Annotated in this window: 103 protein-coding genes, 1 pseudogene and 1 riboswitch (1 of these 105 cut by a window edge); of the genes and pseudogenes, 30 read left to right on the top strand and 74 right to left on the bottom strand. The window is 36.0% G+C overall.

Annotation, left to right across the window (positions count from 1 at the left end; translation table 11 throughout):
- Positions 1 to 344: 344 nt before the first annotated feature.
- From AABL52_RS22335 to AABL52_RS22365, 7 genes are all read right to left on the bottom strand, one after another.
- Positions 345 to 1,295, bottom strand: a complete 951-nt coding sequence (locus tag AABL52_RS22335) for a helix-turn-helix transcriptional regulator (protein WP_341518447.1) — start codon at positions 1,293 to 1,295, stop codon at positions 345 to 347.
- Between the two features lie 99 nt (positions 1,296 to 1,394).
- A complete protein-coding gene (locus tag AABL52_RS22340) occupies positions 1,395 to 3,782 on the bottom strand; it encodes a pPIWI_RE module domain-containing protein (protein WP_341518448.1) in 2,388 nt (795 codons plus the stop codon).
- A 6-nt stretch (positions 3,783 to 3,788) separates the two neighbouring features.
- Positions 3,789 to 6,812 (bottom strand): hypothetical protein, encoded by a 3,024-nt coding sequence (locus AABL52_RS22345; RefSeq protein WP_341518449.1) that lies wholly within the window; start codon positions 6,810 to 6,812, stop codon positions 3,789 to 3,791.
- The gene (locus AABL52_RS22350; protein ID WP_341518450.1) at positions 6,797 to 7,867 is read right to left on the bottom strand and encodes a hypothetical protein; all 1,071 of its coding nucleotides are present in this window, start codon (positions 7,865 to 7,867) and stop codon (positions 6,797 to 6,799) included. The genes AABL52_RS22345 and AABL52_RS22350 overlap by 16 nt, the downstream gene beginning before the upstream one ends.
- A gap of 279 nt (positions 7,868 to 8,146) precedes the next feature.
- Positions 8,147 to 9,121, bottom strand: coding sequence for a tripartite tricarboxylate transporter substrate binding protein (locus AABL52_RS22355; protein ID WP_341518451.1), 975 nt, complete (start codon positions 9,119 to 9,121; stop codon positions 8,147 to 8,149).
- On the bottom strand, positions 9,118 to 9,795 hold the full coding sequence (locus AABL52_RS22360) for a response regulator (RefSeq protein ID WP_341518452.1): 678 nt from the start codon (positions 9,793 to 9,795) through the stop codon (positions 9,118 to 9,120). Before AABL52_RS22360 ends, AABL52_RS22355 begins: the two co-directional genes overlap by 4 nt.
- Positions 9,796 to 9,814: 19 nt before the next feature.
- The gene (locus AABL52_RS22365; protein ID WP_341518453.1) at positions 9,815 to 11,404 is read right to left on the bottom strand and encodes a sensor histidine kinase; all 1,590 of its coding nucleotides are present in this window, start codon (positions 11,402 to 11,404) and stop codon (positions 9,815 to 9,817) included.
- A gap of 224 nt (positions 11,405 to 11,628) precedes the next feature.
- Here AABL52_RS22365 and AABL52_RS22370 point away from each other — a divergent pair, with 224 nt between their 5' ends.
- On the top strand, positions 11,629 to 12,951 hold the full coding sequence (locus AABL52_RS22370) for an MFS transporter (RefSeq protein WP_341518454.1): 1,323 nt from the start codon (positions 11,629 to 11,631) through the stop codon (positions 12,949 to 12,951).
- A 564-nt stretch (positions 12,952 to 13,515) separates the two neighbouring features.
- Positions 13,516 to 14,463 (top strand): class A beta-lactamase BlaIII, encoded by a 948-nt coding sequence (gene blaIII, locus AABL52_RS22375; protein WP_341518455.1) that lies wholly within the window; start codon positions 13,516 to 13,518, stop codon positions 14,461 to 14,463.
- Between the two features lie 170 nt (positions 14,464 to 14,633).
- Here blaIII and AABL52_RS22380 read toward each other — a convergent pair whose 3' ends face one another.
- The 4 genes from AABL52_RS22380 to AABL52_RS22395 all read right to left on the bottom strand — a co-directional run bounded on the left by AABL52_RS22380 (position 14,634) and on the right by AABL52_RS22395 (position 16,514).
- Complete coding sequence (locus AABL52_RS22380) at positions 14,634 to 14,792, bottom strand: hypothetical protein (RefSeq protein WP_000548946.1); 159 nt, start codon at positions 14,790 to 14,792, stop codon at positions 14,634 to 14,636.
- Positions 14,793 to 14,896: 104 nt separating this feature from the next.
- A complete protein-coding gene (locus tag AABL52_RS22385; RefSeq protein WP_016513667.1) occupies positions 14,897 to 15,058 on the bottom strand; it encodes a hypothetical protein in 162 nt (53 codons plus the stop codon).
- 288 nt (positions 15,059 to 15,346) lie between these two features.
- Positions 15,347 to 15,751, bottom strand: a complete 405-nt coding sequence (locus AABL52_RS22390; protein WP_074651618.1) for an alpha-ketoglutarate permease — start codon at positions 15,749 to 15,751, stop codon at positions 15,347 to 15,349.
- 379 nt (positions 15,752 to 16,130) lie between these two features.
- Positions 16,131 to 16,514, bottom strand: a complete 384-nt coding sequence (locus AABL52_RS22395) for a DUF1433 domain-containing protein (RefSeq protein WP_048566949.1) — start codon at positions 16,512 to 16,514, stop codon at positions 16,131 to 16,133.
- A 150-nt stretch (positions 16,515 to 16,664) separates the two neighbouring features.
- Between AABL52_RS22395 and AABL52_RS22400 the strand changes: the two genes are divergently transcribed.
- Both AABL52_RS22400 and AABL52_RS22405 read left to right on the top strand, forming a co-directional pair.
- Complete coding sequence (locus tag AABL52_RS22400; protein ID WP_048566948.1) at positions 16,665 to 17,780, top strand: tetratricopeptide repeat protein; 1,116 nt, start codon at positions 16,665 to 16,667, stop codon at positions 17,778 to 17,780.
- Positions 17,780 to 18,013 (top strand): Phr family secreted Rap phosphatase inhibitor, encoded by a 234-nt coding sequence (locus AABL52_RS22405; RefSeq protein WP_000733022.1) that lies wholly within the window; start codon positions 17,780 to 17,782, stop codon positions 18,011 to 18,013. Before AABL52_RS22400 ends, AABL52_RS22405 begins: the two co-directional genes overlap by 1 nt.
- A gap of 466 nt (positions 18,014 to 18,479) precedes the next feature.
- Here the strand turns inward: AABL52_RS22405 and AABL52_RS22410 are convergent, their stop codons facing one another.
- The 5 genes from AABL52_RS22410 to AABL52_RS22430 form a co-directional block, all read right to left on the bottom strand.
- Positions 18,480 to 19,004: a nuclear transport factor 2 family protein gene (locus AABL52_RS22410; RefSeq protein WP_048566947.1), complete on the bottom strand. Its 525-nt coding sequence runs from the start codon at positions 19,002 to 19,004 to the stop codon at positions 18,480 to 18,482.
- A gap of 153 nt (positions 19,005 to 19,157) precedes the next feature.
- Complete coding sequence (locus tag AABL52_RS22415; RefSeq protein WP_048566946.1) at positions 19,158 to 19,550, bottom strand: nuclear transport factor 2 family protein; 393 nt, start codon at positions 19,548 to 19,550, stop codon at positions 19,158 to 19,160.
- 4 nt (positions 19,551 to 19,554) lie between these two features.
- Entirely contained in the window at positions 19,555 to 20,376 is an 822-nt protein-coding gene (locus AABL52_RS22420) for an MBL fold metallo-hydrolase (RefSeq protein ID WP_088035324.1), read from the bottom strand.
- 277 nt (positions 20,377 to 20,653) lie between these two features.
- Positions 20,654 to 21,271, bottom strand: a complete 618-nt coding sequence (locus tag AABL52_RS22425; protein WP_240588701.1) for a DsbA family protein — start codon at positions 21,269 to 21,271, stop codon at positions 20,654 to 20,656.
- A 470-nt stretch (positions 21,272 to 21,741) separates the two neighbouring features.
- Positions 21,742 to 22,371 (bottom strand): DUF4352 domain-containing protein, encoded by a 630-nt coding sequence (locus AABL52_RS22430; protein WP_341518456.1) that lies wholly within the window; start codon positions 22,369 to 22,371, stop codon positions 21,742 to 21,744.
- A gap of 260 nt (positions 22,372 to 22,631) precedes the next feature.
- On the opposite strand from AABL52_RS22430, the gene AABL52_RS22435 reads away from it, so the two are divergent.
- Positions 22,632 to 22,970, top strand: coding sequence for a hypothetical protein (locus AABL52_RS22435; protein WP_341518457.1), 339 nt, complete (start codon positions 22,632 to 22,634; stop codon positions 22,968 to 22,970).
- A gap of 465 nt (positions 22,971 to 23,435) precedes the next feature.
- Here AABL52_RS22435 and AABL52_RS22440 read toward each other — a convergent pair whose 3' ends face one another.
- The 10 genes from AABL52_RS22440 to AABL52_RS22485 all read right to left on the bottom strand — a co-directional run bounded on the left by AABL52_RS22440 (position 23,436) and on the right by AABL52_RS22485 (position 33,769).
- On the bottom strand, positions 23,436 to 24,413 hold the full coding sequence (locus tag AABL52_RS22440) for an ornithine cyclodeaminase family protein (RefSeq protein ID WP_341518458.1): 978 nt from the start codon (positions 24,411 to 24,413) through the stop codon (positions 23,436 to 23,438).
- A gap of 19 nt (positions 24,414 to 24,432) precedes the next feature.
- Entirely contained in the window at positions 24,433 to 25,437 is a 1,005-nt protein-coding gene (locus tag AABL52_RS22445) for a proline racemase family protein (protein ID WP_341518459.1), read from the bottom strand.
- 234 nt (positions 25,438 to 25,671) lie between these two features.
- Positions 25,672 to 26,133: a VOC family protein gene (locus AABL52_RS22450; RefSeq protein ID WP_341518460.1), complete on the bottom strand. Its 462-nt coding sequence runs from the start codon at positions 26,131 to 26,133 to the stop codon at positions 25,672 to 25,674.
- Positions 26,134 to 26,288: 155 nt separating this feature from the next.
- A complete protein-coding gene (lhgO, locus tag AABL52_RS22455) occupies positions 26,289 to 27,491 on the bottom strand; it encodes an L-2-hydroxyglutarate oxidase (protein ID WP_341518461.1) in 1,203 nt (400 codons plus the stop codon).
- 58 nt (positions 27,492 to 27,549) lie between these two features.
- A complete protein-coding gene (glaH, locus tag AABL52_RS22460; protein ID WP_341518462.1) occupies positions 27,550 to 28,488 on the bottom strand; it encodes a glutarate dioxygenase GlaH in 939 nt (312 codons plus the stop codon).
- Positions 28,489 to 28,798: 310 nt separating this feature from the next.
- Positions 28,799 to 28,927, bottom strand: a complete 129-nt coding sequence (locus AABL52_RS22465) for a hypothetical protein (RefSeq protein ID WP_341518463.1) — start codon at positions 28,925 to 28,927, stop codon at positions 28,799 to 28,801.
- A gap of 223 nt (positions 28,928 to 29,150) precedes the next feature.
- A complete protein-coding gene (locus AABL52_RS22470; protein ID WP_002170612.1) occupies positions 29,151 to 29,504 on the bottom strand; it encodes a DUF3870 domain-containing protein in 354 nt (117 codons plus the stop codon).
- A gap of 32 nt (positions 29,505 to 29,536) precedes the next feature.
- On the bottom strand, positions 29,537 to 30,979 hold the full coding sequence (locus AABL52_RS22475) for an aldehyde dehydrogenase family protein (protein WP_341518464.1): 1,443 nt from the start codon (positions 30,977 to 30,979) through the stop codon (positions 29,537 to 29,539).
- Positions 30,980 to 30,998: 19 nt separating this feature from the next.
- Positions 30,999 to 32,327: a 4-aminobutyrate--2-oxoglutarate transaminase gene (gabT, locus tag AABL52_RS22480; RefSeq protein WP_341518465.1), complete on the bottom strand. Its 1,329-nt coding sequence runs from the start codon at positions 32,325 to 32,327 to the stop codon at positions 30,999 to 31,001.
- Between the two features lie 17 nt (positions 32,328 to 32,344).
- Positions 32,345 to 33,769 carry an amino acid permease gene (locus tag AABL52_RS22485; RefSeq protein WP_341518466.1) on the bottom strand — a complete coding sequence of 475 codons (1,425 nt, stop codon included), beginning with the start codon at positions 33,767 to 33,769 and terminating at the stop codon, positions 32,345 to 32,347.
- A 336-nt stretch (positions 33,770 to 34,105) separates the two neighbouring features.
- Between AABL52_RS22485 and AABL52_RS22490 the strand changes: the two are divergent.
- A pseudogene (locus AABL52_RS22490) lies at positions 34,106 to 34,288 on the top strand (YflJ family protein); the annotation flags it as partial.
- A gap of 119 nt (positions 34,289 to 34,407) precedes the next feature.
- Here AABL52_RS22490 and AABL52_RS22495 read toward each other — a convergent pair.
- The 3 genes from AABL52_RS22495 to AABL52_RS22505 all read right to left on the bottom strand — a co-directional run bounded on the left by AABL52_RS22495 (position 34,408) and on the right by AABL52_RS22505 (position 38,387).
- Positions 34,408 to 35,361: a methyltransferase domain-containing protein gene (locus tag AABL52_RS22495; protein ID WP_144565426.1), complete on the bottom strand. Its 954-nt coding sequence runs from the start codon at positions 35,359 to 35,361 to the stop codon at positions 34,408 to 34,410.
- A 131-nt stretch (positions 35,362 to 35,492) separates the two neighbouring features.
- Positions 35,493 to 37,082: an N-acetylmuramoyl-L-alanine amidase gene (locus tag AABL52_RS22500; RefSeq protein ID WP_341518467.1), complete on the bottom strand. Its 1,590-nt coding sequence runs from the start codon at positions 37,080 to 37,082 to the stop codon at positions 35,493 to 35,495.
- A gap of 255 nt (positions 37,083 to 37,337) precedes the next feature.
- A complete protein-coding gene (locus AABL52_RS22505; protein WP_341518468.1) occupies positions 37,338 to 38,387 on the bottom strand; it encodes a M42 family metallopeptidase in 1,050 nt (349 codons plus the stop codon).
- A gap of 126 nt (positions 38,388 to 38,513) precedes the next feature.
- On the opposite strand from AABL52_RS22505, the gene AABL52_RS22510 reads away from it, so the two are divergent.
- The gene (locus tag AABL52_RS22510) at positions 38,514 to 38,693 is read left to right on the top strand and encodes a hypothetical protein (RefSeq protein WP_341518469.1); all 180 of its coding nucleotides are present in this window, start codon (positions 38,514 to 38,516) and stop codon (positions 38,691 to 38,693) included.
- A 21-nt stretch (positions 38,694 to 38,714) separates the two neighbouring features.
- On the opposite strand, the gene AABL52_RS22515 is transcribed toward AABL52_RS22510, so the two are convergent.
- From AABL52_RS22515 to AABL52_RS22525, 3 genes are all read right to left on the bottom strand, one after another.
- Positions 38,715 to 39,041 carry a nucleoside triphosphate pyrophosphohydrolase gene (locus AABL52_RS22515; protein WP_001277346.1) on the bottom strand — a complete coding sequence of 109 codons (327 nt, stop codon included), beginning with the start codon at positions 39,039 to 39,041 and terminating at the stop codon, positions 38,715 to 38,717.
- Between the two features lie 17 nt (positions 39,042 to 39,058).
- Positions 39,059 to 39,376: a hypothetical protein gene (locus AABL52_RS22520; protein ID WP_341518470.1), complete on the bottom strand. Its 318-nt coding sequence runs from the start codon at positions 39,374 to 39,376 to the stop codon at positions 39,059 to 39,061.
- Positions 39,377 to 39,488: 112 nt separating this feature from the next.
- Entirely contained in the window at positions 39,489 to 40,277 is a 789-nt protein-coding gene (locus AABL52_RS22525; RefSeq protein ID WP_000454182.1) for an enoyl-CoA hydratase, read from the bottom strand.
- A 459-nt stretch (positions 40,278 to 40,736) separates the two neighbouring features.
- Between AABL52_RS22525 and AABL52_RS22530 the strand changes: the two genes are divergently transcribed.
- Entirely contained in the window at positions 40,737 to 42,116 is a 1,380-nt protein-coding gene (locus AABL52_RS22530; RefSeq protein ID WP_336180889.1) for an O-antigen ligase family protein, read from the top strand.
- 38 nt (positions 42,117 to 42,154) lie between these two features.
- Here AABL52_RS22530 and AABL52_RS22535 read toward each other — a convergent pair whose 3' ends face one another.
- Both AABL52_RS22535 and AABL52_RS22540 read right to left on the bottom strand, forming a co-directional pair.
- The gene (locus AABL52_RS22535) at positions 42,155 to 43,186 is read right to left on the bottom strand and encodes a hypothetical protein (RefSeq protein WP_341518471.1); all 1,032 of its coding nucleotides are present in this window, start codon (positions 43,184 to 43,186) and stop codon (positions 42,155 to 42,157) included.
- 9 nt (positions 43,187 to 43,195) lie between these two features.
- Entirely contained in the window at positions 43,196 to 44,653 is a 1,458-nt protein-coding gene (locus AABL52_RS22540) for an MBOAT family O-acyltransferase (RefSeq protein WP_097843754.1), read from the bottom strand.
- Between the two features lie 226 nt (positions 44,654 to 44,879).
- Here AABL52_RS22540 and AABL52_RS22545 point away from each other — a divergent pair, with 226 nt between their 5' ends.
- Together AABL52_RS22545 and patB1 are read left to right on the top strand one after the other, a co-directional pair.
- Positions 44,880 to 46,295 (top strand): MBOAT family O-acyltransferase, encoded by a 1,416-nt coding sequence (locus tag AABL52_RS22545; RefSeq protein ID WP_000232136.1) that lies wholly within the window; start codon positions 44,880 to 44,882, stop codon positions 46,293 to 46,295.
- A gap of 24 nt (positions 46,296 to 46,319) precedes the next feature.
- Positions 46,320 to 47,510: a secondary cell wall polysaccharide O-acetyltransferase PatB1 gene (gene patB1, locus AABL52_RS22550; RefSeq protein WP_341518472.1), complete on the top strand. Its 1,191-nt coding sequence runs from the start codon at positions 46,320 to 46,322 to the stop codon at positions 47,508 to 47,510.
- A gap of 103 nt (positions 47,511 to 47,613) precedes the next feature.
- On the opposite strand, the gene AABL52_RS22555 is transcribed toward patB1, so the two are convergent.
- The 4 genes from AABL52_RS22555 to AABL52_RS22570 form a co-directional block, all read right to left on the bottom strand.
- Positions 47,614 to 50,235 carry an S-layer homology domain-containing protein gene (locus AABL52_RS22555; RefSeq protein WP_341518473.1) on the bottom strand — a complete coding sequence of 874 codons (2,622 nt, stop codon included), beginning with the start codon at positions 50,233 to 50,235 and terminating at the stop codon, positions 47,614 to 47,616.
- Between the two features lie 714 nt (positions 50,236 to 50,949).
- On the bottom strand, positions 50,950 to 53,442 hold the full coding sequence (locus AABL52_RS22560; RefSeq protein WP_341518474.1) for an S-layer homology domain-containing protein: 2,493 nt from the start codon (positions 53,440 to 53,442) through the stop codon (positions 50,950 to 50,952).
- A gap of 652 nt (positions 53,443 to 54,094) precedes the next feature.
- Positions 54,095 to 55,198, bottom strand: a complete 1,104-nt coding sequence (gene csaB / locus AABL52_RS22565) for a polysaccharide pyruvyl transferase CsaB (RefSeq protein WP_001241604.1) — start codon at positions 55,196 to 55,198, stop codon at positions 54,095 to 54,097.
- A gap of 141 nt (positions 55,199 to 55,339) precedes the next feature.
- The gene (locus tag AABL52_RS22570; RefSeq protein ID WP_001060201.1) at positions 55,340 to 56,860 is read right to left on the bottom strand and encodes a putative polysaccharide biosynthesis protein; all 1,521 of its coding nucleotides are present in this window, start codon (positions 56,858 to 56,860) and stop codon (positions 55,340 to 55,342) included.
- Positions 56,861 to 57,142: 282 nt separating this feature from the next.
- On the opposite strand from AABL52_RS22570, the gene secA2 reads away from it, so the two are divergent.
- On the top strand, positions 57,143 to 59,509 hold the full coding sequence (gene secA2 / locus AABL52_RS22575; RefSeq protein ID WP_000935170.1) for an accessory Sec system translocase SecA2: 2,367 nt from the start codon (positions 57,143 to 57,145) through the stop codon (positions 59,507 to 59,509).
- A 14-nt stretch (positions 59,510 to 59,523) separates the two neighbouring features.
- Entirely contained in the window at positions 59,524 to 60,405 is an 882-nt protein-coding gene (locus AABL52_RS22580) for an accessory Sec system S-layer assembly protein (RefSeq protein ID WP_341518475.1), read from the top strand.
- 110 nt (positions 60,406 to 60,515) lie between these two features.
- Here AABL52_RS22580 and AABL52_RS22585 read toward each other — a convergent pair whose 3' ends face one another.
- Positions 60,516 to 60,887, bottom strand: coding sequence for a hypothetical protein (locus AABL52_RS22585; RefSeq protein WP_000278022.1), 372 nt, complete (start codon positions 60,885 to 60,887; stop codon positions 60,516 to 60,518).
- Between the two features lie 233 nt (positions 60,888 to 61,120).
- Complete coding sequence (locus AABL52_RS22590; RefSeq protein ID WP_341518476.1) at positions 61,121 to 62,635, bottom strand: SulP family inorganic anion transporter; 1,515 nt, start codon at positions 62,633 to 62,635, stop codon at positions 61,121 to 61,123.
- A 151-nt stretch (positions 62,636 to 62,786) separates the two neighbouring features.
- Here AABL52_RS22590 and AABL52_RS22595 point away from each other — a divergent pair, with 151 nt between their 5' ends.
- On the top strand, positions 62,787 to 63,251 hold the full coding sequence (locus tag AABL52_RS22595) for a hypothetical protein (protein WP_000955004.1): 465 nt from the start codon (positions 62,787 to 62,789) through the stop codon (positions 63,249 to 63,251).
- 78 nt (positions 63,252 to 63,329) lie between these two features.
- Here AABL52_RS22595 and AABL52_RS22600 read toward each other — a convergent pair whose 3' ends face one another.
- Positions 63,330 to 64,178: a MerR family transcriptional regulator gene (locus tag AABL52_RS22600; RefSeq protein ID WP_341518477.1), complete on the bottom strand. Its 849-nt coding sequence runs from the start codon at positions 64,176 to 64,178 to the stop codon at positions 63,330 to 63,332.
- Between the two features lie 79 nt (positions 64,179 to 64,257).
- On the opposite strand from AABL52_RS22600, the gene AABL52_RS22605 reads away from it, so the two are divergent.
- Together AABL52_RS22605 and AABL52_RS22610 are read left to right on the top strand one after the other, a co-directional pair.
- The gene (locus tag AABL52_RS22605) at positions 64,258 to 64,893 is read left to right on the top strand and encodes a GNAT family N-acetyltransferase (protein WP_071720897.1); all 636 of its coding nucleotides are present in this window, start codon (positions 64,258 to 64,260) and stop codon (positions 64,891 to 64,893) included.
- 134 nt (positions 64,894 to 65,027) lie between these two features.
- Positions 65,028 to 65,645 (top strand): DedA family protein, encoded by a 618-nt coding sequence (locus tag AABL52_RS22610; RefSeq protein WP_341518478.1) that lies wholly within the window; start codon positions 65,028 to 65,030, stop codon positions 65,643 to 65,645.
- Between the two features lie 91 nt (positions 65,646 to 65,736).
- Here the strand turns inward: AABL52_RS22610 and AABL52_RS22615 are convergent, their stop codons facing one another.
- The 3 genes from AABL52_RS22615 to AABL52_RS22625 all read right to left on the bottom strand — a co-directional run bounded on the left by AABL52_RS22615 (position 65,737) and on the right by AABL52_RS22625 (position 72,803).
- Positions 65,737 to 68,919 carry a Cna B-type domain-containing protein gene (locus tag AABL52_RS22615; protein WP_341518479.1) on the bottom strand — a complete coding sequence of 1,061 codons (3,183 nt, stop codon included), beginning with the start codon at positions 68,917 to 68,919 and terminating at the stop codon, positions 65,737 to 65,739.
- Between the two features lie 615 nt (positions 68,920 to 69,534).
- Entirely contained in the window at positions 69,535 to 71,091 is a 1,557-nt protein-coding gene (locus AABL52_RS22620) for a fatty acid--CoA ligase (RefSeq protein WP_341518480.1), read from the bottom strand.
- A gap of 221 nt (positions 71,092 to 71,312) precedes the next feature.
- Complete coding sequence (locus AABL52_RS22625) at positions 71,313 to 72,803, bottom strand: coproporphyrinogen III oxidase (protein ID WP_341518481.1); 1,491 nt, start codon at positions 72,801 to 72,803, stop codon at positions 71,313 to 71,315.
- Positions 72,804 to 73,063: 260 nt separating this feature from the next.
- Between AABL52_RS22625 and AABL52_RS22630 the strand changes: the two genes are divergently transcribed.
- Entirely contained in the window at positions 73,064 to 74,803 is a 1,740-nt protein-coding gene (locus tag AABL52_RS22630) for an S-layer homology domain-containing protein (RefSeq protein ID WP_341518482.1), read from the top strand.
- A 40-nt stretch (positions 74,804 to 74,843) separates the two neighbouring features.
- On the opposite strand, the gene AABL52_RS22635 is transcribed toward AABL52_RS22630, so the two are convergent.
- Positions 74,844 to 75,713: a Cof-type HAD-IIB family hydrolase gene (locus AABL52_RS22635; protein ID WP_341518483.1), complete on the bottom strand. Its 870-nt coding sequence runs from the start codon at positions 75,711 to 75,713 to the stop codon at positions 74,844 to 74,846.
- A 134-nt stretch (positions 75,714 to 75,847) separates the two neighbouring features.
- Between AABL52_RS22635 and AABL52_RS22640 the strand changes: the two genes are divergently transcribed.
- The gene (locus tag AABL52_RS22640) at positions 75,848 to 76,465 is read left to right on the top strand and encodes a DNA-3-methyladenine glycosylase (RefSeq protein ID WP_341518484.1); all 618 of its coding nucleotides are present in this window, start codon (positions 75,848 to 75,850) and stop codon (positions 76,463 to 76,465) included.
- An 82-nt stretch (positions 76,466 to 76,547) separates the two neighbouring features.
- Here AABL52_RS22640 and alsD read toward each other — a convergent pair whose 3' ends face one another.
- Positions 76,548 to 77,306, bottom strand: coding sequence for an alpha-acetolactate decarboxylase (gene alsD / locus AABL52_RS22645; protein WP_341518485.1), 759 nt, complete (start codon positions 77,304 to 77,306; stop codon positions 76,548 to 76,550).
- A gap of 16 nt (positions 77,307 to 77,322) precedes the next feature.
- Positions 77,323 to 79,011: an acetolactate synthase AlsS gene (gene alsS / locus AABL52_RS22650; RefSeq protein ID WP_341518486.1), complete on the bottom strand. Its 1,689-nt coding sequence runs from the start codon at positions 79,009 to 79,011 to the stop codon at positions 77,323 to 77,325.
- A 399-nt stretch (positions 79,012 to 79,410) separates the two neighbouring features.
- Here alsS and AABL52_RS22655 point away from each other — a divergent pair, with 399 nt between their 5' ends.
- The gene (locus AABL52_RS22655; RefSeq protein ID WP_341518487.1) at positions 79,411 to 79,971 is read left to right on the top strand and encodes an HAAS signaling domain-containing protein; all 561 of its coding nucleotides are present in this window, start codon (positions 79,411 to 79,413) and stop codon (positions 79,969 to 79,971) included.
- 21 nt (positions 79,972 to 79,992) lie between these two features.
- Positions 79,993 to 80,589 carry an NDxxF motif lipoprotein gene (locus tag AABL52_RS22660; RefSeq protein WP_340422940.1) on the top strand — a complete coding sequence of 199 codons (597 nt, stop codon included), beginning with the start codon at positions 79,993 to 79,995 and terminating at the stop codon, positions 80,587 to 80,589.
- Between the two features lie 41 nt (positions 80,590 to 80,630).
- Here the strand turns inward: AABL52_RS22660 and AABL52_RS22665 are convergent, their stop codons facing one another.
- Together AABL52_RS22665 and AABL52_RS22670 are read right to left on the bottom strand one after the other, a co-directional pair.
- The gene (locus tag AABL52_RS22665) at positions 80,631 to 80,987 is read right to left on the bottom strand and encodes a YlbF/YmcA family competence regulator (protein ID WP_097844551.1); all 357 of its coding nucleotides are present in this window, start codon (positions 80,985 to 80,987) and stop codon (positions 80,631 to 80,633) included.
- Positions 80,988 to 81,129: 142 nt separating this feature from the next.
- Positions 81,130 to 82,266 (bottom strand): DUF445 domain-containing protein, encoded by a 1,137-nt coding sequence (locus AABL52_RS22670; RefSeq protein ID WP_341518488.1) that lies wholly within the window; start codon positions 82,264 to 82,266, stop codon positions 81,130 to 81,132.
- A gap of 134 nt (positions 82,267 to 82,400) precedes the next feature.
- Between AABL52_RS22670 and AABL52_RS22675 the strand changes: the two genes are divergently transcribed.
- Together AABL52_RS22675 and AABL52_RS22680 are read left to right on the top strand one after the other, a co-directional pair.
- Complete coding sequence (locus AABL52_RS22675) at positions 82,401 to 83,453, top strand: YheC/YheD family protein (protein ID WP_000242718.1); 1,053 nt, start codon at positions 82,401 to 82,403, stop codon at positions 83,451 to 83,453.
- Between the two features lie 20 nt (positions 83,454 to 83,473).
- The gene (locus tag AABL52_RS22680) at positions 83,474 to 84,934 is read left to right on the top strand and encodes a YheC/YheD family protein (RefSeq protein ID WP_341518489.1); all 1,461 of its coding nucleotides are present in this window, start codon (positions 83,474 to 83,476) and stop codon (positions 84,932 to 84,934) included.
- A gap of 16 nt (positions 84,935 to 84,950) precedes the next feature.
- Here the strand turns inward: AABL52_RS22680 and AABL52_RS22685 are convergent, their stop codons facing one another.
- A complete protein-coding gene (locus tag AABL52_RS22685) occupies positions 84,951 to 85,196 on the bottom strand; it encodes a hypothetical protein (protein WP_000510470.1) in 246 nt (81 codons plus the stop codon).
- Positions 85,197 to 85,592: 396 nt separating this feature from the next.
- Between AABL52_RS22685 and sasP the strand changes: the two genes are divergently transcribed.
- Positions 85,593 to 85,796 carry a small acid-soluble spore protein, SasP family gene (gene sasP / locus AABL52_RS22690; RefSeq protein WP_000013339.1) on the top strand — a complete coding sequence of 68 codons (204 nt, stop codon included), beginning with the start codon at positions 85,593 to 85,595 and terminating at the stop codon, positions 85,794 to 85,796.
- Between the two features lie 51 nt (positions 85,797 to 85,847).
- On the opposite strand, the gene AABL52_RS22695 is transcribed toward sasP, so the two are convergent.
- From AABL52_RS22695 to AABL52_RS22715, 5 genes are all read right to left on the bottom strand, one after another.
- Positions 85,848 to 86,582 (bottom strand): amino acid ABC transporter ATP-binding protein, encoded by a 735-nt coding sequence (locus tag AABL52_RS22695; RefSeq protein WP_000623592.1) that lies wholly within the window; start codon positions 86,580 to 86,582, stop codon positions 85,848 to 85,850.
- A gap of 28 nt (positions 86,583 to 86,610) precedes the next feature.
- A complete protein-coding gene (locus AABL52_RS22700) occupies positions 86,611 to 87,309 on the bottom strand; it encodes an amino acid ABC transporter permease (RefSeq protein WP_033655982.1) in 699 nt (232 codons plus the stop codon).
- Positions 87,296 to 88,093, bottom strand: coding sequence for an amino acid ABC transporter substrate-binding protein (locus tag AABL52_RS22705; protein WP_000732853.1), 798 nt, complete (start codon positions 88,091 to 88,093; stop codon positions 87,296 to 87,298). Before AABL52_RS22705 ends, AABL52_RS22700 begins: the two co-directional genes overlap by 14 nt.
- Positions 88,094 to 88,364: 271 nt before the next feature.
- Entirely contained in the window at positions 88,365 to 90,365 is a 2,001-nt protein-coding gene (locus AABL52_RS22710; protein ID WP_341518490.1) for an ABC transporter ATP-binding protein, read from the bottom strand.
- Positions 90,362 to 92,122: an ABC transporter ATP-binding protein gene (locus AABL52_RS22715; protein WP_341518491.1), complete on the bottom strand. Its 1,761-nt coding sequence runs from the start codon at positions 92,120 to 92,122 to the stop codon at positions 90,362 to 90,364. Before AABL52_RS22715 ends, AABL52_RS22710 begins: the two co-directional genes overlap by 4 nt.
- A 619-nt stretch (positions 92,123 to 92,741) precedes the next feature.
- Between AABL52_RS22715 and gapN the strand changes: the two genes are divergently transcribed.
- Entirely contained in the window at positions 92,742 to 94,181 is a 1,440-nt protein-coding gene (gene gapN / locus AABL52_RS22720) for an NADP-dependent glyceraldehyde-3-phosphate dehydrogenase (RefSeq protein WP_061677872.1), read from the top strand.
- A gap of 42 nt (positions 94,182 to 94,223) precedes the next feature.
- Here gapN and racE read toward each other — a convergent pair whose 3' ends face one another.
- A complete protein-coding gene (racE, locus tag AABL52_RS22725; protein WP_341518492.1) occupies positions 94,224 to 95,060 on the bottom strand; it encodes a glutamate racemase in 837 nt (278 codons plus the stop codon).
- Positions 95,061 to 95,260: 200 nt separating this feature from the next.
- Positions 95,261 to 95,448: riboswitch (Lysine riboswitch) on the top strand.
- A 146-nt stretch (positions 95,449 to 95,594) separates the two neighbouring features.
- Here racE and AABL52_RS22730 point away from each other — a divergent pair.
- The 4 genes from AABL52_RS22730 to AABL52_RS22745 all read left to right on the top strand — a co-directional run bounded on the left by AABL52_RS22730 (position 95,595) and on the right by AABL52_RS22745 (position 99,596).
- A complete protein-coding gene (locus AABL52_RS22730; RefSeq protein WP_001186290.1) occupies positions 95,595 to 97,019 on the top strand; it encodes an amino acid permease in 1,425 nt (474 codons plus the stop codon).
- Positions 97,020 to 97,079: 60 nt separating this feature from the next.
- Positions 97,080 to 98,279 (top strand): ABC transporter permease, encoded by a 1,200-nt coding sequence (locus AABL52_RS22735; protein ID WP_341518493.1) that lies wholly within the window; start codon positions 97,080 to 97,082, stop codon positions 98,277 to 98,279.
- A 276-nt stretch (positions 98,280 to 98,555) separates the two neighbouring features.
- Positions 98,556 to 99,071, top strand: coding sequence for a type 1 glutamine amidotransferase domain-containing protein (locus AABL52_RS22740; protein WP_341518494.1), 516 nt, complete (start codon positions 98,556 to 98,558; stop codon positions 99,069 to 99,071).
- A gap of 321 nt (positions 99,072 to 99,392) precedes the next feature.
- Positions 99,393 to 99,596: a hypothetical protein gene (locus tag AABL52_RS22745; RefSeq protein ID WP_097844541.1), complete on the top strand. Its 204-nt coding sequence runs from the start codon at positions 99,393 to 99,395 to the stop codon at positions 99,594 to 99,596.
- Positions 99,597 to 99,712: 116 nt separating this feature from the next.
- Here the strand turns inward: AABL52_RS22745 and AABL52_RS22750 are convergent, their stop codons facing one another.
- On the bottom strand, positions 99,713 to 100,261 hold the full coding sequence (locus tag AABL52_RS22750; RefSeq protein WP_341518495.1) for an NAD(P)H-dependent oxidoreductase: 549 nt from the start codon (positions 100,259 to 100,261) through the stop codon (positions 99,713 to 99,715).
- Between the two features lie 23 nt (positions 100,262 to 100,284).
- Entirely contained in the window at positions 100,285 to 100,824 is a 540-nt protein-coding gene (locus tag AABL52_RS22755) for an ester cyclase (RefSeq protein WP_341518496.1), read from the bottom strand.
- Between the two features lie 169 nt (positions 100,825 to 100,993).
- On the opposite strand from AABL52_RS22755, the gene AABL52_RS22760 reads away from it, so the two are divergent.
- Positions 100,994 to 101,332 carry a winged helix-turn-helix transcriptional regulator gene (locus AABL52_RS22760; RefSeq protein ID WP_098238477.1) on the top strand — a complete coding sequence of 113 codons (339 nt, stop codon included), beginning with the start codon at positions 100,994 to 100,996 and terminating at the stop codon, positions 101,330 to 101,332.
- Positions 101,333 to 101,518: 186 nt separating this feature from the next.
- On the opposite strand, the gene AABL52_RS22765 is transcribed toward AABL52_RS22760, so the two are convergent.
- From AABL52_RS22765 to AABL52_RS22785, 5 genes are all read right to left on the bottom strand, one after another.
- Positions 101,519 to 102,721 (bottom strand): MFS transporter, encoded by a 1,203-nt coding sequence (locus tag AABL52_RS22765; RefSeq protein WP_061677864.1) that lies wholly within the window; start codon positions 102,719 to 102,721, stop codon positions 101,519 to 101,521.
- Positions 102,722 to 102,934: 213 nt separating this feature from the next.
- Positions 102,935 to 103,513 (bottom strand): TetR family transcriptional regulator, encoded by a 579-nt coding sequence (locus tag AABL52_RS22770; RefSeq protein WP_144613088.1) that lies wholly within the window; start codon positions 103,511 to 103,513, stop codon positions 102,935 to 102,937.
- A 129-nt stretch (positions 103,514 to 103,642) separates the two neighbouring features.
- The gene (locus AABL52_RS22775) at positions 103,643 to 103,957 is read right to left on the bottom strand and encodes a DMT family transporter (protein WP_000539674.1); all 315 of its coding nucleotides are present in this window, start codon (positions 103,955 to 103,957) and stop codon (positions 103,643 to 103,645) included.
- A 2-nt stretch (positions 103,958 to 103,959) separates the two neighbouring features.
- Positions 103,960 to 104,304, bottom strand: a complete 345-nt coding sequence (locus AABL52_RS22780; RefSeq protein WP_341518497.1) for a DMT family transporter — start codon at positions 104,302 to 104,304, stop codon at positions 103,960 to 103,962.
- Positions 104,305 to 104,716: 412 nt separating this feature from the next.
- The gene (locus tag AABL52_RS22785; protein WP_341518498.1) at positions 104,717 to 105,076 is read right to left on the bottom strand and encodes a MerR family transcriptional regulator; all 360 of its coding nucleotides are present in this window, start codon (positions 105,074 to 105,076) and stop codon (positions 104,717 to 104,719) included.
- A 137-nt stretch (positions 105,077 to 105,213) separates the two neighbouring features.
- On the opposite strand from AABL52_RS22785, the gene AABL52_RS22790 reads away from it, so the two are divergent.
- On the top strand, positions 105,214 to 105,984 hold the full coding sequence (locus tag AABL52_RS22790) for an SDR family NAD(P)-dependent oxidoreductase (protein WP_341518499.1): 771 nt from the start codon (positions 105,214 to 105,216) through the stop codon (positions 105,982 to 105,984).
- A gap of 66 nt (positions 105,985 to 106,050) precedes the next feature.
- Here the strand turns inward: AABL52_RS22790 and AABL52_RS22795 are convergent, their stop codons facing one another.
- A complete protein-coding gene (locus tag AABL52_RS22795) occupies positions 106,051 to 106,506 on the bottom strand; it encodes an N-acetyltransferase (RefSeq protein WP_000402253.1) in 456 nt (151 codons plus the stop codon).
- Between the two features lie 128 nt (positions 106,507 to 106,634).
- Positions 106,635 to 107,129 (bottom strand): Lrp/AsnC family transcriptional regulator, encoded by a 495-nt coding sequence (locus tag AABL52_RS22800; RefSeq protein ID WP_000446100.1) that lies wholly within the window; start codon positions 107,127 to 107,129, stop codon positions 106,635 to 106,637.
- Between the two features lie 204 nt (positions 107,130 to 107,333).
- Between AABL52_RS22800 and AABL52_RS22805 the strand changes: the two genes are divergently transcribed.
- A complete protein-coding gene (locus AABL52_RS22805) occupies positions 107,334 to 108,245 on the top strand; it encodes a DMT family transporter (protein ID WP_001146282.1) in 912 nt (303 codons plus the stop codon).
- Between the two features lie 33 nt (positions 108,246 to 108,278).
- Here the strand turns inward: AABL52_RS22805 and AABL52_RS22810 are convergent, their stop codons facing one another.
- The 9 genes from AABL52_RS22810 to AABL52_RS22850 form a co-directional block, all read right to left on the bottom strand.
- On the bottom strand, positions 108,279 to 108,761 hold the full coding sequence (locus AABL52_RS22810) for a PRK06770 family protein (protein ID WP_063263502.1): 483 nt from the start codon (positions 108,759 to 108,761) through the stop codon (positions 108,279 to 108,281).
- Positions 108,762 to 108,848: 87 nt separating this feature from the next.
- Positions 108,849 to 109,250 (bottom strand): nuclear transport factor 2 family protein, encoded by a 402-nt coding sequence (locus tag AABL52_RS22815; protein ID WP_001126713.1) that lies wholly within the window; start codon positions 109,248 to 109,250, stop codon positions 108,849 to 108,851.
- A gap of 155 nt (positions 109,251 to 109,405) precedes the next feature.
- Positions 109,406 to 109,810 carry a DoxX family protein gene (locus AABL52_RS22820; protein ID WP_001077744.1) on the bottom strand — a complete coding sequence of 135 codons (405 nt, stop codon included), beginning with the start codon at positions 109,808 to 109,810 and terminating at the stop codon, positions 109,406 to 109,408.
- A 152-nt stretch (positions 109,811 to 109,962) separates the two neighbouring features.
- The gene (locus AABL52_RS22825; RefSeq protein WP_341518500.1) at positions 109,963 to 111,036 is read right to left on the bottom strand and encodes a DUF871 domain-containing protein; all 1,074 of its coding nucleotides are present in this window, start codon (positions 111,034 to 111,036) and stop codon (positions 109,963 to 109,965) included.
- Positions 111,037 to 111,084: 48 nt separating this feature from the next.
- Positions 111,085 to 112,449 (bottom strand): PTS transporter subunit EIIC, encoded by a 1,365-nt coding sequence (locus AABL52_RS22830; RefSeq protein ID WP_000711320.1) that lies wholly within the window; start codon positions 112,447 to 112,449, stop codon positions 111,085 to 111,087.
- Positions 112,450 to 112,473: 24 nt separating this feature from the next.
- Positions 112,474 to 113,358, bottom strand: coding sequence for an N-acetylmuramic acid 6-phosphate etherase (murQ, locus tag AABL52_RS22835; protein ID WP_341518501.1), 885 nt, complete (start codon positions 113,356 to 113,358; stop codon positions 112,474 to 112,476).
- Positions 113,359 to 113,652: 294 nt separating this feature from the next.
- The gene (locus AABL52_RS22840) at positions 113,653 to 114,516 is read right to left on the bottom strand and encodes a MurR/RpiR family transcriptional regulator (protein ID WP_000648163.1); all 864 of its coding nucleotides are present in this window, start codon (positions 114,514 to 114,516) and stop codon (positions 113,653 to 113,655) included.
- A 17-nt stretch (positions 114,517 to 114,533) separates the two neighbouring features.
- Positions 114,534 to 114,863, bottom strand: a complete 330-nt coding sequence (locus AABL52_RS22845; protein ID WP_001223247.1) for a hypothetical protein — start codon at positions 114,861 to 114,863, stop codon at positions 114,534 to 114,536.
- A 125-nt stretch (positions 114,864 to 114,988) separates the two neighbouring features.
- A protein-coding gene (locus AABL52_RS22850) for a cation:proton antiporter (protein ID WP_061687463.1) crosses the window boundary here: on the bottom strand, positions 114,989 to 115,343 show its 3' portion. 773 nt of this gene lie beyond the right edge of the window; only the last 355 of its 1,128 coding nucleotides appear in the window; the start codon falls outside the window, past its right edge; its stop codon occupies positions 114,989 to 114,991.

The raw sequence follows: 115,343 nt of genomic DNA on the forward strand, positions 1-115,343 counted from the left end.
GTTAGGACGTTTTATCAAGTTACGATGAAATAAATTTAAGTCTCTTTTAAACCTTCCAGGAAATATATTAATATGAAATAGCTGGGCATGTATTTATTCATCAAAAAATTTTAACTCTTTTCATTTACATAATATTCCATACACTCACTCTGAAATACTTCTTACCATGAATAAATAACATAAAACAACAATGGATCTATTCCTCTCGTTATTACCGACTGGATAGCCTATTTAACACCGGTGACTTTCAAGCAACAGAACTTATAATTTTTATCCATTTTAGTGTTGACATGCCAATATACCTTCCACTAACTTTATAGATATTTCAGCTTTAAAACCTATAATCACTTTATCAAATCATACAACCCCAACATCCTCCGCCCCTCCTCAACAATCTCATCCCTCATTCCTTCAGGCTTCATAACTTTCACAGAACTCCCCATACCAAGAATCCATTTCTTAACCGAACTTTTCCCACTCATTATTGCTTTGAAATTGATACTACCATCTGAATTTTGTTCTATTTTCTGCTCTTCTCCCCAAATCGATTCTGGTACAGATTTAGAAAATGGTGGATAAATAATTAACTCTACTTCTAACGTTTCATTTACTATACCTAACTTTGGACATTCCCCTTCCAGATCAAAATTTTCAGGGATGGTATATCTATCAAACAATACTTGAATATCTTTCATTCGCACTAACTTAAACTTAAGAATTTCCCGCCTATTATTACAGAAAGCTACACAATAAAAAAACTCGTTATAATGTACAATTCCATACGGCTCAATAGTACGTTCTGATTTTCTACCATTGTTATTTTCATATTTAATTCTCACTTTATTCCCTCTACTAAAGGCCTCTTGCAGTTTTAAATATTTCCTGCTTTCTTCTGAAGACTCATAATTCGGTCTAGATCGCTGAACAAAATAAATGTAACGTGCCTTATCTGCTTCAATTTTGCTAAGTGCTTTTAGTTTATCGAGAGCTACTTGCGCATCATCCGAATAAATGGGATTCCCCTTAGCAACCAATTGTTCAACAGAAAATATTAAAGCTTTTAATTCCTTGGAAGACAAGTTTTTAATCGGAAATAAGGATGTATTCGAAATATAGTACCCACCATATCTTCCCCTTTCACTTTTAATATTAATATCAGCATCTTCAATATCTTTTTTATAATCCCGAACCGTTCTTGCTTCTATTTTTAATTCTTCTGCTAGCTCACTGCTCTTCATTTTCCCTCTTGCATGGAGCAATTCAATCATACGGAGGGCCTTACTTAACTTACTCATCAATCTCTTCCTTCTCTATAAAAAAGTTGGCATAAAATTCATGCCAACTTTCTTTGAATTATTCATATTGATAAACACCCTCGCATTATGTATACAATATTAAAATACAACGGCAAGCTGTCCATCTTCTTCCAAAATTATATCATCTTCCCAATCATCTTGTTGTATATATACATCATCCTGCGCAATGTATTTTTTAATGGACCTTACCATATGCATAGGAAGCGGTAATTGAGTATGCTTTTCAAATGTAACTACCATACGTCGCAAATAATCTATCATGCATGCTAGTTCGTCTCTTTCACTCTCTTCCGCTCCTGAAACAATAATCTCAACAGCTCGTTGTTGGAATATCATTTTTGTAGGTGCATCAATTTTTTTAGTACCATTGGCAAGATTTTTCCCTGTTGAAGGGCGTAAGCCTACACTATAATATATACCTATTTCATCTCGATATAAGCCCGATTTTTTATTAATATAGCTGTCTTTTTCATGAATAAAGTACTGTGGTACATCACTTGTTTGATTGATTCGGATTACACGAAGGTTCGGGAATGTCGCAAGCATATCATCAAGTTGTGGTATTTCCTCCAGCTTCATTTTCGGATTTGCTAATTCTGAAATCCATCCAGATCGTAAATTAGCTTCAGCAATGAAACAAACCCTCTCATCTGTTCTATTTAAAATATGTAATAACTCATTTACAATGAATGGTTTTAATTTTTCGTTTTCTTGGTATTTCATGAATTTTTTATGATTATAAACATTTAAAATAGTACTGTCTAGTGATCTCCACTCATTATCACCATACAACTTATATTCAAGCTTTTCTTCCTGAATTTTTGTAAGAACAGGTAAAAAGTCTGTTCCTCTTCCTCTTTTTACCCTCATTAATGATAGACTTAAAATCACTCCATTATAATGAAATTTATTCCAATTACGTCTTCGAAACCCTTTATCAGCCAATAGATCTAATAGTGAATTAAATATTCTTTCATCCCCTGCATCATACTCTAGCGGATGAATAAACTGCGTAATTCTTCCTGTACGCGCTAAACCTTCACGTATTGCATGCTTCGGGTCAATTTTTTTATTTTCATATGCTTCTATTTCTATTAACGATAAAGTTTTCTGTTCACACCTCTCGATATTACGTACTAACGTTTGTATATGTCTAGCAGCTGCTTTTTCTTTATACTGATCATAGTCTAAATCCTGTACAATTCCTTCCGGAGATTTCTCTACTATTTTCAAGACCACTTCAGGCTCTGTCTTTAATACAAAGCAATTATCATCCTCTGTTTGTACTGCCAATCCTTTTTTCACCAAAACCTCTTTCACTTTATCTGCCATATGGTGAGAACATATCTCTAATTTTAGCTCTGATATCCCGCTAGGAGCATATAGCGGGAAAATGTGATCGTTAAATGAAGTTTTTACTTCTTTACCCGGATTTATAATTTCAAAATTCGGAAATCTATTCATAAATACATTTAATAATTCCTCTTTTTCAGGTAATCCGATTCCTCGTTGTACTTTTGTTCCCACAATTGAAAATGTACTTTCGTTGTACACACACAATATTTGCTTATCTACTCCCTCAATATATGACTTTGGATCCTTCATCACCTCGTTTAATTCTGGCAAATCTCCTAAGATTAAATCATCTAGTAATTTAAACGAATTCTTCTCCCATATTACTCCACATTTCCCTTGTTCTATTTTCAACTTTGCGAAGGTTCTTTTTTCCTCATTCATGAACGGATTTGGAATAGAGACATATACCGTGACATTTTGCCTATTACGAATTAAATTTACTAATTTCGTTCCTTTTTGATAGTAACGTCTAATTCCAAATGATACTTTTAATAAAGGCTTATTTTCCACTCCGCGTGTAATAGCCTCAAATCGATATACGTAAGAAAAATAATCTTGTTTATTATTTTTTCTAATAGGCTCTGATATCGCTTCAAAAACTCTTCCTGATTGAATTCTATAGAACGTAACATCACTTGCTATTTCTGGTGAAACAGATAAACGAAGTGGTTCCTCACATATTTTATCCGTAACTATAGCTGGAACCCATTTGAAATGTGCATTATTATCTCCTTCAAATACGTCCTTAACACTACCATTATGCCATTTCATTTCATTATCTACTAACATAGATATTTCATTATTCTCATCAAGAACCTTAAGCCACACCTTACATACGTATTCAAATTGCTCTTGATGTAAAGGACGTTTTGTTACAATCCAAGGTCTATTTCCCATTAATGCTTGAGCATCGTTCTGAATAAATAAAATGTCAGAAAAAATAACGAACAATCTCTCCGTCAATCCTTCTAATTTCTTTTTTAATTTCCATGGTTCAGCAGGCGTTCTGAGTAAGTTAATCCAATCCTCCGGCCAATATGTATAAAAGACATTTTCTTTTTCTAATACAGACACTACATCCTTAAACGCTAATAATTGAAGTTGCTTCATTATAAATCAATCCTCTACTTTCCACATATTCTCTATACTCGTAACAAAAGGCCCATATAAAGCCATAAAAGTCTCATCATCTTTATATTTTTGCATCTTCATCCTCCAAAATTCTAGTAACGATGGTACATTAGAATTTTTATTATGGAAGCTCCCATCACAGTAATATACACGTGCATTCCTTCCACCACGTAGTAACCTACCAATCATTTGCCAAACTGGGATAAAGATAAACCAAGATAAAACTTCTCTTTCTTTCGAAGTTAACACCGCCCAAAAATCTGCTCGTTTATACATTGACTCGAAACGCCCCATACTAAGTTTGCGTAACTGCTTTATAGCCTTACCGTAATGCAGACCTCTACTTTCAATTTGATTCATAAAGACTGGATATGCTGCATGTAAAACTTGAATCATATAATTAAAGTCATTTGGTACCGGATAAGGCCTTACAAGAAAGAATACCGAGCCAAATAAAGCATCTGTACCTCCATCTAAAATATTAAAACCACGTCCGACAGACATTAACGGCACAATTAGTATTTTCTGTTCTTCTTTCCTAAACATTTCAATTTGACTCCTAGGAAAGGCATTTTTTAATTTGTCATTTTCCCGTGTTAATACACGATATTGTTTTGATAATCTCGGAATCATTTCTAATGTATTCGCAACAGTTTTAGCATCCTCATATGAATTAACTACAAGTAAAATCCGCCTGTTTTCTACTTGTAATGTTTTCAACTCAACTAACAACCTATCTTCTAAAGATACTGTAAGTTTACTTAAATTTTCAGCCCTCTTCTGTTCACGTTTTCCTGAAATACATAGAAGTTCTCCATCTTTTTCATCAAAAGCTGGTACGTATGACTGTTTAATTTTAGAAGGAGGCAATTCCGATTGAATTAACCATTTAGGTTTCATTGCTATATCATAATGATCGGACCCTGGCGCTAAGCTTGTACCTGAAAGTAAAACAACCGCTGGACCTCTTTTCTTAAAGGCTATTTCATACATATTAGACCAGTCATATAAGAATTTTCTTCCAATCCCTGAATACTCAAGGATTTTAAAATTACCAAACTTATCATCTTCAGTTTGTTCATATCTATATCCAAACAACTTTCCAGTCATAGCATCAAGTAAAAAGGGCTTATACTGTTTTGCTTTTGTCAAAAGAGGTGATACATCATATCCAATTCCTAATCTACTTTGCACAGCAGGATAATATGAAAGTAGAAACTTAATATTGTAGTCTAAGTATGAAAAGTATAGATAAAATTCTAGCAAGTCTACCGCATCACGTGTAATTTGATTATCTATTTTTAAGAGCTTAGCTACTTCTTGTAAAATTTGATTTTTATTCGATTCCCTCGCAAGTAACTGATCCAACTTACGCTTTATTTGAACGGTTTTCCTTGGATCTACAGCAAATTTCCTTAACTGTTTTTCAATTTTTCTTTGTTCCTCTTCATCTTTTGTAACTTTTTTAGATAATTCATACGCTAGCTTATTAGGAAATAACAGTTTATTTTTCAAAGAATTCCGTATTTTCGGTGTGTGACTCAATTTTGCATATAATGACCAAACAGCTTTCTCTAACTCCCGAGAATTGATTTGCCAACGCTGAATAAGCTTATCATTAGCAAACTCAGTATATCTTCCTGTAATATTATTACTCATTGCATAAAGTGACTTTTCAAAAAAAGAATTGTTATTACCAAAAGCATCGATTTCAACCGTAAATTGCTCATCGAACTGCTTTTGAACTGCATCTGCTTCATCCACAAAAATAATATCTAATAAATCATACATTGCTTCATAAATTGTTCTTTCAAGAGGGTCTATAACCGCTGGAATACTAGAAGTTATTAAACTTGCAGTTGTTGCTACCCATACATCAGCATCAACTAGCTCCGTCCACTCCTTATATACACCACATGTATTAGCTAAAGGACATAAAACTGTTTTATCACCTTGATTTACAGACTTACACGGATAATAATTATTACGTTCAAAATCATTAGCTAATGCTTTTAATGTGCATGAATCCGATATAGAAACTAACGAATGAAACGTCTGTGTCAGGAACTGCGACACATCTTTAGAGGGATCTACATAACTTTCTAAAAAACGTTTTTCATGATTTGCCCGATTCCCTTTACCAATAATAGGAACCGCTTTAATACCAAGATCACGTAATTCCTGTACACGATCTAGGACTTGAAAAACGCTATTTTCAATAAAACCAACTTTAGCTCTCTTTTCTTTTACTTGACGGTAAGTTTCTAGCATCATCCAAGTTGATTTTCCAGCTGCTAACCCACCTGCAATATGCTGTGTTTCATGATAATCAAACGTATTTTGCTGATATACATGGAGACTTTGAAACTTAATCCTTTTAGCACGGTCTACATAGGATTTTTTTGATATCAGCTCCATCTCAGTAGCTATATTTACCCAATCAGTATTCAAATCTGAGGAGCACCTAATTTTCTCACGATACTTCGGCAACATCGGATACTTTATTTTAATTTCTGGAATCAAACCTGAGTATTTGTGTAACATGGTCTCCGCCGTCCGAGAATATGAAAATTCCCCCTCTTTAGCAAAATCATAATCCTTCGCTTCTAACTCTATTACATTGAACAGCAATTTAGCATATATCTTCGTTCTATACGTTAATAATTGAGGAGTAACTTGTATGACTGTTCCATCCACCTCATGAAATAGACGGTATTTCTTTTCTATTTGAAAATAAGATGCAAGATTGTCCCTCCATATTCTTTCATTAGAAAACTCAGCTAGTAACAACCTTAGATTCATAACAATAGACTTATCTGTATACTTTTCTAATACTGGTTCATTATAACCAACTAATAATGCCCATGCTTCCTCAATAGGCGCTTGATGATCTGCTGTTTTCCCACCGTATATAAGGAGTTCCGTTTTGATAATTTGAAGCGCTTCTTCTTTTTTTACATTGAATTCTTCAAACTGTTTTTGAAGATCATATATTAATTTGTGCTGCACAAGGTTTCCTCCTTTAAACACTTAAACAGTTCACGCTCCGTCATAATTTGTATATAAACACTGGATTCTTTGCTTAAAGAAGAACTTACTAATTCTTTATAGTTAGGATTCATTTTCAATCGATAATTTGGAATAATAACATAAGCATTTTTATGATACTTCTCCAAATAACCTGAATTCTTATTATTAAAAGCATTCGCAAGCATTCTTGGCGATCTGTAATCTTTTACATCTAAATCTATTAACGTATCATTTACATTAATCCTTATATCAAACTCGTCAATGTTCGGATATAATACTGCATCATACCCTTTTAGGCGTTTACATATTTTCTCTTCTATTATTCCAGTTAATAGTACATACCGTTGTATACCAGGCCGAATTCTATACACCAATTCATCCTCCGAAAATTTATACGATTCTAAACGCTCAAATGATTGAAAATGGCCACATATTTGTTCCTTATTACATCTCCAATTTCCTTTTATAAATGATACGGTCCATCCACAATGAGGGCATTTTTTATAATTATCTATGTTATGCGGAACCTGTTCATAACAACTTTCAAACAGTTGATGTAACACGTTATCTTTAATCGAAAATAATATTTTACGCAGTCGCACATATGTTAAAACTGCATTATCTGGACTCGCTATAATAGAACGAATTTTTCTATATTCCTCATCCAAACTATTGTCCCTACAATAATTTAATATCTCCTTCATTACAGATTGATCAAATTCTGCTGGAAATCTATATTCTTCAAGAAAATCCTCTATATCAATAGACAGACCAAACCCTTCAACTAAAAAAGTGGAATCACCCGGAAGTAACTTTTCTATTCCGTCCATTCCCCATTTTTCAACAGGTTCGTGAAGTAACTTGATTAAATCAAAAATATTATTCGGAGGCATATTAGACTGCAACGTATTTTTCATAAACAGTAAATGTCCTTTATGCAATGTATCAGGAATTTCCGTCCATCCATTCCCCTCCCATTGCTCCAGTCCCTTTGCAATAAAATAAATCATTTCTTTTATTTCTCTTATTTGCAATACTATCTCCCTTCCTTTCAATACATTTTCACAAAAAATTGAAATTGGATAAATTTACTATGTGACAAATAAATCGTAACATTAATTGTGGCGGTATTTGCGATAATTAAAATATTTTTCTATTTAATTTACAAAAAAAGAGAGTGACTAATTGTCACTCTCTTCCTAGCTTATTACTAAAGTCTATAATTTCTTCCAACCACCCACATAAAGAATTACTACGGTTTCATCAAACTATTTATATGTGTAAAAGAAAAACCATACGTCATACCGTATGATTTACTGATTCCTATTATTCCCTACTAACTCCCCATACTCCTGACTACTCTGCTCAAGGAATATCCGACTCTCCCCACTCCCCTTATAAAAACTCTCCCAACCCCGCTCCCTCAAAATCCCCTTCCAACTATCACTCTCAACCATCTTCTTAATCAAACCATCCCAATAAGCAACCTCTTCCTCCGTCATATCTTTCGGGCCCATAATTCCTTTCCAGTGCTGGAAGATGACGTTGATTCCTTGTTCTTTCCATGTTGGGATTTCTGGTAGTCGGTCTAGTCGTTTTGGTGCGGATACGGCTAGTATTTTTATTTTGCCGGCTTTGTATTGTTTTTCGGCTTCGGATAGGGTCATGGTTGCGGCGTCTATTTGTTTGTTCGTTAGGGCGTTTACGATTTTTTCTTTGTTTTCGTAGACGAAGAATTGTAGTTCGGCAGGGTTTATGCCGAAGGCTTTGCTTACTTGTACGAAGGATAGGTGATCGTCGTTTCCTAAGCCTGGGGCAACACCGATTTTAAAGTTTTTCTTGTTTTGTTTTAGTTGTTTCATTAGTTCGTTTGCGTTTTCTATGTTTGAGTCTTTTGATACGACAACGACTTCCCAGTCCGATGCGAGAGTTGCGAGCGGCGTGAAGTCTTTATATGTTAGTTTACTGTGGCCTAGTAGGTTGTTCGTTATGAGTAAGCTTGAGTTAATCGCCAGTACGTGACCGCCTTTTTGTTTCGTATATTTCCATCCGACGTCACCGCTGCCACCTACTTTGTTTGTGACAGTGATTGGTTTTGTGAAGATTTTTTCTTCTGTGAGCGTTTTTTGCATCGCCCGTGCTGTTAAGTCCCATCCGGCTCCTTGAACGTTCGGCGCAACGATTTCTACTTTGTCTATGTTTACTGTATTTGTTTGGGATTTTTCCGAGGAACAACCAACTATTACTCCTGTCATGATCCATATACATAGTAATAATCGCTTTTTCATAGTCCTCGTCCTATTCGGTACTTTCGTTCTGGTCGTCCGATAATGCCGTATGTGTATTCTACTGTGCATTCGTTTGTCGCTACTAAATATTCTAAATATCTTCTTGCGGTTGTTCTGGAGGCACCCATTTGCTCTCCCATTTCTTCTATTGTAATGCCCTCTTCAAATCCTTTTATAATGCCTTTCACTTTTTGCAGTGTTAACGGATCCACACCTGTCGGTAAGTTTTTTATGTCTTGTGTTTGCGAAATGCCGAAAAAATTATCGATTAGTGTTTGATTCACTTCATTGCTACTATGTAATAGTTGCTTCTTTCTTTTATAGTCTTCAATTGTGCGAACAAATTTTTCTAACGTGACCGGTTTTATAAGGTAGTTACTTACGCCGTTTCGAATCGCTTTTTCTAACATATGGTTTTCATTCGCTGCTGTTACCATAATGACGTCAACGTTTGGAAAGTTAGCATGAATTTGTGGCAATAAGTCGGTTCCGATTCCGTCTGGTAAATAGTTATCTAATAGAAGTAAATCGATTTCTTCCCTTTGTAGTAGTTCCATCGTTTCTTTCGCGTTCAATGCTTTTCCCATTACTTTTACGTCCTTTATTTTTGATAAAAACTCTTCTTGAATTTGTGCTACGCGGAAATCATCTTCTGCAATTGCAACCTTCAACATATGCCCATCCCCCTGTTTGTCATGTACTTTCTCTCAATGTTTTCGGAAGGTAAATTGTAAAAATAGCTCTCCCATTTTTCTCGTTTTGAATCTCAATTGTTCCCCCTAGTAGATCTACCATTTCTTTCACATTTGCTAGCCCGTAACCACGATCATTTCCTTTCGTTGAAAATCCTTTTTGAAAAATAGTTGCGATTTTTTCTGTCGGTACTCCCGCTCCATTATCTATCACTTCAAACACAATATCGTGTCCAATATCCGTAACAAAGAAGGAAACATTCTTCTCCTCTTGCCCACTCACCGCATCAAATGCATTGTCGATTATGTTTCCAAGTATCGTAATAAGGTGCGAAACTTTTATATGGTCTGGTAACGGTTGAAGCGCACTATCTCCTTCAATATGAAAATCGATTTTCTTTTCAGACGCTGTTCCGAGTTTTCCTAATAAAATAGCTTGTACTTTCGCATCGTGAATTTGATGGAATAAAATATGGTTTTGGCTTTGATGAATGTTAGATTCTTGCTGAATAAATTCAATTGCTTCTTTGTAATGTCCTAACTGGAGTAATCCTGATAAGACGAAAAGTTTATTTGTGAACTCATGTGTTTGAGCGCGTAAGTCCTCTGAATACTTTCTTACTTCAGATATTGTATTCACTAAATTTTGCAGTTCCGTTTTATCTCTAAAACTACATACAACGCCTACCATACTATTATTTTCGAGTATCGTTGTCATGTTTAAAATAAACACCTTGTCTTGAAAAGCGATTTCTTGATCGTTTTCTAGCACTCTTTCCATATTAAAATCAGGTAAAACTTTTGAAATGTGCTGCTGCATATACTCATCATTTACATGTAGCATCTCTTCTGCAGATATGTTCATCATCGTGATAAATCCATTTTGATCAATAGCGATAATTCCTTCTTTTATAGATAGTAGTATCGCGCTTCGTTCCCGGTATAGCGCTGCGATTTCATTCGGCTCTAAACCGAGTGTGTCTTTACGAATGCTACGCGCTAAAAGAATGCCACCAACAATTCCAGCTAGTAATACAGCTAAGGAAAAGAGTATAATTTCTTTCGTTCTACTCAATATGTTAGATTCAATGCCTTTTATTAGAAACTCCACTGTCACAACACCTACGACTTGATCGTAGTCTCCGTTATGAACAATAATGGGTGCCTTCGCCATTAAAGCAGGACCACTTTCCCCATTTCCTTCAAGCGTATAATAGCCACCAAAAGTGAGTGCTTCATAGTTATATGGATTGTTACTCTTTGTGCCAATTAACTCCGAATTAGAATGGGAATACATCACCCCAAAGCGATCTTCTATAATGACATAATCTGCACCAGCTTGCTCACGAACTTGTTCCGCAATGGATTGGATCGTACTTTTATGCTCGTTATTTTGAAAAGCTTCTTTTATAGCTGGCATAAAAGAAAGAGATTTAGCCGTTTGCAGTGCTAGCTGCTCCACTTGGCGCTTCGTATCAACGGACTGAATGTAAACAAATATTCCCGCTAACAGGAGAACGACAAATAAAATTAACGTAATAATTAAACTTACTATTTTCGTTTGTAATGACACTTTGCGTGATTTCTTCATGCTTCATATCCTTTGATAAAATATTCAAAACTATCAATCTCCTTTTTCTATTATTATGACAAAACTGAAAATGAAGCAACTATTAAAAATATCCATGTACATAAAGTACAAAAAGAATAAAATTGTCATAATATTGAGATTTTATCGCATAGACAGTACAATTCAACTACAATGAACACGCTTTCATATTTAACTTTTATTTCTAAGCAAGAGGAGGAATGATTATGGCTCAAGCAAACTCAAAACGAGTCGCGGGCAATATTTTCAAAGGTTCTGTCGGCAATTTAATTGAATGGTATGACTGGTACGTTTACTCTGCTTTCGCTGTTTACTTCTCAGCAGAGTTCTTTCCTAAAGGAGATCCAACGAGTCAGTTACTGAACACAGCAGCTATTTTCGCAGTTGGATTTTTAATGCGCCCTATCGGAAGTTTATTAATGGGACGCTATGCGGATCGGCACGGACGCCGGGCAGCATTAACGCTTTCGATTACAGTTATGGCCGGTGGTTCTTTCATTATCGCCTGTACACCTAGTTACGAAAGCATCGGTATTATGGCACCAATTATTTTAGTTCTTGCCCGTTTACTACAAGGGTTATCACTCGGCGGAGAGTATGGAACTTCCGCAACGTATTTATCTGAAATGGCTAGTAGTGGACGCCGTGGCTTTTATTCAAGCTTCCAATATGTAACGCTCGTTGCTGGACAGATGGTTGCATTAGGCGTTCAAATTGTTCTTCAGCAATTACTAAGCGAACCAGATATGAAAGCTTGGGGATGGCGCATTCCGTTCATTATTGGTGCGATGGGAGCAGTAGCTGTATTATGGCTTCGACGTACAATGGATGAATCAGAGCAGTTCTCAAATATGGAATCGAAAAACCGCGAAAGCGCAGGAACCGTTCGCGCTCTTATGAAACACCCGAAAGCAGTATTAACAGTAGTCGGCCTAACACTAGGAGGCACTGTCGCATTCTATACGTACACAACATACTTACAAAAGTTCATGGTAAACACAGTCGGTCTTCCGAAAGAAGTTGTAAGCTGGATTAACTTTGCCGCACTACTTATATTCGTTGTACTTCAACCAATTGCAGGGCTATTATCCGATAAAATTGGACGCCGCCCACTATTAATGGCATTCGGTATTCTCGGAACATTACTAACAGCACCAATCTTCTTCTTCATGGAAAAAACGACAGAACCAATCGTAGCATTTTTACTCATGATGGTCGGTCTCATTATTGTTACTGGTTACACATCGATTAACGCAATTGTAAAAGCAGAACTCTTCCCAACTGAAATTCGAGCACTTGGCGTAGGTTTACCATATGCACTAACAGTTGCGATATTTGGCGGAACAGCTGAGTTCATCGCACTATGGCTAAAGAGTATCGGAATGGAATCACTATTCTACTTCTACGTAGCCGGATGTATTGCGATAAGCTTTATTACGTATTGGCGTATGGATGAATCATCGAAGACTTCGCAAATTGAGGCGGAGCTTGGTGGTGGGGATAGTTTAGTTAATAATAAATCTAGTTAAAATTATGTATTCTATGTTCTTCGTTTACCTGAACTCGATTTGCTTTATCTAAAAAAGCATAATTCATTCATATATAATTTAAAAACCTCTACTTATATGTAGAGGTTTTTTGTATGACGAAAAAACACGTAGTTCCATTGTTATTTTACAAGCCCAAAATTCTCCTTCCTCTTAAAGTGGAACAAATTTATTACTTAGAGTGTCTAATAAGTGTATTTCTAATATGAGTTGTCCAGATTGGATACAACATATCCCGTTTGACATCTATTTTTATGTATTATAAAAAAATGAAAGGACTTATTATTCCCAAAAGTAAAAAACATGTATTGTAATACTACGGTTAAGTATTACAAGTTTAATACTTTCACAGGTGAACCATTACAAGTGAAAGCAAAAAAGAAATAACCCAAACCGTGACTTATCAATCATACAAACGTTTTGGATGTCCTTTAATCTATGAAATTTTAGCTGCAGTAGTATTGTTACCCTATGACAGCTTTAATTGCATTGGTATTTAGAATACCTAGACAAAATCCATATATTCTTGAAAGAGGTTGAAAATTTATGTTCTTTTTAAACAAGTTCTTTAACATTTTACATTACAAAAAGATTGTGCCTGTAGTATTACTTTCATGTGTATCACTTATAGGCTGTTCCAATAGTAACACTCAATCTGAACCACCTAAACAAACGAATCAAGCTAATCAAATTAAACAAGAAAATACAGGTAATCAATCTTTCGCTAAACTTGAAAAAGAATATGATGCTAAGCTTGGTATTTATGCACTGGACACAGGTACAAATCAAACTGTTGCTTATCATTCAGATGATCGTTTTGCATTTGCATCTACATCTAAATCATTAGCTGTGGGCGCTCTTTTACGCAAGAACTCATTAGAAGCTCTTGATCAAAGGATTACGTATACTCGTGAAGATCTTTCTAATTATAATCCAATTACTGAAAAGCATGTTGATACAGGAATGACGTTAAAAGAACTTGCAGATGCTTCTGTTCGATATAGTGACAGCACAGCACATAATTTGATTCTTAAACAATTAGGGGGGCCCTCTGAATTTGAAAAAATCTTGAGAGAAATGGGAGATACTGTTACTACTTCAGAACGATTTGAACCTGAATTAAATGAAGTGCATCCAGGAGAAACACATGATACCAGTACACCAGAAGCGATAGCTAAGACACTTCAATCATTTACTTTAGGAACTGCACTTCCAATAGAAAAACGTGAACTATTAGTAGATTGGATGAAGAGAAATACAACTGGAGATAAATTGATTCGCGCGGGCGTACCAAAAGGATGGGAAGTAGCTGATAAAACAGGCGCGGGATCTTACGGAACAAGAAATGATATCGCAATTATTTGGCCACCAAATAAAAAGCCGATTGTTCTTGCTATACTTTCTAATCATGATAAAGAAGATGCTAAATACGATGATAAACTTATTGCAGACGCAACCAAAGTCGTGTTAAATAACTTAAAAGCTACGGAATAAATGATAATAGGTTAAAAGTTTACTATTTTGGCGGGTGTTTTCTCTAGTAGGAGTTGTACCGTATTTTCATCAACTAAAAATTTAATAGTGTCTCAAAAACGAAATTTGGTGCTCCCCCTAAAACATCTGGACTATAATAGCCAATTAAAAAAATGCAAACAAAACAACCCTTAATCAGTCGTTTTGTTTGCATTTCCTTTTTCTAAAACCACAGAAAAGATAAGTACTATAGTTAACAGCATAATAAACCTTACTTCACTTCCGTCACTTACAAAAAATGAATACAAAGTATATATTAAAATTAATATTCCATAAATAATTTTGTGCAATGTACTCCCTCCTTTTTGCCCTATATATTCTAGTATAAAAGTTTGATTCAAGTCCTATATCCAAATGAAAATACTTTTCTCTTGTTAATTTATCTATTTTCTTTTTATAACTCAAACTTCTTCGAATCGTACTTTTCTAGAGTTTGCTGCAATTCATCTTGTTCATATGGAATATGCTTATCTGTCTGTATATCTTCAACATTTGCTCCACCTGCTAATAATCTCCTGTACATAAAAGAGTGCCCTGTTAATACTGTTTTAATCATTTTGTATCGCCCTCCTTTTGTTTGATTACTTGTATCATAAAACAAGTATCTGAAGTTGATATGTAGTCTATCTAGAGTGTATGTAAATTTAGAAAATCTCTAATAAAATGTTTGTATTGTAACGTTACCACCAAAACTATTGCCCTAAACACCATGATTTGAAGAGATAGGCCCCCATGTTCTAGTCTCAATTCCTCCTACAGTTCTATATTCAGTAAAACTGGTTAATCCCTATAATATAAAAAGAGCACCACTTTTTGGATGCTCTTCGTTATAACTATATATTATTTAATTTCCTTCTTTTGTTGGTACCATTTTTCCTTCTTGAGAGTCTGTACCCTCTGTTCTTTCAACAGTTTTTGCATGTTCTGGTTTTTCAGGGGCTCCCATTTCAAATCCAGGTTGAGAATCTGTACCTTCTTTTGTTGGTACCATTTTTCCTTCTTGAGAACCTGTACCTTCTGTTCTTTCAACAGTTTTTGCGTCTCCTTTAGGAGTTGCTGGCACTGCATCTTTAGGTAAATCAAAGTTTTGTGAGAAAGACGTTGTTCCATCTGCACTTTGTGTAATTACTTGATTTGAACTATCTTCATTTGACTTTAAATTGTCCATTTTCGCATCATCTGCACCTACTGCACCTCCCGCTACCAATCCTGTACTTAAAAGTGCTCCTGCTAATAATGTTTTAATCATTTTTCATTACCTCCTGTTTATTTGTAATATTCATCAAAAAAGTATCTAGAGTTAATGTTTTAGTCATTATCTTTATCTACTTGCTTTTTGATTACATTTAGCATAAGACAAGAATCTATAGTTGATATGGACTGTATCTGGAGATTATGTAAAGAAAAATAGATGATCAATTGTATATCCTAATGAATGCTCAGACAAGATTGAAACTTTATATGAGTTTGAACAATTGAGTTCCCCTTTGTTTTTGGGTGTGAGGTTTTTAGCTGGAGTAGAGTGAGGGACTAACCCTTTCTAATTTGAAAGCAAACTTTTTATTATTAGTTTACTTTCATATTTTCAACTCTTTTATTATAGGAAAATAAAAGAGTAATCGCAAAGACTACTCTTGTTTCTTTTCCTTCTCTTCTTTTTCAATTTCAGATACCGATTTTTCAGGATCTTTTATAAGTTTTCCTAATTCTCTAGAACGTGTAAAATCATCTTCAAAATTTTCTGTAGTACTAATATAAGCTATAAAATCTAATTTTTCATTATTGTTTATATATCCTTTTAATCTAGGAACACCCATCGGACTTATATCATGTTTTGTAAACGTAATACATTTTACATCCTGAATATTGTAATGAATATAATTTCCTATCCGTGTTTCTTGGTCTTTCCAAAACTTTTCTTCTTTTTCTTTTTGTTTTAAGTATTCCATAGTAAAATACCCTCCTGCTATAATACAAATAATGGATAAGATAATTACCATTTTTTTCTTCATAGAAAATCCCCTTGCTTTTAAATATATTTAAAATATATATTGAAAATAAAATTGTTAAACAAATGTTGAGAAATATCAAATTTCAATTTCCATTATATTCTATTCTTGCTATCATTTAATGTAAGACTATTCAGAAAAGTAAGGGATTATATGCAGGTTCCAGTGAAGGGGAATGAAAAGATTACAAAGTTACTTAATGACTGGTATCAATTAATGCTACAACAACAACTTTCAAAAGTAACAAACTTAAAACAAGAACTTGATGAATATATTAAAATTTTAAAAACTGAAGAAAACGCGGAACTACAAGACCAAAACCTATTATTATACTACTCTCTATTAGATTTTCGTTTTAAAACACTTACCGATAGATTCAGTATCACTAAAAGTAGTTTTGATAAAATTGATTCTTTTGAAACTCCGACTGATGGTTTCTTAGCTTATTATTATCATTTTTATAAAGCTGTACATTTCATGATACTCACTGACCATAATGAGGCACAAAATCATTATGAAAAAGCTGAATCTCTTTTGAAATATGTTTCCAATGAAATCGAACAAGCTGAATTTCAATCTAAGTTAGCTTTGTTTTACCATAACACCTACGAACCACTTTTAGCTATTCGTTATGCAACTACTTCAAAAGATATCTTCTCTAAACACCAAGGTTATGAAAGTAATGTAGCTTCTTGTGAAAATACAATCGGAATGAGTTGTGTATCTCTAAAACAATTTGAACAAGCCGAGGAACATTTAAATTCTGCATTAAACTTATTAAACAAGAATAACGAAGAAACATTAGTTTCATTAGTCCGCCACAATTTAGGTTGGTTATATTCAAGTCAAAATCTTTCTGAATCAGCTATTCGTCACTTATCAGAAGTAACAGAGAAAATTCCTAATCATTTTAAAGCTATTTTCCTACAAGCTAGAGAATATTCTAAGTTAGGTGAAACACATATTGCCTCTGACCTAATTGAAAAAGGTTTAAAAATTTGTTTAAACCTAGAGAATGAAGAATACACGCATCACTTTACCATTTTAAAAGCACTAAATAACAATGCTTCTATTGAAGAATTAAAAAGAGTAACTATTGCAAGTATTTCCTATTTCAAAAGAGAAACACTTTGGGATTATGTAGAAGAATATGCAGAACTGTTAGCAACTAGATTACATACTGCGTGTGAGTACCAAACATCTAGTGACTATTTCTGTTTAGGTCTTGAAGCAAGAACAAAATTATTAGCTAAAGGGGCGTTAAAGTAATGAAAAAGCTTGGTTTAACGGTAATGAGTTTAGCTGCTACAGGTATTATGTCTTTCGGATTAAGTACTATTCCTGAAACACAACAAACAGCAAAGATAGAGAACGTTAATAAATTACAATCAACACATGGAGAAGGCTGGTCACCTCAAAGACCTGACTTAGCGTATAGTCACGGTAATGGTGGCGGTGCACCTACTTACGATCATGGAAGACCGCCTGCACCACAAGCTTAATTGTTTCGCAAAGAAAGTCATACTACTTGTATGGCTTTTTCTTTATTTTAGTTACTTAAGCCCTACATTTTTATCTAATTTGCTTTTGCTGGTGTAGAAGAGGAAAAAGATATAGAAGCATAAAGTGAAACTTTAATCAGTGGGGGTTTTCTTCATCCCCACTGATTATCAGCCCTCACCAATTGGGCTTTTACGGGCAGCCCGACCCCCACCTAATTTCTTTGCTTTCGCTGAATTTTGAGGTGGGGATCTTACTGCCCGTTAATGCGGGATAAAAGAAAACCGCCTGAAATGATGTGTACTCGAATAGTAGTACATGAAAAAATACAAATAACAATAAATTAAATCTCATTAAAACAAAAAGGAGATGTCCTAGTACCATGCCTTGGACATCTCCTTTACTTATCTAAATTTCTAAATTCTATACAGCACTATCAATTAAACAATTATTAGATATATCTTCTATCTAAAACATCGTATTATCATTAGCTGCTTCACTTGGAATCTCTTGAATTACATCCCAGTGTTCAACAATCTTTCCATCCTTGATACGAAATATATCCACTATAGCAACTCCCTTATCTTGAGAATTAGTACGAGAATGTACATGAAGAGCAACTGTATCCCCTTCAGCTACCACACGTTTAATCTCTGCAGAGGAATTAGGATTTTTAACAAAATCCTCCTTAAAGAAATCCATGAAGGCTTTTCGTCCATCAGCAACAAAAGGATTATGTTGCTTATAATCTTCGCTAACATATTTAGGGATAATATCGATATTATGTTTGTTAAAAACTTCATTATAGAAATCAACTACCATCTTTTTATTCTTTTCATTTTCTTTCACTTCTTTTGATACAGAAGCAACATTCTCGCTCTTTATTGAGTTACCTTTGTTATTACCGGTGGAAGCTTGAAATATCAAAGTCGACACAATTCCTAAAATAAACACAGAAATAATTATTACTATTAAATTTTTCTCTAATTTCATATATACCTACCTCTTCTAATCATATAAATTATATTCCATAACACGATTGGGAAGTAAAACCATTCCCAAAAATGTAATGTCAGGGGTAATGTTAGGAAATTTCATTTATCCTAACACTCCCCCCTATACAAGGCACATTAGAAACGATTAACTCTAACTTAATACCTCATTAACAGTTGCACTGTCCACAATTTGAATAAACTTCTTAACCTTATCGTTCTCATCAAACTTATAAAGATGACAAAAATCTGCTACAAACGACTTCCCTGTCGCTTTATATGTTCCACTATATTTTCCATACACGATAACAGTATCGTTATTAAAAGTATAAATTTCATCTTTAGCACTATAGTCATCCCATTCCGTACCAAGACGTTCATGTACGTTTTTCACTACTTCATCTGGACCTATATAAGTACCTGCATATAGAAACCCAGCAGCTTCTGTCCAAGATACATTTTCACTTAAATACGTTTTGAACGCATCCAATTTTCCTTCGCCAGTTAACACATACGTTTCATGTAATAGTTTTTGATATTTATTCATAACATTAACCCCAAGGCATTTCTTTTGTTACAACTTTTGCACTTAATTCTAATACACCTTTATTTGCATAGCCTGGATATGCTGCTTCAAGTTTTGCCACAAAATCTTTTGAAGTTCCACTTTCCTCAGAAGCTTGAACCGCAGTTCTTAGATAATCCATTGTCGCAGTAAGCGCTTGATTATTTAAGGATTTTTCGATTGATCCATGGCTAGGTACAATTATGTCAGCATTTAATGCTTGTAACACTTTCAAGTTCTCAATCCATGTCTCCATCGCCGCTTTTGAGCTAGTATCCGCTAAGAATACATGTATTTCGTTAAATACATCAATACCACCAATTAATACTTTTAGCTCTTTATTAAATAAGCTAGTTCTGTAATAATCTAAGCCTACTAGTTCAAATGTTAACCCCTGAAAATTAATCGTTTTTTCTTTAAACACTTGAGGTAATACTACGTTACTTGGTGCATTTTCTCCAAGGGCATCTTTCCAAACTTTTAATTTCCCTAAGACAGAATGAACAATATGTTCAACAGTAGACTCTGTAGCATACGCTATAGCTTCTGGGTAAGCAGCTTTAATATTTTCTAATCCAAAGTAGTAATCAGGATCCCCATGAGTAATAAAGATTTTATCTAAAGATAAGTCGTTTTTTTTCAGATACTCAACAATTTCTTTCGAATCAGACTGAGTAAATTTTGAGTTTATTAAAAATGCATGTCCTGCTTTCTCAACTAAGGTTGCAGTGACCATGAAACTTTTTTCGTCTGAATTAAACACCGTCAATTTTACATCTTTTTGATTTGTATCAATTGTTTTAAACATAGAATGTTATTCTCCTTTTGTTAAAGTTATTAACTAGTTAACATATTTTTAACTTGTTCCGACAGAGGCTTCCTCTTCCATTCACCTGAAAATGTGTTAGCACCATCAGAATATCAGTTGGCGTAAGATAACATGTTTGCCACTATAGCCTATAGTAAAATTGAATCCTCTTTAGAAATAAATTGAAACAAAAACTGTTATAAGAAAGATACATTTCAATCTACTTCTGGTCTTTATTAAAAGTTAAATGTTATATACTTTAATCTAATATTTCTTATTAAAAATTCTTAAAACGTGCTTCGATTTTATCCGGCGTCATTACCCCACCACCAATAGGGATAATTTGATTATCCTTTTGTAAAAGTAATGAAGGATAACTATTAACACCAAGCTGTCGAACTTTATTGAAATCATTTTGGACATCTATTATTGTTTCTTGAGCGTTTAAACGTTCTAATACTTGTTCAGGGTCCAAACCATGCTCGATTGCAATCTTACGATATGTTTCAGGATCACTCAAACTTTGGCCCTCATAATAAAACGCTTTTTGCATAGCCGAAGTGAATTCTAATAAACGGTCTGGCGCTAATGAACGTAAGGCTGAAAAGCCAATTGCAGCATCTTTCGAATTCATTTTAAAAGTCCCTTCCTCCACCAGTTTTTGATATGAAGGACCAAATTCAGCACCTGTAAGTTGATTAATTCTTTTATTTCCTTCTTCTATATATGAGAAGTTTTTCATTGGTAAATTATCTAAAAATAACCCTCCACATAAAACCATTAATGGCACTTCAGTGTGGTTTTTGTAAAATCCTTTAATACTTTCTGAAAAACCATAGCACCATCCACAATATGCGTCCCATACGTAAATAAGGTTATCTTGTTTCGTCTCCATTTAAATCTCCTACCTTTCTTTTTATTATCCAGCTCAACTAAATTTTTGGTTTATATAAGTACATCTTTTTATACCTTGTTCTTTTTTTAGATACCTTACTATATTTCCCTAAAACTAATATTTCCAAAGAAAGATCAACCAAGGTTTTTAACAAAAGATAACGCTGCACCTTATTGCCCCGTAACAGAAAATACTAAAGCTTGGAATATGCATTGATTTGAATGCGTTAGTAACTGTCTACACCGGGTGGCAACGTATGGACCATCATCCTTAATTAAATATATAAATCATATTTTTTAGCTGATATTAATTGTAACCAAATCAATTACATCTTTATGTAACCATTTTAGTTACAACTAATATAGAAGTCAATTCTTTTTTCCGAAAACATTAAATTTCTACATTATAACGAAATCCTGTGTTAACTTGTAACAAAAAAAGAGGAGTCATCTCCTCTTAATAAATAAACACTATTTAATTTGTTCCTTATACTCATGGTTAACAAGTACATACCATTTTCCTGTATCAAATTTTTCTTTATTAATCACGTAAACTTTATTTTGTCTCTTTACCTCCCCTGGTTTTAATTCCTTAGTAATACTAGAGGTCTCACCTTTTTCAACATCATAACTACTAGCTGCCCACACATCACTTTGGTAAGCATTATCATTTTCATCCACTAAATCCACTGATGGTAAAACAGCTAATTTCATCGATTCGTTTGTGATGTTTTTCCCTTCTACTTCTACAACAATAAAGACATGTCCATTTTCAGGTTCTTGGAATCCTATACTTTCTTTACCAACCTTATCTCTTTCTACAACTCTTTTTACAGTTACATCAAATTTAGGTGTATGAAAATCCTTGTTTACAGCATACTCTTTTTCTTTTACTTTTGATTTCTCTTTTGTTTGTTCTATATTTTTCTGCTTTGCATTCTCTTTCGTTTTCGTCTCATCAGTTGTTTGCACTTTCTTTTCTTCTTGTTTAGAATTGGTTTCTTTAGATTCTGAAGAAGTTTTGTCGGATGCATTGCCGCAACCAGATAAATTGAATACTAAAGCGCCACCTAAAATACATGTAGTAAATTTTTTCAACATCTCTTTTTATCCCCCAATAACACGATATATAAATTCCTTACTTATCATAGCAAAAAATACAATCTTAAATTGTTGCATCTTGTCGAATAATTAAGAATAATCAATTGTTTTTACATAAAATAAGGAGACCACGAATAGGTAACCTCATAAAATGAGTTAAAAAACTAGTAGCCTATAGAAAATGCCTCTAAAATGATTGTTATATATGATCGAAAATATAGAATGAAATTAAAGACAAAAAACACATTCAGGAGGTTATCATGACATTTGAGGAATTGAAAAAAAACAAACCAACAACCTCATGGGTTGAGTATGATGAAGATGGGGAATTTTTCACTGAAGAAAATATAAGTGCAATAAATAAAGTGCTCGACACTTACATTAACAATTTAAAGCAATTGGGAGAGAACCCAACCGAAGTCGAAATAATGCAAGTCGTCCAAGAGGTCGTTATTAACATAAATGAATTAAACATCGAACATGACAACTTTATCGAAACAACGGAAAGAGAAGATCTCTATGATTTTATCGATACAGCTGCACGAATAGCTGGCTTAGAATCCGAAGAAGATATAACAGAAGAATGGCGGGAATGGTAAAAAAGCTGCATACTTGGTGTCTAAATTTACTCCTTCATAAAACTTTGTCCCTTATTCTCCAATTGGGAAATAAGGGACAAACACAGACAACTCCAATAGAATCAAATACTAAGATATATTAATTTTTTCATTCAAACTAATAATATGATTAGATGTTTTTCTAAGTTCTTCTTCTCTAACTAAAATTAATCTATTTTCCAAACTCATTTCTCTAATCAATTACCAAGGCATTCTGAACATAATTATCTTATATTCTTTAAGATGTGTATCCTTAAAGTATTAAATAAACAGAAAAACAGTCGACTCTTTATATAAAAGTCGGCTGCTTTCTTATCATTCGGGCTCTCCCTTGTGAAGGAGTTCAACAACTGCTTGCAAATGCCCTTTAACACTAGCTTTTGCATTACATTTGAGATGCAAAAGCGCATTATAAACAAAAAAGACCACCAAAAGGCAGCCCCTCAATCAAAACTCAATCCTATTCCCAACCCCAAACTCCACCGCCTTCTCATACAAATACTTCGCCACAATTATATCCACTACCGCCAAACCAACCGATTTAAAAATAGTAATCTCTTCATCGCTCTCTCTACCAGGTTTGTCTCCACTAATGATTTGACCGAGTTCGGCGTATATGTCGTTTGCTTCAAATAAACCTTCTCGTATCGGAACTTGAAGGTCTCCTGTTTCTTCTAGTGCTGCTTCTTTTGATTCGACTACTACTTTGTTAGCGCCCGCGATGGCGTGAGATGGTAGTTCTTGCATGTTCGGTCTGAATGAGCCGACGGCGTTTATGTGGACGCCTTTTTGTAGTTTTTCCGAGAAGACTGGTGTGGATGCGTTCGTAGTTGTGACGATGATGTCTGCTTCGCTTATTGCTTCATTTGCATTTGTGTGAACATAAGCAGGTTTATTGAATCTCTCTTGTATATATTGCGCAAATGCATACGCTTTTTCTTCTGTTCGATTGTATAAAATGACTTTTTCAATATCTCTTACCGCAAATACAGCTTCAGCAATTCCCTTTGCCTGCTCACCGGTCCCAATAATACATAAAGTTTTCGCGTTATGACGGGCTAAATGTTTTGTCGCTACTCCTGATAGAGCCCCTGTTCGAATCATCGTTAAGTAGGATCCTTCTAAAAGTGCGAGCGGTTCTCCCGTTTGAAAGTCTGATAGCATCACAATCCCGTTTATCGTTTTCTTTCCTATCTTTTTGTTCTCGGGGACTACTGTTACGACTTTTAAGCCAAGTGCCTCAAGTCCTTCCGCTACTGAAGGCATAATTAATGCCGTATTCTGCTCGTTCGCAAATGGTAATGAGCCGCGAATTGGTGTGATCGTTCTTTCTGCGGAAAATTCTTTTAAAGCAAGCGCCGCGTATTCAATGACTTCATTCATATTTACTAAGTTTCTTTGTTCGTTCGCGCTTATGACTAGCATATCTTTCCACCTCCTCCTTCTATCCTAACAAAAATCCCCGATTCAAATCATCTCTCGGGTCTACAACGAACTGATGAAATCCTGTAATAAATGCATGCCCCGTTACTTTTGGAACGACCGCTTCATATGTATCTACTGCCGTTACCGACAATACCTCTCCCTCGAATTTCCCGTCAGTAATACATTCGTGGACGAAAATCTCTCCCTTTTGTAAAACATCTTTTTCAAAAAGCGTTGCGATTCTTGCGGAAGTTCCTGTACCGCAAGGAGAGCGATCTACTTGCCCATCAGCGAAGATTGTTACATTTCGTAAAGTTGCGTCTTCCCCTTTCGGTTCACCTGAGAAAATAACACCGTATATTCCTTTTAATCTTTCTTCAAGTGGATGTTTTACTTCCATTTTGCTCTCAATGTAGTGCTTAATTTTACCGCCCCACGTTTGGATAGCAGCTAAGTCTTTGAAATCGACTTTCAAACCAAATTCTTTACTATCTACTACCGCATAAAAAGCTCCGCCAAACGCGATATCTACTTGAAATTCATAGTCATCTATTTTAATAGGAACGTCTTTTTTGTATACAAATGAAGGAACATTTTCAAATGATACGGACTCTACTTCGCTCCCATTATATTTTGCATACGCAATGACTTCCCCAGCAGGGCTATCAATAATGAACTTTTGTTTCTCACCTGTCAATTCAAACATACCGGTTTCAATTCCGACTGTAATAACAGCAATTATGCCATGACCACACATCGTACTCCAGCCTTCATTGTGCATAAATAATACGCCAAAGTCAGCATGAGCACTTGCTGGCGTAGTAATGATACAACCGTACATGCCGTGATGTCCTCTTGGTTCATACATAAGAATTTCGCGAAGATGATCCAAATGCTCCATGCAGTATGCGCGTCTTTCTAGCTGCGTTTCTCCTTTTATTTCTGGCACGCCGCCTGTAATAATTCGAAGCGGCTCCCCAGCTACGTGAGCATCAATTGTCGTGTACACTTTACTAACCTTCATTTCTATCTCTCCCCTATATGTTGATACTCTTTTTATTGCAAATATCATGCCAACGCATAGGGTATAAATTTGTATACATTGTGTAAAAAAGCATACACTACTGTCTATTTTTTTATACAGTAGGCAGTGAGTGATTATTAGCTCGCACAAAACAAAAAAGCCATAACGCCACTACTTGAGCAAAGTTATGGTTCCTCTTTACATTATTTCGAGGGGTTTGAGCCAAAACCAAATTTATATGTCACTCGGCAATTTTTCCCACTCACTTAAATGCATGACATCTTGTTTTACGTTTTTCTTTTCAGGAAGTAAACATAGAAATTCTAAAGAATTACCGTCAGGATCATAAAAATAAAGATTTGCAGTAGGTGTCCACGTCTGGACCATAGGCTCAGACGGTTCAAGACCAAAAGCGGCCCTTGGGTTTATTCCTTTATTAAGAAGCCATTCTCTTGCATGAGTGATTGCTTCATAGTTAACCTTGAATGCAAAGTGACTTTTATGGAATTCCTCTTCTGATACCTCCCAAATGCCCAGCATTTGTTCCTTCTTATTATCTTTATCAAACCAAAAGAATGCTACACGGCGTTCTTCAATTGTGCGAGCATGACATAATCCAAGTTTAGTATAAAATTCTTTTGCTACTTCTAAATTTCTTGTTTTAACATGTGTTTCATATAAAGTACCTGGAAACAAAGCATATTCCCCCTTTATATTTTTAGAAATTCTTACTATAAAGCCTATTTTAATAAACTAGAAATAGAAGTGATACCGTATTCTTCTTACATGTTTTTTCAATTTTGTAGTCCTAATGCGGAATAAAAAAATCCCCCTAAACCTCGGGGGACTCATCAAACCCGAACCCCCACCACATCCGGCACTCGCTTCGCAATCTCCTCCCCAATCTTTATACTAGCCGTTGCGGCCGGGGATGGTGCGTTGCAAATGTGTAGAGAGTTTATGCCTGGGATAATGCAGAAGTCATCAACCATATTGCCGTTTGATAAGATGGCTTGTGCCCTTACGCCTGCATGCGTTGGGACGATATCTTTTTCTGTTAGTTCTGGTATTAAGTGCTGTAAGCTTTTTAGGAATGATTGTTTACTGAAAGAGCGCACCATTTCTTTTATGCCTTCTTTCATATTTGGCATCGCCATTTTCCAGAAGCCTGTGTATGTCATTGTTTCCATGAAGTCTTTTATGTCGAAGTCTTTTTTCGTGTAGCCTTCGCGCTTGAAACTTAATACTGCGTTTGGCCCTGCATGTACATCTCCGTTTATCATTCTTGTAAAATGAACGCCTAGAAACGGAAATTCAGGGTTTGGAACTGGGTAGATTAAATGTTTTACGAGATGGCGTTTTTCTGGGACGAGTTCATAGTATTCACCGCGGAACGGAACGATTTTCATATCCGTTAATATGCCAGTCTTTTTCGCAATGCGATCGCTATGTAAGCCGGCGCAGTTAATGAGAAATTTCGTTTTAAATGTGCCTTTGTTCGTCTCAATTGTGACGGCGTCTTTCTTCTCCGTAATACGCTCAGCGGCTGTTCCTACATGTACTTCTCCGCCGCTTTCCTGAATGAGGCGAGCGAATACATAACTGACTCCTTTATAATCAGCAATTCCGCAAGAAGGAACACGGATTGCGCCAAGTCCTTTTACATGCGGTTCAATTTCAGCTAATTCTTCTTTATCTATTTTTGCGATATGTAAATCGTTTTGTAAGCCTCTCTCATATAAGTTATGTAAAAGAGGAAGTTCTTCTCTTTCTGTCGCGACAATTACTTTTCCGCACATGTCATAAGCGATGTCATGTTCTTCACAAAATTGGACCATCGCTGCATTTCCTTCTTTTGCAAACTTCGCTTTATAACTTCCTGGTTTATAGTAAATGCCAGAATGAATGACACCGCTATTATGTCCAGTTTGATGATGTGCGAGTTCCTTTTCTTTTTCAATGATTGCAATTTTCGCATGAGGGAATTTTTTCGTTAAAGCCATTCCCGTTGAAAGGCCCACAATTCCTCCGCCAATAATTATAAAGTCATACATCCTACTTCCCCCTTAATAGTATAAAAGGCAGGTCTCTTTGCAAGACCCGCCGTACATATTATTTAGAAAAACAACCACGCTGACGCATTAGTTCTCTATATAAATCTTTATTTTTTTCGAATGCCGCTCTTCCGTGCATCCAAAACAAATTATTTAAAAGAACTAAATCACCAACTGGTAATTTTAATGCATGTGTTGCTGGTGAGTTTTCAACAGAATACGATAAATCTTTTAGATAGTTTGCTTGTTCAATATTATCTGGATACGCAAACTGATCAATAAAGCAAATACACGGTGCGTTATTCACATCAAAAAATGTTTCACGATAGACGATTTCTTGCGAGTTTTTACTTGGTGGTGCTTTATACGTAACTTTAACAGATGCGAGCGAATGATTTCTAAACTTCTGAAGATCTTCCCAATCGTCTAAATGTAGTAAACGTGATTCCCCGCCTACTGCATTTTGCTCTTCAATCTTCATCATAAGAAGCCAATCTGTCGGCTCATCAACGAATGTTCCATCTGTATGAAGTGTAAATAATCGGTACGCTTGGCGAAGGTAGGAATCACTACTATCCGTATCTTTCACATTAAATCTAGCATAATACGTTCCTGTCATCGCATCAAAGTTTGGCGTTCCAATTAAATGCGTTAATGCTGTCGCAAATTTCACGTAATCTGCTGGATCTACCGTTTCACCTTGTACCCCAATTGTAAATCCGCCCGTCTCTCTATCATGAATAATGCCGCGAATGTTATCCATAAATGATTGCCCAAAGATCTTTCTCATTCCGTCAGCAAGATTAAATCGAGAATAAGGAATGTATTGCAGTGACTGCTCTGAATACTCTTTTACCTCTTCAAAAAATTGCTTAAGCAACTGCTGATTTAATACGATATGATATAAACGTTTATGCTCTGGATGAGGAACAATTTCATACCCCTCATATTTTTTTGCAAACTTCATCTTCGTACTTTGTTCTGTAATAATCGACATTTTAATTCCTCCCTAAATGAAATATGAAGAACGTATTGACGCTTTTTACAGACAGTTATCCTTATCTTCTATATGCTGAGATCCGGTCTTACTGCCCTAACAGCAAAAAGCCAGTCATACGCATCCACGACATAACAATCGCAGATACATATAACTGGCTCATAATTACGAGTGTTCTTTAATCTCTTAAAGTACAATAATAATAGACAGTTCATATGAAAATATGTGTAAAACAGGTAAGCAAGATCGAATTTAGAGAAGGCTAATTTCTCGAATGGATCTTATTAATTAAATAATAATTCAAAATATTCTAACTGTCAATTCGTTTTTTATTATTTTCTCTACATACTTTACACATTTTACAAATCCCTTTACTTTCTGCACATCTTCTTTTTTTCGCCTCTTGCTTTACAACCTGCAAGTCATTTAACTTTTTCATATTCCTTGCCTCCTCAATAAAATAAGCCAGTCGTATCCCTTTAAAAGAAATACAACTGGCTCTTGTTTATGGTGGTAAAGTGAAACTTTGATCAGTGGGGACATAGTTCATCCCCACTGATCATTAGTTTCACCAATCGGACATTTACGGGCAGTTAATCTCCAGCTATGTTTGTGAGCCGGAGGTCTTACTGCGCGTTAATGTCGGGTAAACTAGACAGTTTTTATGGTGTTGTTTCCTCGTACTCACCTTGTGGCTGTTCATCATTTAAATAACTTACATATTGGCGGTGCAAATCTTTTACTGCACTAACAATCGCATTTTGCGCTTTTCCTTGATAATGATCTGTAATATCTTGAACGATTTCTTCGATACCATCTCGTAAACTATGTCCTCTCAAAATTTGAGCGACGAAGTCCCTGCCGTGCTCTGTCGCAAGCGTACATGATGCTTCAATAATGACATGATATTTATGATCTGCCTCAATTGTAATTGTTAATGTTTCATACATACTGCGAACAGCCATCCCTTTCGGAAGCCTCGAATGTCCTGCCATAAAAAATGTCCCTTTACGCATATTTCATCCTCCGTTACTATGTTTTTTAGTGTTTATACTCGATCTACGTATACTGTCTTTATTCTCGTATAAAATTCTTTCGCCGCTTTTCCTTGTTCACGCGGTCCAGCACTAGAGTTTTTCATTCCGCCAAACGGAACTTGTGGCTCTGCTCCTGCAGTTTCTGAATTCACATGGACCATTCCAACTTCCATATCATCAATAAACCGTTGCGACAAACTTAAATTATTCGTACAAATTGATGCACTGAGTCCGTATTCTGTATCGTTCGCTAAAGAAACAGCTTCTTCATAACTATTTACTTTAAATAAACAAATAACTGGGCCGAAAATTTCTTCTTTCGCAATTCGTGCATCTCCGTCTACATTTTCAAAAATAGTCGGTAGCACGTAACAACCATTCTGTAATTCTGTTTCGTTCGGTACGCTGCCTCCATATAGTAAAGAAGCCTCTTCTTTTCCTACTTCAATCATCGATAAAACAGATTGCTGTTGTCCCTTTGAAACACATGGTCCCATAAAAGTATCAGGATTTAACGGGTTCCCAACTGTAAGAGCTTCTGTACGCTGCAACAGTCGATCCTTGAACGCTTCATAAATATTCTCTTCGACTATTACTCTACTTGTTGCAGTACATTTTTGCCCTGTAGACATAAACGCACCTTTTATCGCAATCGTTACTGCCTTTTCAATGTCAGCATCATTTAATACAACTAACGGGTTTTTCCCGCCCATTTCTAATTGGACTTTCTTCCTCGTTTCAACGGCTGCTTTTTGAATGATATTTCCAATGTGATTCGAGCCGGTAAAAGAAACCGCTTGTATATCTGGATTCCCCGTTAATTCTGCTCCAACTTCAGATCCTTTTCCGAATACACAATTAATAACACCCGCTGGAATACCAGCCTCATGAAAAGCATTTACAAGATGGTACACCGATTTCGGCGTCACTTCAGCCGGCTTAATGACAATCGTATTTCCGTAAATAAGTGCCGGCGCCATTTTCCAAGCTGGAATGGCAATCGGAAAATTCCACGGCGTAATTAATCCAACTGGCCCTACTGCTACACGTTTACTGTAAAGCATTGTACTTTCATTAGCAGACGGGATAATCTCTCCGATTGGTTGATTTGCTTCTCCTGCATAATATTCAAGAATGCTAATCGCCCGCTTCGTCTCTCCTATTCCTTCTGCAATCGTCTTTCCTTCTTCATTCGTTACATCCTCACCGATTTCATTTACCTTTTCTTTTAAAATAGCTGCTGCTTTCCATAAATAACTCGCTCTCTCTTGAAACGATAACTTTTGCCATGTATGAAAAGCTTCTTTCGCTGATGCGATTGCGACTCTCGTATCTTCTACTGAACTAAACGGAAATTCACCTAATACTTTCCCGTTATGCGGATTATAGTTTTTTACATATGCATTCGTGGAAGGTTCTTTCCATTCACCGTTTATATAATTGAAATACTTCATTCCCCTGCCCCCGCCGTTTTTATTTTGATAGTTTTGCAATTGCTGCTTCTAAAATAGTAAGCCCTTCTTCAAGCTGTTCATCCGTTATAACGAGAGGCGGTAAGAAGCGAAGTACGTTACTATAAATACCTGCGCTTATCGTAATAACCCCTTTACTATGCGTTTCTTTCATAATCGCTTTCACTTCTTCTGACGCTGGCTCTTTCGTCCCTTTATCTTTTACAAGCTCAATGGCAGTCATAGCGCCAAGACCTCTCACATCACCAACTATTTCGTATTTCTCTTTCCAGCTATGAAACACTGTCATCATACGCTCGCCAATTTCTACAGCACGATTTACTAAATTCTCTTCTTCAATTACATCTAAAACAGCTAATGCAGCCGCGCAAGCAGCCGGGCTTCCTGAGAAAGTACCACCTAATTGACCTGGCCCAGGTGCATCCATCAAATCTGCTCTTCCTGTTACTGCACTAAGCGGCATGCCAGCAGCGATTGATTTTGAAAAAGTCATTAAATCAGGAGCTACGCCGAAATGATCCATTGCAAATAAACTTCCCGTACGAGCAAAACCAGTTTGAATTTCATCCGCAATCATAATGATTCCATACTTATCACAAATATTTCGAACACCTTGCATAAACGTAGTCGTCGGAACGATAAACCCGCCTTCTCCTTGAAGCGGTTCCAAAATAATCGCAGCGATATTATCACTTGCTACTTCCTCTAACATAAAGCGTTCGAAATACGCTAAAATTTGCGCGTCTACTTCTTCTTGCGAAAGCCCTTCTTCAGCGCGGTAATAGTACGGATAAGGTAATTTGTATACTTCTGATGCAAACGGACCAAATCCATGTTTATATGGTTTCACCTTACTTGTCAGTGACATCGTTAACAGTGTACGCCCGTGATATGCACGCTCAAATGACACAACCGCACTTCTTCCAGTAGCTTTTCTAGCAATCTTCACCGCATTTTCTACCGCTTCCGCACCACTATTCGCAAACATTGTTTTTTTCTTACAATCACCTGGCGTTAACTCATTCAGTCTTTCCGCCAGTGCAATATAACTTTCATACGGCGCTACGTGAAAACAACTATGAATCGACGACTCCACTTGATCTTGAATTGCCTTTACTACTTTCGGATGACAATGCCCGACATTTTGCATACCAATTCCACCTGCAAAATCAATTAATTCGTTACCATCTACATCCGTAATAATCGCGCCTTTTGCTGATTGCACATATAACTCTGTAATATTGTAAGGCCCTTCTGGCACCGCATTCTTTCTTCTTTCGTGTAATACGCTAGATTTTGTAGTTGTAATATCCTTCTTCTCTTTCAACATAGTATATACCCCTTTTCTTATTCTTTTTCTAGGCTAATTTCCGAATCTTTTATCATCGTAAAATCATTCAACTTTTGCTTATCTAACTTTCTAACTCGTAAAAAATAACTGATTATTACTAGGATCGTAGCTAGTAATGTCATGTAAAACTGCATACGCATATCTGCTATAAATGCTTGTGAAACAAATATCGTAATAATCATCAAAAGCGTTGCATATGTGAGATAAGGGAATAACCACATTTTTACTTTCAGCTTTCCAGCCCCTTCAAGTTCCCTTTCTCGTCTTAACTTGACATGTGAAACGGCAACGAACATATACATCAGCATCGTTACCCCGCCTGAACTATTCGCTAAAAATGCAAACAGTTTATCAGGAGATATAAACTTCAACATCGCGCAAATAAATGCAAATACGATACTCGCATAGATTGCGATAACCGGTGTCCCTCTACTATTTAACTTTGAAAAAGCAGACGGAGCATCACCTTTTTTCGCAAGTGAAAATAACATACGCGAACTCGTATAAATCCCTGAGTTCATAACGGAAAGTAGTGATAAAAATACAACACCATTCATAATTTCTGCGGCTGCAGGTACTCCTGCCATATTAAATAAACTTGCATACGGAAGTTTTAATAATTCCTGATCCGTCCACGGAATAAACATAACTAAAATCGTTACTGATCCGACGAAGAAAAGCATAAGACGCCATACTACACTATTAATAGCTCGTATAACATTCTTCTCTGGATTTTCCGATTCTCCGGCTGCAATCGCTGCAACTTCACTACCTGATAACGAGAATGAAATAAACACAACGCTCAGTAAAACAGGGACAATTCCGTTCGGGAAGAAACCGCCGTGTTCTGTAATAATAGAAAGAGTCGGTCTATCTACCCCTGGAACGAGACCAAAGAACATCGAAATTCCTAAAATTAAAAACGCAACAATCGCCACCACTTTAATAAACGCTAGCCAATATTCAAACTCACCGTACAATTTTACTGAATACACATTCGTCATCGTCATTAATAGAACCATACATAAACTCGCAATCCATGCTGGAATTGAAGGAAACCAATTATTGATCATTACGCCTAAAAGCACCGCTTCAATTGCGATAATAATGACCCAGTTAAACCAATATAACCATCCGATCGTATAACCGGCCCACGGTCCAATTGCTTTGTTCGCATACGTTGCGAAAGAACCACTATCCGGATTTTCTGCTGCCATCTCCCCTAACATCCGCATCACGAGCACAACCATTAAAGCACCAATAATGTAGGACAAAATTGCTGCCGGCCCTGACGATTGAATAATCGTGCCACTTCCTACAAACAAACCGCCCCCGATAACCCCGCCAATTGAAATCATTGTTATATGCCGTGTTTTTAAATCTTTCTGTAACTCTTTTTTCTCTTTAGCCAAACAATTCACCAGCCCCTCCATTAGCATGAACGTGCGCCACACCCCATTGACAACGCTTTCTTTAAATCCCCTCCTACTTTCAATAAAAAATAAAAAGAGCCAGAAAAACAATGCATACAAACGCATTGAGTTTTACTGCCCCTATCCTTATGGCTCGTCCTCCTGCTAAGGAAGTTCAAGTGGAAAGAAGTTCCGCTATTTCATTTTTAAAACATACACCCGGGCTTACAGAGAGGCTAATCACTGTCATCCGATAATAAGTTAATCATAATACAATTAGACTGAATATTCAATAATCATTTTCGCGAATTTCATGAATAAAAAAGAAAATTCTCTTCCCACGCCACATATACTGTTCAAAAGCAAAAAGGAAGTGATCCCATGTATTACGGAACAAAAGGCTGGTACGTAGCTGAACTAAAGAAATTAGGCGTGCGCTATCTTGAAGGACGAAAACTAGAAAGTTACCGCGGACACGTCTTACGCAATTTATTACTTGCACAACAAGAGAAATTAAAAGAACAGTAATATACTAATGTACGATATCGACTTGCCGACAAATTCCGCCAATTCATCTATCTACACTACCAACCAATTACACATCAATACAAACAAAAAAGGTCACCCAAACGGGTGACCTTCCTTTCTTATTCACAAACAAGAATTTGTCTAGTAAATGATCCTTTTCTTGTAATACAGCGGTCTGTAATTTCAAATCCTGCTTCATGGATCATGTCATCCATTGTTTCCATCGTGACAACGACTACCTTTTTAGCGATGCGGCGCGCACTTGAAAGAATGGAGAACTGGTCTTCTGGTGTTGCATGTGTAAATAAGTCGTACGGCATATCGATAATGGCAACGTCGTAGTTCTCCGTAATTTCCTCGATTGGACCTTTTGTTACTGTTCCTTCAAACCCGAAATGTGCAATGTTTTTTCTTGTTCCAAGAACGACAAGTGGATTAATATCTCTACCAACGATGTTAATCCCCATAGAAAGCGCTTCTACTACTACTGTTCCAATACCGCAGCACGGGTCAATTGCTCGTACTCCATCTGGATTTGGTACAGCAATATTTGCAACTGATCTCGCAACACGTGTGCTAAGAGATGTCGAATAACTATGCGGTTTTTTTATGTGATGATACCAAACTGGCTCACTTTCTACATAGTGTCCGAAGTACCAGCGTCCTCCAAGAGGAACAATCCCGAATACACGCTCTGGATTACGAACATCCGCTTCTCCTTCAATATGCATACCGAGGTCGCGTTCAATGAGACGTCTTTCCCCATATTCAATTTTATTTTCTTTCCCAAGATCATTGATTTTAACGAAGATAACTTTAAATGATGCCCCCGCCAAATCAATTTGTTCCACTTGTTTTAGAATGCTTTCTAAGTCGTCTCCCTCGTACATAACTTCAACGCGCTCTTTTATAAACGCACTTCTACTTGGGTCAATTTTGACATCACTTTTCAAAATATTAACGTGAGACTCCGTTCCAAAGAACGAGCGCATTTCCAAGTAACATAAAGCACGCTCCTCCTCGCGAAATGCATACGTATATATACATGCAGGTGTTTTACTATGATTATTCAATCTATTATCATCCTCTATATCGTTATAATTACAATACTTTTTCATATAAAATTAAATGATATCACATGCCTGAAATAAAGAGAAACGTTAATAAATAAAAGAGACTGCCATTGGCAATCTCTTTTGATGTATTAACGGAAAGAAGATACGCTATTACCCTTCGCTTCGTAATAATCTAAAATACCTTGATAAATCGCTTCCGCTGCAGCTTGTCTCTGTTTTGGTGTAGCAATTTTATCTGCATCACTTTTATTATCTACAAATGCTAATTCTGTTAATACAGCTGGCATTGTATTTTCTCTAGTTACGTATAAGTCCTGATGTCTTATACCACGATCTTTTGTTCCAAGTGCTGCTACAAGACGATCTTGAATTTTTTGTGCTAATAACATACTGTCTTCTACATGCGGATTCGTTACTTTTGCTCTTGCTGACTGATAATATAACGTTTCTGTACCTTGTCCATTTTTCTTTTCAGAACCATTAGCATGGATACTTACAAAAATATCTCCATTATGTTCCTGTGCAAATTCTACACGTTTTTTCAATGAATCTGTTGAGTCTACTCCTGGACGTGTATTATCTGTACGAGTGAACATAACAGTAAATGGTGCCTTTTGCTCAAATATTTTCTTTAATCGTAACGATACGTCTAATACAGTTTGACTTTCTTTCTCATAATAACCAGGATTACCCGAGTCAATTCCACCGTGACCTGGATCAATAATAATCGCTTTACCTTCTAAGAAGTTCTCTTGTTTTACTGGGTTTAATTGATTTTTATCAACCCACTGGAATCCAGCGCCTACGCGAATACGAATCCAGCTGCCGCTCTCTTCCATAATCGTTACTGTTTGTGCATTATATGTACCTAGCACTTTAGAACTATGTGAAGCTGTTTCATATGCAGTAAAGTCTTGGTTAATCGTTTCTGTTTTTTCTGTTAGAGGTGTCCACTTCTCACCTTTACTTGTTACAATTTTTAACCAGCCGTCTGCTCTTTGCTCTTTCACTTCAACCATTTGTGGCTTATGCTGAACGTCAGTAATACCAGATGATAATGATGGTTGATGATATGTAATAAAGTTTCTGTTCATGTACATTCTTTTTGATGTATTTGTTTTATCTTTATCAGCCATTGCAATGAACTGAGCTGCTTCCGCACGAGTTACAGTTCCTTCAGGATTCCAGCCACTTCCCGTACCCTTAGAAATCTCTAAAGCTACTAAAATATTAGCTTGTTTCTTACCCCAATGAGGTTCCAAATCTTTAAACTGTGTTGGAAGTTCTCCAATAATTTTCTTATCTAATGAGTACGCTTGTACTAACATAGATGCCATAGATGCACGGTTAATTTTACCGAATGGATTGAAATTACCAGTACCATCTCCACTAATTGCACCTGCTTTTTCCACTGCAGCAATGTATGGTGCTGCCCAATGGCTTTGTGCATCTTTAAAAGATGGCTTTGCTTTTGGATCAATTGGTAAACCAAGAACGACTGCTAAGATTTTTGCAGCTGATCCTCTATCTACTGCTTCAGATGGAGAAAACGTTCCATCTGGCTTTCCATCAAGCGCTTTTTTTCCTACTAAATAATCAACTGATTCTTGCGCCCATGTAGGAACATCCGAAAACTTCTTCGCTGCTGCGAAACTACTTACTGGAGACGATAATAAACTTGCGGCTAAAATACCTGCCGCGACTGCACGATACTTCATAAAAAATAATACTCCTCTCGATAATCATCTTTTTAATAACGCGTAATCTTAATATATAAATCAAAGTAAATCCGAACAAAAAAAATTAATGCGCCTCTATTATTTTATAATACTCGAATTATGTAGTAAACCTACTTTCTTAATATTGTAAAATAAAATACAATTAATTTATTTTTTGTTAAATAAAGTCGTTCAAACTCGCTTTAAATCGACCTCCACAAAAAATAGGCTACATCTGGCAGCCTATTTCTTTTCTTACTCCGTAATCATCTCTGATAATACATATGCATAAACAAGTGCTTCTGTATGTGCAATCGAGCTTTCATGTGTACGCTCAAATGCATGAGAAGAATCAATACCCGCTCCAATTAATGCATGTTTCACATCAAATCCAGCGTGAATCGCAGCTGATGCATCCGATCCATAGTACGGATAAATATCTACTTTATATTCGATATTGTTTGTTTTCGCGAGCTCTACTAAATGTTTACGCAGTGCATAATGATATGGACCGCTAGAGTCTTTTGCACAAATAGATACTGTATACTCGTCAGATGCTTGTCCATCACCTAACGCTCCCATATCAACCGCTAAATACTCAACCGTTTCTTCTGGAATGTTAGAGTTACCACCGTATCCAATCTCTTCATTATTAGAAATTAAGAAATGAGTTGTATATGGTAATGTTACGTTTTCATTTTGTAATCTCTTAATTAATTTTAATAGAATCGCAACACTTACTTTGTCATCTAGATGACGTGATTTTATGTATCCACTCTCTGTAATCTGAACACGCGGATCGAATGAAACGAAGTCTCCTACTTCAATTCCTAATTCGCGTACTTCATCAGCTGAAAAGACACGCTCATCAATACGAACCTCAATATTTTTCTCATCGCGTTTCGCTTCACCTGCATCTTTATATACATGCACAGATGTTTGATGCATTAAGATCGTCCCTGTATACGTCTTACCACTTGATGTTTCAATTTCGCAATATTCCCCTTCTACAGAGTTCCAGCGAAATCCACCAATCATAGAAAGACTTAGACGACCGTCAGACTTAATTTCTTTCACCATCGCACCTAACGTATCAACGTGTGCCGTTAATAAACGGTGCTGTGCATCATTTTTCCCTTTTACTGTTAAAATAAGAGCGCCTTTATTGTTACGCTTCGTTTCTACGTTCCACTCACTTACATAGTTTTCAATAAAACGAATGATTTTCTCTGTATTTCCAGACGGACTCGGAATAGAGACAAGCTCCTTAATCAGTTCCATCGTTTCTTTCGTATGATGTGCCATTGTCGTTTCCTCCTCATTTTTCCTATTATTTAGTATACAAAATTTGCTAGAAAACCTCTACTCATATAGCTTAATTTTCTGAACTGTAGTAAAATTCACTTTAGTATACAAAAGGAGTTATACAATATGAATATATCAAAAAAATATGTACACATTGCACTCATTTGGTTTTTAGCATCATTACTTTGTTTACAAGTTTCTTATGCAGTTCATACTACTGCTTCTATTACAATTGGCTGGGTAGTAACAGCTATCTTCTTCATTATTAGTTTAATTGCAACAAAAAAGCATAGCGTTAATGAGTAACGCTATGCTTTTCCTACAAATCTATTCTTCTGAAACATCTAATAAATAAATGCCTCTTTCAAATCCACCGCGCTCTATTTCTTTTTGCTTACGAAGACGCTCTACATCTTCAATTGTTGCGCCTTCTGCACGCGCTAATGAAATAATTACTTCCAGTGCATCCGCAAGAGAATCAAGCGCATGTTCACGCTCTTTCATGGAAGCAAATTCACGAATTTCTTCCGTTCCAATTTTCGCTAAAGCTTGTATGTATGCGTGTCCTGTTAATTTTTGTGCTGTATATGTTTTTCCAGACATCAAAATCTTCTCTGGAACACGATCTCTTACTAACTTGTTATATGCTGACATCATTCATCCTCCTATGTTTAATAACATCCGAGCTCCGCTGTATAGAAAAACCATTTCTTCTTCACGCACGCACTAAGCATATCAATTCCTGATCCATGTGCCCTTACGTGCGGAAAGAAATAGTGCTCTGATTCTTCTTCCTTACCATATAAAGTTTGGTACTCAGCTGGAATTGCTTCTTTTTTCACATCTTTTTCTTTCGTCACTTCGCCAGAAAACGCAACGCTTGGATGTCCTTCAAAAAACAACGCAGTCCGTACCGCCATAGATGGTGTACTATGCAACGCATAATATGCTATGGCAATTATGCCGATAACACCGATAATTTTCTTCATATATTACTCCTAAAAAAAAGTGCTAACACAATTATACTAAAATGTGTTAGCACTTTCTCCCCTTTACCTTAAATTAGCCGGCAGTAAAACTACCATTCATTAAAATTTCACTTTATTCCCCTTTAAATGCTGGCAAACGTTTTTCTAAAAATGCAGCAATGCCTTCTTTATGATCCGCTGTTTGTCTCATCGCATATTGGCCGCGTTTTTCAAGCTGCAATGTTTGTTCTAAATTAGAGCGGTTTACTTCACATAAAATTTGCTTCGTTTGAATCATCGCTTTAATCGGCTTTTGTGACCATTCACTAATTTTTTGCTTCACAGCCGTTTGGAAATCCTCGCCGATTACTTCATCAATTAAGCCGATATCAAGCGCTTCTGTTGCTGATAATTTCTTTCCTTCCCAAATAATTTGCTTCGTCATGTTTTCACCGACACGCTTTTGAAGGAAGAAATGGCCGCCACCATCTGGAATTAAAGCGATTCCAATAAAGTTCATCGCAATGATGGATGAAATATCCGCCATCACATAATCAGCTGTTAATGCAATACTTAATCCAAGACCAGCAGTTGGTCCATGAATCGCACTAATAACAAGCTTCGGCATCGTATATAACGTTACAACAACTTCAGAAATAGTATTCATAATACCATCAAACTTGCTTTCATCATTACTTGAAAGCATCGATTTAATATCTCCACCCGCAGAAAAACCACGGCCGTTTCCGCATAACACTACAATGTGTGCAGAACTCTCTGCTACTTCTTTCAGTTTTTGTAATAGCTCTTTTAACGTTGGCTCATCTAATGCATTTAACACCTCTGGGCGATTGACCATAACCGTTGCAACGCGCCCTTCATATTTCACAACAACAGATTCTGTTTTACTTGTTACTTCCATTATATACCCCTCTTTTCTACATAAAGTGAAACTTTAATCAGTGGGGGTTTTCTTCATCCCCCACTGATTATTAGTTGAACCAATCGGACTTTTATGGGCAGTTGATCCCCTACCTAACTTCTTTGCTTTCGCTGCATTTTGAGGTGGGGATCTTACTGCCCATTAAAGTGGGATAAAGATTATACTTATATAATTATAGAAAGGAGTTGAAAAACCCTTCTTTTTTCTTAATTTTCTGTCTAATAATCTCAGAATCTGTATAGAACCTTGCATAAAACATACAATTCCGTTAAAAAATATAGCAATTAAAGTCGGTTTATCGCCTCTCCTCATCTATTTACCATTACAATGAAATGGTGTATTCTTAAGTCTGATATAAAAAACAAATATAGAAATTCATTCCCCTTCTTATTTAATAGAGGGGTGCTGAAATAACGGAATGAAGAAATGGAGGAATATATGGTTACTAAGTTTAAACAAACGGATAACTACTTCCCGCATTTCCTACTGCTATTCATTGTGTTTCAACCAATTTTAGATTTATTAACGTCTTTTTCAATCTATGTATTACACATGAGCGCAACAGTCGGAATCGTAGTCCGTTTCGCCTTTATGCTTCTTGCATTGGGTTATCTACTTCTTCATCATAAACAACAAGGCGCGAAAAAGTATATTCTTTATTTATGTCTATTTGGCATCGTACTCGCAATCGGCCTTGTGAATAATTTAATGGTCAAATCTCCAGTTTCATTTGGAGAAGAAGTCAAATTTATTTTGAAAAGTGTATATCCAATTGTACTACTGTTTGGATATATTATCGCATTAAAAGAATTAAAAAATAACGAATATGCGTTTCATAAAATCATTACGTACTTCTTATATGCAACGTTAATTTTAAGTATTTCAATCATCGCGGCTATGGCAACTGGTACAGATTTCCCAAGCTATCCAAACTCAAAGATCGGTTCAAGAGGATGGTTCTTTGCTGGAAATGATTTAAGTTCCATTTTCGCAATTATGTTCCCAATCGTTGTCTTATACTCGGTTCATAAAACAACTTCTTTCTCAAAAGCGTATTACTGGATTCCAACTGTACTTGCGATGTATGCAAGCATTATGATTGGAACAAAAGTAGGCTATGGTGCCATCGTTATTACACTTGGTATCGCCCTTTTCTTCCTATTCATTGAATATATGATTCATCGTAAAAAAGAAGGAAAAGGATTCACATATCTTGTAAACACAATTGTTGCTGCTGTCGTATTAGGAGGGTTGCTCGTACTTACACCGCAAACTCCTATCGCAAAAAACATGAGCATCCATTTACAAATATATGAATACAAAAAATCAGTACAAGAAGAAAAAGACCGAAAAGAAGGAAAAGTAGTTACAGAAGAAGAACATAAAGAAGGCGAACTAACAGACTCTGAAATGAAGAGTTTAATTTACAGTGATCGCGACAAATTTTTAAAAGTATATAAACAATACTATAAAGAAGCACCACTATCTCAAAAACTATTTGGAATGGGCTACGCTGGTAACTATACAACGAAAATGAAGTTAGTCGAAATGGATTTCCACGACCTATTCTTCGCATTCGGAATTGTCGGCTTCCTTATGTACTTACTGCCGCTTCTTTATTTCGGTATAAAAATATTCATTCGCTTAATTACAAACTTCAAGAAACTATTTAGCGTAAAACATATGCTACTAGCTAGCACACTCGTCTTATCGCTCGGAATCGGCTTTATGTCTGGACACGTATTAACAGCACCAGCCGTTAGCATTTTCTTTGTTGTGATACTCGCTTACTTAATTGTTGATTTAGAAATAGAATAAAAAGAAGCAGCATCCAGATGGATGCTGCTTTTTTTATTCTATTGAAAAGACGCCCGAATTTCCTCCAGCACTTCATCAATATTATCCTTCGTAATAACAATACCGAAATCTTGCGGCACAGTACGATCTTCTTCATTTACAACTTTATGTGCAATCATCTTCCCAATTTCCGGTCTGAAATGATGTCCATCCATATAGTTATCTAAGTTCTTTGTTACTGAATTTAAATACATGAAATGATGTACTTCTCCAAATACATCGACAGCATCATGGAGCCATCTTTTATAATCTTCCCATCGTCCTGATTGAATCATCGTACGGAACAATGGCTCTGAAACAGGCGTTGTGAAAATATAAAACTTTGCATTCGGATTATGGGATTTTACAGTACCTAATATTCCCTTCATATTTTGATACTCATAATTCCCGCCATAAATCTCTCTGCTAAATTTATCTACTTGCGCGGCAATTTGTGCATCCCGCTCTTCTTTCGTATACTCACGCATCGATTTTACATTATCACGATTATATACATCGATAGTCTTATTGTGATGAATGGAGTTTTGAATTGTATTTCGGGAATATGTAATCCCATCCATACTCACATACGATTTAATTGGATATAGTAAGCTTTGCGCCTCCTTAATATACACTTCTGGTTTATCAAAACCGATTTCTCTATTTTTGTTCGTTCCAAGGAAATCTAAACCAATCACAATAGAAGATAGTTCACTACCTTTTCGCTCTTTTGCATATTCAATGTACGCATCATATTCACGCGGATCTGTACTACTTACCGCATAATTAAATGCGTTTAATCCAGTAAAATCATTTTCATTGATAAACGTTGTTCTACTACTTCCAAGTATAACGCCATCATATGTAAACGGACGATATGTTATATAATTCGTTTTTTGTTGCCTCTCATTAAACCCAAACTGAACATCATTCCACTTATTTTTATGCGAGAATAACCAAAGCGAATCTGCATAGCCATTAAATATTCCAACACCTGCAAGTGGAACAAAAACACATACAAAAACGAAAATAAGCCACTGTTTGTTTTTCATATTCTCCACCTAGAAATTAAAGTATAAAAACTCACTAATACTCGTTAAATGTAACACACTATACACAAGTAATATTGCAGTAAATAACGCCGTCCATACTGTCGGACGGAATGAGTCTTTTAACTGAATTGAATTTTTTAAGAAGAAACTAATACATAATGCTCCGAAAATGTACGCTACTATTTTCGTATCTAATAATGAAACATGGTATGCTTCAGTAAATGAAACACCATACTCTTTTAAAAATTGTAGTTTCTCCATAATAAATACTGGGAACACGCTATTTGCTAGTTCGAATCCATTAAACCCAAACATTCCTTTTAACACTTTCACCGCATCATGCATCGATGTCGCTCTAAAGAATACCCACGTTATATTAATGAAGAAAAACGTCACGAGCCATCCTGCCCAGGCCGGCATGCGACCTCCTGCTTTATTCCACAAACGATGAATGACAGAAGCTAATCCGTGCAGAAATCCCCAGAAAATAAACGTCCAACCTGCTCCATGCCAAAGTCCACTTATTAAGAAAACAATCATAATATTGACGTATGTACGCGTAATTCCTTTTCTATTTCCTCCAAGAGAAATATACACATATTTCGTTAAAAACTGGCTTAATGTCATATGCCAGCGATGCCAAAAATCTTGTATACTCACCGCTTTATAAGGGGAATTAAAGTTTTGAGGCAATTTAATATTAAACATTAAAGCAATCCCAATCGCCATATCGCTATATCCACTGAAATCAAAGTATAGCTGGAATGTAAACGCTAATGAAGAAAGCCACGCTTCAACAAATGTTAGCGACTGCTGTACATCAAACCCTTCCCGTACAACGGGAGATAAAACGTCTGCAATCCCTACCTTTTTGAAAATACCGATGGCAAATACAAAAATACCGAGAACGATATAATTTGATTGCCAACGCTTTTTACTACGATCAGCAAACTGCGGCATAATTTGCGCATGGTGCACAATTGGCCCTGCAATAAGTTGCGGGAAAAATGTTACAAACAGAGCGTAATCAAGAAAATGACATGCCTCCGTTTCCCCGCGATACGTATCTACTAAAAACGCAATCTTTTGGAATGTATAGAAACTAATCGCAAGCGGTAACGTTAATGATAATAATGTAAAATGAGTTCCAAATAACGAATTTACATTTTGTAAAAAGAAATCATAGTACTTGAAATAACTAAGCATTCCTATATTAAATATTAAGCCTACTGTTAAAAGAAGTTTACTCTTATGCTTCACGAGCCTCATTCCGATAAAGTAGTTCACAATGAGCGATATTAACATAAGCGGCAAATATTTTATATTCCAATAACTATAGAAAAATAAAGATGCTGCCACAAGCCAAGCTTTCGCTAAAGTAGTTTGTCCAAATTTATTTAATAGAAAATATAAAAGAAATGCTATCGGTAAAAATAAAAAAATAAACTCAAACGAGTTAAATAACACACCATCTCTTCCCTTCTAAACAAATCACACCTTATTCATCTTATCTTATCCAGATAGTGAGTGTCAAAAGGATTCCATACCGCTTTCCTTCTATTATATAGAATAATTATTTTAATCGAATTATTAACATGATAAAATATTAAAGGCATCATTATATAAAAGAATATATAATAGATATGTCGGTTTTTTTGCACGAAATGTATTTCGAAAAAGTGAGGAGAGTCCTTTGGTATTTAGTAGTTCGATTTTCTTATTTATCTTTTTACCTCTCGTATTATTTTTCTATTTTATAGTGCGTGCCGAGCTACGTAATTTCGTATTACTTGCATTTAGTTTAATTTTCTATGCATGGGGCGAACCACGTTTCGTTCTTTTAATGCTCTTTTCCATCGTATTAAACTACTGCTTTGGCCTACTCGTGCATCATTATGATAAACGAAAAAATATGAAAGTCACATTTTTAATTATGGCTGTGGTCGGAAATATTTTATTACTGTCTTATTTTAAATATATTTCATTTTTCACAGACATTTTAAACAATGTATTGCATGTATCTATTCATGTGGAACCTATTCCACTACCAATTGGAATTTCATTTTATACATTCCAAGCGATGTCTTATGTCATCGATATATACCGTAAAGATGGGGATGTTCAAAAAAATCCACTTAACTTAGCGCTCTATATATCTATTTTCCCTCAGCTTATTGCCGGACCAATTGTTCGTTACAATATCGTCGCTGAACAAATTAAAACGCGTATCCATTCTTTTGAACGATTCACAGAAGGTATTCAAATTTTCGTTCTCGGACTAGCAAAAAAAATATTAATCGCCAACCAAGTAGGTTTTGTAGCCGATAAAATATTTGCCTTACCGCCATCTGAAATAAGTGTTGGAACGGCATGGATCGGTATTATCGCCTACACCCTGCAAATTTATTTCGATTTCTCAGGGTACTCTGATATGGCAATCGGAATTGGAAAAATGTTCGGATTTGATTTCCCGAAAAACTTCAACTATCCGTACATCTCTAAATCTATTTCAGAGTTTTGGAGAAGATGGCATATTACACTTGGTTCTTGGTTCCGCGATTACATATATATCCCGCTCGGCGGAAACCGCGTTTCAAAACTAGCGAATTATCGTAATCTCTTCATCGTATGGGGATTAACTGGTTTATGGCACGGGGCGAGTTGGACATTTATCGCCTGGGGCTTATATTACGGCTTTATTATTTCAATTGAAAAAGCTGGATTCGAAAAAATATTAAACAAACTATGGAAACCGCTGCAACATGCATACGTATTATTCATCGTTATGATTGGCTGGGTCTTCTTCCGAGCTGACAACTTCGCTTACTCGTTCCAATATTTAAAAGCGATGTTCGGCATAGGAGGACAATCTTTCATTGATGACAATACCATGCTATACGTACATGAATACATTGTCGTATTTCTCATTGCCTTTATCGCAGCGACACCAATTTTAAAACGAATAAAAAACATACTAGAACTTGCGCCAAAAACGTATATGTTCACGATGCAAATTGTACGTCCTATATTATTACTAACACTATTTATGATTTCGGTTATGTACTTGATTAACTCAACGTATAATCCATTTATTTATTTCAGGTTTTAACTTATGTAGGAAGGAAAAGTTACTATGAAAAAATTGGGAAACCTCATCCTATTAATCGGTTTTCTCACCATTATCTTTTCATTTGGCATACTATCGTTACTCAAAACAGACCGAGCCATTTCACCAGTTGAAAATCGGCCGCTCGCTCAAAAACCAGCACTGACGAAAGAAGCTCTCCTAACTGGTAGCTTCTTTAAAGATTTTGAAACATACACAAATGATCAACTAATCGGACGAGATGAATTCATTAAAAGCTATACAATTGCCCAAATTAATATGGGCAAATCTCTCATTAACGACATTATTTTGACTGATGATAAATGGCTCCTGAAAAATCCAGCGTGGACGAAAAAATATAATGAAATTGACCAATCCATGCCCGCTATAAACGACTTATCTCAGTTTTTAAAAGAACAAAACGTTGAGTTTTACTTTGCTTTACCACCGTCAAAAACGAATGCTTTATCATTTAAATTACCTTCTCATATTTATACATATGCACAGGACAATTTAAATTACTTTCTAAAAAAACTTCCAGCTGACGTAAAGCCAATAAAACTGATGGAGCAATTTAAACAGAACTATACGAACGAAGAAATACAGAACATGTATTTCAAAACAGATCATCATTGGAATATGGACGGCGCCTTCGTAGGCTACCAATATATAATGAACTCAATCGGGCAACAATCTTCTATATATAAAGGAAAAGAAGTAAAAAAAGAAGACTACACTCGTACATGTGCGCAAAATAAACATTTAGTCGGTAGCTTCAACAACCAACTATACCAACTCATCGATGCAACGGGTGAAAAATTGTGCTACTACACACCGAAAGACGGTTTCAACTTCACAAGTGTAACCGCAAAAGATGTGACAGGTACTGTTCATCAAAACTTAGATAGCATATACGGCGTAGAAAAACAAAAAGACACAACATCATACGCAGGTTATTACACGGACGACTATCCAGAAATCGTCTTTGAAAATAACAATGCACCAAATGAAGTACGCGCCTTAGTCCTAAAAGACTCATTCGCAAACGCAATCGTGCCACACTTAGCACAAAGCTTTAAACATACATCCATCCTTGACCTGCGTCACTATCACGAAAAAGATGTATATCAATACATTAAAGACAACAACATTAACATGGTATTGTTCGTGTATAGTGATTCGAATTTGAGTGGGGATATGTTTAAATTTAAGAAATAACTATTAAAAATAGGTGTCTTTAGAATCCTCTAAAGACACCTATTTTTTCAAAACAAAAAACAATCCTCATGTCATAATGACATGAGGATTGCAAATCTAATCATTAGATTTTTTCTTTAATAACGTTGATTGTTACAGCTTTTGTACCATACTCAGTAGTTGGTGCCAATCTGTCTTTCACAACTTTAAAGATTACTGTACCTTTATCTCCAAATGCAGTTGTTACACCTTTGAAGACGTCGTTTTTCTTAGTAGCAGTTTCATCAGTTAAGAAGTTGAATAATTCATTTCCTTCTTTAGAAACTGTATCATTTGATTTAACAGCTGTTACATAACCAAGCGCAACATCGTTACCATCGAATGTAGCATTGTCGTTACGATCTAAGTAAACTTTACCTTGTTCTGTACCTTCATCAACGATACGTACTTTATGTTCTGTAGAGATGTTTAATTTGATGCCGTTTAGAACATCATCTTTATCACTCTTCACAACGTCTAGTACTCTGTCGATATCAACTTTACGGTTTTCGAATTGTTCAACCTCTACATCCTTAAATTTAACAGATGTAATTTGGATGTTTTCTTGTGTAACAGTAATTGTTGCGTGTCCAGCTGTAGCGCCATCTTTCGTTAAGATAACATCTGTAACACCAGCTGTTTTACCTGTTACTTTTAATGTTTTTCCTTCAATTTTAGCAGAAGCGATAGCATCATTACCTACTCTAAACTCATATCCTGCTAAGTCAGCTGCATCAGCATATACGCCTTCTGTAGTGTAATTAGATAATTGGTAGTTTACTGTATTTCCAGCACCAAGTGTAGTGTCAGCAGCTTCACCTTTTTGACCAGCTTTAGAAACAAGCTCTAAGCGTGGAGCTTCATGACCGATGTTGCTCTTCGTAACTTCAACATGAAGTGATCCGTAGCCTTCACCACTTGCATTTGGATTTTGGAAGTGGATTGTACCAGCTCCAACTTTTGCACCTTTAACTTTAATAGAAGATGTACCGATAGAACCTTCATTTGTTGTAGTAACATCTAATTCAGCTACAACGCCTGTTTGTGGGAATACTTCTTTAATAGCACCAGTATTTGCACCAAATGGATCGCCGTATTGGTCAGTTGTTACGAATGTTACTGGTAACTCTTTACCATCTACAACTTTTAATTGATCTGGGTTAGCTTTTACAGTTGTAAGTTTACGAGTATCTGTTTTTACAACGAAATCAAATGTTTTTGTTACATCGCCCACTTTAACTGTAAGTGTTGCAGAACCAGCTGCTTCAGCTTTAATTTCACCGTTTTTAACAGAGATAACACCTGGATTAGATGATTTTAGGCTAATCGCGCTAGGATCAACAACTTTGTTTTCTTTGTTAATTTGAGCAACCACTTTGTGGATACCAGCTTTTTCACCAGCAACTAAAGTTTTGCTGTTTAATGTGAAGTCTGTTCCACTTAAAGCTTTAGCGTAATTTACACCAGCTTTATCTGTATCTACTGCAAATACAACATCTTTAATTGCTGTTGCTTCTGCATCAAGGTTTTTCACTTCAATGATACCAGTGTTAGAAACTGTGATACCGCCACGTTTCGTAACTTGTACTTCCACTTTGTATTTACCTTCAGCAATACCAACTGCTAGTTTACCAGTTGTTGACTCTGCAGTTCCACCTTCAAAGATGTTTGCTGGAGTGCCATCTAATTTATTCGCAACAAATTTCACATCATGGCCAGCGATATCTAAATACTCGATATCAGCGTTACCTTTTTCTTCATTTAATTTGAAGACAACAGCTTGATCTGCACGATCGTCATCGAATGTAAGTTGTTCTACGCGTAATTTTTTCACTTCGTATACATATTTTACATTAAATGAATCGCCTTTTACTTTAACAGGAAGCTCTTTATTTGGAGCAATTTTCCCGCTTAACGTTACAACTGCAGATTTTCCATCTTTACTTGCTTCAAGTGCGATCGCTTTATTTCCTTCAAGCGTAACATCTTCAGCAGTAAGCTTGTTTAATCCTGTACCAGTTAACGTTAATTGTGTTGGCTCAGTAGCAGTAACGTTTGTTACTTTCGTAACACTGTTATCTGGTTTTGCATATTTTTTATCTGTTAATGCGATAAATTGAGCTGCTTCTGCACGAGATACAGATTTATTAGGCTCCCATTTAGTACCAGTACCTACAGAGATTCCAAGGTTGATTAGGATGTTAGCTTTCTCTTCACCCCAATGTCCTCTTAGATCATCAAATGTTGTAACTAATGTGCCATCTACTTTTTCTTTTAAGTTATAAGCACCTACTAGCATAGACGCGAAAGAAGCACGGTCAATCTTTCCTTCAGGATAGAAATTATCTTTACCGTCACCTTTAACGATACCAGCTTTTTCAACTGCTGCGATATATTTAGAAGCCCATGTATTTTTAGCATCTTTGAAAGAAGGTTGCGCATTGTCATCAACTGGTAAATTTAAAATTTTAGTGAAAATAACAGCTGCAGAAGAACGATCGATTGTCTCATCTGGAGCATATGTACCGTCTGGCTTACCTGAAATTGCACCTTTTTCTACTAAGTAGTAAACTGAATCTTTAGACCAGTGATTTTCTACGTCTGGGAATGTTTTACCTGCTGCCGCTACTGGAGATACAATTCCTGCTACCATTGCTGCTGTCATCGTACCTGCGATTACTTTTTTGTAAGAGTTAGTCTTTGCCATTTTATAAATTTCCTCCTTCAGGAATATGCTACTAGTTTCATATCATATTAAATTTGAAAACTAGCTAGTTAGAAACGCCATAAAACAATAAAAACACAAACAAAAATACTATAATGAAAAGTAGTTCACATAATAAAATGATATAAACCGCTAGATGTAAATATAAGGTTTAAATACCATTTTTTGAAACAAGTTCATCATACTATACAAAACCATTCGTTATCAAGAACTTTCTCAAAAGAAGATTCGACACATTCTGATAATTCAGTCTTTTAATCGCATTATTATTATATTAATAATACTCAAATATAGAAATGAACAAACTGTTTTTCTATAAACCACTCTCACTGCGCTTCGTATATTTTTCATATCGAATACACAATTGGAATTATAGCACATATTTCCACTTTATCACTTAAATATTTTTTACAATAAATACAATTTTCAGACTAAATTCGACTAAAATAATTACATTTCGACATTTTCTTCTTCTTTTCGAATGTTTTTTTAACAAAAAAAGGTGTGTATTTACAAATAATTTACATATCAGTGGGATATCCTTCTATTTTTGAAAGCGTTTTCGATTTATTTCTCAATAAAACTAACTACTAATCTGCAAAATATGATCTACGTTTCAGAGCTCGTTTTATATAAAAAATTAGATAAAAAAAGAGCCCACATGTTGTGGACTCTTTCTATTGAAATAAATTTTAATTAGCGAGTTACTGTTACTGGTTTGAAAGCAACAAGTTTGTTATTTTCTGTGTCAACTGTATTTAAAGTTGCATTATCTTTAAGTTCTTTAGCTTTAAGAGTTAATGTACCAGTTGCAAAATTAACTTGAGTATTGTCTTTAGCTTTAAGCTCAAGTACTACTTCTTTAGAAGCTTCTGTTGGAGCTGTAGCTACTGTAAATGGAACACCATTTAAATCGAATTCAAAATCAGTTGCATCAACTTTTACAGCTTCAGAGAATGTAAGAGTTACTTCTTTCTTCTCTACATTTGTAACTTTAGCTGATTTGAACTCAGGAGCTTTTGTATCTTTAACATCTAATAATAGGTTTGTTGTACCCATTTTCACACCAGATGCATTTGCAACGTTAGCTACTGTAAACTTCACTGTTTCTGATTTTTCGAAAGTGAATGTTTTTGGTAATTCGATTGTAGCTGTATCACCAGATAAAGTGATTAGTGTACCTTCTGGTAATTTAGCGCCTGCTAATGTGTAGTTGTTTACGTTAGCAGCTGACTCTGCACCTTGGCCACCTTTTACTACTTTATCAAATTTCACTGTAATAGTATTTTCAGCCTTATTGAATGCTTTGTCTGTTACCTTTGGAGCTACTTTATCAACTACTACTTCTTCTTCATCTTTTTTCTTATCAACTTTTACATCTGCAGTAAATGCTGCTGAATTATTACCAGCTGTATCTTGAATAAATCCTTTTGAAGCAGAAACTTTATAGTTACCTGCAGCTGGGAATGTTACAGTGATACCTTTTTTATTATCTTTCGCAGCTTCTACAGTCACTTTTGTTGTTACATCTTCACTTGTATCTTGATTAATAATACGAACAATTGATTTATCGAATTTAGCTGTGTCAACATTTACTTCTTTATCAAATGTAAATGTAGCTGCTAAGTTTTGTTCTTTTTCTGCTACAGCTTTTACGAAGTTAGGAGCTACAACGTCTTTTGTAACTTTTACTTCTTTAGATACTTTTTGACCTACGTTTTTAGCTGCATCTTTGTAACCAACAAGCTCAACTGTAAGGTTTGTAGCTGTTTCCTCTGCTTTAAGAGCGCCTTTTACTTCAACAACTGCTTTTGTTTTATCTTGAGCATCAACAGAAATTGTAGCTTCTAATTTTTCTTTTCCTTTTTTAACTGTTACATTACCTAGGTTCTCTTGAGTCATCTCTTCTGAGAATGTAACTTCTAATGTAGCATCTTCTTTAGTAATTTCTTTCACTTTAATCTCTTTAACTTCTGGAGCTGTAACATCTTTTTCTACTTTATAAGTAGCTTTACCTTCGTACATTTCCATTGTGTTACCAACTAAATCTGTAGCACCTGATACGATTACGTTAAATGCTTCACCGTTTTTAACTACAGATGCAACCTCAGCTTTTGTTAATGTAACTGCATTGTCTACAGGAGTAGCTGTGAATTTTTTACCGTTAATAACAATAGTAACTGCTTCTTTGCTTAATTTTTCACTGAATACTACTTTAACATCTCCATCTGGAGTAGATACTGTAGATACAGTTGGAGCTACTTCATCGTTAAAGAAGATAACTTCTAATGCTTTTGGAATTGCTTTGCCTTCAGCAGTTTTTAAGCCGTCAACAGTTACAACATAAGCATTGTTATTTTTAAGCATAGCAGCATCTTCTAAAGTTAAGATTACAGATTTTTTGTCTTCACCGATTTTTGCTGGAACTTTTACTGGGTTGTCGCCTTGAGAAATTGTGAATGTCGCTTTCTCCACATCTTCTGCTTTCACTGTAGCGCCAAGTTTAACTTCGATTTCTTTAGCGTTTACTGCTTTAATAGACTCAACTTTAGCTTCTTCTTTTTGTCCGAACTGCTTGTCAGTCATAGCAATAAATTGAGCTGCTTCTGCTTTAGTTACAGATTTATTTGGCTCCCATTTGTCGCCAGTACCAACAGAAATTCCTAATTTAACTAGGATGTTAGCTTTATCTTTACCCCAGCTATCTTTTAAATCATCGAATTTAGTTTCTAGAGGACCGTTTACTTTAGTATCTAATTTGTAAGCTTCTACAAGAAGAGATGCCATAGAAACGCGGTCGATTTTTCCAGTTGGATCGAATTTGCCTTCGCCTTTACCTTTAACAACGCCAGCTTTTTCTACAGCTGCGATGAATGGAGTATACCATTCGTTTTGAGAATCACCGAATGATGGTTTAGCATCTTTATCGATTGGTAAGTTTAAGATTTGAGCCATCATTGTAGCTGCTTCTGCACGAGTGATTTCTTTTTCAGGCTCGAACATTCCTTTGTCGTTACCTTTAACTGCGCCTTTTTCTACTAAGTAGTTAATAGACTCTTCTCCCCAGAATTTTTCTGGCACGTCTGGGAATGTTTTACCTGCTGCTGCTACTGGAGAAACAACACCTGCTACCATTGCTGCTGTCATTGTACCAGCGATTACTTTTTTGTAAGAGTTAGTCTTTGCCATTTTATATATTTCCTCCTTAGGAATGTAATACTAGTTCCATAAGTTTTTAAATAGATATTCTATTTATTTTTGAAACTAGTAGATATAAATGTGGTTAAAGTATCCTTTGTATAGAATCACAAAGGAATTATACACCATTTTTATCCAATCAAAAATCTGAAATTCGACAAAAAAGTGAATTTTCACAATTCTGAGCGATCGTTTTTTCGACTTTTATTTTAAAATTCCAAATTATAAAATCAGAATATTTTAAACAGACAGAAAAACGCGCCAGAATTACGTTTCAAATAATTTTCTCATAACCATTTACAACTATAGCAGAAAAACGTTTCCAATTTCAATATTTAACTATAAAGATATTACGACATTAATCGACATTTTGTTTTTATATAATTCGACATTTTTCTTACCTTCTCATTTTTCGAAATTACCATACCTATTTTCTTATAATTTACTAAGTAAAACGCCAAATCTTAACATTCTCTATATATGAATGTTAGGATTATTAAACATACATCTTATCTCTCAAAATTCTTTTTTTATGGGCATACATTTAAAATCGCTTATGTAATTCGACATTTTTCTACAAATATTTATTTTCTTTCGACACTTTCTTTTTTTCAAAAAATAAAAAAGAGGATGTCCTCTTAAATTAAGATTCCATTCCCCTTTTTTCAAACTCTTTTGAATTCAAGTCACTTATGATGTAGCGAGACGCTGTTGAAATTTGTTCTCGCAATTCTTCTACTCTTTGTTCCAATGTTGCTTGTACATATTCTTTTTGTTCTAGTTGCTTCGTTGCCACATTATATAAAGTTTCAGCCGTCCAGTCACCATCTACGTTTCCGATAATCGGCTGATTTACTTGTTGTAAAAATGAATCAATCTTTGGATCATATGAAATACCGACCATAGGAATATTAGCAACCGCAGATAGTATGAGCGCATGAAGTCTCATCCCTATTAGAAGCGAACATTCCGACAAAATTGAAATTTTCTCATGGATATCCAGCTTATAAGGAAGCATGTGAGCTTCTTCTCCCATTAAGTTAATAATATCGCGTGATGCATTTTGATCAAATGGTCCATGCATTGGTACGAATAGAATATGATATCCATCACGCTTAAATTGTTTCAGCGTATCTGCTAGCTTCTTCATATAATCTTCTTTCGCATCCCAATATCTCACACTAACTGCAATTACTTTCCCTTGAATCGAATGTTTTTGCAGCCAATCCGATTTCATTCCTTCTGGTTGACATGCCAATACTGGATCTGGAACTAGTTCGATATCTTTCTTAATACCCATATCTTTTAAATACAAAAATGAATCTTCATCACGAACTGATATATATGCCGCTTTTGATACTTGCCATTTCACTAATAAACGATTTTGTCTTTTCGTAATTGGACCAATTCCTTGCGCATAAATATAATAGGGCTTCTTCAAAAAACGAGCAATCCGCATAATACCTGTATAGTACAAAATACTTTTAATACTCGTTTTATCTTGAAGGAGACTTCCCCCTCCGCTAATTAAACCATTACTTTTCTTTATTTCCTTATAAATTGCTCTTATATCCCAGCGATTTACTGCCTCTACACCGTACATTTTTCTTGTATAGTCGGGGTCATTCGAAAGTACAACAAGCTCAAGAGTAGGATCCTCTTCATGTAGCGCTTTAATAATTGATTGCAAAATTGCTTCGTCCCCAACATTATAAAAACCATAATATCCTGATAAAACTAACCGCACTCTTAATCTCCTCCAACATTTCGCAATCAACTTTTTGTCATTCAACAAATTGCTATCAACTCTTTAATAAGAAAAGTTGGATAACTTCAAATTGATTTCTTTCACAAACATATACATAGACATACTCATTTATAGACAAATTTACTTACGCAAAAATGGAATTTGCTTTTTGGATATCCAGTTCAACTTTAATGCGCATATGCCATATATGAACAAGGCCACACAAAAAGCTAAACCACTATATATTACTGCAATAAGTCTAGAATCTACCACATTTATTAAAGTAGATGTGAAATATAATCCTATACCTACTATACTAGATACTCCAATTACAGCAAAAAATCTTCCCATTCGAATCGAATAAGCCAATTCTTTTCGAATGTATATATAATTTACGATACAAATCATGATATATATGATAAGTGTACTATAAGCCGCACCAGTTATGCCAAATTGACTTACGAGTACTATATTTAATATGACTTTTACAAAACTCGCTCCAACAACTATCCACGCCGCTTGCTTAGAACGGTTAATTCCTTGCAAAATTCCTATTGATAATACCATAAGTGATGTGAAATACGAACTACCAATTAAAATAGCTAACATGCCGCTCCCTTTAGCATCTGTAAACAATCCGACATTTAACGGGACTGTAAGTGCCATGAGCCAGATTGTTATCGGCGTTGTTAAAACATGAGCAAGCTCATTTGTTCGTTCAATTGTTTGTTTTGCTAACGCTGTATTTTTCTTTGTTAATGCAGCAGTTAACAATGGGATTAACGGAAATACCATCGCACTTGCAAATACGACAATTAATTGTGTAAACGCAAAGCCACGACTATATATACCAAATTGTTCTTGAATCGTTGCAGTGGATTCATGTAGCATATGTGGAATCGTTACAGAATCAACTAAATTTAACACCGGCATCGATAATGCCCCAATTGCAATTGGAATCGAAACCTGAAGTATCTTTTTTGCATTACCTTTAAAGTCTTGCAGTGAATATGTATTACTTTTATAACGATATATACTTTTTACATACTTCAATCTCAAATAGATAAGTGACGTAATTACCCCAAGGCAAGAACCAATCATTGCACCGCCTGTTACAACATCACTATCTTTATTCCAAGATACGAATAAGAATGCAATTGCTAACATAAAGAAAACACGAATGAACTGCTCAATTACTTGCGACACCCCGGTAGGAATCATGTCTCCAAAACCTTGGAAATACCCTCGATATACCGCCATATATGGTGCGATTAATAAAGCAAACGAAGTGACAATTAATGGGAGTCTCGTATCTTGTCCACCAAGCATGTTTGCAAACATACTTGATCCAATCATAATAACCGAAAATCCAAGCACCCCAAATATTACTCCAATAATAGATGCTGACGTAAATAGTTTGGCAATCCCATCTTTATCATTCTTCTCATGAAGTTCAGCGATTAACTGTGATATAGCTAGCGGTACTCCCGCTACTGATAAAGTTAACGCTATCATATATACAGGAAAAACAAGGCGAAAAATCCCAAGCACTTCATCTCCTGCTATATTTTGTAATGGAATTTGAAAAAAACTTCCCAACACTTTCGATAGAAACGTTGTAATCGTTAAAATCGCAGCGCCTTTCACAAACTTATTATTCATCTTCTAGCTCTTTTCTTTCAATATATAATTTCCATACCTATTACATCATAAAATGAGATAACTATATTCTTCTCTTTTTTGAAAAATTTCACTTTATCTCATTTAGCTATCATACCAAATTTATTATACATTGAATACTCTCTTTCTTTACGGCTTTTAAATATATCATATGTAATAACAACTTATTTCTATCCAGTTTTTTCTTCAATTTACTACTTCTACTTATTCCGGATAAACATGTGCTATAATGTAGCTATTGTCAGTAAGAGGAGTGTTTACAACATGCTGAATTCGGTAAAAAAGCTGTTAGGAGATTCTCAAAAGAGAAAACTAAAAAAATATGAACAACTTGTTCAAGAAATTAATAATCTAGAAGAAAAACTATCTGATTTATCTGATGAAGACTTACGTCATAAAACGATCACCTTTAAAAACATGCTAAACGATGGAAAAACAGTGGATGATATAAAAGCAGAGGCGTTCGCTGTTGTACGTGAAGCTGCAAAGCGTGTACTTGGATTACGTCACTATGATGTGCAGTTAATTGGTGGTCTTGTACTATTAGAAGGTAATATTGCAGAGATGCCAACTGGCGAAGGAAAAACATTAGTTTCTTCTCTTCCAACATACGTACGTGCTCTTGAAGGAAAAGGTGTTCACGTTATTACTGTAAACGACTATTTAGCAAAACGAGATAAAGAATTAATTGGCCAAGTTCATGAATTTCTAGGTTTAAAGGTTGGATTGAATATTCCTCAAATCGATCCTTCCGAAAAGAAACTTGCTTACGAAGCTGATATTACATATGGTATTGGAACAGAATTTGGCTTTGACTATCTACGTGATAATATGGCCTCTTCAAAAAATGAGCAGGTACAACGTCCCTATCATTTTGCTATTATCGATGAGATTGATAGCGTTTTAATTGATGAAGCGAAGACGCCTCTTATTATCGCTGGTAAGAAATCAAGCAGCTCTGATTTACACTATTTATGTGCAAAAGTTATTAAGTCATTCCAGGATACCCTTCATTACACGTACGATGCAGAAACGAAATCTGCTAGTTTTACAGAAGACGGTATTACAAAAACAGAAGATTTATTTGATATCGATAACCTATATGATTTAGAACATCAAACTTTATATCATTATATGATTCAAGCATTACGAGCTCATGTCGCTTTCCAATGTGATGTTGACTATATTGTACATGATGAAAAAATTCTACTTGTAGATATTTTCACAGGCCGCGTTATGGATGGTCGCTCTTTAAGTGATGGTTTACACCAAGCTCTTGAAGCAAAAGAAGGTTTAGAAATCACAGAAGAAAACCAAACACAGGCATCGATTACAATTCAAAACTTCTTCCGTATGTATCCAGCATTATCTGGTATGACAGGTACAGCAAAAACGGAAGAGAAAGAATTTAACCGTGTATATAACATGGAAGTTATGCCGATTCCAACAAACCGTCCTATCATTCGTGAAGACAAAAATGACGTCGTGTACGTATCAGCCGATGCTAAATATAAAGCTGTACGTGAAGATGTTTTAAAACACAATAAACAAGGACGCCCGATTTTAATTGGGACAATGTCTATTTTACAATCAGAAACCGTTGCTCGTTACTTAGATGAAGCGAATATTACATATCAATTATTAAATGCAAAAAGTGCAGAGCAAGAGGCCGATTTAATCGCAACAGCTGGACAAAAAGGACAAATTACAATTGCGACGAATATGGCCGGACGAGGTACTGATATTTTACTAGGTGAAGGTGTCCATGAAATTGGTGGATTACATGTAATCGGGACAGAACGCCATGAATCAAGACGCGTTGACAATCAGCTAAAAGGTCGTGCTGGTCGTCAAGGAGATCCAGGTAGCTCTCAGTTCTTCCTTTCTTTAGAAGATGAAATGCTAAAACGTTTCGCACAAGAAGAAGTCGAGAAATTAAATAAATCACTGAAAACAGATGAAACAGGACTTATTCTAACTTCTAAAGTCCATGATTTCGTGAACCGTACACAATTAATTTGTGAAGGTAGCCATTTCTCAATGCGTGAGTACAATTTAAAATTAGATGATGTAATAAATGACCAACGTAACGTTATTTATAAATTACGTAATAACTTGTTACAAGAAGATACAAATATGATTGAACTTATTATTCCAATGATTGATCATGCTGTAGAAGCCATTTCTAAGCAATATCTTTTAGAAGGTATGCTTCCGGAAGAATGGGATTTCGCTCGTTTAACAGAAAATATAAACGAAATTCTACCAGTAACAAACATGCCATCACTATCAGCGAATAATGTGCATTCACCGGAAGATTTACAATCCGTTTTGAAAGAAACATTATCTCTTTATAAAGAGCGCGTAAATGAACTAAATAGCCATACTGATTTACAACAGTCGCTACGCTACGTTGCCCTTCATTTCCTAGATCAGAACTGGGTAAATCACTTAGATGCGATGACCCACTTAAAAGAAGGCATCGGGCTAAGACAATATCAACAAGAAGACCCTACACGTCTTTATCAAAAAGAAGGTTTAGATATCTTTTTATACACATATGGTAATTTCGAAAAAGAAATGTGCCGCTATGTTGCAAGACATTTAGGTGTTCCTGAAAACGTACAATAACGAGGTGAAAGATTATGTTATCATTCCTAAAAAGAGCTAAGAAAAGCGGAAAAGATACGACTGTCTCTAGTAATCAATTATTCGGACAAGAAGAAACAAATACTGAAAATAAAACTGTAAAACCAACGCTTTACTTCCACCCAAGCTGGGGTGCAGTAGCACAAGAACAAAAATACATTTATCAATTTTTACATAAAGAACTAACACCTTTACAAGAATATCAAATTTCTTTATCTGGAATTGAGATTGAAAAACGTGATAATGGTTATGACGTAGCTGTATTTATTCGTAGCACTGTTCCGAAACCAATTTCTTTCGAAGAGGTTACATTAATCCTTCTAAATAAAGAGGAGAAACTATGTGCTCGCAAAACATTTAACCTTTCTGCATTAGGAGATATTCCTGCAAATGTAAATATGCCATTCATCTTTACATTTGAGCAAGAAACAATTACAGATGCTGAATTATCGCAAACAGATTGGGAATTAGCATTTGAACTTGAAAGTAAGCATGCATTAGATTTAGATCCATCTTGGGAAGCTCAGTTACCTGAAGCAAGCAAAGAAGCTTTACGTAATTTCGTAGACAATTTAACACCTCCAAATGATGGTGAAATTAACTTCCTAGGTCTGCAAGCTGCAAGAAAAGAAAACGGTGATTTACATACAACGCTTCTTATTCGTAACGGTTGCAAAGACAACATTCAACTAGAGCAACTTCCTCTTCATATTGAAGATGCTTCAGGTTCAGTTGTTGTGAAAGGTGCTTTCACATTGCCGAATCTTGAAATTAAAGCGAACACTACAAAACCGTGGTCATTTGTCTTCCCTGCTTCATCTATATTAAAAGAAGATATGGATTTATCTTCTTGGAAAGCGTTTGTACCACAAGACTAATAAGAGAGGCTGCTTCCAAAGCAGCCTCTCTTATTCTTTTTCATACAAAAAGCCTGTTCAAAAAGATGGTCATCACACCTCCTTGGACAGGCTTTTTCTTTATGTAAAATTTACTTCGTTACTAATAAACGTTCAATATGATATTCAGCTTCTAACTTGCACATTTCATCTACGTGTTTCACTTTATCTTTCTTTAATTGCTCTACTTGCTCTTCGCTCGGCTCTTCATTAATAAGCTCGTTAATTTTTTCATTCACTTTCACCGCTAACGCTTGATGGAAATCTGGATGTTCTTTCAACTCATCATCTACTTTATTGATCCAAGTTGACTTTGTGTATAAATATTGTTTCCACTGTTCAACAAATTGCTGCATATCAAATTTTTCTTCATTCCATTCAATTTCTTTCATATACTTCTCAAAAGAAACAACAATTGATCGCGTAATCCCGATCTTCACTCCATGTGGTAACTGTTTGTACATCAAATATTCCCTCCAGCTTAAAGCTCTTCCTTCTGAATATAAAGGAATCTCAAAATTCATATACCTTATTATAATAGCACATTGCTAATCTAAGATGTTACTATACTGTGTAGAAAATCAATTGTCAACAAACGTTAAACATCTAGATATACAAATTTCATATATGAAAAACAAAGGATAAATAATAAAAACTTTCACACCCTACATAGCATTCTGTGTGAAAGTCCTTATTATTACATCGCTTCAGTTTCCGAAAATTGTAATTTCTCTTTTTGCTCATCATTCGCCAACGTCACTATCGTCTTTTCAACATGCGGATGTACATGTTCTAGCGTCACACTCGCACCCGCTTTATCCGACTGCTCAACAAAGTTTAACAACGCCATAGCTCCTGATACATCCATATAGCGCACATCTTTCATACGTAAAACAACCGGAGACTTTACGTCTTGTAACGCATAAAAAATACGATCCACTGTTAAAAAAGAAAGTGGGCCTTTAATTTTATACGTCGCTCCCTTTTCTTTTACAATAGAAGCTTTACGTTCTTTACATTTCACCATATATATAATGAACGAAAGAATAATACCGAACGCAACAGCAATCATTAAATCAAACTTCACTGTGACAACCATCGTGACAAGCATAACAATGACATCACCTTTTGGTGCTACATGCATTTTCTTCATGCTTTCCCAATCAAACATGCCAATACCAGTTAAAATTAAAATACCTGATAATACAGCAAGCGGAATGTATTGCACGACTGATCCAAGTCCCATAATGAAAATAAATAATATAACACTATGCATACTTGCTGAAAGCGCCGTTTTACCACCGCTTCTTATATTCACGATAGACCTTACAGTCGCACCTGCTCCTGCTAATCCGCCAAACAATCCGCTCACCATGTTACCAATACCTTGTCCGACCAGTTCTTTATTACTTTTATGACGTGTACCCGTCACATTATCCATTACAACCGATGTTAACAACGAGTCAATCGATCCTAATAAAGCAATACTAAGCGCTGGTAAAATAAGTTCTGCGATGCCTGTTCCACTTAAAGATGGAATATGAAGCGTCGGCATCGCTTCTGGAATCGTCCCGATCTTCTCAATCACCTTATTTAATGACAGATCGCCGATAATCGGCAACTTCACTGTAAGCCCTTCTAACGCAGAAGAAAATAAAGGAAGCAAAGCAGTCACACCGACTAATGCAACTAAACTAGATGGAATAGCCTTAATCCATTTTCCAGAAACAATCATTACAATAATCGTTAATACTACGAGTAGAAAACTATTTTGCACATGCTTTATTTCACCTAAAATAATAATTAATGCGATTCCGTTCATAAATCCTGAAACGACAGGATACGGAATGTACCTCACGTAAGAGCCAAGCTTACATATACCGAATAAAATTTGAAACAGTCCCGCCATCATAAAGGCTATAAAACTCGCCTCTAATCCGTGCGTCGCAATAACGCCTGTTGCAATAACCGTAATCGGTCCAGTTGGCCCTGTAACCTGACCCGGTGTACCACCGAACAACGCCGCAAATAAACCTGCAAAAATCGCACCATACAATCCAACTAGTGCTCCCTCAGACGTTCCCGTTGCAGCAATACCAAATGCAATGGCAAGTGGCAACGCAACAATCGCAACAGTAAAACCAGCTAAACATTCCTTTGCTATTTTTTGAAACATATAAATAACCACCTTCACATTAAGTCCACGTTCCATTGTACACCTAAAAGAATATATTCGTTAGCCCACTTTTTACAGTATCGTGACGTAAACGCATTCAATTATAAGCCTCTCCTTACCTTTGGAAACTATTATAACTATGGTATAATGAACAAATTAAATCTTTTATTATATATTTGGAGGCACTATGCTAACTTTTGAAGAAAAATTATCGATTATTGAATCTTTCCCTGAATTAGAAAGAAAGAACGTATCATTAAAACGCGTGAACTTTCACTTTGAAGAAAGTCGTTTAGATAAAAAGAACGTTGTATATCATTTACATCCAAACGGAAACGGATTTGTATATGCAAATGGTATTAAAGGTTATAAAACGGATGATAAAGGTATGATTAACATCCGCGAGTTTTCAGCAGAAGAGTTACGTTCAGTAATTGAGCAATCAATTGAACTATTATCACAAGAAGAAATCGTTGTTCCTGCAGAACCTGCAAAAGAAGAAGAATGGCATAACGAAGACGGTCATATCCTTACTCTTATCTCAGAGGATGATATGTGGAACGTGTACGCTGGTGTAAACTTAGACGGTACATTCAACTCTTATCCAGAAGCTGCGGAATACCTTGATGAAGAAGGTTTTTCACGTAAATAATACGATTCAATGAGACCGTCCCATTTTTAGGGACGGTCTCTCTTATTAAATAAGTAGGCGCCCCCTAAATGTATAGCATCAAAACTTCTTATTCTCACTATCCCCTATCAAAATTTGAATTTGACAACTATACGTCTCCGCATTAAAAATATCACTAACTAACTCCACTTCAATAAAACTCTCCACTTCTATATTATTTTCTTTTATATATTTAATCATAGTATTTCTACGTTCCTCTTCATTCTCTTTACTATACGCTAACGTTATATATTTTCCGCCCGGTAATACTTTTATATTTTGCATTTCTTCCATATGTACATCATCTCGTACTTTATTAAATACATACTTCGGTTCTACATCCCAATTTGCATTTACGTTGTAGAGAATTCCCATATCCATGTCCATCTTCTCTTCATAATCTTGCACGATTTTCTCTAAATCGGAATAATACAGTAACTCCTGCAAACTCCCTACTTCTTTACAAGGCGCAACAACGACATAACGCTGTTCAAAAAATTCAATAGATATTTCATCATTCTTTAATATTTCCTGTGAACTCACTACTTTCGCATGTAAATCATCAATCGTTTCCATTACCTCTTTCATTTTCTTTATATGCTCTTCCGCTTCTTCTCTCTTCACTTGTAAAAACCGCAGCAATTTATCTGTATTACATTCCTTAAAAATCTCCTGCAGTTCTACTATGCTCGTGTTCAACTCTCGACAGCTTTTTATAATATCAATGTGAATAAATTGATCTATCGAATAATATCTATACCCCGTTGATTCATCAACATGTTTTGGAATGAGAATCCCCATCTTATGGTAGTATCTTAGCGCTTTTATCGTAATATCCTTTATTTTTGCAACTTCTCCAATAGAAAATAACTTCTTCATTTGTATCTCTTCCCTTATATTTTTTCGCATACAACCATTGACTCTCCCCTTAGAGGAGACCTTACTATTTATAATAAGTCATTTACATTAATAAAGGGAGTATACAATTATGAACACAGTAAAATACAGAAGTCTTGTTAAGGAAGACTATGAGCCTATAAAACATTTAATCGGTGAAGCATTTGGATTTAATGAATTCATTGCCGATAAAAACTTCTTAAACTCAGTATTAAACTTTTATTTACACAGTTGTATTTTAGGGAGTTCCTTCAGTAAAGTAGCTGAAAAAGATAATAAAGTGATTGGTGTCATTTTAGGCGATTCTGAAAAAGATAAAAACCGTTTAAAGAGATTCCATAATACTATTAGCTTTGCCTTTAACACGCTAAAACTATTCATAACGAATAAAGAGAATAGAGAATTTTTAAAAGCATTTATACAAGTACAAAAAACATATAAAGAACTCATTCAAGGAAAAGAAGATCAATTTCAAGGCTGTATACAATTATTCATCGTATCCGAAGAATCAAGAGGTCTTGGAGTTGGGAAGTCTTTACTAAGTCATTTATTCCAATACATGAAAAAAGAAGACGTAACATCTTTATATTTATATACAGATAACGAATGCAACTATGAATTTTATGACAGACAAAACTTCCAACGTATACAAGAAAAAGCCGTTAATTTCGGACCAACAGAAGAAGATTTCAACGTATTTTTGTACCGCTATAACTTTAACTCATAGTAATATGTACACTTCAATGCTCTTTGCTACTTAGCAAAGAGCTATATTGAGTAGGATCAAATAAAAAAACTTCCGCTATTATCCGTTCAAGTCGATTCAAATAGAGGGAACTCACTATAAAAGGAGTGCACAACATGGAATGGATTCACGAATTATTTCAACAATATGGGTATTATGTAGTACTTGTCGGTTTACTTTTAGAATATATTGCGCTTCCATTTCCAGGGGAGCCTACATTAGCCTATGCAGGATTTTTATCACACCAAGGTGCTTTAAGTCTACCCATTTTAATTCTATTATCCTTTATTGGGACAAGTGTAGGTATGACATTCCAGTACTTTGTAGGAAATAAACTAGGCATGCCCTTCATTCAGAAGTACGGGAAATATGTATTTTTAACTCAAAAGAAAATTAATGTAACAAAAATGTGGTTCGATAAATACGGCTATTTTCTAATCTTTATCGCCTTTTTCATCCCAGGTGTCCGTCATTTCACAGGGTACTTTGCAGGAATTATCAACTTACCATTTCGCCGCTTTGCGATAACAATTTATTCAGGTGCTCTATTTTGGGTATCCTTCTTCTTGATTGGCGGTTATTGGTTAGGTGAAAATTCAGATGAGATCTTCCAAATACTCGGGCAACACATATGGAAAATTCTGTTCGGTATAATTATCATTACGCTAATCACCCGATTTCGTAAAAACATAAAGCATATGATTTTAAAACGTATCAATTCAAACAATACTTAACAAGGAAAATTCAGCTTAGCTACGTACAAGAATAATAAAAAGCGAAGACCTATAGTCTCCGCTTTTTTTACATGCATTTTAACTTTCATCATTAATTTTTCGAACGTCTAAACAATCTCGCACCTAAAATTAATGCAAACATACCCGCAATAACAGAAGTAGCTTCAGTTGATGCTCCACCTGTTTGAGGAAGTACTTTGGATTGCTTATTATCTTCTTTACTAGATGATACTTCCAATTGCTCTTTTGTTGTTTCTTCTTTATTTTCTTTCTCTAGGTTTACCCAAATCTCCGGCTTCTCTTTTATCTCTGGTCTTTCTAGCACCTTTGGCTCTTCCGGCTTTTCTTCTTTTATTTCTTCTGTTGTTTCTTCTTTATTCTCTTCTTCTGGTTTCACATGAATTTCCGGCTTCTCCGTAACTTCTGGCTTCTCTAGCTCTTTCGGCTCTTCTGTCACCTTTGGTTCTTCCGGTTTTTCTTCTTTGATTTCTTCTGTTGTTTCTTCTTCAACTTGCTCTTCTTCTGGTTTTACATGAATTTCCGGCTTCTCCGTAACTTCTGGCTTCTCTAGCTCTTTCGGCTCTTCTGTCACCTTTGGTTCTTCCGGTTTTTCTTCTTTGATTTCTTCTGTTGTTTCTTCTTCAACTTGCTCTTCTTCTGGTTTTACATGAATTTCCGGCTTCTCCGTAACTTCTGGCTTCTCTAGCTCTTTCGGCTCTTCTGTTACTTTTGGTGTTTCCGGCTTTTCTTCTTTTATTTCTTCTGTCGTTCCTTCTTCAACTTGCTCTTCTTCTGGTTTCACATGAATTTCCGGCTTCTCCGTAACTTCTGGCTTCTCTAGCTCTTTTGGCTCTTCTGTTACTTTCGGTTCTTCCGGCTTTTCTTCTTTTATTTCTTCTGTCGTTCCTTCTTCAACTTGCTCTTCTTCTGGTTTCACATGAATTTCCGGCTTCTCCGTAACTTCTGGCTTCTCCAGCTCTTTCGGCTCTTCTGTCACTTTCGGTGTTTCCGGTTTTTCTTCTTTTATTTCTTCTGTTGTTCCTTCTTCAACTTGCTCTTCTTCTGGTTTTACATGAATTTCCGGCTTCTCCGTAACTTCTGGCTTCTCCAGCTCTTTCGGCTCTTCTGTCACTTTTGGTGTTTCCGGTTTTTCTTCTTTTATTTCTTCTATTGTCTCTTCTTCAACTTGCTCTTCTTCTGGTTTTACATGAATTTCCGGCTTCTCCGTAACTTCTGGCTTCTCCAGCTCTTTCGGCTCTTCTGTCACTTTTGGTGTTTCCGGTTTTTCTTCTTTTATTTCTTCTATTGTCTCTTCTTCAACTTGCTCTTCTTCTGGTTTTACATGAATTTCCGGCTTCTCCGTAACTTCTGGCTTCTCCAGCTCTTTCGGCTCTTCTGTCACTTTTGGTGTTTCCGGTTTTTCTTCTTTTATTTCTTCTATTGTCTCTTCTTCAACTTGCTCTTCTTCTGGTTTTACATGAATTTCCGGCTTCTCCGTAACTTCTGGCTTCTCTAGCTCTTTCGGCTCTTCTGTTACTTTTGGTTCTTCCGGTTTTTCTTCTTTTATTTCTTCTGTTGTTTCTTCTTCAACTTTTTCTTCTTCTGGTTTTACATGAATTTCCGGCTTCTCCGTAACTTCTGGCTTCTCTAGCTCTTTTGGCTCTTCTGTTACTTTTGGTGTTTCTGGGTTAGTTGGAGCTTCCAGTTCTTCTATCAATTCTTCTTTACCTTGTTCTTCTACTTCTGTTACTTCGTGGATTTTTATATTTGTAATATCATATCCGTTAACTTTCGATTGATATCCTGATACTGGTTGTTCTTTCACTTCATACGTATAAGCTTTTCCGGCATTATCAACTGCTGGTAACTTTCCAAACTCATATTTCCAATCATTTGCTGCCGTAACTTCTTTCGTTGTAATGACTTTACCATTTTGTAGTAAATCTACTTTAATCGTTTTTGGGCGATCGTTTACTTTGTCGCCTTCCCACGTTTTCGTTCCTGCAACAGATGTAGTTTTTAACTTATTTGAAATCATAAGTTTAATTCCATTTACAACATCCTGCTTAATTGCAAAAGAAATTTTTGCTTTCGGATCAAACTCTACGTAGTTCGGCGCAGCGATTTCTTGCACATAGTAATTACCTGGAGCAAGGTTTGGCGCTTCAACTATTCCGTCTTGATTTGTTGTATAGGAATCACCAATTTGCTGACCTGACTCTGTAAACAATTTAAAAGAAACACCTGGAATAAACTTATTCTCGTCTCCTTCAATATGTTTAACAATCTGCAACGTTCCTTTCGCAGGTAAAACCCCTTCAGCCCCGCCGCCAAACGATATATTTTCAACCTTTACACTATTAGATTCAGAAATAGGTTTCTCATGTAAAATTTGATAATCAAGCTTGTAGTCATTTTGTAGATGTTTCAACTTTTTCCCGCTATCAGTAATCGTTGATGTATAGAAAATAGTAAACGACGTAGCGTTCGCCATATGCCTATAAATTACAACTTCAAATGAGTTATCACTTGTAAGCTTAATGTAGCCATAACCTCGGTCTTGAAATTGTTTAAGAGACAAATATTCTTTATTATTAATAGTAATAGTAAAACTATCTTTATTTAGCGTTTGTCCTTCTTGTAACGTATCTTTTAAAACAATATTGTCATGTAAATATTGTTTCTTTAAATTTATATTTAAAAACCAACGCACTTCATTACTTTTGTCTGGCTGAATATCACCAGATTTATAGAAAAAGATCCCCGGTTCTGTACCCTCTCCTTTTGGATGCGTAATACTTACCGTTTGTTTTTCTAAATCTGTCCCTAAATTCGTTTGTACATCTTTCGTCTTTCCTGCTTCAACATTCGTACCTTGAACAGTGAAATTAAAGTTCCCTCTAATATTCTCAAGCTTCTCTACGGTATCATTAAATGTACAAACTACATTATTTGCATTAATTTGGCACGTGCCAAAAACACGCCCTGCCTCATCCTTTAACGCAATTGTGCCACTATAACCTTTTAATTCTGGAGGAAGTGCTAACGTTAATGTATCCCCAGACTTCATCTTCTTTCCGGGTTTTTCACTAAAGTTTACATGTATCGTAGTCTTTTCTCCATAACTTAATTTCGTCTTTTCAAATGCAAAACTATCAACAAATCCTGTTGCGTTTAATTCTTGAGCATGCCCTATGATGGGCGTAAAAACTTGTCCAATGATAACAGTAAAAATAAAACAAATTACAGATATTCTTTTTAAATATGTACTCATAAAACCTCCAATGTTAATTGTTAAACTTTTTAGCCGTGAGATCTATTCCACCCAAAATACCCCTTAAACTAAGGGGGTACGGACTAAAGATTATTTGCAGCATCAAACCATCGTTAGTTCTACAACATAAAGTAATAAACAATACAATTCATTCACTATATTGTGTTCATTCCTACTTTTTTTCGGGCAGCCAACAATAAATACTATTCCTAATAAAAACACATTACAAGACTGTTCATTTACATATTAATTTGTTACTATATTCATGCTACCAAAATATACTAAATGACCACTTTATTCATAGAGTCATCTGATGACTGACCTTCTTTATCTTTCATCGATAATTCTCCTCTAATACCTTTATTCCACTCTTACTAAATTTATTATTTTAACATCTATAAAATCTACCTGAAAAATTCAAAAAAACCCTTATTTAAAGCGGACTTTATACATTTATAAGCAAAATGTAATCCCTTAAAAAATATTTTTATATAATAATAAAAGAGAGTTTAAATAGAAAATACATACCATTTTTTCAATCGTTTTCAAAAAAATAAAGCTACCTTTTCTTATGAAAAAAGATAGCTTTATTTGTATAGACGACTGCTCTACACCCTATTGTTTTGCACCTTTCAACGACTCTCTCAACACAAACTTTTGTAATTTCCCACTCGCATTACGAGGAAGTTCATCCACAAATAAATAATGACGCGGACGTTTATAATCTGCTAATTCATCACTATTTTTACAATATAATTCCAATTCTTCTTCTGTAATCGCTTCATCTTTCTTTACAATAACAGCCACAACACGTTCTCCCCATAATTCATCTGGCTCACCAAGCACCGCAACATCTAATACACCAGGATGACTATGAAGGAAATCTTCAATTTCACGTGGATAGATATTAACGCCTCCGCTAATTACCATATCATCCACACGATCTGCGACGAATAAATAGCCATCTTTATCGAAATAACCTAAATCACCAGAGTGATACCATCCTTTATACATCGATTTTGCATTTGCTTCTTCTCGGTTATGATAACCAGCCATCATAGTTGGGCCGCGCAAAATAATCTCCCCCACTTCATAAGGAGGCAATACATCATCTGGCTCTGCTGGTGCATCATCGCTTGGTTTTACGATGCGGATTTCATGACTAAAGCATGGTGTTCCCGCTGAACCTGCTTTCGTTATTTGATCTTCTTCTACGAGAAACGCAACAACTGGTCCCATTTCTGTCATTCCGTAAATTTGTACAAGATCAATATAAAGACGTTCTTTACATTCCTTCACTAGCGCTGGAGCCATCGCCGCTCCTCCATATATACCAATCTTCATCGATGTTAAATCGTACTGTGTTAAATCTTTTTGCAGTAACATATTCCACATCGTCGGTGCTGCAAAAAACGTCGTAATCTTCTCTTCTTGAATCGTATGTAATACTCTATCCGTATCAAAGTGATGTAAAATAACATTCTTTCCACCAACTTGAATGCGCGGAATGATTCCAGCATTTAACTCGCCGCAATGATATAAAGGCGCCACTACAAGCCCAGCACTATCTCTATTATATTTTAAGAAATACGTACAAATCATACTATGCTCAGCCATTTCACGATGGCGATGTAATACGCCTTTCGGATGACCTGTCGTACCGCTCGTATACAGCATAGAACAATAATCCATTTCATCAATTTCGATATCTACTTTGTCAGAAGATGCTTCATTAACTTTTTCATGGTAAGAACTAGCATAGGAAGGTGTATCGTCTTCTACATACCAAAAAGACGAATTTGGAAAATCTCGTTCAATGATAGCAACAGTTGATTCAACTGCTTTTTCAAAAACTACTACTTTCGAGGCTGCATCTTGGAGGATATACGATAATTCTTTTGCTTTTAAACGGAAGTTAATCGGGTTAAAGATTGCCCCAATTTTCGCACAGGCTAAGTAAACGTTTACAAATTCACGGCAATTATATAAGTAAACAGATACAGTATCTCCCTTTCTTACCCCTTCTTTCAATAGTGCTTGCGCCGTTTTATTTATTTGCTCATCCCACTGTTTATATGTCCAGCGAATGTTTTTTTCCGGCTCTACTAACGCCTCTTTATTCGGATACTTACCAACAGCTAAATCAAATATTCTCCCTATCGTCATGTACATGCCAACAATTTCCCCCTTTTCTCTTTCATAAATCTATCATTTCGTCCATAAGTAGACATTGTCCTCTAATGTTTTGACTAATTTTTCTGATTATTATCGACATAGTTTTACAAACAGTGCCGTTTATCGATAAGTGAAATTATATCGACCACAACTTGAATCAACCCACAAATAGCGGAATAAAAAAGAGGCTGTTCCAAATCGGAACAACCTCTTTCTTCTTATACAAATAGCTCTTCTAAAATTTTCAGTTTGTCTTCTGTATATTTTACGAAGCCATCGTTATATGATTTTGGATCTTTCGGATTTGCGAAGTGCGTAATTGCACCTGTCTTCGGATGAACAAACTTACTTGATGCACCACAGCCAAGTCCGATAATTGATTGAACTTCTTCCATAATAACAATGTTATAAATGCTTTCTTGCGTCGGCATTGCATAACCAACGTTCTCTAAGTTACCTAAAATGTTCTTTTGACGATATAGGTAATATGGTACGTAATTATGCTTTTGCGTCCACTCTTCTGCTTCGTGCATCATCGCTGTAATTTCTTCGCGACCAGCTACTTTATATTTACGTTTGTTTTGCGTCATTTCAGAAGCACGTTTGAATGATAACGTATGAACTGTTAACGATTCTGGCATTAACTTTTCTGTCTCATCTAACGTATTCTTGAAGATATCTAGCCCTTCACCAGGAAGACCAATAATTAAGTCCATATTAATATTGTTCATTCCCATTTCACGAGCTAAGTGATACTTCTCAATTGTTTCTTCTACAGTATGGTGACGTCCAATTGCTTTTAATGTTTCTTGATGGTATGACTGCGGATTAATACTAATACGGTCAATGTTCCATTTATTTAACACTTCTAGCTTCGCTGGCGTAATTGTATCGGGGCGACCTGCCTCAACTGTTACTTCACGCACATTTTTTACATCTGGAAACGCTTCATACATTTCTTCATATAGCATATCCATCTCTTCTGCTGTAATACTTGTTGGTGTACCGCCGCCATAATAAATCGTCGTAACTGTTACACCTTTTTCTTTTAAAAACTTACCAATTTCACGAACTTCATAATGTAAACCACCTAAGAATGAATCAACAGAGCCTTGGCGTCCGTTAATTGCATAAGCCGGGAATGTACAATATGCACATTTTGTTGGGCAGAATGGAATACCGATATAAATACTTACTTCCTCTTTCAAACGGTATAAATCTGGAACTACCGCTAATTGGCAATCCACAATACGCTGAAGAAGTTCAATTTTCTCTTCATGAATTAAATAGCTTTCACGAAGTTCTTGATGTGCTTCTTCTTTTGACATACCATTTTGAAGCATTTTATGAAGAAGTTTTGTCGGACGAACTCCTGTTAAAATGCCCCAGCTTTGCTCAAGACCAGTTAACTGCTGAAGAACAGAAAGATATACATAAGAAACAACGTGCTTCACTTGCTTCATACGCTCTTTTTCATCTGTGAAAGCAGATAAATCTTTTGCGAATGTTTCTTCATACACATTTCCAGTAGCAACATCTGTTAAACGAGCAGATGCTTTCACATTCTCTTCAATGTGTATATCAACAATTAGATTTGCTTCCTCTTGTTCAAATCCAATCGTACTATCTTCAAAAAATAAGCCGCCAATATTTTGCAGCGGACGTAAAAAACGATCATCTTGTAACGTTTTAATTGAAATTAACAACATTATCACCTTTTCATTTGCAAACTCTCTTTAGTTTACTTGAAGGGCGTTTGTAGGTCAATACAGAAGGTTTTACCTTATTTCTATATCCTATTTAAAACAAACTGAATATTGGTTTTTCACGAACTTTCCCTAGTTATATAGACATTAGAATATACTCTTGTTACAATCTAGAACGTATTAGTACTTGATACTAATTTAAAATACATCTAAAGGAGGACTTTTAACACGACATAGATACTATAACGTGTTAAAAAACAACTATGAAAAAAAGGTTTTACAACATTTTTGCACTATCTTTGGCATTACAAACATTTGTAGCACCTACCCTTTCATTCGCAGAAAATATAGAGAAAACTGCAGAATTGTCTATTGATGAACAAGCTTTAAAAAGCATTGAAGAACATGCAAAGCAGCATAGACATGACGAAGAAAACGACCTTGAAATCTCGGGTGAATATCTTCTCCACTTATCAACAAAACTTCCACTATACGATACAAACGACTTACAAACCAAAACAAATATTGAAATTGCTGAACCGGTAGTAAAAGCAACGAAGAAAAAAGGTAATGCATATTACGTACAAACTACATCCGGTTCTGGTTGGGTTAATAAGGAAAATAATAGTTTAGAAGTACAAGAAATTCATAAACTTTCAACTCAAAAGCTAATTGTAACTGAAGAAACGTCAGTATATTCATTCCCTTTCCAATCGTTTAAAGAAGAAACGACATTACAGCCACAAACAGTAGTTCCTACTGAACAAGCTGGGAATTGGTTTAAACTTCAAATGAATGGAACTGAAAAATGGATTTATGCACCTTCAGCTACATTTGAAGGTACGAAAGCATCATTATTTGAAAAAACAGGTTCTATCGAAAAAAGAAGCGCAACTTTCTTCAAAACACCATCTAATTTGCCTACAAATAACGTTTATGGTGTTACGTTTAAAGAAATGATCGTTCCAAAAGGGAATGAAAACATTCGTCCTGGCTACGCAATGGAACCGAAGTACATTACAATTCATGAAACTGCTAATACGAGTAAAGGTGCTAACGCGTTAAATCATGCAAAGTACCTAGATAGCCAAGCCCGCGGAAATACTGATCGTTCAGCATCTTGGCATTTTACAGTAGATGACAAAGAAATTTATCAACATCTTCCATTAAATGAAGTTGGTTGGCATGCTGGAAATAAGACAGGAAACTATGAATCTATCGGAATTGAAATTGCTGTGAATAGTGATGGAAATTATACGAAAGCGGTAGAAAATGCCCGGAAATTAGCTGCTTATTTAATGAACGAATTAAACATATCTCTAGATCACGTTCAAAAGCATCAATTTTGGAGCGGAAAAAACTGCCCTGCATTTATGATTCAGCGCGGACAATGGGATGCTTTCTTAAAGGGCACGAATGCTTACTATAATGAAAATCGTAAAGATGTTATTCCGCCGCCAGAAGTCCCTCATGAAAAAGACGATATTACAGGTGGATGGTATGAACAAGACATTCGCCAGTTAGCGGCTAGAAAAATCATGTTCGGTGATGGAAATGGTTCTTACTGGCCAAACCGCCTCGTAACACGAGCTGAGTTTGCAAATTTAATGTCGAGAGCTTTAAAATTACCAGCTGGAAACGCTAAATTTACAGACTTAAACGAAGCGCATCCATCTTTAGTAGACGGAATTAATCGTGCCGCTAGCGCAGGTATCATTAATGGTCGTGGAAATAATAAATTTGATCCAACCGCTACAATAACACGTGATGAAGCTGTTATTATGATTGACCGTGCATTAGCATATAACTCAATTTATAGAAAAGAAATGAAATTACCATTCATTGACCAAGATTTAGCATACGATAAGAAGGCATTACAAAATGTTTACGCATACGGAATCGTAAAAGGGAACGAACGGAATGAATTCGTACCAAAAGGCACAGCAACACGTGCTGAAGCAGCCGCATTTTTAAATCGAATGCTTAAAGTTATTGAAGCTTAAACATGAAAAAACGTAGCGTATTCGCTACGTTTTTCTTTCATCATTTCGGTGTATTTTTATGATTCTTCAAAAACGGAAGCGGGAATTGCTTACGGAAATGTTCTTTAATCATATACTCTACACCGTTCTCACTATTTGAACGTGTAATCCAGTCAGCTGCTTGTTTTAACTCTACAGGCGAGTTCCCCATTGCTACCCCGAGTCCTACATTTTCAATTATTTCTAGATCTTCTAAACTATCTCCAATCGCAACCATTTCGTTTAGCGAAATATTTAAATGCTCTCCAAGCAATTGTAATCCACGTAATTTTGATACATTTTGCGGCAAAATTTCTATTCGTTTTGAATCACACTCAACATACTCTATATCTTGGAATGCTTTTCTTAATGTATTTAGCCCTCGTTCTTTTTCACCTTTACTTTGGAAAATAACATCAATTTTTGGTGCCGCTACTGGATGATCACGGAGCGCATCACCTAACGAGTCTACAAACTGAACAGGATAAAATAACGGATCTGCGCTTGATAATACAGTACGCGCAATTAAGTTTGGTGTATTTCTCTCACGATTTCCGATTGAAAATCGTTCATGAGAAATGCGGACGTTACAATCGAAGTGCTCTAACACTTGCACAATGTTAAACGTCTTCTCTTCTGATAATCTTCTTTGAACGTACGGCTTATCTAACATCGCTGAAACGAAAGCACCGCCATGTGTCACTAATATAGAATCTAATTTTAACGCCTTTGCTACCTTATAAGCGGATTGAAAATTACGACTCGTAAATAATGTAACGTATACATCTTTTCTTTTCACAAATTCAATCGTTTCTCTTAATCCTTTTGCAATTTTTCCGTTGTTGTATAGTAGTGTCCCATCTATATTAAGAGCTAGTAAGCGATAAATCATGTCGCACTCCCCCTCTTCGCTGTTGTACTCTATCCATAATTTATGAAATAAATGTAGCAAATAGAACGAGTTAGAATTACTACTGAAAATTTGGTTTACTATATACATATACACTTAGCAAAGGAGATAGTACAATGCAAGCACCACCTTCCTTTTATGAAGGCGATACGTTAGAAGTCGCAAAGAAATTACTCGGACAGAAACTTGTACATATTGTAGACGGAGTAAAACGAAGCGGAATCATTGTAGAAGTAGAAGCATATAAAGGTCCGGATGATAAAGCCGCACATAGTTACGGCGGGCGACGAACAGACCGCACAGAAGTCATGTTTGGCGCACCTGGACATGCTTATGTATATTTAATTTACGGTATGTATCATTGTTTTAACGTCATTACAGCGCCAGTTGGCACCCCGCAAGGTGTTCTCATTCGAGCCCTTGAGCCAGTAGATGGAATCGAAGAAATCAAACTAGCACGCTACAACAAAAGCGACATTACAAAAGCGCAGTATAAAAATTTAACGAACGGCCCTGGCAAACTATGCCGTGCCCTCGGAATTACGTTAGAAGAACGAGGCGTATCCTTACAAAGCGATACATTACATATTGAACTCGTCCCAGAAGAAGAACACATATCATCACGATATAAAATAACAGCAGGACCTCGCATTAATATCGACTATGCTGAAGAAGCTGTACATTATCCGTGGCGTTTTTATTATGAGGGGCATCCGTTTGTTTCAAAGAAATAAACGATATCAACGATTCGACAAGAAATATCTACTTACCGACAAATAAAAGAAGACTGTTCCACAATGGAACAGTCTTCTCCTTTTACTCCGCACCTTCCGCAGTCGCAATATTATCCTCTAAGTTTTCTCTTGATAATTCAGCCGCCATAAAATCAGCTGTTTCTGGAAGTGCTAAATGCATATGAGCTTTTTGGCAAATTTGGATCGTACAGTTTTCTACAACATAATCAAAAACATGTCCGCCTCCGCTTCTTGCATCGTCAATGTAATGTAAGTGGAAACCCGCTACACCAATACCTTGCGCGTAATCTGGTGTCCAAAATCCAGCAAGCGTACCTTCTGTATGTTTAAATGAAAAAATCGGCTGAGATTTCGTCACTTCAACAAGTGGTGTATACGGTTTTTCTTGTCTTGGAACAGTTCTCGTTCTTACTTCACGGAATGTACCGTCCATTCGAATAGCGTAAAATAAATTTTTACTTGGCATTAATTCATGTAATAAAGCTTCCACTTCTTCACGATTCATCGGACGCTCTACCGTATAACTCATTTCTTTTTCAAAAAACGTTACAGTCGCAAACGGTGTTGTTTCTTCCGGTTCTACTTTTTCTGCTGAACCGTCTGAACGTAAATGATAAAATTCATTATCAAACGCAATCATTTCACCATCTAATTGATCAAATGTGCCGATGCCGAAATCACCACGTTCTTTCAATTCCTCAAAGCTAATTACACCATCATATATACCATCTAATAGCGCAAGCATTGTAGATGTTTGATATACTTCATTACTCGTTTTCGTTCTTTTTGCATCAATATCAATGAATTGCGCAACAGTCATCTCAAATCTGCCTCCATTAGTTTAATTGGTTTGGTAATAATTTTTCGCTTAATTTAATGTTGTCACGGTAGTCAATTGGAACATCAATAATGACAGGACCGTCTGCTGCTAGTGCTTCTTTTAATACACCTTCTAATTCATCAGGCGTGTTAACGCGAAGACCTTTCGCACCGAAGCTTTCTGCATATTTCACAATATCAACATCGCCGAACTCTGTAGCTGATGTTCTACCGTATTTCATCATTTGTTGAAACGCAACCATATCATACGTACCGTCTCTCCATACAAGATGTACGATCGGAGCATTTAAACGTACCGCTGTTTCTAACTCCATCGCTGAGAATAAGAAACCACCGTCACCTGATACGGAAACTACTTTTTTACCTGGTTCTACTAAAGTAGCAGCGATTGCCCAAGGAAGTGCAACACCTAACGTTTGCATACCGTTACTAAATAATAATCTACGTGGTTCATAAGAACGGAAACATCTTGCCATCCAAATGTAATGGGAACCGATGTCGCATGTAACAGTTGTATCGTCATCAATTAAAGAACGCAGTGTACGAATCACTTGAAGCGGATGCGTAACACCTTCTGACGCACGGTTTGGAACTTCTGCTTGTTCTGATAATTTCGCGCGTAATCGTTCTAATACTGCTTCTGATTTCGTACTTAACACAAGTTTCGGTAATTTTTCTGCGATGCTATTTACTGTTAAGGCAATATCACCAATTAATTCACGCTCTGGTTGATAATCATGGTCGATATCCGCTTGATGATCATCAAGATGAATAATCGTTCTGTCTCCAAGTTTATTCCAGAATTTCGGATCGTACTCAATTGGGTCATAACCGATCGAAATAACAAGGTCTGCTTCTTCTAGTAAAATATCACCTGGTTGGTTACGGAATAATCCAACGCGACCGAAGAAATGATCTTCTAACTCACGCGAAATGGCACCAGCTGCTTGATATGTTTCAACGACAGGAAGTTCTGTATCCGCAATTAATTCACGAACAGCTTTCGTCACTTCATTTGTGCTCGCTCTCATACCGAGTAAAATAACCGGTAATTTCGCTGCTTTTATTTTTTCTACTACATATGTAATTTCATGTGTGGGAGCGATTCCAAGCTGTGGCTTAGAAAGCGCACCGATAGACTCTACAGTCGTTTCCGCAGTCATAACGTCTTGCGGAAGACTTACTAAAGTAGCCCCTGGATTTGTGGAAGTCGCACTTCTAAATGCATTACTAAGTGCTTCTGGCACATTATCAGGATGCTCTACTTCTACGCTATATTTTGTGATTGGTTCGAATAGTGCAGCATTATCCATAGATTGATGCGTACGTTTTAATCGATCTGTACGTGGAACTGCACCAGCTAAAGCAACAACGGGATCACTCTCCGCATTCGCAGTAACAAGACCTGTCGCTAAATTTGATGTCCCTGGTCCTGAAGTTACAAGACACACACCCGGTTTCCCTGTTAATCTACCAATAGCAGCTGCCATAAATGCTGCGTTTTGTTCATGACGACAAACAATTAACTCTGGTCCTCTTTCTTGCAGTACATCAAATACAGAGTCTATCTTCGCTCCTGGAATACCGAAAACATGTGTCACACCTTGTTTAATTAAACAATCAACAACAAGATCTGCTCCTTTTGTTTTTGTCTTCACGTCGTTTGCTTTTACACCTGTACTCAAACTAATCATCCCTTTATTTCATAATGTGTGTAATAAAGATTTTTAATTTCACCTAGTTAATTAACGTGGTGAAGTATTATTTATCATTATAGTACAAATACATTATTTTTCCAATGATATGAATTTGACAGTTTTTTGACAAGCGATAAGGAATGCGCTTACAACCCTTTACTTATCCTAAAATAATATTTTTATAACTTCTCTAAAATGTAAGAGAAACTTCCATCTCGTTATAGTATTAAAATCTTAACAGTACCTTGCAAAGAACACTAGTAAATGATATATTTGTAAATATTGGAATACCCATTAATTGGAACACTTTTCACCACTCATATCCCCCTTTTCAAAAGATAAGATTCTCAGCTGTAATTCATCATTCTATAAAGGAAAGTGATTGTTATGAACAAAAGTGAATTTTTGGAACAACTTAGTTCCTCCCTGCAGAATATACCTAATGTAGAAAAGAAAGATATTATTTCGGAGTATGAAACCCATTTTATCAGTGGTAAACAAGATGGGAAATCTGATGAAGAAATTGCTAGAAAACTAGGAAACCCTAAAACAATCGCGAAAGAACTTACTGTTTCCTATGCAATAAGCAATGCTGACAATAAACGAAGCTTTAAAAATATGATAACCGCACTATTTTCCGTTATGAGTTTAAGTATTTTAAACTTTACCTTTATCATTATCGCCTTTTTCGTACTACTCTTTTTATTACCGATTCTTCTAGCACTTATCATTGCTACTCCATTATTAATCATTTCACCTATTTTATTAATAGGATTAGGATTTTTCAAAGGATTTCATCAAATTAGTTATTCCGATGTTTACAATGTGTTTATCGCTTTTTGCAGCGGTTTACTCATATCCGTCATATGTTATCAAATGGTCAAACATCTATACGCAACTTTAGTAAAGTATTTGAAATGGAATATAGCTATTTTACAAAGACACTAATGAATAAAAAAGGAGATTAAAATGAAGAAATATACTTTATATTCACTCATACTACTTACTCTTTTATTTCTAGCAGCTTGTTCAAACAGTGCAGAACCTAAGGAAGAAAACGATGTACAATCTATTAAAGATGTTACGATTAAAATTCCTGAAACTATATTCACTTCCTCCAAAAAGAATGAAACGATTAACGAAGATGAAATGAAACAAAATATAAAAACGTATTTAGATTATAGCGGAGAGTTATACGAAAACATCGTCCCACTTTCGTCAGCCATGTCTGACGAGAAGGTTACTGAATCCGACCGAGAGAAATTAAAACAACTAATAGATTTAGCAAAACAAAATGATGCGAATTTCCATAATTTTATTAGTAACAATACGATCCCCAATGATTACAAACAGCCTTCAAAGGAAATTCATGATTACATTTCAGCGTCTACGGCACTTTCAGTAGAACTAGAGCAAGAATTAGACAAACTCACTCAAGATGGTAACTTATTCAAAACTGACTTTTCTTTTACAAAACGATTTGAAAAAGTTAATGGTAGGAAGCAAAAAGAAATTGAAACATTTTTGAAGGAAAAGAATATTAAAACGGAGTATTTCCACAAATAAGAAACAAAAAAGACGCCCCTATACTAGGGCGTCTTCCTTCATTACGCTTGTTGTTGCGCGTTATATAAATCTTCAAGTGGCTTCATGATAATTTTGTTAACGTCAGTGATAACGATGTTTAGGCGTTGTTCAGTTTCCATTAACTTTGTGATTTTAGCATCTTGTTGAATGCGAGCTACAACTTCTTGTGCTTTTTGGTTATCTTCTTCAGTGATTTCTTGACCTTGCATCATTTTTTGTTGTAGGCCAAGTTGCATTGTACGGAACTCATCGAATAAGTTCTTTGAAGCTGTATCAGCTTGAACTGCTGCGTAGCTTGCTTTTAATGTTTGGAAATCTTCGTTTTCAGCGATTGCTTTTTGTAATTCATATGCAACATCATGAATGTTTTTTGTCATTTTGTTTTTCCTCCTTTAGAAGGCTAGCGCTTTTCGCTCACACTGCCTTTTCAGTGCATTTACATACGCACCTCTTCTTACCATATCAAACTATGCAAGAGATGTGAAGAAATTTCACTTTTATTTCTATGTACTTATCTTATCATTTAAGAAACAACAGTAATAATCCTTGCACGAGTCCAATCATCCCGCCTAATAAGGCACCTAAATACGTAATCATTTTTAGTTCATTTTTTGTAATGGATAGAACTAAATCTTCTAGTCTCTCTGTTGAAAATGTGGATACTTCTTGCTGTACAATTTCCGCAAGATGGAGATTATTTAATATACTCGCTACGTTTTCTGTTCCCCACTTCAAGCCTTTCGTTACTGCACTTGGGACTACCTTTTCCATAATTGTTTCTCGAACTGGCTCACATACTTGCTGCACAGATTGGTTTAAAAACTTGCTTACTGTTTCCTCCACTTTAACTGCTGACAATATGGAGCTTACAATCATTTCTTTCTCTACAAACGTTTCTATTTCTTTTACATCTCTTCCTTTTAACTTCTCCCACTCTTTTTGCAGTACATCAGTTAAAAGCTGTTTTGTGCCCTCTTGCCCTAGGAACTTAATAACTTCTGGCTGCACACGATCCACTACACTTACATTCCCTAAAAACATTCCGACTAAGTTAAGCAGCGTTCCCCTAGAAGCAAAGAAATCATCAATCATTTTTGAAAGACGTGCTTTCCCTTCTTCACTTTCAAAAAAACTAATTCCTCGCTCTAAAATAAACGCTGAGACATTTGGGATTGTATTCTCTATTTTTTCATGAACAGAATGAGGTAAAGCCTGTTCCCATGTATATGTATAGTACTCCGCTAAAAATGCCTGAATCTTTTCTGTAATCACATGCTCGATTTTCTCGGTTGCTTCTTTTTCTACATGCGCTACGTTCCATTTTTCTAACATTTGTCGCAGTGATTGTTCATTCGTCATTACTTTATCCACTTCTACTTGTGCCCGGTGGATTAACCCTTTTTGAAACTCTTCATTTGTTAGCTTCTTTCCGATTCCTTCTGGCGTTAACAAATGCTCGACAACCATTTTTCCTAATTGAACAGCAAGCTCATCACGGCGCTTCGGAATTAATCCTGGTGTAAATGGAACTTGAAACTTCCCAATATAAATAGGGCGATGAGGACGAAATAACATTTTTATTGCTAAATGATTTGTGAATCCCCCAATAACTGCTCCGAGCCCTGTCGTCGTTAACATACTTAACCATATATTCATTACAATCAACCTTTCGCTTCTCCAAAACTATAGCATATCATCATACGGACAAAAGTATAATGGTATAAAAACGTATTTGCAATATATAGCTTCGCCTATTGTGCCAACATTTTGTTAGTAAAGGAGTGATTTCGTTGGTTCTCGGTATTTTAACTTCTCACCCTCATTATGAGCAAACGTATTACACCGAAATCGCTAAACGCGCTCGGCTTTATCATAATGTCGTTGCCCAGTTTACGCCATTTGGTATTGATCCTAAAACAGATCTTGTCTCTGGTCTGATTTATGATACAGATACAGGAAAATGGAAAGAGCAAACATTCCCTATTCCTTCTTATATATACGATCGTTCTTCTTTTAACGAGGAAACAGACTTCGAAAAAGCAAAGTCAATTATTCACTCATTACACAACCGTCCTACCACTACCTTTTTAAATAACACACTTATTGACTTAAGCGAACTACATGATGTATTTCTCACGAATAAAAAATTATCTCCTTATATACCAAAATTTGAAATAGCAACGATACAAAACATCTTCAAACTGTTATTAAAAACAAAAGATATTATTATACGTCCTACTCATACACATTCCAATGAAAGTCTGTACCGGATTGCTTACAAAAATAAAACATTTCATATCGATACGATAAATGACGCCTATCATACTTCCGCTCAAATCAAACGGACAGATGAATTTATATCTTGGTACAAATCTAATATACGGTCAGCACGTTACATCACCCATACCATGCTGCAGCCACCAAATCAATTAACATACCCACTCCATATTCGAACCATTTTGCAAAAGAATAAAGAACAAAAGTGGAATGCTATCGGCCAATTTATACAAAAAAGCTCATTTCCAAATCAACTTTTACTTTCGGTAACGGATGATTCCTCGCTGCATTCATTTTCAAAAGTTAAATACGTATTATCTAGTACCGGTGTACAATTATTACAGGACGCTTTACACGATATTATAAATGAAGTGTTCCAAACATTAGATCAATCTTATTCTTCGTTATTCGAGTTAGAGCTTTCCACCATTATGGATCAAAAGGGGGCCATTTGGCTTATGTATGTCAACACGATTCCCCCGTACGAACATTACATTCGTCACAGTGATTCATTAGCCGAAAAAATATATCACGGACCACTAAAATTTAGTCGCTTCACACCATAATGAAAGGGGGTAAACCCATATTGAAAGAGCACATATATACGTTAAACATTTCAGATGAGCATCCAAACAGTATTACTTTACCTTATATTTTTTCCATTACACCACCCATTTCATCCCTTTCCTTCGGCGTACGCCATGTTACAAGTGAAGAAGTAGAAATTCATTATTCCTTTACTCGCGAAATCATTATCGGACAACAAATTGCAGAGAAGCTTTTGCTTCCTCATTCCACTACCATTCATGCATTCACGCAAAATGAAACCATTATTTTCGGACCATTAATCGGGATTTTCACAACTGGTTTTAACGATGACTCTTCTAACCCTTTAGGAAACCGATCAACTTCTCTTGGCGAGTTACTAACGCCGCCATTCACTTTGCGGCCATTTGTATTCGTTTTTGGTGTGCAACATATAGACTGGGAAGATGAAACGATTGAAGGATATTTCTTTCAAGAGGAAAAGTGGATAAAGCAAAAAGTTCCTTTACCGAATGTCATTTACGATCGATTACCAAATCGGAAGGCCGAAAATTATAAACCGATCGTAAGAGCAAAAAGAAAATTAGAACATGACTATGCTATTCCATGGTTTAATCCAGGATTTTTTAATAAATGGGAAGTGCACCAACTTCTTATGAAAGATGAATCCATTATGCCGTTATTACCAAACACAGAAACATTTCAGCACTTCGAGCAAGTTGAACGATTTCTCGGAACGTATAAATCGATTTACATGAAACCGATTCACGGCAGCTTCGGTAGAAATATTCATCAACTATTTTATTCTCAAGCAGAGAATTGCTACTACTGTCGTTATCGCGAAAATGAAGAAAACAAACTAAGAAAGTACCAATCATTAGAAACGCTTCTAAACCATGTGTTAAAAGGACATGATTTAAAAAAGTTTATCGTACAACAAGGTATTCCATTACTTCGCTTCGATGGGCAACCTGTTGATTTCCGCATTCATACAAATAAAAATCATTTCGGCCAATGGATGGTCAGTGCAATCGTTGCAAAAATTGCTGGCAAAGGTAGCTTAACAACGCATGTAAATAGCGGTGGCGATACAAAATTACTACAAGAACTTTTTCCTGATTCAACAAAACAAGTTCAAATTGAAAATAAATTAAAACAAACTGCCTTACAAATCAGTTACGCGCTCGATGAACAAGTAACCGGAAATATTGGAGAAATTGGTTTTGATATCGGTTTAGACACGCAGGAAAACCCGTGGCTCTTTGAAGCAAACTCTAAACCTGGGCGAACTGTATTCCAAGATGAAAAGTTAAAAGAGCAAAGTGAACTAACGCGCCAATTATTTTACGAATATGCCATCTACTTAACTGAACATTCTTTGCGCGATGCAAAAGAAAAAATGTCTCAAATAAAATCAGGAGCTTCCTCAAACACCGAGAATATCCCGTCCCCTATGATTCACTCACAAATACGAAAACAAAAACTTCCACCTCATTCATAAGGTGGAAGTTTTCTATTTACACAAGTTTTACTACAACCTCTGTTTCCACATTACATACTCCGCAATAAAAAATATGATTGCAGTATTCATTTGAACTATTATGTGTTAAACCATCTACTGCACTTAATAATTCTTGGTCCATATACGCACTATAATCGTCTATGTAATCTACAGCCTTCCCATAATCTTGGAGTATACTTTGGCAATTTTGACAAGAATATGTTTGTGATTCTAATGCATTGCAAAGCGGGCAAATTCCCATCACGATTCCTCCATACGTTATCATTTACAAGCTGATTGAAGAGAGCATCTAGCCGTGCATAGGAGCATTTTGATCCGCCCCTATTCAAAATAGAACTATAAAGTTAATGATTTTCCCCCGAGTAGCGGGATACAAAAAACATATTTCAAATCGCTCTTAGTTTAGCCTTCTTTCTAAAAAATACAACGATAACTCTTATTTCATACTTTACGAAATCACTAATATTTTTTACAAAATTTACAAATTATTATTTCGTATATCTTTCTAGGTAACATCCATACTATGAGTACAAACTTAATTACCGATGGATTAGCGCCAAACGGGGCGACAATCTGGTTCAATTCCAGCTAGTCCAACCAAAAAAAATTTTTATAACTCTAAGGAGGATATATTCCTATGGCAAACCAAAATTCTTCAAATCAATTAGTAGTACCAGGAGCAACAGCAGCAATCGACCAAATGAAGTACGAAATCGCTCAAGAATTTGGTGTACAATTAGGAGCAGATTCTACGGCTCGTGCTAACGGTTCTGTTGGTGGAGAAATTACAAAACGTCTAGTTGCAATGGCTGAGCAAAGCCTTGGCGGATTCCAAAAATAAATATATATGGCAAAAAGGTCTCAAGGCATATGCCTTGAGACCTTCCTTCATTTATTGCAACATTTGTAAAAACTTCTTCGTACGTTCTTCTTTTGGATTTGTAAATACTTCTTCTGGTGTACCTTGTTCGACAACGACACCGCCATCCATGAAAATAACACGATTCGCAATTTGATGTGCAAAACGCATTTCATGCGTTACAATCACCATCGTCATGCCCTCTTTCGCAAGTTCTTTCATTACTTTCAGAACTTCTTGAACGAGTTCAGGATCAAGCGCTGACGTTGGCTCATCAAATAGTAACACTTCCGGCTCCATCGCAAGCGCGCGAGCAATTCCAACGCGCTGTTGTTGTCCGCCTGATAATTGGAATGGATATAAGTCTACTTTATCCGCAAGACCAACTTTTTCAAGGAAATAGTTTGCTTTTTTCTTCGCATCTTCTTTCCCCATCTTTTTCACTGTAACAAGCCCTTCCATAACATTTTGAAGTGCTGTTAAATGCGGGAATAGGTTATGGTGCTGGAATACCATACCTGTTTGCGTACGAAGGTTAACAATATCTTTCTTCGATACTTTTTGAGAGAAGTCGAGCTCTTTATTACCGATTCGAATATTACCAGCGTTCGGCGTTTCTAACACGTTGAGACAACGCAGGAATGTCGTTTTACCAGATCCAGATGGCCCGATAATAACAACAACTTCCCCCTTCTCAACTGATAAATCTATATGCTTTAGTACGGTATTATCTCCGAAACTTTTTTGTAAATGTTGAATTGAAATCATAAAAACAAAAACTCCTTTTATGAAAGGGTTATTTTAGAGTGTAACGTTCTGAACGTTTTTCTAATATTTGTTGCACAATAGATAATAAGAAGCAAATTACCCAATAAATAAGACCTGCTTCGAAATAAACAATTAAAAACTCGTAGTTCATTGCCGCAATTTCCTGCGCTTTTCGGAACATTTCTGTTACTAAAATTAACGATGCTAATGAAGTATCCTTCACTAAACTAATAAATGTATTCGAAAGCGGCGGGATAGATACGCGCGTCGCTTGCGGTAAAATAACACGTTTTAGCGCTTGCGGATACGTCATCCCAATTGTGTAAGCTGCTTCCCACTGCCCTTTCGGAATGGAAAGGATAGAAGCACGAATAATTTCAGATGCATACGCACCGACATTTAATGAGAATCCAATAACTGCTGCTGTATATGGCTCAACTTCAATATTAAGAGTTGGAAGACCATAGAAAATAATAAATAACTGTACAAGAAGTGGCGTTCCGCGAATGATAGATACATAGATACGAGCAATCCATTGTAAAATACGACTACCTGAAATACGTGCAAGCGCCGTTAACGTCGCAAGTATAATCCCGATAATAAATGTAATAAGCGTTAATGGAATTGTCGTAAACACAGCTTCCTTCAGCATAGGCATGAAGGAAGACTGCATAATATCTATCCAAGTAGACAATCGATCTGAAACCAACGCACTACTTAGATACATTTTCACCGAACCATTTTTTCGCTATTTTATCGTACGTACCGTCTTTTTTCATATCTTCTAACGCTTTATTTACTTCTTGTACTAGCTTGTCGCTACCTTTACGGAATAAGAATCCACTTTGTGACGCTTCTTTTTCTGTATCTACAATTTTAATTTTTGCATCTTTTTTCGTTTCTAAGTAGTTTAACACTGATAATTTATCATTAATTGTGAAATCAACGCGGCCAGTGTTTAATAATTCTGCTGCTTGGCTAAAGCCTTCTACATTCGTAATTTCTGCGCCATTTTTCTTAGCAATATCCGCATAGTTACTTGTTAAAGATTGTGCTGCTTTTAATCCTTTTACATCAGCAAATGTAGCAGGTTTATCTTTATCTTTTGCAATAACTAATACCGCTGAAGATGAAACGTATGGGCTAGAGAAATCATATTTCTTTTGACGATCTTCACGAATACCAACTTCATTCGCAACCATGTCGAAACGTTTTGCATCTAGGCCAGCAAGTAAGCTATCCCATTGTGTTTCTTTAAATACAGGTTTTACCCCTAAACGTTTTGAAACTTCTTCTGCTAATTCAACATCAAATCCAGTTAATTTATTGCTTGAATCGTGGAATGTGAACGGTGGATATGTACCTTCTGTTCCAATTACAAGTTCACCACTTTGTTTTATCTTTTGTAACGCATCTTGACTAGCTGTATCTTTTTTCTCTTCTTTACCGCAGCCGGCTACAATCCCGATCGCTAATGTAGTTACTGCAAGTACTGAAAATAATTTTTTCATGATGGTAATCCTCCAAGTATTCTGATAGGAATTTAAAAACTATATTGATTGTATGCAATCTTGAACAATTTTTCAATGAAAATGTTCTTATTTAGTTTATCCTTTTTCTTCATAATCAAACAAAAGGAGAAAATAATGCTACATACAAAAAATAAGTAACATTTTTTAATATAGCATTTATAAAGAAAAAGGTAAAACAATACTTCTTATTTAACTGCCCTGATTCACAAAAAAAGAACTTGTGAAAATCACAAGTTCTCCTCCATACCTATTAAGCGCTCTGATTACCTTCCATTTGCGTTTTGTACATATCGTAATAACGCCCGCGCTTTTTCATTAGCTCATCATGAGAGCCTTTTTCCAAGATTGTTCCTCTATCAAGCACAATAATTTGATCTGCGCTTTTAATTGTGGAAAGACGGTGAGCAATAATAAATGTCGTTCTTCCTTTTTTCACAACTTCTAGCGCTTGTTGAATCATCGCTTCCGTCTCTGTATCGATACTAGATGTCGCTTCATCTAAAATTAAAATGGCCGGATCAAAAGCAAGTGCCCTAGCAAACGATATAAGCTGGCGTTCTCCGGTTGAAAGTGTGCTTCCCTTTTCTGTAATTTCTTCATTTATATTATTCGCAAACCTTTCAGCACCAACATCGCGCAATGCTTTTACGATGCGCTCTTTTGAAATTTTTTCATTCTCTAAGCTAACATTAGATGCTACTGTCCCACTAAATAAAAACGGATCTTGCAGTACGATTCCCATATGTTCACGAGTTGCTTGTTTCGGCATCTCTTTTACATCGTGACCGTCAATTGTAAGCTTCCCTTTTTCAAACTCATAAAACTGGAAGAGTACATTCATAATGGAACTTTTCCCTGATCCAGTATGACCGACAAGCGCTACTGTCTCGCCTTGTTTCGCTTCAAAAGAAATATTTTTTAATACTTCATCTTTCCCATTATAAGAAAATGACACATTATCAAACTTCACATTTCCTTGTAGGCGAGGCATACGTTCCTCTTCTACTACTTCCCCTTTTTCCTCTAACAATTCAAAAACACGCTCTGATGCAACGCGCGATTGTTCTAAGTTAGCCAGCTGATTTACCATATTTGTAATCGGAGAGAACAATCGTGTTAAATAATCAACGAACGCATACAGTATCCCTAGAGAAATGACGCCTGAAGCACTTAATGAAGCACCACCGAAATACCAAATCACACCTGTGAATGCGATATTTCTTAAGACAGACACTAAGTTATGCGAAGTTGCTGCATTTAAGTTCAAAATTTTATTTTGATACTTAAAATAATCGCCATTTAATTCTTCAAATTCTTTCTTCGTTTCACGCTCTTGACGGAACGCTTGAATAATTGGCATCCCTTGAATGGATTCATTCACTGTTCCATTAATATCAGATAAACGTGAACGCATTTTATGATTGTATACAGACGCATACTTTCTATAAAGAATTGCCCAAACGATTAAAATCGGGATGATGAGTAAACATAACGTCGCCAATTTTACATCGAGTAAAAATAGCGCAGCGAATATCCCGATAATATAAATGATACTAGAAACGAATGTCGCAAGTACCGTCACGTATAAATCCCGAATGGCTTCCGTATCATTCGTGACACGCGATACAATTTTCCCTGCTGGTAAATGATCGAAATAACGAATCGGCAACGTTTGAATATGAGAAAAGACATCTTCCCTCATAATTTGAATAATTTTGTTCGCTGCCTTCTGTAAGAAAAATTGCTTTCCGTATGCAAATAAGGAAACGACTACTAATAAAGCGAAATAGCCACCACCAAGTAATAATAGACGGTTTATTTCTGGTTTATAAAACGCAAACACTTCTTCTTTCGTTAATGCTTTCGCTTTATATACCTGCACCGCCTTACCATTTTGAACGGTAATCATATCACCTTTTACAGTACGTGATCCTTCAGCATTCACTTTATTTGGCACAAAGTAATATTGAAAACCGACTTGCATCACGCGTACTTCTTTTCCTTTTTTCTCACCTTCCTGGAAGCGATCACTTCGCTTATAGAAGGTACCATTATACGAAACAGCCTCTTCACTCTTTTCTGTTTCATACCAAGGTTTCTCTATTCCAACGATATGATCGTCAATCATCGTTTTCGCGACGAAAGGACCGGCAAGCTCCGCGATAACGAAAATAAATAACATTAGCATCGCTGCAAAAATCGTCCCTTTCACTTTCATCGCGTATTGAAACAATCGTTTTGAAACGCTCATATTTTCACCCCACTATCCGCACTTTCACTTTCCCCTTGTTGTCTTTCGAACTGCTCAGCATACCAGCCTCCACTTTTAATAAGCTGATCATGCGTACCCTCTTCCATTACTTCCCCCTCATCCATAACGAGAATCCAATCCGCATGTTGTACGGCAGATAAACGGTGCGTCGTAATAATCGTCGTCTTTCCGCTTCTTTCTGTTCTTATATTTTCAATAATCGCTGCTTCCGTACGAGCATCAACAGCTGATAAAGAATCATCCAAAATTAAAATTTCTGGGTTTTGAATCACAGCACGCGCAATTGAAATCCTTTGTTTTTGCCCTCCTGATAAAGAAACACCCTTCTCTCCAACGAGCGTTTCTAACCCTTCTGGTAAAAACTCTAAATCCTTTGTAAACGCCGCGATTTCAATCGCTTTCTCGAGTTCTTCCTCAGTCGCTTCTCGGTTTCCGAATAAAATATTTTCCCTCGCTGTTTTTGAGAACAAAATATGTTCCTGAGGTACATACCCAATCCACCCGAGTACATTTTCATTCGTTATGTTATTTAACGTCACATCAGAGACCGCAATATCCCCATCTCCAAGCGGATATTGACGAAGAAGCTGACGGACAAGCGTCGTTTTTCCGCTTCCTGTTTTTCCAACAACCCCAAGCGTTTCCCCTTGTTTTAATGTAAACGAAACCTTCTTTAAATTTGTTTCAGTTGATGAAGGATATGAAAAGGTAACGTCATCAAACTGAATATAATCCGGCTCTTGTACAAGCTTTGGATTTTTCGGATCCTTTACATCTGGTTCATACGCTAACGTTTCATTCACACGGTCTAATGAAGCATTTCCTCGTTGCATAACATTAATTAATTCACCAATTGCAAACATCGGCCAAATCATCATCCCTAAATACACGTTAAATGAAACGAGTTCACCAAGTGTCACCTTTGATTGAAATACAAGATACGCGCCATACACTAAACCAATTAAATAACTAAGACCAACAAGCATTTTCACAGTTGGTTGGAATAGTGCATCAATTCTCGCTACCTTCATATTTTTTTCGTAGACGTCATCTCCTAAATGATGAAATCTTTCCTGATCTGCGTTCTCTTGTACGTATGCACGAATAACGCGCACACCAGCGATTGACTCAAGTACCTTATCGTTCATGTCACCGAATGCATCTTGCGCAACTGTAAATCTTTCATGCAATTTCTTTCCATATATATTCATCGCATACGCCATAATCGGAAGCGGGATAAGTGCCGCAAATGTAAGCTCCCAACTAATTGTAAATCCCATCATAAAGACAATCGTAAGCATATATAAACTCGAATCTACGAGCGTTAATATACCGAAACCAGCTGTCATAGCGATTGCTTTTAGATCATTTGTCGCTCTCGCCATTAAATCACCAGTACGATTTTTTTGATAAAACGTCGGTGTCATTTTAAGTAAATGCCCCATAAATTTAGAGCGCATCGTCTTCTCCAGTACGAATGCTCCTCCAAACAATTGATGTTGCCAAACGAAAGTAAGACCGTATCCAACGATCGTAACCCCTATTAAAATAAGAATAGATTGCATAATTGCTTCATTCGATAACGTTCCTGTTTTTATGTTATCAATCGTAACCCCTAACACTTTCGGGGGAATAACTTCAACTATATTTACAATTAAAAGAGCTCCAATGGCGATACTATATCTCTTCCAATGCTCTTTAAAAAACCATTTTAACTTTAGTAATACTGATAACAATGTAACCTCTCCCTTCTCGTGCTCGTTTCCCTCTCATTTCTTTATCCACTATCCAGACCCATCACATTTACATTTCGTAACCCATACAATCTCATCACATTTTTCCACCTTCCAAAGTTTTATATAGTAATGTGGAAAACAAAAAAAAGCATACCGCCGCTTGACGATATGCACAGAAATGCATAAAAGCGTACGTTACGATATACGCAACGTACGCTTTTTATAAGACAAAGATGCCTTATATATCCGCACGGGTTGCGTAATGATATGAATGTCTTCTGCCATTTAACAGAGCTAAGCCCATTACATTTACGATTACAATCATTACGCACACCCCCTTCATTTATTTTCCATTTATAATCTTACAACTTTATTGAGTATTCTGTCAATTATTTTTTTAACTATAGAATAAAATAATCTTTTATCACAAAAAAATGAAGGGGATTCATAATACGATACATCCGTTTGAAATAAGAGAATCTTCTGTAAGAAAGGGCATACAAAATAAAAAAAGAATAAGAAATCGTTTTCACAAACATTTCATTTGAAAAATGTTATCAAACCCCCTACAATCACCTTATACTCACTCTTACAAGTTGCTATTTTAGGAGGACTAATCATGACAACTAGCAATACGTACAAATTTTATTTAAACGGAGAATGGAGAGAAAGCTCTTCAGGAGAAACAATCGAAATTCCATCTCCATACTTACACGAAGTAATTGGACAAGTACAAGCAATTACTCGCGGAGAAGTAGATGAAGCAATTGCATCTGCAAAAGAAGCTCAAAAATCATGGGCAGAAGCTTCTCTACAAGATCGCGCAAAATATTTATATAAATGGGCTGATGAGCTCGTAAATATGCAAGATGAAATTGCCGATATCATTATGAAAGAAGTCGGTAAAGGATATAAAGATGCGAAGAAAGAAGTTGTTCGTACAGCTGACTTCATTCGTTATACTATCGAAGAAGCTTTACATATGCACGGAGAAAGCATGATGGGCGATAGCTTCCCTGGCGGAACGAAATCTAAACTTGCGATCATCCAACGCGCACCACTTGGTGTTGTATTAGCAATCGCACCATTTAACTACCCAGTAAACTTATCTGCTGCAAAACTTGCACCAGCATTAATTATGGGTAACGCTGTTATTTTCAAACCAGCAACTCAAGGTGCAATTAGCGGTATTAAAATGGTTGAAGCACTTCATAAAGCTGGCCTTCCAAAAGGTCTTGTAAACGTAGCGACAGGACGCGGTTCTGTAATTGGTGACTACTTAGTAGAACACGAAGGCATCAATATGGTATCGTTCACAGGTGGTACAAACACAGGTAAACATTTAGCGAAAAAAGCTGCAATGATTCCACTTGTATTAGAACTTGGTGGTAAAGACCCTGGTATCGTTCGTGAAGATGCTGACTTACAAGATGCTGCAAACCACATCGTAAGCGGTGCATTCTCTTACTCTGGTCAACGTTGTACAGCTATTAAACGTGTACTTGTACACGAAAACGTAGCAGACGAGCTTGTTAGCTTATTAAAAGCGCAAGTAGCTGAACTATCAGTTGGATCTCCAGAACAAGACAGCACAATCGTTCCATTAATCGACGATAAATCTGCTGACTTCGTTCAAGGTTTAGTTGACGACGCTGTAGAAAAAGGTGCTACAATCGTTATCGGTAACAAACGTGAGCGTAACTTAATTTACCCAACATTAATCGACCACGTAACAGAAGAAATGAAAGTTGCTTGGGAAGAGCCATTCGGCCCAATCCTTCCAATCATCCGTGTTTCTTCAGATGAGCAAGCAATTGAAATTGCTAACAAATCAGAGTTCGGCTTGCAAGCAAGTGTCTTCACAAAAGACATTAACAAAGCATTTGCAATTGCTAACAAAATCGAAACTGGTTCTGTTCAAATTAACGGACGCACAGAGCGCGGCCCTGACCACTTCCCATTCATTGGTGTAAAAGGTTCAGGTATGGGCGCACAAGGTATTCGCAAGAGCCTTGAGTCTATGACACGTGAAAAAGTAACTGTATTAAACTTAGTTTAATCTTATAAAAAGAAGCTGATCTATTTTTAGATCAGCTTCTTTTTATACAATTGAGTTCACGAGTTGTTTTTCCATAGTTAAATTCACACATTCTACAGAAATTTGATAACCTAGCCATCGCTCAGCAATATGTTCAAATGATGAAACTGAGCCTGTTGTAAAAAATCGATGCTTCGGATTAAGATTGTCAGACAGAATTCCTTTGTGCTGTAAAATTGTGCTTAACTCTATCGCTGTTTCTTCTGCGGAACTAATAATCGTTACATCTTCTCCTAGTTCCTTTTTTATATAGGACTCTAAAAGTGGATAATGCGTACACCCAAGAATTAACGTATCTATATCTTCCTTCGTTAATGGCAGTAAAGCTTGTTTCACTTGTTGCGTTACATATGCTGTATCTTCTAATTGATTTTCTACAACTGTAGCTAAAGTTGGGCACGCATGACTATGCACTTCTAAATATGTATCAAGCTCGTGCAATGCTTTTTCGTACATATTAGACTGTATCGTACCTACAGTTCCAATTACTCCGATTTTCCCTTTCTTTGTCACTTTAATTGCCGCTCTTGCTCCCGGATGTATAACGCCAATAACCGGAATGGGAAGTGCTTCTTGCAAATCAGTCAATGCAGCAGCTGCACCAGTATTACATGCTACAACTAGGGCTTTTAATGGAAACTTTTTGAGGAACTCAACCATTTCAAATATGAAAGATTGTACCTCCTCTACACTTCTTGGCCCATACGGACAACGATCATTATCACCAATATAGTAAATGCTCTCTTTAGGCAATTGTCTTATAATTTCGCTCGCAACTGTTAATCCCCCAACTCCCGAATCTAATACACCTATTACTGAATGTTTATGACATACAGACATATACTTCATCCCCTTCTCAATCTTCTAGCGCCAATAACATTTATTATATTATGAAAATTCAATATTACATAACAATCCCTCTCCCTTTTAATCACAAACTCTTCCCTATAATCTGATTATTTCTATATCCATTGACGTATAAAAATTCATTTGTTACTCTTAAAGACGTTAATTTAATATTTAAATCCTCATTCGTATCTCGGTGAGGTAGAGGTTGCAGTCATTAAGAGTATCATTTCTGGAGATGTAGTGGCATTGATGAAGGAATGAGAAAGGAATGATTGCCGAAGTAAGCCCGTGTCCACCATGCACGCTTGCTGGGTCTGCATTTAATAAGTGCAGAACTGTCACAAACGAAACGTTTCGTTTGTGGAGAGCTATCGAGAGGTATGTCGTGGGTTTCTTATAAGATAGAAAGCATGTAGCGGCAAATTACGTGCTTTTTTTGTTTTGTTTGGGACTTCTCTTCTCTACTAAGAAGACATACATATCTCCTCGCTTGACTTGGTTATACTAACTTTGGAGGTATTTTCTATGCAACAAAAAAAATGGGGCTTTTGGGTACTAACAGCTTTCGTTGTCGGTAACATGGTTGGCGCTGGGATTTTCATGGTGCCAAGTACGTTGGCACAAACAGCAAGCCCTCTCGGTGTCACTTTAGCTTGGTTAACAACAGGGTTTGGTGTTTTAATGCTAGCTCTTGTTTTCGGTAATTTAGCAATTCGTCGTCCTGATTTAACGACAGGACCACAAAGTCATGCATATGCTTTATTCTCAACACCAAAAAAGAAAAAAATGGCTGGTTTCAGTATGGTATGGGGATATTGGGTTGCAAACTGGGCAAGTAACGTTGCCATCATTACATCTTTCGCGGGATATTTATCACTCTTCTTCCCAATTATGAAAGATACACGACTACTCTTTTCAATCGGCTCGTTCGATATAGAAGTCGGAAAACTAATTACATTTACGATTTGTTCCATCTTACTTTGGGGAACTCATATTATATTAACAAACGGTGTAAGCGGAGCTGGAAAGCTAAACTTCTTAGCAACAACAACGAAAGTAACTGGATTCCTTTTATTCATCGTCGTTACGTTATTTGCATTCGAAGCTTCTAAGTTTGGACAATGGTACACACCGATGATCGATAAATCAGGTGTATCACACGGCCTTCTTTCACAAGTAAACTTAGCTGCTCTTACAACGCTTTGGGCATTTATCGGAATTGAATCGGCAGTACTTTTATCAAACCGTGCTACCTCTCCTAAAACAGTAAAACGCGCAACAGTTGCAGGATTACTTATTACAGTTGCGATTTACTTAGGAATTACAATTTTAACAATGGGTGTACTTCACGTTGATAAATTACAAGCTTCTGAACGTCCATTAGCAGATGCATTAAACGCTGCAATGGGTCATGGCGGCGGGAAACTGATGGCATTACTTGCTCTTACTTCCCTATTCGGTTCTATATTAGGCTGGATTTTATTAAGCTCAGAAGTACCGTATCAAGCAGCAAAAGAAGGTTTCTTCCCTTCCTTCTTCACAAAAACAAATAAAAAAGGAAGTCCAATTTACTCATTACGATTAACAAACATTATGTCGCAAGTGTTCTTATTCTCAACGTTATCAGGAACTATTGCGGAAGCTTATACATTCGTTATTACCGTATCAACACTGGCCTACCTTATTCCATATCTCGTTTCACCAATCTTCCAGTTAAAACTAGTCGCAACTGGTGAAACATATAAAAATGAAATGCGGGCAAGAATTACAGATGGTATAGTCGCAGTAATCGCACTTTGCTACGCACTATGGGTTATTAAAACCGGTGCATCCGATATAAAAACGTTCCTTCTCGGAATTGGTTTATTCGTAATCGGCTTTGCCTTCTATCCATTAATGAATCGTGATCAGAAAAAAAATAACGAAAAGAAAAACGAGCAAGTTGCATAACGCAATTTGCTCGTTTTTTCTTTTATAAAACATATATAATAGAACAAAGAGGTGAAAAACATGTCAATCGAATCACTATGGAGCAGTCGCTTCCAACAACATATGCAAAATATCATTACATACTTTGCACGTATGATTAACGGTTTACTATATAGCTTTATCTTTATTTCATGCGTTGGCGCATACTACTATGCTCAGTTTCTAAAAGCATCTCCTTCTAAAGAAATAGCTTTACTACTCATCACGATTGTACTTACATTCATTATAACGAGATGTCCTATCCGTACATTTATTCAAAAACCTGATGCTGTCTATTTGCTTGCATTAGAAGAGAAACTAACATCTTATTTTAAAAAGTCTCTTCTATATAATTACATCATTCAGCTTTTTCCATTATTATTTACGTTCCTTATTCTCGTTCCACTTGCAATGCAATCATTACAAGTAACGGTACCTTTCTTATGTACAATCTTTATCATTTTAATGATTACGAAAGCTTGGAATATGTACATACATTGGATGTGGCGTGATAGCCATGAAAAAAACATATGGTTCATTATTCGTATCGCTTGTAACGCACTCATTATTTACATGCTGTTTTACTCAGCACATGTTCTCATATTAGGCGGATTACTCTTACTACTTGCTTTCCTATTTCTATATACGAAAAAACAGCCTACAAAACGAGTACCGTGGGATTACATAATTGAACAAGAAGAAAAAATGAACGTTCGTTTTTATCAATTTGCTAGCATTTTCACCGATGTTCCGCAACTGAATAAGCAAGTAAATAAAAGAAAATGGCTTACAAATTGGATTGAACCTTTATTACATAAAAAACGAGCAACTTTCTTCTATTTACATACACTCGCATTTTTACGCGGGAATGATTATTTCGGTATATATATCCGCTTAGGGTTAATCGGTGCCTTCGCCTTATATTTTATACCAAACATATACGCAAAAGGTGCTATCTCTTACATCGTCCTATATATGATTTCTATGCAGCTACGTTCCTTATGGAAATATTTTTCGGGAAATATTATTGTAGCATTATATCCAATTGATACTGAAAAACGAATGAACCAATTTCTTCGCTTAATCTTTATATTACTAAGCATTCAACTCATTGTATTTTCGAGTGTTATACTCATTGCTACAGGTCAATTTTTACATAGCCTTATCATTATGATTATTGGGTTACTTTGGATCAAATTTATTATTGTCCCAAAAACGAAGCAACGAATTTCCGCATTTTAATGAAAAGAATTATCTTAAAAGCCAAGGAGAAAATAAATTATCTCCTTGGCTTTTTTTCTTCCTTAAATAAGAATCACCGGCACAACCGATATTTTATGATTTTACATACAAAAACGATAATACATGTTTACGTCCTAATAAAAAGGGTATGTATTAAAATAACAGGGCAAAGAAACTGGAGGGAATGAAAAAATATGAATTAAAGTTTCACTTTATAAAAGACATTGCTCAAGGATGATTCTGAAACCGATAATATAATGTAAGGAGCGGATTAGAATGAGTAAAAAAATTGCTATTTTAATAACGGATTATTTCGAGGACACAGAATACACAGAGCCAGTAGAAGCTTTTAATCAAAAGGGATATGAATTAACAACTATTGAAATGAAAAAAGGTAAAACGGTACACGGTAAACAAGGAAAAAGTGAAGTCGTGATTGATAAAAATATTGATGATGTTTCTCCAGAGAACTTTGATGCCCTCTTCATACCAGGCGGATTTTCCCCAGATATACTTCGTGCAGATGAACGTTTTGTTCGCTTTAGCAAAGCATTTATGGATGCGAAAAAACCTGTTTTCGCTATTTGTCATGGACCTCAGCTACTCATCACTGCACAAACACTTGAAGGACGTGATGTGACTGGATATAAATCTATTGAGATCGACTTGAAAAATGCCGGTGGACATTTTCATGACAAAGAGGTTGTCGTATGCCAAAATCAGCTAGTAACAAGTAGACAACCAGAGGATATCCCCGCGTTTATTGAAGAATCGTTGCGTATATTAGGATAGCTACTTTGGTTAACTCCCCCCCTTTTATTTACATGAAAATAATTAATCAGTGGGATTTTATTCATCCCCACTGATTAATTAGCCCTCACCAACTGGTCGTTTACAGGAAATCCGGCCACCACAAATAGCAGGATAAATAAAAGAGGGGGATCCAAAAGTTCAGTTTTAATAATCTTTTGGATCCCCCTCTTTCTCGTCCAAAAATTTCTTATCACTTTTCATAGGCAATTCTCATATAGTGAAAGTGACTATATAATTCCTATCCATAAGTTAAATCATGATTTGACACATATATAAATACAAAAGATGGGAGCCTTATTTATGAATAACAATCCACCTTCACCGCCCCCAAATCCAACGGAAACGAATAATAATGAAGTGAGCTTACAAACGTTACGCGTCATTGGGCTTATTGTACTGATTAGTGGCTACATATTAGTAGCTCTTTCTGAAGTAGGAACGTTAAAAAATCTTTTGCTACAGCCTAACACTACTCCAAACTTAGCTGAAGTTGATCCGTTCTAAAAAGAAAAACATATCCCTCTTCTTAAAAAAACGTATCAATTGATTCATTCGGCTGGGCAAATTTTGCGAAGTTATGGATACAGCCATCCCCGTATTAAATACGAGGATGGCTGTAATTATTGAATGACTTCTTCTAAATGATTCTTCAAGTTCTCTAAATACGTATCAATTGTAGGATTCTTCACCACATCATAACAAGCAAAGCTCTTTAACGGACTCATACCAAGAAACTTTTGTACGCGGTGTAAATGGCTAAGCGCTGATTCCAAACTTTCCCCTTCAAAGAACTTCGTCTTATCTCCAAATGCTTTCTCAGGTGCATTCCAAGTTGTAGAAAACATATACTGCTTCTCTTTTAATAAACCACCTGTTCCATATTCATCAGCACCTTTAAAGAACAAACCGTATTCATATACTTCATCCATATACGTTTTAAATAACCCTGGTACACTAAACCAGTAAATCGGCGTTTGATAAATTACAACATCAGCCCATAAAAACTTCTCTTGTTCTTCTTTAATACTATAGCCATCTTGAATCGTTGTTGTTTTCACATGGTTCTTCTCACTTAATACCGTTACCATATAATCAACTAACGTTTTATTTAATCTCCCTTCCTTTGTGCCGTATTTTTCATGTCCATTTATAATGAATATATTTTTCATCGCTTTTCTCTCCCTTATATAATTTACTCTTCAGCTATTAACCCGAGTTGCTGTTTCAGTGTAAGATTATCTTCTAAATGCCAATCCTCCGTTATCTTCCCGTCTTTCACATGTAAAATATCAATTGCAAAAAAATTGATTTTCTTATCATTATGCGTTCCTGTAAAAGAAAGACGAGCTGTTACTTTATCACCAACGACTAATAAATCTTCAATCTCGCAATGTATGTTAGGAACGACTTTATGAAAATTTTGTGCCGCAAACTTTAATCCTTCCGTGCCTTGTGGTCGCCCTTTCGGCAATGTATTATCAAAAAATTTTTCAGTAACAGTCTTCGGAATAAGTTCCTCTTTACCTGTATCCCAAAATGCATAAAAACGCTGCGCTGCATGAACCATCTCTGTCGCTTCTTTTTTACTTAGTGAGGGATCAATTGTCATTGCTTTTGGCTTTGGCATTTCTTTTAATAACTGGACTTCCGTTTTTTCTTCCACGCCGCATGCTACAAGCACAATACAAATAACAAACAAACTAAGAAATCCAAATAACTTTTTTATCCCCATGGAAATCACCACCTCCTTATATAAATCCTTTTTGTTTCGTATTACTATTGTATATGCACTAACTTCCTTTATGGAAGTAGTGATATTTTTTTCATATAGTTACCAAAAGTATAGTTTTGTGATACTATAAAGCAAATTCATCAAAAAAAATTTTATGGAGGCTAGTTCCATGAACAATATAGATCCAGTTGAATTAACGAAAGGTTTACCTGGCATACCTTGTCCTATCGCTAAAACGCTTGATATAATTAGTACAAAATGGACGTTTTTAATCATTCGTGATCTTCTTATCGAAGGAACATTACGCTTTAGTGATTTACAAAAATCAATGGACGGGATTAGTCCAAAAACATTATCGCTTCGACTAAAAGAATTAGAATCTCAAGGCATTATAACGAGAAAAGTATATCCAGAAGTTCCGCCTCGTGTAGAGTACACATTAACGGATAAAGGAAAGCAATTAGAGGGGATTTTCATTGAATTAAAACGATTTGGATTAAGCTTATAAAGTGGAACTTTAATCAGTGGGGGTTTTCTTCATCCCCCACTGATTATCAGCCCTCACCAATCGGACTTTTATGGGCAGCCCGACCCCCACCTAACTTCTTTGCTTTCAGTGAATTTTGAGGTGGGGGTCTTACTGCCCATTAAAGCGGGATAAAACAAAAACCCCTTACCGTCGTAAGGGGTTTAATTACTTCGCAAAACTTTCAGCTAGCTGTTTCTCTCTCCACATAAATGTAATGCCGAGACCAACTATTAAAACAACTCCTGAAAATGCATATGGATAATGAATATTCATATCAAATAATATTCCGCCCATCGCTGGTCCTGCGATATTTCCTAAACTCGTATAAGTCGAGTTCATACCAGCAACGAATCCTTGCTCTTTTCCGGCTGCTTTTGATAAAAACGTCGTTAAAGCTGGACGAAGTAAATCAAATGCTAAGAAAATGAAGCAAGTAACGAGAAGTACAATCCAATAATTAAAGACTACAGTTGAGACGAATGCTAATACTGCACCTACAATTAAACATATTTGAATTAACACTTTTTCACCGAACATGTCGACCAATTTGCCAAACATAAATACTTGCACAACTACCCCAAAGATGGAGCTAATCGTAATAATTGCTGCAATATCTTTCGGTGTAAATCCAAACTTATGATCTGAAAACAGACTAAACACAGTTTCATACGCTGATAATCCGAATGCGAGTACAAATACGATAATAAATGCAATTGCATACATTGGATGTAATGATTTCTTTAAATCACCAATAAAACTCGATTCTTTCGTATTAGCAGAAATCTCTGCAAGCTCTTCCTTCGTTAACGGCTCTTTCAAAATAAAGATCGAAATTACACATGCTATAAAAGCAATTGCTGCTGCAACGAAAAACGGCACACGTATTCCGTATTCTGCAATAAATCCGCCAATTCCAGGCCCTATAATAAATCCAGTACTAATTGCGGCAGATAAATATCCCATCGCCTTTGGACGTTCTTGCATAGAGGTAATATCCGCAACATATGCGGTAACACCAGGCATAATAAACGCAGCACTAATTCCGCCTAACACCCGTGCTACATAAAGCATCCACACATCTTTTCCTAATCCGAAAAGAAGTTCTGAAACACCAAAAATAAATAATCCAATGATGATCATTTTCTTCCTACCGTAAAGGTCAACCCACCGGCCTGTAATAGGTGACGTAATGAGCTGAGCCATTGCAAACACTGCAACGAGATAACCCATCGTCTTTCCTGTTAAACTCATGTCATTCATAAAGGACGGCATAACCGGAATGATTAATCCAATCCCTAAAAAAGCGATAAATATATTACTCAAAAGAATGACCAATACCATCTTTTGTTCTTTTATCGGTTTCTTCACTTTTTAACACCTCTTCCCGTAAGTTCCTCAAAAAAAAATAATGCCCAAGAAGCTTTTTCTTTATCCTGCTATTTGTGGGCTAATCATGAGTAGAGATGCCTCCACTCATTAGAATTTCACACTATCCTTCCACACATACATAAGCATTAGGTGAATGACTATCATTCAGTTTCCCTCAAAAATGAACCTACCTTTTCAGACAGGTTCATCTTACTATTTCTTTATATGTAGTGCATGTGTTAAAAAATCTAGTACTTCTGCCTTTTGTAGCTCGACTTGCTCTTCATCTTTATGATCATATAAATAAACTTGTTCCGCTGCTGATTCAACTAGAGCGATAAATAACTTCGCTGTTCGCTCTGCGTGAACCGAATCACGAATTTCACCAGCTTCTTTCGCCTCATTTAAAAATTCACTTAGCCACATATAAAGAGGCTCATACACAGCTTCCCATTCTTTTATATGTTCTGTAGATGCAAGACCCGCATACATTAAAGCTTGTATTTCACGATATTCCGCTATAAAGTGAAACACCGCATCTATTACTTGCGCCACTTTACTTGAGAAAGGTGCATCGTTTTGCACTTTTTCTTTCACTGCAAGTATCATCTTTTCAACCATCACTTCTGCTATTGCAGGCATAACAGATAACTTAGAAGGAAAATATAAATAGAAAGTTCCTTGTGCAATGCCAGCTAATTTCACGATATCAGAAATCTTCGTTTTTTCAACGCCCTTTTCCTGAAACACTTCAATAGCTGCATAGACAATTTTCTCTTTTTTATTCATCATCTAAACCCTTTCAAACACGTATTGAATGACTGTCACTCATTTTATTAAATAACTAGCTGTACTGTCAATTATCGTGCACTTTTTATAACAAAAATCTCCTAACGACTTGTTAGGAGATACAGCATATTTTTACGAAAGAGCCTTTAATCCTGTCACTCCGCATACAATAAGAGCCACACTAATGATACGTGCTTTACTTTTCGACTCACCAAACAGGAACATGTTTAATAAAACGGCACCTGCTGTTCCAATACCAATCCAAACCGCATACGCGACACTTACTTGTAAAAATAAGAAAGATGTATACAAGAATGCAAAGGATGTAGCAAACCCGCCTATATAAAGCGCACCATTTGCTAACGTTTTATCTTTACTATACATTTTTAGACCGATCACACCGACTATTTCACTAATTGCAGCACAAAATACGAAAAACCAACCCATCTTTAAGCAGCTCCTTCCACAATTTCTTCTTTATTATCAGCTAGCTTTAAACCGATAACGCCAGCTACAACCATTGCGATAAAGAATAATTTCCCTACACTGAAACTTTCGCCGAAAAGGAATACATCCATTAAGAAAGTACCTACCGTACCAGCTCCAGCGAAAATGGCATATACAGTCCCTGTCGCAAGATACTCACACGCTTTAGAAAGAAAGTGAAAATCAACAGCGATAACTCCTAAAATAATAATCCAATGCCACCAAGTATCGGCCGTATTAAAACCAAATACCCAAAAAATTTCAAAGATACATGTTAATATGACATATAACCAAGCTCTATTTTTCATACCTCTCACCTCTTATGACTGACTATCAGTCATTTTTGTTTTAAAAAAATATTCTCTTTCACCACTACTATATATAAAACAACTATCATCCTCATTTACCATTATATTTGTTCCATTTCCAAGCTAATTGTATCCACTCACCGAAAATGACTGAATGTCATTCATGAATATTGTACATGAATATTTTAAAAGCTGTCAATGCCGAAAGTTTATTTAAAATTTATTTCATCCGATTTGTATATTTCCTAATAATCTGTTAATACTGCTAGTAACATAATATTTTCTCCACTCCCCCTTGGAGAGATCCCTTTAATAGAGCAGTTAGCTTGTGCTAGCTGCTCTTTTTTATTTGCTGGCACACTATAAGATCAAATCCATTTTTATCATATAAATAAGGAACGGATTATTTTTTCTATTTATTTTCCAAAGAGACTTTGTATGCAATAATTTTATTCTCAAGCATCTTTTCTGTAATGACTAAGTTTTCTCTTTGAATCTGAATAGATTTTCTATGATCTTCTAGGAGCTGTAAACGAGCTTCGGTTGTACGCTCCCCTTCTAAATATAACCTAGCATATTCTCTTATTTTCGCTATCGGCATTTGCGTTTGTTTTAATTTCATGACAAACTGCAACCACTTTATATGTGACTCTTCATACATTCGATTCCCATTTGTATCGCGATTTGCAATTAATATATTTTCCTTTTCATAATAACGTAATGTATGTGTGCTCACTCCTATTAATTTAGCCACCTCGCTAATTGTGTACATACTCTAACTCCCTCCACGTGCTGATCCTCATATATTTTATAGCCTTATCAAATTCATAAAAAACATTTGACTTAGAGTATACTCTAACAAATAAAATCTAACCATAATATATTTATTTGAACTTAGGGGGATTTCATATGAAATACACTGTTATTACTGGCGCTAGTTCTGGAATTGGCTATGAATCGGCTTTAGCCTTTGCAACTCGCGGAAAGAACTTAATACTTGTCGCTCGAAGACAAGAAGAATTAGACGGATTAAAATTAAAAATTAACGAAATGAATCCAGAATTGGATGTTGTTATTCGAAGAACTGATTTATCTATCACGGAAAATGTTTATAAGCTTTATGAAAGCCTACAAACTTTTCAAATTGAAACGTGGATTAACAACGCAGGATTTGGTAATTTCGCCTCAATTGCTGAACAAAATTTAAATAAAATTGAAACGATGTTACATGTAAATATAGAAGCACTAACAATACTCTCTTCTCTTTTCGTTCGAGATTATTCCATGGTTGATGGCACACAACTTATTAACGTTTCATCAGGCGGTGGATACACAATTGTCGCTGATGCTGTTACGTATTGTGCTACGAAATTCTACGTAAGTGCATTTACAGAGGGTTTATCTCACGAATTGAAAGAACAAGGTGCAAAACTGCAAGCAAAGGTTTTAGCACCTGGTGCAACTGAAACAGAGTTTGCAAAACGTTCATTTGATATTGATGAGTTCGAATACAATAATGTTGTACCGAAATTCCACACTGCAAAACAAATGGCACAATTTATGCTTGATCTTTACGACAGTGATAAAGTTGTAGGGCTTATCGATGGTTCTACTTATAACTATGAGCTTAAAAATCCCATTTTTAATTTCGCAGTAAGAAAAACGAATTCAAGTTCTTAATTTCCCTAAAATATAGAATCCCACTATTACGTAAATAATAGTGGGACTTTTTTCTCTCTGAAAACTTCACCCAACATACCGAATCATCGCCACCTCATCACAATAATCAACCTTTGGACAATGTCTACAATCAATCCATACTTTCTCTGGTAACGCCTCTCTATTCACAAAATCAAACCCGCACTTTTGAAAAAATTCCGTTTCATATGTTAAAGAAATGACTCTACTCACTTTTATTTTTGCTGCCTCATTTATTACATGGTTCACTAACATACGCCCGATTCCTTTCCCTGCATATGTATGCGAAACGACTAATGACCGAACTTCTGCAAGATCCTCCCCTAACACATGTAAACCAGCAACTCCAACAATTTCTTCCCCTTCTTTCATAACATATAAACATTGTAAATATTGATAGAGAGACAAAAGCGAACGCGGTAAAACAACTCCCTCTTTTGCATAAGTTTCAATGAGACTATAAATTTCTTTCACATCACTCGTAACCGCATTAAAGATCTCCATATTTTATCCCCTTGCCCCTGATATTAATATTTATAAACCTAAATGAATTTTAATTCATAATTTTATATAATGATACATCTCTCTTTTCTCCCCGTCAATCACTTTATACAAACAAAAAACCGAGCAATCTAATCGATGCTTGGTTCTTCATTTCGTATCGGTAATACTGTCGAATATTTAATTTCACGAAGTGCTAAACTCGTCTGTATCCTTGTAATTCCAAGCTTATTCAGCTTTCTAATAAACTGCTCCAGCTCTTTACGATCACGATTTGCAACCTTTAATAAATAATCATATTCTCCTGTTAAGCAGTGACACTCTAACACTTCTGGCATCGCTTCTAATTCTTTTTCCAAAACGTCAAGTTTATCCGATTGATGAATATTTGTACTCATAAAAATGAAGCATAACAAATCAAAACCAAGCTTTTCTTGATTTAAAATAGCTACTTGTTTATCAATGAACCCTTCTCCATCTAATCTTTTTATTCTCGCATGCATCGCAGCTGGTGATAAATTAACGCGTCTCGCAAGCTCTGCATTACTTACTTGAGACTCCTTCTGCAATATATCTAAAATTTGTACGTCTAAATCATCTAACACTTTAATAACTGACGACTCCATCAAAATTCCCCCTTTTTATTACCGATGATTATTCGAAAAAACACATTATATTCTATATAAAACTGAATATCTTTCCGTAAATATTATCAAAAACAAAATATCTTATCGACTTTTTCCCATTATACAAAAGAATATATTACACAATAAAGAAAAATGCTAAAATTATTTACAATTCACATTGATTACAACAAAGGGGATTTTAATATGCCTTATTTTTATGTCTTTTTACTATTACTAACGAGCTTATTATGGGGAGGAAATTTCGTCGTTGGAAAATCGCTCGTTGATCACGCGTCTCCGATGACACTTACAAGTTTAAGATGGATGATTGCGATTGTTTGTTTATTACCGATGGTTTGGTTTAAAGAAAAGAAAATTATTCCACCTCGTGCTGCAATACTTCCGTTACTACTAATGGGGATTTCAGGGGTCGCTCTTTTTAACATCTTTCAATTTCTAGCACTAGAAAAAACATCCGCAACGAATGTAGGGCTTATTTCTACATTAAATGCAATTTCAATTGCACTATTTTCAGTATTATTTCTAAAAGAAAAAGTAAATACACTTCAAATTCTATCCATGATTCTTTCATTCTTTGGGGTTATTCTTGTCCTATTAAAAGGTAACTTTTCACTTTTATTTTCACTACATTTTAATAGCGGCGATTTATGGATGCTTGCGGCTGTTTGTATTTGGGGCATGTATTCTGTTTGTAGTAAATGGGCAACAAAAACAACTACACCACTCATGGCAACATTATACTCTGGTATTTTCGGTGTTATTTTATTACTGCCATTTAACATTGGGAGCTTCACTGTTACAAATATAAATACTTCCTTCATCACATCCCTTTTATATACAGGGCTTATTTCAACAGTTCTTTGTATGGTGTTTTGGAATATTGGCGTGCAAAAATTAGGAGCTACGACATCCGGTATTTTTCTAAACTTCAATCCAATTTTCACAGCTATTTTAGCATTTCTTTTCCTCGGAGAAGAACTAACGTGGATACAAATTTTCGGGACAATGATCGTTGTGACGGGATGTTATTTATTTTCTCATTTCAAAACAGTTACTGTTCAGCCAACTAGGGCTTTAATGCGGAAACATTCTTAACCAAAAAATATCGCCACCAAAGTGGCGATATTTTCATTTACCTTTCATTTCTTTTACATACTGTTTTTCTTCTTCTGGCGATAAACGTTCTGTTGCCTTTCCAGTATCACCACCTTGAATTTCCCACAAAAAGTTATGCTCCTCAACCGTTTGTGAAAAATCCCCTTTCTCCCAGCGCTCTAAAGTGGCAAGTAACTTTGATTTATATTTAAAATTTGTACTACTTTCTACTGCCTTCTTGGCACTAACAATTTCCTTATTTGTCATTTCAATAAATCCCCATTTTTCAGAGGATTTTACTTTTTGATGTACCATCCTATGCATGGTAGAAATAATTTCATCCTCACTAAATTGTGGCTTCTCTTCCGCAACTTTCTTGTCCTGTTGGCTCATCACTTTTTGTGTTTTAAGACTCTTCTCCTCTTCCTCTATATAATTAAGAAGCTTAGTAACACCGAATACAGCTCCTATCGCAATTACAATCATTGTAATTGCCCCTATTATCCATTTTTTCATATTATGTACTCCCCATTCCCCTAATAATCACATAAACAAATGGAATCGCCTGCGCACAGTCGATTCCATTTGTTTCCTTATTTCATTTTAAACCTTCATCGCTTCTCGTACAATATAACTATCCACATATTGCTTGAATTTTATGATTTTTCCTTTTTCCAGTTGCCATACGTGAATAAAATCTGCTTCAAATGATTTTCCCGTTTCTTTATAAACTCCTGAATAAACACCTTCAGCAATAATTACATCTTTTCCGTTTACTTCATGGTACATATTTACACTCGCTTTATAATCATCCCATTCTGATCCTAATCGGCTAAATACATTTTTCATTATTGCTTCTACACCTATATAAGTTCCCCCGTATGGGAATCCTTCTGCCTCTGTCCATTCTACTTTTTCAGAGAGGGCTTCTGCTAAATGTTTTGCATTCGAAGAAGCTGATCCTTCATATGTACTTCGAATAATTTCTAAATTTGATTTAGGCATGTTACTTCCTCCCATTCTGTTTATTTTTTACACAAGATGTAACCACTTTCGTTACATCTTGTGTAAAAAAATATTTAATTTGTTTTATTCTTAATCTACACGTTGTAATCATTATAGTTACAATAATGATCCAAGTCAACAATTTATAAATAAGTTTACTTCGTTTTCATTACTTTCTCTTTTAAGAAACGATCTACATACCCTTCTGCTTTTACAACGAATAAATACGCACCCATTGCTAGTAATGCAAGATCTAATTCATATCCTGGATTCTTTCCATCTCCTAATAAACCTGCTGCTCCATTTACCTTTACGATAGCTCCAGCTAAAATAAGTGCAAATAACAATCCTACATATTTTACGCCTAAACCGATAATTAATAATATACCACCAACTAATTCTACAGTTGCTACGCCGTATGCCAGACCACCTGGTAAGCCGATGCTTGTAAACCATCCTGCTACGTTATCGATACCTGATTGAAACTTCGCTAAACCGTGCGCAAAGAATGTCACTCCTAACACGATGCGAATAATTAAATTCCCAATATATTGGTTCATTTTGAACTCTCCTTTTTGTTTTGTTATGGTGAACTTTTATTTACAAGTCAAAACAATACGGTATTTCATTTCATTCGTCAAATACTTTTTTAAAGAAAACAAAAAACATTATCCCATTTACGGATAATGTTTTCTTACAAAATAGCGCTAATTCAAGCTTTTACTCTATCGCACAAAAAAAGTTGAAACATTTTTCCAGCACCAACATACGGCAATAAAGACAAGTCCTCTTCTACAACCATTCCAACAACATTCACTTTCTCATCTACAGGCAAATCATGTTTGGCAACCTGCATCTCTCCAGCATATCTACCATACAATTCGTTATCAATTGTAATGCTGCCTTTCTTTCTTGCAATGGTATGCATCGGCTGTACAATCACCTTATTTTCTTCTCGTGATTCTACAGAGCGAATAACATCACGAGCTGGATCTAGTCTATTTGTATGCACTTGTTCTACCATTTCTAATACTTCTCTTTCCTTGATCAATGGCTCATACCGCAGTGGAATAATTCCTCTACTCGCACTCGCTATCTCTTGTACGCTTTCTACACTTCCGCTTATATCCCCGATTAACACCTTATCGACACCACAATCGTGTACAAGTTCTAAGTACGCTTCAAGTGGGCGCATATGGCGGTGCTTTTCTAACGTTGGTAAGCCTTCATATAGCGGACCACGTTTTTCCCCATCTCCCGGAATAAATGCCATCGTTTTTATGCCGCACTCATGTAAGTATTCGTTTTGTTTTTGTAAAAAGGACTTTGCTAGTCCTGTTTCTGGGCGCGGATAAAAATTATGCCACGCTTCAACATTCCCTACCTGTATCTTTTCAATGACTAGCTCTTTCCAAAATGATTCTGTAATCGTACTCGCATTTAAAGCTACTTTCATTTTATGGGATACGCGTGCAATTTCTTTTGGCGTGATGCCATAGTCCATTCGTAAACCAGTAATACCCCAGTTTACTAACTCTTCCACATTTTCATACGTCATTCCTAAATGGTGTAACGACTTTGGAGAAACATCAACCATTAATTCCATTTCATATTTGAGAGCTTGCTTCCCAAGTATTTGAATTAACTCTTTATACGTACCAGGGTCATCTTCAGGAATATGCAATGATGTAAAAATAGATGTAAATCCATTTTCCTTCGCTACTTTTAGCCACTCTTCTTGTTTCTTTACTCGTTCTTTTGCAAGATAAATTGAAACTCCTATCATATGAATCTCCCTTTCTATGAATAGAAAAAGAGAAAGGAATCCCTTTCTCTATATGTTTTCTGCCATTTCTTCTTTAAATCCGAAGAAGTACGTAAAGATAAATCCGAACGTATATGCCACCACTAATCCAAGGAAATATAATAAATATTTATTATCAGCAATTAACGGAATTAATGATAATCCTGATACGCCAATTCCGAGTGCGGCTGTTTTCATAACTGCTTGGAATGCGCCGCCAACTGCTGCTCCTAAACAAGCTGTAAGAAACGGTTTCCCAAGTGGTAATGTAACCCCGTATAATAACGGTTCGCCAATCCCTAAAAATCCAACTGGTAATGCACCTTTAATTACGTTACGAAGTCGTTTGTTTTTTGTTTTTACAAAAATCGCAATCGCCGCTCCTACTTGCCCAGCCCCAGCCATTGCGAGTACTGGTAATAAAGGCGTTACGTGCGTTTGATTAATAAACTCCATATGAATTGGTGTTAAACCGTGATGTAATCCGACCATAACGAGCGGTAAAAATGTTCCAGCAAGCACTGCTCCCGCAAACGCTCCGCCAATACTTAAAATCCCATTAATTCCGCTTGTAATTCCTTCAGATAAGAAACCTGCTACCGGCTGAATTGCTAACATCGTTACGATACTTACGACTAACACAGTAATGAGCGGTGTCACGATAATATCAACTGCATTTGGCACTGCTTTTCGAACTTGTCTTTCCACTACAACCATAAGCCACGCTGCAAAAATAACTGCAAATAATCCGCCCCGTCCGGGTACGAGCGCTTCACCGAATAATTTCACATTCGCCATCGCTGGGTTAAAAATTAAAATACCAGCAATTGCCCCAAGAACTGGTGTCCCGCCAAATTCTTTCGCTGTATTCCAGCCGACTAAAATTCCTAAGAATGTAAAGATACCGCCGCCAATGAGTAGTAGCATTTGTAGCCACGTTGCATTCGGATCAGCACCTGCGTTTTTCGCAAAGTTAGCAACCCCGTTTATAATACCTGACGCAACAAGACCTGGAATTAACGGAATGAAAATACTTCCTATTTTTCTTAAAAAGTTTTTCACTGGTGTATTATTTTTCTTCTTAATCTCTGACTTCATTTCTTGCCCAAGATCTTCAAGGTGATGATCTGCCACCTCACCAATTCGCAGTCCCGTTAAACCTTCCATTTCAGCTGCTACTTTATTTACTGTCCCTGGGCCAACAACAACTTGAAGCGTCTCATCTTCAATAACGCCCATAACCCCTTCAACCTTTTTCAAAAGATCCATGTTCACTTTACTTTCATCATGAAGCGTTAATCGCAGTCTCGTCATACAATGAGCAATGCCACGAATATTCTTTACTCCCCCAAGTTGCTCTGAAATTTCTCTGGCCATTCTCTCTTCTTTCTTCATAATAGAATCCCCCTCCCTATTATTTTATAGTGCCTTCTTCACAAACCCTTTCGCTTCTTTTAATTTCTTCAGTGCTTCCCCATACTCACACTGCAATAACACCATAACAATCGCAGCTTTGACATTACGTTCTGCTTTTTCATAATACTCCGCTGCTACTTCATAACTAACCCCTGTTGCTTCCACAATAATTCGTTTTGATCGTTCTACTAATTTTTCATTTGTAGATTGAACATCTACCATTAAGTTTTTATATACTTTCCCAACACCAATCATAGAAGCTGTTGAAATCATATTAAGTACTAATTTTTGTGCTGTACCAGCCTTCAAACGCGTTGAGCCTGTTAAAATTTCTGCGCCTGTTTCTACTTCCACATTTAGTTTTGCATATTTACTTATTTCAGCATTTTTATTACAAGAAATACTCGCCGTGCTCGCTCCCACGCTAGCCGCGTACTTCAAACCTCCAATTACATAAGGAGTTCGACCACTTGCCGCAATTCCAATCACTGTATCTTTCTCATTTAATCCCATACTTTTTAAATCTTCTTCTGCTAACTCTTCGCGGTCTTCGGCACCTTCCACCGCCTTAGTAAACGCTTTCAATCCACCTGCTATAAATCCTTGCACCATTTTATCATCTGTTCCAAATGTCGGCGGACATTCCACTGCGTCCAAAATACCTAAACGACCACTCGTACCAGCCCCAATGTAAATTAATCGGCCCTCATCTTCAAAGGATTTAATGACAATCTGTACAACCTTTTCAATTTCTTCTATTTCATTTTCAACTGCTAACGCAACAGTTCGATCTTCCTCATTCATACTTTGTAACACTTCTTTTATGCTCATCTCATCTAAATTCATCGTCTTGTCATTACGATGTTCTGTCGATAAATTTTCTAACATATTATCACCTGCTTTGAAATTTAATTTCATACTTCCATTATAACTTCAAGAAATTTAAAATCAATATTACTTTATTATTTTATGAAATTTTATTTCTTTTCATGACGAATTTATCCCACTTTAACTGGCAGTAAGACCCCCACCTCAAATTCAGCGAAAGCAAAGAAGATAGGTGGGGGATCAACTGCCTGTAAAAGTCCGATTGGTTCAACTAATAATAAGTGGGGGATGCCCCCACTTATTAAAGTTTCACTTTATGTCAGTATGCAAAAAAAGATGGGTTTCCCCATCTTCTCATTTTAGCTTCCGTAAGCGCAAAGCTTCTTCTCTTGTCTCCATAAATTGATCCAACACTTTATTACCGATACGATTAAACGTAATGACATATAAAGCATCAATCATATTCAGTTGCGTCATTCTCGAAGCAATACTCGCAATACGATGATCTTGTTCTACATCTGGCATACAAAGACGAATATCCGCCTCTTTATATAACGGTGATGATTGATCGAGCTTTGTAATCGCAATAACTGTTGCACCTTGTCTCTTCGCATATTGCGCCATTTCAAGCACATCTTTCGTACGACCAGATGTTGAAATCGCCACAAATATATCGCCTTCTTTTAAGTTCGTCACAAGCGGCAACATCATATGAAAATCCGATAGCATCATCGCTGTAAATCCGAGCCTCGTAAATTTATAAGCCCCGTCCATCGCTGGAGTAGCTGATCCGCCTACTCCGTAAAATATAATTTTATCCGCATTTACAATGCGATCTGCAGCTTTTTCAAGTTCTTTTTTATCTATCGCCGTAACGCTCGCCTCAATTGCAGCTTTATTCACATATGTAACTTTATTAAACAAGTCGTACGGGCCATCTTCCGTATTCATCACTGAAAAATCATTAATATTATAATCAGCAATCGTTAATTCACGAACGAGCGCGATTTTAAATGCTTTAAAGCTTCCGATTCCAATCGACTTACAAAAGCGAACAACACTCGCCTCACTTGCGCCTGCATTTGTTGAAACTTCTTTCGTCGTTAAGTTCGGAACAATCTCTGCATTCTCCATTATGTACATGGCAACCTTCTTTTCAGCTGGTGAAAATTGATCCATATTACTTTCAATTTTAAATAGCAATGTTGAAGCTTTCACTATTTACCCTCCACTTCTTATGGTTGCGTATATTCTCTACTATCATTTACACCATATAGATAAAAAGCATCATTACCAGGTGGATGGTGAACAATTACAGTTCGATCCCCTTTTTTATATGACGTTATTTCACCTTCAGATCGCTGTTTTTCCCATCCATGTATCCAAATTGCAAAGTCAGGTACAAAAGCAGTGTACTTATAGTCTTTCGGGTTTTCGTCTTCTACATAAGAAGAGAAAATAGAAACTGGAAAATCTTTCACTTTTGACTCTTTCCATGCAGTAAATGGTATACATAGTGCAATAAGTATGATTACACCGATAACCTTCCCCTTCGTAATCCTCACACTTTTTCTCTCCTCGACTTATCATATACGTAGATTTTACCATAATTACAATCTATTCACGCTATATGACTATTGCTTTTTCCAATAAAAAAAGAGCTTACCTACATGAGATAAGCTCTTCCTCTCTATACAAAATATTTTTTCAAAAGCGGTGGCGTAATAATCGTCGTCAATATAACAACAATAACAATCGCTGTGAAATTTTCTTTCGCCAATAAATTCGCTGTAAGTCCATTTGCTGCAATGATAAGCGCTACTTCACCACGTGATACCATCCCCGCACCGATACTAATAGAAGATTGAAGGTTGAATCCTGTTAATCTTGCTCCTAAACCTGATCCGATTAACTTTGTGAAAATCGCGATAAGCGTCATGATGATAATGAACCAAAGCTGACTTCCAATGCCTTGAAATGTAATTTCCATTCCGATACTTACGAAGAACACTGGCACAAATATCGCATATGCAATCGGTTCAATT

The organism is Bacillus paramobilis (assembly GCF_038096195.1).
Lineage (GTDB): Bacteria > Bacillota > Bacilli > Bacillales > Bacillaceae_G > Bacillus_A > Bacillus_A mobilis.

What these genes read in the sequence shown, in the direction of transcription:
- AABL52_RS22335 (WP_341518447.1), bottom strand. Translation starts at nt 1,295, where the DNA reads ATGAGTAAGTTAAGTAAGGCCCTCCGTATGATTGAATTGCTCCATGCA.
- AABL52_RS22340 (WP_341518448.1), bottom strand. Translation starts at nt 3,782, where the DNA reads ATGAAGCAACTTCAATTATTAGCGTTTAAGGATGTAGTGTCTGTATTA.
- AABL52_RS22355 (WP_341518451.1), bottom strand. Translation starts at nt 9,121, where the DNA reads ATGAAAAAGCGATTATTACTATGTATATGGATCATGACAGGAGTAATA.
- AABL52_RS22360 (WP_341518452.1), bottom strand. Translation starts at nt 9,795, where the DNA reads ATGTTGAAGGTTGCAATTGCAGAAGATGATTTCCGCGTAGCACAAATT.
- AABL52_RS22365 (WP_341518453.1), bottom strand. Translation starts at nt 11,404, where the DNA reads ATGAAGAAATCACGCAAAGTGTCATTACAAACGAAAATAGTAAGTTTA.
- AABL52_RS22370 (WP_341518454.1), top strand. Translation starts at nt 11,629, where the DNA reads ATGGCTCAAGCAAACTCAAAACGAGTCGCGGGCAATATTTTCAAAGGT.
- blaIII (WP_341518455.1), top strand. Translation starts at nt 13,516, where the DNA reads ATGTTCTTTTTAAACAAGTTCTTTAACATTTTACATTACAAAAAGATT.
- AABL52_RS22385 (WP_016513667.1), bottom strand. Translation starts at nt 15,058, where the DNA reads ATGATTAAAACAGTATTAACAGGGCACTCTTTTATGTACAGGAGATTA.
- AABL52_RS22390 (WP_074651618.1), bottom strand. Translation starts at nt 15,751, where the DNA reads ATGATTAAAACATTATTAGCAGGAGCACTTTTAAGTACAGGATTGGTA.
- AABL52_RS22395 (WP_048566949.1), bottom strand. Translation starts at nt 16,514, where the DNA reads ATGAAGAAAAAAATGGTAATTATCTTATCCATTATTTGTATTATAGCA.
- AABL52_RS22400 (WP_048566948.1), top strand. Translation starts at nt 16,665, where the DNA reads ATGCAGGTTCCAGTGAAGGGGAATGAAAAGATTACAAAGTTACTTAAT.
- AABL52_RS22405 (WP_000733022.1), top strand. Translation starts at nt 17,780, where the DNA reads ATGAAAAAGCTTGGTTTAACGGTAATGAGTTTAGCTGCTACAGGTATT.
- AABL52_RS22410 (WP_048566947.1), bottom strand. Translation starts at nt 19,004, where the DNA reads ATGAAATTAGAGAAAAATTTAATAGTAATAATTATTTCTGTGTTTATT.
- AABL52_RS22415 (WP_048566946.1), bottom strand. Translation starts at nt 19,550, where the DNA reads ATGAATAAATATCAAAAACTATTACATGAAACGTATGTGTTAACTGGC.
- AABL52_RS22420 (WP_088035324.1), bottom strand. Translation starts at nt 20,376, where the DNA reads ATGTTTAAAACAATTGATACAAATCAAAAAGATGTAAAATTGACGGTG.
- AABL52_RS22425 (WP_240588701.1), bottom strand. Translation starts at nt 21,271, where the DNA reads ATGGAGACGAAACAAGATAACCTTATTTACGTATGGGACGCATATTGT.
- AABL52_RS22430 (WP_341518456.1), bottom strand. Translation starts at nt 22,371, where the DNA reads ATGTTGAAAAAATTTACTACATGTATTTTAGGTGGCGCTTTAGTATTC.
- AABL52_RS22435 (WP_341518457.1), top strand. Translation starts at nt 22,632, where the DNA reads ATGACATTTGAGGAATTGAAAAAAAACAAACCAACAACCTCATGGGTT.
- AABL52_RS22440 (WP_341518458.1), bottom strand. Translation starts at nt 24,413, where the DNA reads ATGCTAGTCATAAGCGCGAACGAACAAAGAAACTTAGTAAATATGAAT.
- AABL52_RS22445 (WP_341518459.1), bottom strand. Translation starts at nt 25,437, where the DNA reads ATGAAGGTTAGTAAAGTGTACACGACAATTGATGCTCACGTAGCTGGG.
- lhgO (WP_341518461.1), bottom strand. Translation starts at nt 27,491, where the DNA reads ATGTATGACTTTATAATTATTGGCGGAGGAATTGTGGGCCTTTCAACG.
- glaH (WP_341518462.1), bottom strand. Translation starts at nt 28,488, where the DNA reads ATGTCGATTATTACAGAACAAAGTACGAAGATGAAGTTTGCAAAAAAA.
- AABL52_RS22465 (WP_341518463.1), bottom strand. Translation starts at nt 28,927, where the DNA reads ATGAAAAAGTTAAATGACTTGCAGGTTGTAAAGCAAGAGGCGAAAAAA.
- AABL52_RS22470 (WP_002170612.1), bottom strand. Translation starts at nt 29,504, where the DNA reads ATGCGTAAAGGGACATTTTTTATGGCAGGACATTCGAGGCTTCCGAAA.
- AABL52_RS22475 (WP_341518464.1), bottom strand. Translation starts at nt 30,979, where the DNA reads ATGAAGTATTTCAATTATATAAACGGTGAATGGAAAGAACCTTCCACG.
- gabT (WP_341518465.1), bottom strand. Translation starts at nt 32,327, where the DNA reads ATGTTGAAAGAGAAGAAGGATATTACAACTACAAAATCTAGCGTATTA.
- AABL52_RS22500 (WP_341518467.1), bottom strand. Translation starts at nt 37,082, where the DNA reads ATGAAGTATCGTGCAGTCGCGGCAGGTATTTTAGCCGCAAGTTTATTA.
- AABL52_RS22505 (WP_341518468.1), bottom strand. Translation starts at nt 38,387, where the DNA reads ATGGCACATCATACGAAAGAAACGATGGAACTGATTAAGGAGCTTGTC.
- AABL52_RS22510 (WP_341518469.1), top strand. Translation starts at nt 38,514, where the DNA reads ATGAATATATCAAAAAAATATGTACACATTGCACTCATTTGGTTTTTA.
- AABL52_RS22515 (WP_001277346.1), bottom strand. Translation starts at nt 39,041, where the DNA reads ATGTCAGCATATAACAAGTTAGTAAGAGATCGTGTTCCAGAGAAGATT.
- AABL52_RS22520 (WP_341518470.1), bottom strand. Translation starts at nt 39,376, where the DNA reads ATGAAGAAAATTATCGGTGTTATCGGCATAATTGCCATAGCATATTAT.
- AABL52_RS22525 (WP_000454182.1), bottom strand. Translation starts at nt 40,277, where the DNA reads ATGGAAGTAACAAGTAAAACAGAATCTGTTGTTGTGAAATATGAAGGG.
- AABL52_RS22530 (WP_336180889.1), top strand. Translation starts at nt 40,737, where the DNA reads ATGGTTACTAAGTTTAAACAAACGGATAACTACTTCCCGCATTTCCTA.
- AABL52_RS22535 (WP_341518471.1), bottom strand. Translation starts at nt 43,186, where the DNA reads ATGAAAAACAAACAGTGGCTTATTTTCGTTTTTGTATGTGTTTTTGTT.
- patB1 (WP_341518472.1), top strand. Translation starts at nt 46,320, where the DNA reads ATGAAAAAATTGGGAAACCTCATCCTATTAATCGGTTTTCTCACCATT.
- AABL52_RS22555 (WP_341518473.1), bottom strand. Translation starts at nt 50,235, where the DNA reads ATGGCAAAGACTAACTCTTACAAAAAAGTAATCGCAGGTACGATGACA.
- AABL52_RS22560 (WP_341518474.1), bottom strand. Translation starts at nt 53,442, where the DNA reads ATGGCAAAGACTAACTCTTACAAAAAAGTAATCGCTGGTACAATGACA.
- AABL52_RS22570 (WP_001060201.1), bottom strand. Translation starts at nt 56,860, where the DNA reads ATGAATAATAAGTTTGTGAAAGGCGCTGCGATTTTAACGATTACAACG.
- secA2 (WP_000935170.1), top strand. Translation starts at nt 57,143, where the DNA reads ATGCTGAATTCGGTAAAAAAGCTGTTAGGAGATTCTCAAAAGAGAAAA.
- AABL52_RS22580 (WP_341518475.1), top strand. Translation starts at nt 59,524, where the DNA reads ATGTTATCATTCCTAAAAAGAGCTAAGAAAAGCGGAAAAGATACGACT.
- AABL52_RS22585 (WP_000278022.1), bottom strand. Translation starts at nt 60,887, where the DNA reads ATGTACAAACAGTTACCACATGGAGTGAAGATCGGGATTACGCGATCA.
- AABL52_RS22590 (WP_341518476.1), bottom strand. Translation starts at nt 62,635, where the DNA reads ATGGAACGTGGACTTAATGTGAAGGTGGTTATTTATATGTTTCAAAAA.
- AABL52_RS22595 (WP_000955004.1), top strand. Translation starts at nt 62,787, where the DNA reads ATGCTAACTTTTGAAGAAAAATTATCGATTATTGAATCTTTCCCTGAA.
- AABL52_RS22600 (WP_341518477.1), bottom strand. Translation starts at nt 64,178, where the DNA reads ATGCGAAAAAATATAAGGGAAGAGATACAAATGAAGAAGTTATTTTCT.
- AABL52_RS22605 (WP_071720897.1), top strand. Translation starts at nt 64,258, where the DNA reads ATGAACACAGTAAAATACAGAAGTCTTGTTAAGGAAGACTATGAGCCT.
- AABL52_RS22610 (WP_341518478.1), top strand. Translation starts at nt 65,028, where the DNA reads ATGGAATGGATTCACGAATTATTTCAACAATATGGGTATTATGTAGTA.
- AABL52_RS22615 (WP_341518479.1), bottom strand. Translation starts at nt 68,919, where the DNA reads ATGAGTACATATTTAAAAAGAATATCTGTAATTTGTTTTATTTTTACT.
- AABL52_RS22620 (WP_341518480.1), bottom strand. Translation starts at nt 71,091, where the DNA reads ATGTACATGACGATAGGGAGAATATTTGATTTAGCTGTTGGTAAGTAT.
- AABL52_RS22625 (WP_341518481.1), bottom strand. Translation starts at nt 72,803, where the DNA reads ATGTTGTTAATTTCAATTAAAACGTTACAAGATGATCGTTTTTTACGT.
- AABL52_RS22630 (WP_341518482.1), top strand. Translation starts at nt 73,064, where the DNA reads ATGAAAAAAAGGTTTTACAACATTTTTGCACTATCTTTGGCATTACAA.
- AABL52_RS22635 (WP_341518483.1), bottom strand. Translation starts at nt 75,713, where the DNA reads ATGATTTATCGCTTACTAGCTCTTAATATAGATGGGACACTACTATAC.
- AABL52_RS22640 (WP_341518484.1), top strand. Translation starts at nt 75,848, where the DNA reads ATGCAAGCACCACCTTCCTTTTATGAAGGCGATACGTTAGAAGTCGCA.
- alsD (WP_341518485.1), bottom strand. Translation starts at nt 77,306, where the DNA reads ATGACTGTTGCGCAATTCATTGATATTGATGCAAAAAGAACGAAAACG.
- AABL52_RS22655 (WP_341518487.1), top strand. Translation starts at nt 79,411, where the DNA reads ATGAACAAAAGTGAATTTTTGGAACAACTTAGTTCCTCCCTGCAGAAT.
- AABL52_RS22660 (WP_340422940.1), top strand. Translation starts at nt 79,993, where the DNA reads ATGAAGAAATATACTTTATATTCACTCATACTACTTACTCTTTTATTT.
- AABL52_RS22665 (WP_097844551.1), bottom strand. Translation starts at nt 80,987, where the DNA reads ATGACAAAAAACATTCATGATGTTGCATATGAATTACAAAAAGCAATC.
- AABL52_RS22670 (WP_341518488.1), bottom strand. Translation starts at nt 82,266, where the DNA reads ATGAATATATGGTTAAGTATGTTAACGACGACAGGGCTCGGAGCAGTT.
- AABL52_RS22685 (WP_000510470.1), bottom strand. Translation starts at nt 85,196, where the DNA reads ATGGGAATTTGCCCGCTTTGCAATGCATTAGAATCACAAACATATTCT.
- sasP (WP_000013339.1), top strand. Translation starts at nt 85,593, where the DNA reads ATGGCAAACCAAAATTCTTCAAATCAATTAGTAGTACCAGGAGCAACA.
- AABL52_RS22695 (WP_000623592.1), bottom strand. Translation starts at nt 86,582, where the DNA reads ATGATTTCAATTCAACATTTACAAAAAAGTTTCGGAGATAATACCGTA.
- AABL52_RS22700 (WP_033655982.1), bottom strand. Translation starts at nt 87,309, where the DNA reads ATGTATCTAAGTAGTGCGTTGGTTTCAGATCGATTGTCTACTTGGATA.
- AABL52_RS22705 (WP_000732853.1), bottom strand. Translation starts at nt 88,093, where the DNA reads ATGAAAAAATTATTTTCAGTACTTGCAGTAACTACATTAGCGATCGGG.
- AABL52_RS22710 (WP_341518490.1), bottom strand. Translation starts at nt 90,365, where the DNA reads ATGAGCGTTTCAAAACGATTGTTTCAATACGCGATGAAAGTGAAAGGG.
- gapN (WP_061677872.1), top strand. Translation starts at nt 92,742, where the DNA reads ATGACAACTAGCAATACGTACAAATTTTATTTAAACGGAGAATGGAGA.
- racE (WP_341518492.1), bottom strand. Translation starts at nt 95,060, where the DNA reads ATGTCTGTATGTCATAAACATTCAGTAATAGGTGTATTAGATTCGGGA.
- AABL52_RS22730 (WP_001186290.1), top strand. Translation starts at nt 95,595, where the DNA reads ATGCAACAAAAAAAATGGGGCTTTTGGGTACTAACAGCTTTCGTTGTC.
- AABL52_RS22735 (WP_341518493.1), top strand. Translation starts at nt 97,080, where the DNA reads ATGTCAATCGAATCACTATGGAGCAGTCGCTTCCAACAACATATGCAA.
- AABL52_RS22740 (WP_341518494.1), top strand. Translation starts at nt 98,556, where the DNA reads ATGAGTAAAAAAATTGCTATTTTAATAACGGATTATTTCGAGGACACA.
- AABL52_RS22745 (WP_097844541.1), top strand. Translation starts at nt 99,393, where the DNA reads ATGAATAACAATCCACCTTCACCGCCCCCAAATCCAACGGAAACGAAT.
- AABL52_RS22750 (WP_341518495.1), bottom strand. Translation starts at nt 100,261, where the DNA reads ATGAAAAATATATTCATTATAAATGGACATGAAAAATACGGCACAAAG.
- AABL52_RS22755 (WP_341518496.1), bottom strand. Translation starts at nt 100,824, where the DNA reads ATGGGGATAAAAAAGTTATTTGGATTTCTTAGTTTGTTTGTTATTTGT.
- AABL52_RS22760 (WP_098238477.1), top strand. Translation starts at nt 100,994, where the DNA reads ATGAACAATATAGATCCAGTTGAATTAACGAAAGGTTTACCTGGCATA.
- AABL52_RS22770 (WP_144613088.1), bottom strand. Translation starts at nt 103,513, where the DNA reads ATGATGAATAAAAAAGAGAAAATTGTCTATGCAGCTATTGAAGTGTTT.
- AABL52_RS22775 (WP_000539674.1), bottom strand. Translation starts at nt 103,957, where the DNA reads ATGGGTTGGTTTTTCGTATTTTGTGCTGCAATTAGTGAAATAGTCGGT.
- AABL52_RS22780 (WP_341518497.1), bottom strand. Translation starts at nt 104,304, where the DNA reads ATGAAAAATAGAGCTTGGTTATATGTCATATTAACATGTATCTTTGAA.
- AABL52_RS22785 (WP_341518498.1), bottom strand. Translation starts at nt 105,076, where the DNA reads ATGTACACAATTAGCGAGGTGGCTAAATTAATAGGAGTGAGCACACAT.
- AABL52_RS22790 (WP_341518499.1), top strand. Translation starts at nt 105,214, where the DNA reads ATGAAATACACTGTTATTACTGGCGCTAGTTCTGGAATTGGCTATGAA.
- AABL52_RS22795 (WP_000402253.1), bottom strand. Translation starts at nt 106,506, where the DNA reads ATGGAGATCTTTAATGCGGTTACGAGTGATGTGAAAGAAATTTATAGT.
- AABL52_RS22800 (WP_000446100.1), bottom strand. Translation starts at nt 107,129, where the DNA reads ATGGAGTCGTCAGTTATTAAAGTGTTAGATGATTTAGACGTACAAATT.
- AABL52_RS22805 (WP_001146282.1), top strand. Translation starts at nt 107,334, where the DNA reads ATGCCTTATTTTTATGTCTTTTTACTATTACTAACGAGCTTATTATGG.
- AABL52_RS22810 (WP_063263502.1), bottom strand. Translation starts at nt 108,761, where the DNA reads ATGAAAAAATGGATAATAGGGGCAATTACAATGATTGTAATTGCGATA.
- AABL52_RS22815 (WP_001126713.1), bottom strand. Translation starts at nt 109,250, where the DNA reads ATGCCTAAATCAAATTTAGAAATTATTCGAAGTACATATGAAGGATCA.
- AABL52_RS22820 (WP_001077744.1), bottom strand. Translation starts at nt 109,810, where the DNA reads ATGAACCAATATATTGGGAATTTAATTATTCGCATCGTGTTAGGAGTG.
- AABL52_RS22825 (WP_341518500.1), bottom strand. Translation starts at nt 111,036, where the DNA reads ATGATAGGAGTTTCAATTTATCTTGCAAAAGAACGAGTAAAGAAACAA.
- AABL52_RS22830 (WP_000711320.1), bottom strand. Translation starts at nt 112,449, where the DNA reads ATGAAGAAAGAAGAGAGAATGGCCAGAGAAATTTCAGAGCAACTTGGG.
- murQ (WP_341518501.1), bottom strand. Translation starts at nt 113,358, where the DNA reads ATGTTAGAAAATTTATCGACAGAACATCGTAATGACAAGACGATGAAT.